This window comes from Hydrogenovibrio thermophilus, assembly GCF_004028275.1.
Taxonomy (GTDB): domain Bacteria; phylum Pseudomonadota; class Gammaproteobacteria; order Thiomicrospirales; family Thiomicrospiraceae; genus Hydrogenovibrio; species Hydrogenovibrio thermophilus.
In genome coordinates, this window is record NZ_CP035033.1 from 1669733 (window position 1) to 1785075 (window position 115343).

At 49.4% G+C, this 115343-nt stretch carries 90 protein-coding genes, 2 tRNA genes and 3 rRNA genes (2 of these 95 running past the window's edge); 30 read left to right on the plus strand and 65 right to left on the minus strand.

The features are described 5' to 3' along the window. Both flgN and EPV75_RS07940 read left to right on the plus strand, forming a co-directional pair. A protein-coding gene (flgN, locus tag EPV75_RS07935) for a flagellar protein FlgN (protein ID WP_128385027.1) crosses the window boundary here: on the plus strand, positions 1-372 show its 3' portion. The gene continues 117 nt to the left of window position 1, outside the view; the window shows 372 of its 489 coding nt (coding positions 118-489); its start codon lies beyond the left edge, outside the window; it ends in the stop codon at positions 370-372. A gap of 170 nt (positions 373-542) precedes the next feature. Next, positions 543-1082 carry a PilZ domain-containing protein gene (locus EPV75_RS07940; RefSeq protein WP_225972287.1) on the plus strand — a complete coding sequence of 180 codons (540 nt, stop codon included), beginning with the start codon at positions 543-545 and terminating at the stop codon, positions 1080-1082. A 99-nt stretch (positions 1083-1181) separates the two neighbouring features. On the opposite strand, the gene EPV75_RS07945 is transcribed toward EPV75_RS07940, so the two are convergent. From EPV75_RS07945 to EPV75_RS07975, 7 genes are all read right to left on the minus strand, one after another. Next, positions 1182-1484 (minus strand): hypothetical protein, encoded by a 303-nt coding sequence (locus EPV75_RS07945; protein ID WP_127119561.1) that lies wholly within the window; start codon positions 1482-1484, stop codon positions 1182-1184. A gap of 52 nt (positions 1485-1536) precedes the next feature. Continuing rightward, the gene (locus EPV75_RS07950) at positions 1537-2211 is read right to left on the minus strand and encodes an LPP20 family lipoprotein (protein WP_164730744.1); all 675 of its coding nucleotides are present in this window, start codon (positions 2209-2211) and stop codon (positions 1537-1539) included. Positions 2212-2508: 297 nt separating this feature from the next. Beyond that, positions 2509-3780, minus strand: a complete 1272-nt coding sequence (locus tag EPV75_RS07955; RefSeq protein ID WP_128385028.1) for a hypothetical protein — start codon at positions 3778-3780, stop codon at positions 2509-2511. 84 nt (positions 3781-3864) lie between these two features. Next, a complete protein-coding gene (locus tag EPV75_RS07960; protein WP_128385029.1) occupies positions 3865-5262 on the minus strand; it encodes a penicillin-binding protein activator in 1398 nt (465 codons plus the stop codon). Between the two features lie 13 nt (positions 5263-5275). Next, positions 5276-7909 carry an aminopeptidase N gene (pepN, locus tag EPV75_RS07965; protein ID WP_128385030.1) on the minus strand — a complete coding sequence of 878 codons (2634 nt, stop codon included), beginning with the start codon at positions 7907-7909 and terminating at the stop codon, positions 5276-5278. Between the two features lie 141 nt (positions 7910-8050). After that, positions 8051-8590: a peptidoglycan-associated lipoprotein Pal gene (gene pal, locus EPV75_RS07970; RefSeq protein ID WP_029938372.1), complete on the minus strand. Its 540-nt coding sequence runs from the start codon at positions 8588-8590 to the stop codon at positions 8051-8053. Positions 8591-8748: 158 nt separating this feature from the next. Beyond that, positions 8749-9468: a helix-turn-helix domain-containing protein gene (locus EPV75_RS07975; protein ID WP_029938373.1), complete on the minus strand. Its 720-nt coding sequence runs from the start codon at positions 9466-9468 to the stop codon at positions 8749-8751. Between the two features lie 509 nt (positions 9469-9977). Between EPV75_RS07975 and EPV75_RS07980 the strand changes: the two genes are divergently transcribed. Next, positions 9978-11183 (plus strand): PfkB family carbohydrate kinase, encoded by a 1206-nt coding sequence (locus EPV75_RS07980; RefSeq protein ID WP_128385031.1) that lies wholly within the window; start codon positions 9978-9980, stop codon positions 11181-11183. A 109-nt stretch (positions 11184-11292) separates the two neighbouring features. On the opposite strand, the gene rlmB is transcribed toward EPV75_RS07980, so the two are convergent. The 3 genes from rlmB to EPV75_RS07995 form a co-directional block, all read right to left on the minus strand. Continuing rightward, positions 11293-12027, minus strand: coding sequence for a 23S rRNA (guanosine(2251)-2'-O)-methyltransferase RlmB (gene rlmB, locus EPV75_RS07985; protein WP_128385032.1), 735 nt, complete (start codon positions 12025-12027; stop codon positions 11293-11295). 3 nt (positions 12028-12030) lie between these two features. Continuing rightward, positions 12031-14400, minus strand: coding sequence for a ribonuclease R (gene rnr / locus EPV75_RS07990; RefSeq protein WP_128385033.1), 2370 nt, complete (start codon positions 14398-14400; stop codon positions 12031-12033). A gap of 309 nt (positions 14401-14709) precedes the next feature. Continuing rightward, positions 14710-16113 (minus strand): dihydrolipoyl dehydrogenase, encoded by a 1404-nt coding sequence (locus EPV75_RS07995; protein ID WP_128385034.1) that lies wholly within the window; start codon positions 16111-16113, stop codon positions 14710-14712. A gap of 241 nt (positions 16114-16354) precedes the next feature. Here EPV75_RS07995 and EPV75_RS08000 point away from each other — a divergent pair, with 241 nt between their 5' ends. Beyond that, a complete protein-coding gene (locus EPV75_RS08000; protein WP_127119554.1) occupies positions 16355-17878 on the plus strand; it encodes an MltF family protein in 1524 nt (507 codons plus the stop codon). A 17-nt stretch (positions 17879-17895) separates the two neighbouring features. Here the strand turns inward: EPV75_RS08000 and thiI are convergent, their stop codons facing one another. Beyond that, entirely contained in the window at positions 17896-19344 is a 1449-nt protein-coding gene (gene thiI, locus EPV75_RS08005) for a tRNA uracil 4-sulfurtransferase ThiI (protein WP_128385035.1), read from the minus strand. Positions 19345-19395: 51 nt separating this feature from the next. Continuing rightward, positions 19396-20274 (minus strand): HDOD domain-containing protein, encoded by an 879-nt coding sequence (locus tag EPV75_RS08010; protein WP_128385036.1) that lies wholly within the window; start codon positions 20272-20274, stop codon positions 19396-19398. Positions 20275-20497: 223 nt separating this feature from the next. Between EPV75_RS08010 and EPV75_RS08015 the strand changes: the two genes are divergently transcribed. Further along, positions 20498-21472: a class 1 fructose-bisphosphatase gene (locus EPV75_RS08015; RefSeq protein ID WP_128385037.1), complete on the plus strand. Its 975-nt coding sequence runs from the start codon at positions 20498-20500 to the stop codon at positions 21470-21472. A 137-nt stretch (positions 21473-21609) separates the two neighbouring features. After that, a complete protein-coding gene (gene ppa / locus EPV75_RS08020; protein ID WP_029938382.1) occupies positions 21610-22158 on the plus strand; it encodes an inorganic diphosphatase in 549 nt (182 codons plus the stop codon). A 105-nt stretch (positions 22159-22263) separates the two neighbouring features. On the opposite strand, the gene glnE is transcribed toward ppa, so the two are convergent. Beyond that, entirely contained in the window at positions 22264-25005 is a 2742-nt protein-coding gene (glnE, locus tag EPV75_RS08025) for a bifunctional [glutamate--ammonia ligase]-adenylyl-L-tyrosine phosphorylase/[glutamate--ammonia-ligase] adenylyltransferase (protein ID WP_128385038.1), read from the minus strand. Between the two features lie 57 nt (positions 25006-25062). After that, positions 25063-25893, minus strand: coding sequence for a methyltransferase domain-containing protein (locus EPV75_RS08030; protein WP_225972289.1), 831 nt, complete (start codon positions 25891-25893; stop codon positions 25063-25065). A gap of 145 nt (positions 25894-26038) precedes the next feature. Between EPV75_RS08030 and EPV75_RS08035 the strand changes: the two genes are divergently transcribed. Both EPV75_RS08035 and EPV75_RS08040 read left to right on the plus strand, forming a co-directional pair. After that, positions 26039-26377: a P-II family nitrogen regulator gene (locus EPV75_RS08035; RefSeq protein ID WP_011370920.1), complete on the plus strand. Its 339-nt coding sequence runs from the start codon at positions 26039-26041 to the stop codon at positions 26375-26377. Between the two features lie 55 nt (positions 26378-26432). Continuing rightward, entirely contained in the window at positions 26433-27677 is a 1245-nt protein-coding gene (locus tag EPV75_RS08040) for an ammonium transporter (protein ID WP_127119551.1), read from the plus strand. A 67-nt stretch (positions 27678-27744) separates the two neighbouring features. Here the strand turns inward: EPV75_RS08040 and EPV75_RS08045 are convergent, their stop codons facing one another. Next, positions 27745-28173 carry a hypothetical protein gene (locus tag EPV75_RS08045; protein WP_128385039.1) on the minus strand — a complete coding sequence of 143 codons (429 nt, stop codon included), beginning with the start codon at positions 28171-28173 and terminating at the stop codon, positions 27745-27747. Between the two features lie 115 nt (positions 28174-28288). Between EPV75_RS08045 and EPV75_RS08050 the strand changes: the two genes are divergently transcribed. The 3 genes from EPV75_RS08050 (at position 28289) to EPV75_RS08060 (ending at position 32833) form a co-directional block, all read left to right on the plus strand. After that, complete coding sequence (locus EPV75_RS08050) at positions 28289-29083, plus strand: flagellin N-terminal helical domain-containing protein (RefSeq protein ID WP_127119550.1); 795 nt, start codon at positions 28289-28291, stop codon at positions 29081-29083. Positions 29084-29361: 278 nt separating this feature from the next. Next, on the plus strand, positions 29362-32136 hold the full coding sequence (locus tag EPV75_RS08055) for a valine--tRNA ligase (RefSeq protein WP_128385040.1): 2775 nt from the start codon (positions 29362-29364) through the stop codon (positions 32134-32136). Further along, complete coding sequence (locus EPV75_RS08060; RefSeq protein ID WP_029938389.1) at positions 32114-32833, plus strand: TIGR04211 family SH3 domain-containing protein; 720 nt, start codon at positions 32114-32116, stop codon at positions 32831-32833. The genes EPV75_RS08055 and EPV75_RS08060 overlap by 23 nt, the downstream gene beginning before the upstream one ends. Positions 32834-33216: 383 nt before the next feature. Here the strand turns inward: EPV75_RS08060 and rrf are convergent. From rrf to EPV75_RS08100, 8 genes are all read right to left on the minus strand, one after another. Further along, a 5S ribosomal RNA gene (gene rrf / locus EPV75_RS08065) occupies positions 33217-33331 on the minus strand. A gap of 200 nt (positions 33332-33531) precedes the next feature. Next, positions 33532-36390, minus strand: a 23S ribosomal RNA gene (locus EPV75_RS08070). Between the two features lie 441 nt (positions 36391-36831). Further along, positions 36832-36907: transfer RNA gene (locus tag EPV75_RS08075), tRNA-Ala, on the minus strand. Positions 36908-36913: 6 nt separating this feature from the next. Continuing rightward, positions 36914-36990, minus strand: a tRNA-Ile gene (locus tag EPV75_RS08080). 78 nt (positions 36991-37068) lie between these two features. Further along, a 16S ribosomal RNA gene (locus EPV75_RS08085) occupies positions 37069-38624 on the minus strand. Together the 16S, 23S and 5S rRNA genes with 2 tRNA genes alongside form the textbook arrangement of a ribosomal RNA operon. A 420-nt stretch (positions 38625-39044) precedes the next feature. Continuing rightward, positions 39045-42881, minus strand: coding sequence for a YhdP family phospholipid transporter (locus EPV75_RS08090; protein WP_128385041.1), 3837 nt, complete (start codon positions 42879-42881; stop codon positions 39045-39047). Beyond that, positions 42881-44353: a ribonuclease G gene (rng, locus tag EPV75_RS08095; protein ID WP_128385042.1), complete on the minus strand. Its 1473-nt coding sequence runs from the start codon at positions 44351-44353 to the stop codon at positions 42881-42883. The genes EPV75_RS08090 and rng overlap by 1 nt, the downstream gene beginning before the upstream one ends. Positions 44354-44355: 2 nt before the next feature. Next, positions 44356-44934 carry a Maf family protein gene (locus EPV75_RS08100; RefSeq protein ID WP_128385043.1) on the minus strand — a complete coding sequence of 193 codons (579 nt, stop codon included), beginning with the start codon at positions 44932-44934 and terminating at the stop codon, positions 44356-44358. Positions 44935-45048: 114 nt separating this feature from the next. Here EPV75_RS08100 and EPV75_RS08105 point away from each other — a divergent pair, with 114 nt between their 5' ends. After that, positions 45049-45447: a hypothetical protein gene (locus tag EPV75_RS08105; protein ID WP_128385044.1), complete on the plus strand. Its 399-nt coding sequence runs from the start codon at positions 45049-45051 to the stop codon at positions 45445-45447. Between the two features lie 24 nt (positions 45448-45471). On the opposite strand, the gene EPV75_RS08110 is transcribed toward EPV75_RS08105, so the two are convergent. The 11 genes from EPV75_RS08110 to rfaD all read right to left on the minus strand — a co-directional run bounded on the left by EPV75_RS08110 (position 45472) and on the right by rfaD (position 57315). Then, positions 45472-46482: an NAD-dependent epimerase gene (locus EPV75_RS08110; protein ID WP_192893969.1), complete on the minus strand. Its 1011-nt coding sequence runs from the start codon at positions 46480-46482 to the stop codon at positions 45472-45474. Then, positions 46482-47654 (minus strand): nucleotide sugar dehydrogenase, encoded by a 1173-nt coding sequence (locus EPV75_RS08115; protein WP_128385046.1) that lies wholly within the window; start codon positions 47652-47654, stop codon positions 46482-46484. Before EPV75_RS08115 ends, EPV75_RS08110 begins: the two co-directional genes overlap by 1 nt. 8 nt (positions 47655-47662) lie before the next feature. Further along, positions 47663-48724, minus strand: a complete 1062-nt coding sequence (gene waaC / locus EPV75_RS08120; RefSeq protein ID WP_128385047.1) for a lipopolysaccharide heptosyltransferase I — start codon at positions 48722-48724, stop codon at positions 47663-47665. Next, the gene (locus EPV75_RS08125; protein WP_128385048.1) at positions 48702-49994 is read right to left on the minus strand and encodes an O-antigen ligase family protein; all 1293 of its coding nucleotides are present in this window, start codon (positions 49992-49994) and stop codon (positions 48702-48704) included. The genes waaC (EPV75_RS08120) and EPV75_RS08125 overlap by 23 nt, the downstream gene beginning before the upstream one ends. Before the next feature lie 20 nt (positions 49995-50014). Then, positions 50015-51130 carry a glycosyltransferase gene (locus EPV75_RS08130; RefSeq protein WP_192893970.1) on the minus strand — a complete coding sequence of 372 codons (1116 nt, stop codon included), beginning with the start codon at positions 51128-51130 and terminating at the stop codon, positions 50015-50017. Further along, positions 51117-52079: a polysialyltransferase family glycosyltransferase gene (locus EPV75_RS08135; RefSeq protein WP_128385050.1), complete on the minus strand. Its 963-nt coding sequence runs from the start codon at positions 52077-52079 to the stop codon at positions 51117-51119. Before EPV75_RS08135 ends, EPV75_RS08130 begins: the two co-directional genes overlap by 14 nt. 79 nt (positions 52080-52158) lie before the next feature. Next, positions 52159-53226, minus strand: coding sequence for a hypothetical protein (locus tag EPV75_RS08140; RefSeq protein ID WP_128385051.1), 1068 nt, complete (start codon positions 53224-53226; stop codon positions 52159-52161). 24 nt (positions 53227-53250) lie between these two features. Next, the gene (locus tag EPV75_RS08145) at positions 53251-54099 is read right to left on the minus strand and encodes a glycosyltransferase family 2 protein (protein WP_128385052.1); all 849 of its coding nucleotides are present in this window, start codon (positions 54097-54099) and stop codon (positions 53251-53253) included. A 74-nt stretch (positions 54100-54173) separates the two neighbouring features. Further along, entirely contained in the window at positions 54174-55301 is a 1128-nt protein-coding gene (locus EPV75_RS08150) for a polysialyltransferase family glycosyltransferase (protein ID WP_128385053.1), read from the minus strand. Beyond that, the gene (gene waaC / locus EPV75_RS08155) at positions 55298-56332 is read right to left on the minus strand and encodes a lipopolysaccharide heptosyltransferase I (protein ID WP_128385054.1); all 1035 of its coding nucleotides are present in this window, start codon (positions 56330-56332) and stop codon (positions 55298-55300) included. The genes EPV75_RS08150 and waaC (EPV75_RS08155) overlap by 4 nt, the downstream gene beginning before the upstream one ends. Positions 56333-56346: 14 nt before the next feature. Continuing rightward, a complete protein-coding gene (rfaD, locus tag EPV75_RS08160; protein ID WP_128385055.1) occupies positions 56347-57315 on the minus strand; it encodes an ADP-glyceromanno-heptose 6-epimerase in 969 nt (322 codons plus the stop codon). Between the two features lie 101 nt (positions 57316-57416). Here rfaD and EPV75_RS08165 point away from each other — a divergent pair, with 101 nt between their 5' ends. From EPV75_RS08165 to panD, 5 genes are all read left to right on the plus strand, one after another. Next, positions 57417-58079: a fused DSP-PTPase phosphatase/NAD kinase-like protein gene (locus tag EPV75_RS08165; RefSeq protein WP_128385056.1), complete on the plus strand. Its 663-nt coding sequence runs from the start codon at positions 57417-57419 to the stop codon at positions 58077-58079. 1 nt (position 58080) lies between these two features. Next, positions 58081-59820 carry a lipid A export permease/ATP-binding protein MsbA gene (msbA, locus tag EPV75_RS08170; RefSeq protein WP_128385057.1) on the plus strand — a complete coding sequence of 580 codons (1740 nt, stop codon included), beginning with the start codon at positions 58081-58083 and terminating at the stop codon, positions 59818-59820. After that, positions 59813-60748 (plus strand): lysophospholipid acyltransferase family protein, encoded by a 936-nt coding sequence (locus tag EPV75_RS08175; RefSeq protein ID WP_128385058.1) that lies wholly within the window; start codon positions 59813-59815, stop codon positions 60746-60748. The genes msbA and EPV75_RS08175 overlap by 8 nt, the downstream gene beginning before the upstream one ends. 118 nt (positions 60749-60866) lie before the next feature. Beyond that, positions 60867-63656 carry a phosphoenolpyruvate carboxylase gene (gene ppc, locus EPV75_RS08180; protein WP_128385059.1) on the plus strand — a complete coding sequence of 930 codons (2790 nt, stop codon included), beginning with the start codon at positions 60867-60869 and terminating at the stop codon, positions 63654-63656. A gap of 122 nt (positions 63657-63778) precedes the next feature. Beyond that, positions 63779-64168, plus strand: a complete 390-nt coding sequence (gene panD / locus EPV75_RS08185; protein ID WP_128385060.1) for an aspartate 1-decarboxylase — start codon at positions 63779-63781, stop codon at positions 64166-64168. A 53-nt stretch (positions 64169-64221) separates the two neighbouring features. Here the strand turns inward: panD and EPV75_RS08190 are convergent, their stop codons facing one another. From EPV75_RS08190 to pcnB, 6 genes are all read right to left on the minus strand, one after another. Continuing rightward, on the minus strand, positions 64222-65001 hold the full coding sequence (locus tag EPV75_RS08190) for an OmpA/MotB family protein (protein WP_128385061.1): 780 nt from the start codon (positions 64999-65001) through the stop codon (positions 64222-64224). Then, on the minus strand, positions 65001-65762 hold the full coding sequence (locus EPV75_RS08195) for a motility protein A (protein WP_029938411.1): 762 nt from the start codon (positions 65760-65762) through the stop codon (positions 65001-65003). The genes EPV75_RS08190 and EPV75_RS08195 overlap by 1 nt, the downstream gene beginning before the upstream one ends. Positions 65763-65829: 67 nt before the next feature. Continuing rightward, positions 65830-66684, minus strand: coding sequence for a pantoate--beta-alanine ligase (panC, locus tag EPV75_RS08200; protein WP_128385062.1), 855 nt, complete (start codon positions 66682-66684; stop codon positions 65830-65832). Continuing rightward, a complete protein-coding gene (panB, locus tag EPV75_RS08205; protein WP_128385063.1) occupies positions 66685-67476 on the minus strand; it encodes a 3-methyl-2-oxobutanoate hydroxymethyltransferase in 792 nt (263 codons plus the stop codon). Positions 67477-67511: 35 nt separating this feature from the next. Continuing rightward, a complete protein-coding gene (folK, locus tag EPV75_RS08210; protein ID WP_128385064.1) occupies positions 67512-68012 on the minus strand; it encodes a 2-amino-4-hydroxy-6-hydroxymethyldihydropteridine diphosphokinase in 501 nt (166 codons plus the stop codon). Between the two features lie 11 nt (positions 68013-68023). Further along, complete coding sequence (gene pcnB / locus EPV75_RS08215; protein ID WP_128385065.1) at positions 68024-69463, minus strand: polynucleotide adenylyltransferase PcnB; 1440 nt, start codon at positions 69461-69463, stop codon at positions 68024-68026. Positions 69464-69771: 308 nt separating this feature from the next. On the opposite strand from pcnB, the gene trpS reads away from it, so the two are divergent. The 3 genes from trpS (at position 69772) to EPV75_RS08230 (ending at position 75491) form a co-directional block, all read left to right on the plus strand. Then, entirely contained in the window at positions 69772-70776 is a 1005-nt protein-coding gene (gene trpS / locus EPV75_RS08220; protein ID WP_128385066.1) for a tryptophan--tRNA ligase, read from the plus strand. A 336-nt stretch (positions 70777-71112) separates the two neighbouring features. Continuing rightward, on the plus strand, positions 71113-72336 hold the full coding sequence (locus tag EPV75_RS08225; protein WP_128385067.1) for an efflux RND transporter periplasmic adaptor subunit: 1224 nt from the start codon (positions 71113-71115) through the stop codon (positions 72334-72336). 2 nt (positions 72337-72338) lie between these two features. After that, positions 72339-75491, plus strand: a complete 3153-nt coding sequence (locus EPV75_RS08230) for an efflux RND transporter permease subunit (protein WP_128385068.1) — start codon at positions 72339-72341, stop codon at positions 75489-75491. A gap of 389 nt (positions 75492-75880) precedes the next feature. Here EPV75_RS08230 and EPV75_RS08235 read toward each other — a convergent pair whose 3' ends face one another. Then, positions 75881-77461 (minus strand): SulP family inorganic anion transporter, encoded by a 1581-nt coding sequence (locus tag EPV75_RS08235; RefSeq protein WP_128385069.1) that lies wholly within the window; start codon positions 77459-77461, stop codon positions 75881-75883. A gap of 148 nt (positions 77462-77609) precedes the next feature. On the opposite strand from EPV75_RS08235, the gene EPV75_RS12250 reads away from it, so the two are divergent. Further along, on the plus strand, positions 77610-77783 hold the full coding sequence (locus EPV75_RS12250) for a hypothetical protein (RefSeq protein WP_164730740.1): 174 nt from the start codon (positions 77610-77612) through the stop codon (positions 77781-77783). An 87-nt stretch (positions 77784-77870) separates the two neighbouring features. Here the strand turns inward: EPV75_RS12250 and ppnP are convergent, their stop codons facing one another. From ppnP to aroC, 8 genes are all read right to left on the minus strand, one after another. Beyond that, entirely contained in the window at positions 77871-78185 is a 315-nt protein-coding gene (gene ppnP, locus EPV75_RS08240; RefSeq protein WP_128385070.1) for a pyrimidine/purine nucleoside phosphorylase, read from the minus strand. A 65-nt stretch (positions 78186-78250) separates the two neighbouring features. Then, positions 78251-78703 (minus strand): DUF2721 domain-containing protein, encoded by a 453-nt coding sequence (locus EPV75_RS08245; protein ID WP_127119522.1) that lies wholly within the window; start codon positions 78701-78703, stop codon positions 78251-78253. Positions 78704-78751: 48 nt separating this feature from the next. Further along, on the minus strand, positions 78752-79147 hold the full coding sequence (gloA, locus tag EPV75_RS08250) for a lactoylglutathione lyase (protein WP_068649680.1): 396 nt from the start codon (positions 79145-79147) through the stop codon (positions 78752-78754). A gap of 9 nt (positions 79148-79156) precedes the next feature. Then, on the minus strand, positions 79157-79333 hold the full coding sequence (locus EPV75_RS12255) for a hypothetical protein (protein WP_164730739.1): 177 nt from the start codon (positions 79331-79333) through the stop codon (positions 79157-79159). 27 nt (positions 79334-79360) lie between these two features. Continuing rightward, complete coding sequence (locus EPV75_RS08255) at positions 79361-80638, minus strand: O-acetylhomoserine aminocarboxypropyltransferase/cysteine synthase family protein (protein ID WP_128385071.1); 1278 nt, start codon at positions 80636-80638, stop codon at positions 79361-79363. A 295-nt stretch (positions 80639-80933) separates the two neighbouring features. Next, a complete protein-coding gene (locus tag EPV75_RS08260; RefSeq protein WP_128385072.1) occupies positions 80934-81329 on the minus strand; it encodes a hypothetical protein in 396 nt (131 codons plus the stop codon). A gap of 27 nt (positions 81330-81356) precedes the next feature. Next, a complete protein-coding gene (locus EPV75_RS08265; RefSeq protein WP_128385073.1) occupies positions 81357-82508 on the minus strand; it encodes an MFS transporter in 1152 nt (383 codons plus the stop codon). Positions 82509-82651: 143 nt separating this feature from the next. Next, positions 82652-83752, minus strand: coding sequence for a chorismate synthase (gene aroC, locus EPV75_RS08270; RefSeq protein WP_128385074.1), 1101 nt, complete (start codon positions 83750-83752; stop codon positions 82652-82654). Between the two features lie 92 nt (positions 83753-83844). On the opposite strand from aroC, the gene EPV75_RS08275 reads away from it, so the two are divergent. Further along, entirely contained in the window at positions 83845-84282 is a 438-nt protein-coding gene (locus EPV75_RS08275) for an acyl-CoA thioesterase (protein WP_128385075.1), read from the plus strand. 13 nt (positions 84283-84295) lie between these two features. On the opposite strand, the gene EPV75_RS08280 is transcribed toward EPV75_RS08275, so the two are convergent. Beyond that, positions 84296-84682, minus strand: a complete 387-nt coding sequence (locus EPV75_RS08280; RefSeq protein ID WP_128385076.1) for a hypothetical protein — start codon at positions 84680-84682, stop codon at positions 84296-84298. A gap of 337 nt (positions 84683-85019) precedes the next feature. Here EPV75_RS08280 and EPV75_RS08285 point away from each other — a divergent pair, with 337 nt between their 5' ends. Then, the gene (locus tag EPV75_RS08285; RefSeq protein WP_127119515.1) at positions 85020-85556 is read left to right on the plus strand and encodes a hypothetical protein; all 537 of its coding nucleotides are present in this window, start codon (positions 85020-85022) and stop codon (positions 85554-85556) included. A 33-nt stretch (positions 85557-85589) separates the two neighbouring features. On the opposite strand, the gene EPV75_RS08290 is transcribed toward EPV75_RS08285, so the two are convergent. Together EPV75_RS08290 and EPV75_RS08295 are read right to left on the minus strand one after the other, a co-directional pair. After that, positions 85590-86633, minus strand: a complete 1044-nt coding sequence (locus tag EPV75_RS08290; protein WP_127119514.1) for an NADP(H)-dependent aldo-keto reductase — start codon at positions 86631-86633, stop codon at positions 85590-85592. A 135-nt stretch (positions 86634-86768) separates the two neighbouring features. Continuing rightward, complete coding sequence (locus EPV75_RS08295) at positions 86769-87278, minus strand: hypothetical protein (RefSeq protein ID WP_051673384.1); 510 nt, start codon at positions 87276-87278, stop codon at positions 86769-86771. A gap of 270 nt (positions 87279-87548) precedes the next feature. Between EPV75_RS08295 and EPV75_RS08300 the strand changes: the two genes are divergently transcribed. The 4 genes from EPV75_RS08300 (at position 87549) to EPV75_RS08315 (ending at position 90687) form a co-directional block, all read left to right on the plus strand. Continuing rightward, positions 87549-88736 (plus strand): linear amide C-N hydrolase, encoded by a 1188-nt coding sequence (locus tag EPV75_RS08300; protein WP_128385077.1) that lies wholly within the window; start codon positions 87549-87551, stop codon positions 88734-88736. A 95-nt stretch (positions 88737-88831) separates the two neighbouring features. Beyond that, positions 88832-89320 carry a GNAT family N-acetyltransferase gene (locus EPV75_RS08305; protein WP_128385078.1) on the plus strand — a complete coding sequence of 163 codons (489 nt, stop codon included), beginning with the start codon at positions 88832-88834 and terminating at the stop codon, positions 89318-89320. A gap of 41 nt (positions 89321-89361) precedes the next feature. Further along, a complete protein-coding gene (locus tag EPV75_RS08310) occupies positions 89362-90018 on the plus strand; it encodes an HNH endonuclease (protein WP_128385079.1) in 657 nt (218 codons plus the stop codon). Between the two features lie 75 nt (positions 90019-90093). Further along, positions 90094-90687 carry a hypothetical protein gene (locus EPV75_RS08315; protein ID WP_128385080.1) on the plus strand — a complete coding sequence of 198 codons (594 nt, stop codon included), beginning with the start codon at positions 90094-90096 and terminating at the stop codon, positions 90685-90687. Positions 90688-90781: 94 nt separating this feature from the next. On the opposite strand, the gene EPV75_RS08320 is transcribed toward EPV75_RS08315, so the two are convergent. The 8 genes from EPV75_RS08320 to mog all read right to left on the minus strand — a co-directional run bounded on the left by EPV75_RS08320 (position 90782) and on the right by mog (position 101757). Continuing rightward, the gene (locus tag EPV75_RS08320; protein WP_128385081.1) at positions 90782-91975 is read right to left on the minus strand and encodes a PatB family C-S lyase; all 1194 of its coding nucleotides are present in this window, start codon (positions 91973-91975) and stop codon (positions 90782-90784) included. Between the two features lie 20 nt (positions 91976-91995). Further along, positions 91996-92118 (minus strand): hypothetical protein, encoded by a 123-nt coding sequence (locus EPV75_RS12395; protein ID WP_264080562.1) that lies wholly within the window; start codon positions 92116-92118, stop codon positions 91996-91998. Between the two features lie 63 nt (positions 92119-92181). Then, a complete protein-coding gene (gene ovoA, locus EPV75_RS08325) occupies positions 92182-94125 on the minus strand; it encodes a 5-histidylcysteine sulfoxide synthase (protein ID WP_225972292.1) in 1944 nt (647 codons plus the stop codon). Positions 94126-94182: 57 nt separating this feature from the next. Next, positions 94183-97632 (minus strand): DUF748 domain-containing protein, encoded by a 3450-nt coding sequence (locus EPV75_RS08330; protein ID WP_192893971.1) that lies wholly within the window; start codon positions 97630-97632, stop codon positions 94183-94185. 153 nt (positions 97633-97785) lie between these two features. After that, positions 97786-98883 (minus strand): linear amide C-N hydrolase, encoded by a 1098-nt coding sequence (locus tag EPV75_RS08335; RefSeq protein WP_225972293.1) that lies wholly within the window; start codon positions 98881-98883, stop codon positions 97786-97788. 236 nt (positions 98884-99119) lie between these two features. Further along, the gene (locus tag EPV75_RS08340) at positions 99120-100109 is read right to left on the minus strand and encodes a carbonic anhydrase (protein WP_128385083.1); all 990 of its coding nucleotides are present in this window, start codon (positions 100107-100109) and stop codon (positions 99120-99122) included. 124 nt (positions 100110-100233) lie between these two features. Continuing rightward, on the minus strand, positions 100234-101166 hold the full coding sequence (gene prmB, locus EPV75_RS08345; protein ID WP_029938438.1) for a 50S ribosomal protein L3 N(5)-glutamine methyltransferase: 933 nt from the start codon (positions 101164-101166) through the stop codon (positions 100234-100236). A 42-nt stretch (positions 101167-101208) separates the two neighbouring features. Next, a complete protein-coding gene (mog, locus tag EPV75_RS08350) occupies positions 101209-101757 on the minus strand; it encodes a molybdopterin adenylyltransferase (protein WP_127120388.1) in 549 nt (182 codons plus the stop codon). A gap of 232 nt (positions 101758-101989) precedes the next feature. Between mog and lon the strand changes: the two genes are divergently transcribed. Further along, the gene (gene lon, locus EPV75_RS08355; protein ID WP_225972294.1) at positions 101990-104632 is read left to right on the plus strand and encodes an endopeptidase La; all 2643 of its coding nucleotides are present in this window, start codon (positions 101990-101992) and stop codon (positions 104630-104632) included. Positions 104633-104782: 150 nt separating this feature from the next. Here the strand turns inward: lon and EPV75_RS08360 are convergent, their stop codons facing one another. The 4 genes from EPV75_RS08360 to dapA all read right to left on the minus strand — a co-directional run bounded on the left by EPV75_RS08360 (position 104783) and on the right by dapA (position 112928). Next, positions 104783-106690: a 5'-nucleotidase C-terminal domain-containing protein gene (locus EPV75_RS08360; protein WP_029938441.1), complete on the minus strand. Its 1908-nt coding sequence runs from the start codon at positions 106688-106690 to the stop codon at positions 104783-104785. Positions 106691-106919: 229 nt separating this feature from the next. Next, on the minus strand, positions 106920-110795 hold the full coding sequence (gene purL, locus EPV75_RS08365; RefSeq protein ID WP_128385084.1) for a phosphoribosylformylglycinamidine synthase: 3876 nt from the start codon (positions 110793-110795) through the stop codon (positions 106920-106922). 77 nt (positions 110796-110872) lie between these two features. Then, complete coding sequence (locus tag EPV75_RS08370; protein ID WP_128385085.1) at positions 110873-112063, minus strand: hypothetical protein; 1191 nt, start codon at positions 112061-112063, stop codon at positions 110873-110875. Positions 112064-112067: 4 nt separating this feature from the next. Then, positions 112068-112928: a 4-hydroxy-tetrahydrodipicolinate synthase gene (dapA, locus tag EPV75_RS08375; protein WP_192893972.1), complete on the minus strand. Its 861-nt coding sequence runs from the start codon at positions 112926-112928 to the stop codon at positions 112068-112070. A 194-nt stretch (positions 112929-113122) separates the two neighbouring features. On the opposite strand from dapA, the gene EPV75_RS08380 reads away from it, so the two are divergent. Continuing rightward, positions 113123-113599, plus strand: coding sequence for a peroxiredoxin (locus EPV75_RS08380; protein ID WP_029938445.1), 477 nt, complete (start codon positions 113123-113125; stop codon positions 113597-113599). A 40-nt stretch (positions 113600-113639) separates the two neighbouring features. Next, positions 113640-115052, plus strand: coding sequence for a PhoH family protein (locus EPV75_RS08385; protein WP_029938446.1), 1413 nt, complete (start codon positions 113640-113642; stop codon positions 115050-115052). 130 nt (positions 115053-115182) lie between these two features. Here EPV75_RS08385 and EPV75_RS08390 read toward each other — a convergent pair whose 3' ends face one another. Further along, positions 115183-115343, minus strand: partial view of a LysR family transcriptional regulator gene (locus EPV75_RS08390; RefSeq protein ID WP_127119503.1) — the 3' portion only. 805 nt of this gene lie beyond the right edge of the window; the window shows 161 of its 966 coding nt (coding positions 806-966); its start codon lies beyond the right edge, outside the window — the gene reads right to left on this strand; its stop codon occupies positions 115183-115185.

Below are 115343 nucleotides of genomic sequence, written 5' to 3' on the forward strand. Positions count from 1 at the left end.
ATTTCCTCTCTTTCCGAGACCCTCCAACAAAAAGAAACCTTATCGGAAGCGGTCACCGAAAAGTTCGACCAACTGACCCAGACTCTTTTGACACATAAGCAGGACGCTCGTATTTCTCTGGATAACTTGTCACTTCTGGAAATACCAGGGTTAACGGATAGCAACAAACAATCTTTGAAAAAAATTTCCGAAAAAGCCAAACAATGCCACAAACTCAATGCCATCAACGGCATGACGGTACAGGCACTCCGCAACCTCAACCAAACCACCATCAATTTATTAACCGGTCGAGATGAAAACGGAAAAACATATAGCGCTTCCGGCAAAACACTTCCCAGCGATCAAAAATCCAACCCACTTGGAAAAGCCTGAAACCTTCCTTCAGCAGTGCCATCACCGTTTGGCGTAAATTCTGCTTGACGATTCTTTGGAATTTAATACACTCGTTTTATGCATATCGATTAAGATATTCAGCAAACGCAACTTAGAAGAGAAACCCTATGTCTTCGAAAAACAGTCGATCTTTTTTTAGAATAGATGTCATGCTGCCATGCAGTTACCGAATCGTACCGGAAGAAGAGGCCATTAACCAACCACTTCCCACCTCACCTGATGCCAGCTATATCGAAAAATACTTTATGGAAAATTTGACCCAGCTGGATGAGCAATTGAGCACGGTCATCTCGCAAATCGGTCAAAAAAGTGCCTTATTGGCAACTGCACTGACCGCGATGAACAGCAAAATCAACTTTCTGCTTCAGACAGTGGACAGAAAACAATTGGTTCACGCTATTCCACAGCGCATGGTGAACATCAGCGCTGGAGGCCTTGCCATCAAAGTAACGGAAAACGTCAACGCCAATGATAAAGTGGATCTGCTGATCCAACCACTGGAAGATGAATCGCCTGTATTGGTCCGTTGCAATATCGTTAAGGTTATTCCGGAAGCCGACGGCTCAGCCACAACCGTGGCATTGGAATATCAAAACATGTCGGAAGACGATCGCCGTAAATTGGTGTACTTCATTCAAAGCAAGGAAATCGAGTTGGCCAACCAGATGAAAAAACAACAGACCGACTGAACATCTTTGAATACCGGTTTCAAACCGTGTAACAAAATTCAGACATAAAAAAACCGGCTTTCGCCGGTTTTATTTTTTTGAGTCGTCGAAAACACATCTTTAAGGAAAGGAATAGGTTCGATCCAAATCTCCGTCATAAGACGACGGCTTTTTCTCCATCGCTTCTTTTTGACGCATAAACTTCTGGAGTTCGATTCTCAGCAATTCAATCTCTTTCAGCCCCTGCTTCAAATCACTGGTGTAAGCCCGGTCTTTTTTGGCTTGCTCCTTAATCAGCTTGCCTTGCTTATAGACCTTGCTTTCCAGAATCCGCACACGGGTACTGATGCTTGCCGCCTCCGCAATCGATTGAAAGGTCAACAGCATGATCACGGCCGAAGCCAAAATGGCTGTTCGATTCATTATCGTTTCTCCTTATACGCCACACTATGGCGACCCATTCCATTCAAATCTCTTACTCTCCAATCGTATGGCAAGTCAGAGTACGGCACAAATCTTCCGCCGAAATGGTGGTTTCTTCTTCTTTCTTGGAATAAACGAAGGCATTATGGAAGAAACTTTTATCGATATAGACTTCCAGAATGGTTTCATAGTTGTGGTCGGCCATTGGTGTGATACTGACGACGCGCGCACCTCGCACAATCGCATTCACTCTTGCGCGGAAACTATCGTTTTGAGCCGTCAAAGTCGCAACCGACGTATTACTGTCGATTTTGATACCATACAGCTGCTCGGCCAATGAACGGTAAGCATCCAGTTTCGCGGCCCGAATCGCCATCAAACGACGTTGTCCAGGCGTATAGCCTTCATAAGTGCTTTCGGCCCCATAACCGATACCGGAAATTTTAATCAGCTGAGGCTGTAAAGCACTTTTAGGAACTTTATAAACCACTGGCTGTTTCGCCACCATTTCTTCCACTGTTGGCGCTTCTTTTTCAGAAGCGGCCTGATCCGACATACTGGCAGAGCCTGCTGGCGCTACAGGCGCCGGTGCAGGCTGCGGCTGAACCGTTTGCACAGGGGCAGGTGTTGATGTTGAAGTGGATTCCACTTTGGGTTGGGTACTGCAACCCGCCAAGACCATAGCACTGGCCAAAGCGGTTGTGAAAAGTAAGCTCTGTTTATTCATAACAGTGTCTCCGTTTTACTCAAAAAAATAAGGTTTGGGGTAAGCGCGATGCGTAATCCAACGGTTGGATCGCTCAGACTCACACCGGTTAATCTGTTCACTGCATCTCAGACCATTGACGGAATATTCCGGCCCAGGTTGATAATGCTTCGGTATTAATTCAGTCGTGTAATAATCCGGCACACGATATTTCGCATCCATGCCAGTACAGGCGGTCATGAGACTGCTGGCTATCAACAGCCAAACCATCTTATACAAACCGTTTCCTGTCATTTTTTTAGCCCTCAAGCATTCCCATTACTGATACGAATCGAAATACGGGTTATTCGGTGCGCTGTATTCATAAGCTCTCGCCTTTTCCATCGCACGCTGTTTTTGTTTGGCCAGCTGGGATTTTTCAAGTTCCTCGGCTTTCTTTTGCTCTTCCGCAACCTTCACTTGTTCTTCCAGCATGCTCTGTTCAACTTTCTTGACCGTTCTCAAAATCGATTTGTACTGAGACTGCAGTGACTTGATACGGTTGTTAATTTCATTCACTCGTCTTTGTGTAACGACCATTCGAGAGCTGACTTTATCCATTTTCTTCGCCAACTCCGGATCCATCGTCGATACTTGGATATCCTGTGGCACCGGAACCGGCTGGCTAGGTTGAGGAATCACCGCAACCGCTGAATCTTTTTTATCAGTCTTCTGACTATCTTTATTACCATCAATTGATACATCGGCCACGGTGTCCGCGCCTTGAGACGGTGTCATTTGTATTAAGTCCCGGTTCAATTGCTCAATTTGAAAGCTCAAGGCATCCAATTTTTTCTCCAGTTCCTTGACGGTTTTCTCCGAACTGGAACTTTTAATCATGCTTTGCGTCGAACCGGCCTGAATATCCTCCAGAAGCGACTTGGCTTCCTCATCCAAGCCAGGATTGGATGCCAAAGCGGCCCAAATCCCGGTACCAATCGCCACCAAGACCAATGTGATTGTGATTGAGCTGAAAATAATGATCAGTTTTTTAATTGAGTCCATTTCGGCCACCGTTAACGTATTTTGATTTTGGTTTTGACTTTGATTCTGTTGCTGCAATGCCGCCCGCTTTTGCAAAAAGTTTTCCGCACCGTCCTCAACAATCGATGCCGGAGCAGGCGGTTCGTCATTTATATTAGCTCCACTGGCTTCGGCCACCGGTTCATCTTTAAACATCGGTTCCAGAGCCGGTTCGGGTTCAGGCTGTGCAGCAGGTTGCGGCTCTAGCTCCGCTTCATCATCCGGTGACGGAAAATTATCCATAATCCCGCCACCGACATCGGGCATTTCTTCGACGACTGGTTCGGGTTCGGGCTCTGATTCCGGTTCTGGTTCAGGCACCTGCTCCGGTTCTGGTTCAGGCTCTTCCTCTTTCGGAAAATCATCCAGACTACCTTCTTCCAGAGGAGTGTCGGCCTCGGGTTGATCCGCTTCCGTTTCACCACCTTGGTCATCATCATTCGAAATCGCTTCCAGCTCCGCCTCGTCTAACAAGGCATCGATGCTGTCTAGATCATTCGGATCAATGGTATCATTGGATTCAGCCACCGCTTATTCCCCAAACTTGCCAATTATCGGTTTCTTAATATCACCAGGCCTGGCCATTTCCGCGACCTGCAAGAACGCTTAAAATTACGGTGTCAATCGCTCGAATACGCCAGTGTCCAACCAGTAGACATCAGGATAGAAATGGAAGTGCTGTTCACTGTCCATACTTAAATCCCCCAGTTCGGAGCGCATGACATGTACATTCTCTTGCGTCAAATTTACAACGGCTTTTGCCGCCAACTGACCTAAAGCATAAAAAATGCCAACTCCTGAATCCGCAGCCGTCGAAGACTGTTTTTTCTGAACCTGAGCAGCGTAGTAGCTTGGAAGAATGGCAGAAGTAGACTGCCAGTAAGGAAGGCTGGTCATCAGCTGATCGGCCGGCGGCAAATCAGAAGGCAACCAGTAATGTGCCAAAGCATTCAAGTGATAATACTCCAGCAACGGGGAAACTTGCATGGCCAGCCGGTAAGGCAAAAAACTGACCACAACATCCACATCTTGTCTCGGACGCTCTTCAAACACCAGTGAGTGAGCAATCGTATGCTGTAACCACCCTTTACGCCCTTGAGACTGCTGAGCGTGTAAGGCACGCTCCAAAGCCTCATCAACATGGGATTCGATTTTCGTGACCTCGACAATCTTAACCGGAAAGACCGAGTCATCTTCGGGGGCCAACGTCTCTTTGAAGCGTTTGACAAGTGCTTCAGACTTATCATCGCCATCGGTCAACACCACGATTCGACGCGCATGGCTATTCTGTAAATACCGTACCAGAGAGGTAACCGAGTCGGCCATCGAAGACGGTGCCAGAGCACGCAGCGCGTCACGAGCTTCCGTTTCCTGAAGCTCATTGAAAGCCAGCACCGGCGTATGCAAATCGAGGGTTTTCAATTCCGCTACATGCGCCTTCTGCAAGGGGCCAAAAATAAAACTGGGCTGATACAGACGTACCCACTCCCATGCCTCGAACATGGAATCATAAATATTGGTGTCCAGAACGTCTAAATCGTACGGCATGGGCATGTCGTGAAAAGCATCTTGCAATCCCTGATAAACCGCTTGCCCCGCTTGAGAATAAGGCCCGGTCATCGGCAAGAGCGCTAACATTTTCCGGGCATTGAAGCGAAAGCCCGTTGTTGAAGGTAAGGTCGTTAACTGCGCCGAGTCATAATAGGCTTGCAGTCGCGCCACCCGGTCTTGCATTTGCGAACTTAAACTTTCAATGGGCAACAGTGCTTTCAGTTCGGACAAATATACGCCGACTTGCGAAACCTGCTGGTTTTTCTGTGCCAATTCCGCCTTCAGCAGCAGAATTTCGACATCAATCATTTGAATCTGCTGATCCAAGGTTAAATTCGCGCTCGGAGCCGGGTTGTCCGACAATGGCGTGATGACTTCACCTTCTTCAGCGACAGCGCCCCACGGAGAGGCAAATATTGCCACCATACTCCAAGCCAACAGATTTCGATGCCGTTTCATGATGCCTTTTGATCTACTCTAACGATTTGGAAACGATTTCATAAACATCTTTCGACAGCGCTTTATCCGCCGCAATATGCTGCAAAGCCGATTGCATTTTATCCTGACGATGACCTTTGAAACGCTTCCAGGAAGTGAAAGCCGTTACCAAACGGGCCGCCACTTGCGGGTTGATTTTATCCATTTTAAGCACTTCTTCGGCCAACAGGGCATACCCCTCGCCAGACGCGTCATGAAACGCCTTCATATTCAAACGCCCGAACACACCCAACACACTGCGAACCCGGTTGGGATTGCGGTAATTGAAATCCGGATGTTCCAGTAAACCGCGCACGTCTTGCAAAGCCTGCTCCGATTCCGATCGTGCTTGCAACGAGAACCACTTATCCATCACTAACGTATCTTGCTGCCAGCGCTCGTAAAAATCGGATAAACACGCTTCTCTTTCCGATACGGCCAAGTGATTCAATGCATTCAAGGCCGCCAAGACATCGGTCATGTTTTGTTGCTGTTCATATTGCGCCACTGCCCGAACCACCGGTTCCGCCCCATAAGCTAAATAGGCCAGACACTGATTTTTCAACATCCGCGCCGCCATATCGTGTTTGTCATAGCAATAGGCCTTTTTTGAACAGTGAGCCAAATACGCTTTGTCCAAAGCGCCACTAAACGTTTGGGCAATCTGGGCTTTCTGATATTCCACCGCTTGCAGGACAGCATCGACATCAATCGTCTCGAACTGTTCAAACACATACGGCAAGTCCGGCAAACCAATTGCTAACGCTTTGAGTGCAGGATCCAGTCCCTTAGCTTCCAACACCGCCTGAAAAGCCTGCTGATAATGCTCGGAAAACACCATCCCATTCCCCGCTTGAAAACGAGCGACATTGTCTTCGATGTTTTTCAACGCCAGGGTCTGAATCGATTCCCAACGCACAAAACTGTCGGCATCGTGCGAGGCCAACATCATCAATTCCTCGTCGCTGGCCGCATATTCCAGATTCACCGGCGCGGAGAAATGCCGCAACAACGATAGATGCGGTTCCTGAGAAAGTCCGGTGAATTCAAACGTCTCTGAAAGAGTCGTGAGCTTAAGCAAATGGCCTTTTTCGGTTTCAAAGACTTTATTTCGACTATTTTCACCAGGCCTGACCGGCAACGCCCGACCATCATCATTCAGAAACCCGAACAGCACCGGAATCAATAACGGTGCGTGGGCTGATTGGCCCTTTAAGGATTGTTCACAATGAAGTGTTAAAGTACCGGTCGCCGCATCGAAGTGTTTTTCTACCTTCAAGGTTGGGGTACCCGCTTGTGTGTACCAGTTGTGCATTTGAGCCAAATCGATTTCATTGGCATCGGCCATGGCGTTTCGAAAGTCTTCCACCGTAACCGCTTGACCGTCAAACCGATCAAAATACAACTGCATGCCTTTCTGGAAACCGGCTTCACCCAACAACGTATGGTAAAGACGCACCACTTCCGCGCCTTTCTCATACACCGTCATAGTATAGAAGTTATTCATTTCAATATACGACTGCGGCTGAATCGGGTGCGACATGGGCCCGGCATCCTCCGGAAACTGATTGTTACGCAACCGTTTGACGTCTTCAATGCGTTTCACTGCCGGAGACAACATGTCCGAAGTAAACTCCTGATCACGAAAAACTGTCAACCCTTCTTTCAACGTCAGTTGGAACCAATCACGGCAGGTGACACGGTTGCCGGTCCAGTTATGGAAATATTCATGCCCGATAACCGATTCAATGCCTTCGTAATCCGCATCCGTGGCGGTTTCAGGCTTGGCCAAAACATACTTGGAGTTGAAGACATTCAGGCCTTTGTTTTCCATGGCCCCCATATTAAAGTCGTCTACAGCCACAATCATATAGATGTCCAGGTCATACACCAGACCGAAACGTTCTTCATCCCACTTCATGGAACGTTTCAACGATTCCATTGCATGTTCACATTTATCCAGGTTTTTCGGCTCTACGTAAATACGCAAATCAATCTGACGCTGATCCCGGGTAATAAACGTGTCTTCCACTTCTTCCAGATTGCCGGCCACCAACGCAAAAAGATAACAAGGCTTTTTATAAGGATCTTTCCAAATCGCATAATGACGATCATTCGGCAAATCCCCGACTTCCACCAGATTGCCGTTGGAAAGCAATACTTTATTGTCTTGCTTGTCGGCAATGATTTTGGTCGTGAAATAGGTTAAAACATCCGGACGGTCGAAATAATAGGTAATGCGACGGAAACCTTCCGCTTCACACTGGGTACAGTAATTACCGCTGGTCCGATACAACCCTTCCAGACGCGTGTTGTTTTCCGGGTCGATTTCGGTAACGATTTCCAACTCAAAACGTTCCGGAACATCCGGCAAGATCAACTGTGTATCAGTGACGTCATACTGCGTCGGCATCAGGGCCACACCATCCAAGTCGACTTGAATTAATTCAAGCCCTTCGCCATCCAACACGAGCGGCGCGGACAAATCCTTTACCCGGTGAACCTGCATGCGATTAGTCACCCGTGTACCGTTCGGTAATAATTCGAATGTCAGAAAAAGAGATTCAACCTCAAAGGCCGGTGGTTGATAGTCGGTCAAATAATGCGTTTTAGGTAAATTTTGTGTCATAGGTGTTATCAGGAACTCGCTTGAATCGTACTATTGAATGGTTAGACGTTTGATTGTAAAAGACTGGGACAAAAAAATCTGAAAAAAAAAGCCTTTCTGCCAAAGGCAGAAAGAGCTTTTAGGGAAAGTTACAGAAATGTCTTAGTAAGAGAACTCAGCGCGACGATTTTTCGCCCATGCCGCTTCAGTATGCGCTGGATCAACTGGATCCTCTTCACCGTAACTGATGACATTGATTCGGCTTGGGCTTACACCTTCAGCAACCAATGCATTTTTCACGGCATTTGCACGGCGCTCACCCAACGCCAAGTTGTACTCACGCGTACCTCTTTCGTCACAGTAACCTTTGATGGTGACGTTTGCCGTGCTATCCAATGCCATGTAATCGGCATTCAATTTAATGATTTCATAAAACTCAGCTTTCACTTCGGAACGATCGAAGTCAAAGTTAACGACTTTTCCTTGCAAAGTGGCTTTCAACTCAGCGGCCGTTTGACCAGCATCGTTGGTTGCTTCGACAACTTCAACCACCTCTGTTTGTTCAACAACAACTGGTTCTGCCGTTTCCGCTTGCGCATCTGCTGAACCGGATTCTTCTGTTGTTGGCGTTGAGCTACAACCGACTAAAGCGAACCCCAAAAAGCCAACTAAAAATAGTTGTTTAAGACCGGATAAAGACATCGTAAATCTCCCTAAAATGTTAAAAAAACGTATTTAAAATATAACCGAAATTCAAATATACCTGAATTCTAAGAAAAATTGAACTCTATTTCAGAATTTATGTAAAAAACCTTATTTTTTTAGACTTTATTTACTCCAAAACCGCTATTTAAAACGGTTTAACCCGCCGATGAGGCCATTGCCTGCAAGGCCTCCATATCCTGAATAACCACTTCCTTGCGCTTCCAGCTCATCCAACCTTGTTTTTGGAATTTTCCGAGAATGCGAGAAACGGTTTCCGGCGTCAGGTTAAGGTAGCTGGCCACATCGCGATGCAACACATTCAACCGGAACTGAGTATGCTCATACCCGCGTGCCCGAAGGCGTTCGGACATCATCAAAATAAAATCGGCCAACCGCTGCTCGGCGGTTTTTTGGGTCAAAATCGTGGAATGCAGGCGCCCGGTGACAATTTCATGGCTCATCAAGCTGAAAATTTGCGCATTCAGGTTCGGGACTTCCGTTCCCAGCTTGGTGAGTTGCTCGTAAGGCAACGCACAGACTGTCGTTGTATCCATCGCCACGGCGTAGAATTCATGGCGACAACACGCCAAGGCCTCCATCCCGACAATATCCCCCGGCAAATAGAAGCCATGGATCACTTCCTGCTCATGCTCGTTAACGGAGTAGACTTTCACAATACCGGCTCGAATCGCATAAAGCGACGTAAAATTCTCGCCCGCTTGATAAAGATATTCCCCCTTCACCAAGGACGGCTTGCGGTCGACCAGTTGGTCCAAACGCTCAATATCGGTATCGTACAGACCGTTGGCAAAGCAAATCCCTTGCATTGCACATTTGGAGCAACTTGCATTAAACCCGGAATGCTTTTCTGTCATAGCGCCACTTTCTTTTAAAATCCCTTTTCCGCGATTCTACCAAAATATTTTTTTCGGGGGCACCAAATATCCCAAAAATGCGTCGCACTTTCCGGCTCGTCAAAAAACATAAAAATTCAGCGAAAAATAATTTTATTTTTTACTTAAAAGTTCTTATCAATCCCGACTGCCTATTTTTTAATCAATTTATAAAAACAGTAACATTTTTAAAGCATTTAGCCACCTCGAAAAGAAGTCTTCACAAAGTTATCCACAGCTTCTGTGGATTATAATCAGGCCAATTAAAAACCATGCCAACAAATATAAAAATAGTTTTTATATTTTAAAAACAATACCTTAATAACCATTACTAGAATGCAAATTAAATACAAAAACTAATATCGGCTATTCGCTTGTCAAGTTTTTTTTGAAATTATTCACTTTTATCGACAAACTGCTCGCACCCCTTTTAAACATTGGATTTATGGTAAAATTCGCGTCATAAAACGGTCATCATTAAGGAACACGTCATGGCAAAAATTTTAGGCATCGGCAATGCGGTTTTGGACATTATTTTGAAAACCGACCACTACCCCCACGAAGACGAAGAGCTGCGCGCGCTATCTCGTCATCACCAAGTCGGCGGCAATGTGTGCAACAGCCTTTATGTCCTGAATCAACTGGGGCATGAATCCAGCCTGATGACCACTCTCGGTGGCGACCAAAGTTCCAAACAATTATTGAACGGTTTGCAAGAACGCCGAATCCAAACAGAACACATCCAACGCTTTATCCAAGGCCAGACGCCGACCTCTTATGTGTTACTGAATGAAGCGTCCGGCAGCCGAACCATCACCCACTATCGTGATTTGCCGGAGCTTAGCTTCGATTTTTTTGCCAAAGTCGAAATCGAACAATATGATTGGCTGCACTTTGAAGGTCGAAACATCGACAACCTGAGTGGCATGCTTAACATTGCCAAAACCTTCCTAAGTCATCAGCCGATTTCGTTGGAAGTGGAAAAACCCCGCGACGGCATCGAAGCTTTATTGCCACAGGCCAACGTCATTTTCTTCTCGCATCATTATGCCAAAGCCAAAGGGTATGCCAATGGCCGAACCTTACTGGAAGCCATGCGAGAAAAGGCGCCTCAAGCGCACTTGATTTGCACCTGGGGAACCGAAGGCGCCTGGTATGCGTCCCCCGACAAGCCGGTTCAACACCAACCCATTGAAACCATCCCTCAGGCTATCGACACCCTAGGCGCCGGCGACACCTTCAATGCAGGCGTAATTGATAGCCTGTTAAACGGAAAGACATTGTCCGAAGCGGTACATGCCGGCAGCCGACTGGCCGCACGAAAATGCCGCCAAACCGGTTTGGATAACCTGATGACGGAAATCAAAGATAAACGGCCGCTGGCCAACATCAAACAAGTGACAAATGCCAAAACACTGGTCGTGCCTTGTGACGAATTACCGCATTCCGTGGTGCTCATCAAATACGAAGACAGCATCAAGGCTTACGAAAACAACTGTCCGCATCAGGACGTGCCGCTGAATGAAGCCTATAAGATTGACGTCAATCCTTTCGATAAAACCATGAAATGTTCCGTGCACGATGCCTTTTTCAATATCGAAGACGGACTCTGCGTGGAAGGTCCTTGCATCAATGACGAGCTCACCGCTGTGGCGATTGAAATTGACGAGCAAGGGGATATTTACCTGGCACAATAAAAAAACGACCAGGCCTGGTCGTTCTTGACTTAAGTTATTAGAAGTAAGAAGGCTTGGCAGAAAAGCCTCATTCTAATGAATAAACACCGCTCAAAAGCACGTGACGGCCTTATTTACGCTGCCGCTGACGAAACACCTCATACAAGGTCACGCCGGTGGCCACGGAAACGTTTAAACTCTCAACCGCCCCCACCATCGGAATCGCGGCCAAGTGATCGCAAATCTCACGCGTCAGTTTCCGCAATCCGGAGCCTTCCGCACCCATCACCAAACCGACCGACCCGGTAAAGTCCATATCATAAATGGTCGAATCGGTCTCACCGGCCAAGCCGGTGACCCAAAGTCCGGATTGCTGCATCGTTTTCAAAGTACGCGCCAAATTCGCGACCACAACCACTTTAACGGTTTCAGCCGCGCCACAAGCCACCTTTCGAACCGTGGCATTCACCCCCACCGAATTATGCTTAGGAAGCACCACCGCAGTCACGCCGACCGCATCGGCCGTTCGCAGAATTGCGCCCAGATTATGCGGGTCCTGCACCTCGTCCAAAAACAGAAAAACCGGCTGGCTTTCGGTTTCCATCATCGACAACAAGTCCGATTCCTGTAACTCCGCCTGTTTGGCGATTGTCGCCACCACACCTTGATGTACGGCATCGAAACGATTGAAATAAGACTTGGGTTCGAATTGATATTGAATGCCAAGGGACTTGGCTTGCGCCATGAGCCCTTGGATGCGTTTATTCTCAACGCCTTTTTGGAAGACAAGTGAATAAACGAGATGTGGAGATTGCTTCAGGAATTTTTCAATTGCGTGAATGCCGTAAAGGGTATCTTGCTTCACGGCTTAACTTCCCGTTTTTTTCTTACCGCCGCGCCCGCGGCCACCACGTTTTTTACGATAGGAACGCTTGCGTTTCTTCGGTTTGGATTCTCCCGATTCGTCTGCCGAAGTTTCCGCACCTTCTGGCTTGGTTTCAGCCGTGGTCTCTGAGTCACCGTCCTCTTCCGAAGACAGGAAACGCAAGTCAATCTTACGATCATCCAGATTGACCTGTGCCACCTGCACTCTCAAGCGGTCACCCAATCGATAGACTTTACCGGTGCGCTCACCTTTCAAGCAATGACGAGACGCATCGTAATGGAAGTAATCTTCACCGAGCTCGGTAATGTGCACCAGTCCTTCGACATAAAGCGGATCCAGTTCGACAAACAACCCAAAGTTGGTCGCGGCAGTCACCACGGCGTCGTACTCTTCTCCCAACCGGTGCGACAAGAACTCGCACTTCAGGAAAGTAACGGCATCACGTGTCGCTTCATCGGCACGTCTTTCGGTCGAAGAACAGTGTTCACCGAAAGACTTCATATCCTGTTCCGAATAATTGAACTCCGTAACTGCTTGCTTGGTCCAGGCAAAGCGAATCGCACGGTGAATCAACAAATCCGGATAACGGCGAATCGGCGAGGTGAAATGGGTGTAATACTCGTAATTCAAACCGAAATGCCCCTGGTTCTCAGGCTGATAGACGGCTTGGTTCATACTTCTCAGCAACACGGTTTCCACAAGATGTTCATGTGGCGTTCCTTTGACCGCTTCGGAAACGGCCGCATAGTCCTGTGCACCCGGCTCATCGCCACCTTCCAGTGTCAGGCCGAAATCGCCCAGGAAGGTACGCAAATTGGTCAAGCGCTCTTCCGACGGCTTTTCATGCACACGGTACAACATCGGAATTTTATGCCATTTCAGGTAACGAGCGGTTGCCACGTTGGCCATCAACATGCATTCTTCAATCAATTTATGTGCGTCGTTACGGGTTACCGGAACGATTTTCTCAATCTTACGATTCTCATCAAAGACGATACGCGTTTCCGTAGTGTCGAAATCCAAAGCGCCGCGTTCTTCACGGGCTTTCTTCAACACTTGATATAAGTCATTCAAATCCTCGATGTTCGGTACGAATTCAGCGAAGGTTTGACGGTGTTCGGACTGTTCGTCCGTCAACATTTCATGCACTTGGTTGTAGGTCAGACGGGCTTTGGAGTTCATCACCGCATCGTAGAACTGGGTTCTCTCCAACTTACCGTCATCGTCGATATACATATCGCACACCATGCACAAACGGTCGACTTTCGGGTTCAAGGAACACAAGCCGTTGGAAAGTTTTTCCGGTAGCATCGGAATGACTTGTTGTGGGAAATACACCGAGTTGCCACGTTCGTAAGCTTCCTTGTCCAACGGTGTGCCCGGCTTCACGTAATGCGATACGTCGGCAATCGCCACCACCAGTCGCCACCCTTTCTTACGGCGTTTAGCAAACACCGCGTCATCGAAGTCTTTTGAATCTTCGCCATCGATGGTCACCAACGGCAAGCTTCGCAAATCCTTGCGACCTTCCTTATCCGCTTCCGTTACTTCATCGGGAATCGCATCCAACTGTTTGGTTGTATCTTCTGACCATTCGTTCGGGATATCATAGGCATGAATCGCGGAATCGATTTCCATCCCTGGTGCCAGATAATCCCCGATCACTTCAATGACTTTACCGATGGCACTGGAACGCTTGGTTGGCTGGTGAATCACCTCAACCAGAACAATTTGCCCTTCTTCGGCATTCAACAGACCGTCTTGCGGAATGAAAACGTCCTGCGCAATTTTATTGTTGGTCGGTTGCACCCAGGCCAGACCGTCTTCAAAATGCAGTCGACCAAGCAACTGTTCATTAGCGTGCTCGATGATCTCAACAATCATGCCTTCACGACGACCTTTACGATCCACGCCGATGACGGAAGCGATTACCAAATCGCCGTGGAAAACCTTATGCATCTCCCGGTCACCCAGGAACAAATCGGAACCACCGTCTTCCGGTTGAACAAAACCAAAACCGCCCGGGTGGCCAATGACTTTCCCTTTAATCAAATCCATTTTCTGGATCAAACCAAAGGCCCCGCGACGGTTTCGCAACAACTGCCCGTCCCGTACCATGGCTTTCAAACGGCGCGATAAGGCTTCGAAACGCTCATCATCGTCAATATCTAAGCTATCGGCGATTTGTTTGATACGCATCGGCTTCTGTTCTTTCTCTAACAAATCGATAATGAACTCTCGGCTCGGAATCGGATTGTCGTATTTATCGGCCTCGCGATCGGCATGCGGATCCGCAGGAGGCGTATCGGTGCGATTATCAGATGGGATTTGTGGGTGGGATTCTTCTGTCATCGTCTCTGGCGACGACTCGATGTTTTCATTTTTACTTTTTTCAGTCACTCGAAATTCAACTATTTTTGTGTCTATTTTTGAAAAATCTAAAGTTATTTATTCCACACTTTAAAGGATTTTTCACTCGATTTAAACCGTCCGAACGGCCCCTTACAAGGCGGCCTTCTTTCCATACATTCGGTCGAATTCAAATTTTCTATTTAAAAAGCCCGAACGCATCGGGCGCGCCTATTATATACCAATTATAACAATATGTAAGTATTAAGATTTTCGCCTCGTCCATGCCCGGCATTTTGTCAGCGGAAGTCTTTAACAAGTTTCCAAGGCATTCAGCGTTTCCGGCGAATACAATTCTTTCGCCAATAACTGAATGGCCGATTCGACCGCCTCCTCCAACACTGGATGATAGTAAGGCATTCTCACCAACTGCAACACGTCCATTTCCTGTTCAACCGCCCAAGCCAGTAAGTGCGCAAGGTGTTCAGCTTCCGGCATCATCAGCTCTCCGCCGACCAAGCGTTTCAAAGCTTTATCGGCATATAAGGAAATCATTCCCCGATCTTCGCCCATCACAATGGCTCGGCCATTGTTGCGCTCCAGGTTGAACTCAACCACCACCGATTCCGCTAGGTCCAGGTCGTCATAACCGCAACCAAACGACGCAATTTGAGGGTCTGTAAACGCCACCCCTAAAGCGGTTTTACGCTTATAGGACTGAATAGACGGATACTGCATGGCGTTCAATACCGCAATTTTACCTTCGTGTCCGGCTTCATGCAGAATCGGACGGAAGCCATTGACGTCTCCGGCGATAAACACCGGCAAGTCGGCCACTTGCATGGTTTGCAGATTAAACGGCGGCATCCCCCGCTCATCCAGTTCGACGCCTAAATGCTCAATACCGATTTGGTCGATATTCGGACGGCGTCCAAGCGAGGCCAGTACAGCGTCCACTTCAAAGGTGCCGGAGGAAACCGTGATTTTCGCACCCGATGCCGTCGCTTCGATTTCCGCCGCTTCTCCCAGATAAATCGGAAATTCTTTGGAAATCAATTTAACGGCTTCTTTCGAAACACTCGGCGAGCGAAGTCCGGCAATGGTGCTGGTCATTTCAAACCCAATCACGTCCACTCCAATGCGCGACAGCGCCTGGCCCAATTCCAGGCCAATCACGCCCAAACCGATGACGGCAATGCGCTTCGGCAAAGTCTCAAGTTCAAAAATTTCATCGCTGGTCAGCAAACGATCACCCAACGCCGTCTTCCAAGGAGTCGGCACCACCGGCCGAGAACCGGTCGCGATGATAATACGTTCGCCTTGAATGCGTTCGCCATTAACTTCCACAACATTCGGCGCCACAAACTTGGCGTAGCCTTTAATCAGCTGTTCTTCGGTCAAAGTATCCGTCGATCCGGACTGTACACCTTTGGTGAAACGGTCCCGAAACGCCCGAACCCGTTTCATCACCGCCGGCTGATCAATGGTCAACCCATCGGCCCCATCGATACCGAAATCGTAGAAATGCTTGCGGGCATGAAAGTGCTCCGCGCAATGAATCAGAGCCTTCGAAGGCATACAGCCCACCCGCGCGCAGGTAGTTCCGAAATGCCCGCCGTTAATCATGACAAAATCGTCCGTTTCACGACGAATCTGACCTAACGCCGTCAAACCGGACGAGCCGGCACCCAAAATAATGTACTTAACCTGTCTCATTCTTTTTCCATCTCTCAACGTATTTTCAGTTGCATTTAATCGTGCCACAGACGACGAAGTACCATCATTGGGTGCCGCTTCTGCTGCTCGTAATTTAACGCACAGTTTGGGTTCATTCTACCGCTAGATTATGACAACTTAAAGAAATGAAGCCGAAAACCGTGTTTTTTCTTAATTATGACTTGATTAATACGCCCGCCAAAATACAATCAAACCTTCTGATCCATTTGAGATAACGAGTTTGCTACAGAAATCGAAACGCGCGTTACTGTTTTCCGCCCTAGGAGTGACATTCGGCTTGGCACCGATTTCATCACTCGGGGATCAAAATGTACCCTTACCCAAAATATCGATTTCGGAACGCATCCTCAAGCCGTTTCACGGGGATTTGCCCGAATTGCGAGAACGGCGACTGATTCGAGTCCTCGTCAGCTACACCCGCACCAACTTTTTCCTCACTCCACGCGGTTTTCGAGGTGTGGAATACGACCTGCTCATGGCTTATGAAGCTTATTTGAACCGGGGCCCCAGGCGTCAGCGCTATCAAACCCACTTGACCTTTATTCCGACCACTTTCAACAAGATACTGCCCAGTTTGCAGGCCGGGTATGGCGACATTGCGGCTTCCGGCCTCACGATTACCCCCGAGCGAAAGGCCTTGGTTGATTTCACCTTACCGTATATCGAAGACGTCAAAGAAATTCTGGTCTCCAATAAGATGGCGCCTCCCATCAACAGCTTGCTGGATTTCTCAGGTAAACGCGTCATCGTAGTCCGCAACAGCAGTTACATCATTCACCTCGAGCGCATTAATCAGACCCTCGGCTTTTTAGGCTTACCGACCATGGAAATCATCAAGGCTGATCCGCTGGTCGAAGCCGAAGACATACTGGAAATGCTCAATGAAGACATTTACCAATACACTGTGGTCGACAGTCATATCGCGGACATCTGGCAAAAGATTCTCGACAACATCGAATTGCATCCGAACATCGTCATCCACCACAACAGCGATATCGCCTGGGCGGTTCAAAAAAACCATCCGAAATTATTGGCCTCACTCAATGCCTTCATTCAAGCCTACGCCAAGCCTGGGCGTTTTTTAGGCAACGCCGTTTACCGCAAATATTTCGAAGACACCTATTGGATTGAACGGCCATTGACTCATGATCTGCTGAAACGAGTGGATTGCTTGAAGTATTACTTTCAACTCTATGCCGAATTTTACGGCTTCGATTGGAAGTTAATCGCCGCCCTGGCATACCAAGAATCACGCTTCCAGCCGAAGAAGAAAAGCCATGCCGGCGCCATCGGCATTATGCAAATCAAGCCATCCACAGCACGGGACCGCAACGTTAACCTGCCAAACATTTCCGACCTGGAAACCAACATCCACGCCGGTGTGAAGTATCTGGCATTTTTACGAGACCGCTATTTTTCAAGCAATGACTATACACCGGAAGAAAAGGAAAACTTTGCCCTGGCCGCTTATAACGCGGGGCCGCGCAAGGTCTTACAGTTACAGCAGAAAACCCGCGAACTTGGGCTCAACCCTTATAAATGGTTTTACAATGTGGAAACCACTGCCCGGCAAGTCATCGGCCACGAGACCGTTAACTACGTCACCAGCATTCAAAAAATGCGTATATTCCTCGACGCATCGAAACGGCTGGATCAAAACAAACGCTTACTGCTGGATAATGATGATGAAGGCATTCAAGACGCCAGCCAAGTCGAACTTTTCAGGCCCTCGGATAACGACTGATTTGAATGCCGGCTCGACTAGCCGGTGGACTTCGGGCGATAGACCTTCACATTCTGAAAGCCCGCATCGCGTAAATACTGGGCATGCAACTGACTCATCACCCCTTTCTGACAATACAGCAGGTAGCGCTTGGAAGCATCCAGTTTTTTAAAGGCTCGGTTGAGTTCATGGAAAGGGATTGTCAACACGCCCTCCATCGACAACGGATGCGCCTTAGCCATTTCCGATTTGCGAATATCAATGACGACATCGTCCGGCCCAACGTCATCGATGATTTCCACCGCTTGAGCCTGGTTGACATTTTCAATAATCGAATCCACCGGAATCGCTTCCGCCGAAGCCACCGCTTGATCCAACACTCTGTAATCGAATTTTTTCGCTTCCACCGCCATACGTTTGAAAGACCCGTGCGTAATCGGGTTTTGCGAAATCACACCGCAATATTCCGGCATATTTTCGGCAAATTCACGTGTACCGATTTGGTCGGCAATTGCCATAATATCCGGCTTACTCATCACTGCCAAAGGGCGCAGCACCAACTTTTCAGACACCTGGTCAATCAAGGCCAGGTTCCGTAAGGTTTGGCTCGACACCTGCGCGACCGATTCCCCAGTCACCAGCGCATCAATGCCCATATCATCCGCCACCTTTTCCGCGGCCATAATCATCAAACGCTTCAGTGTCACGCCCATATACGGCTCCGGTGTACTGCGGAAAATTTCCGCCACCACATTTTCAAACGGAATGGTGACGAACATCACCCGATGCGAAGCACTGAATTTTTCCCACAGATACAAGGCCACTTGCTTGACGCCGATTTCATGCGCCGCGCCGCCCAGATTGAAAAAGATGAAATGGGTTTTCAAGCCACGACGGATGGTCAAATAGCTCGCCACAGTGGAGTCGAACCCTCCGGACATCAGGGACAAAACGTCCCCTTGGGAACCAAGTGGAAATCCACCCAGGCCTGGCCGACGGTGTTTCACAATATTCAATTGATCCTGGTGATACTCCAGTTCGATTTTCACATCCGGATGATGCAGATCCACTTTGGCCGGGTTACCGTGGCGACACAAGCAGGCACCGATGGTTCGTTCCATATCAAATGAGGAAAAAGAATGGTTTCCGGTACGTTTTACTCGCACCACAAACGATTTACCGTCGATTTTCGGCAAGGCAAAATCCGCCACCAACTGCGCCACCTCATCTAGGCTGGTGGTGTAAAACTGCTCAACTTCCAGAAACTGCTCAATACCCGGCGTGTTCAATAACACCTGGCGCACAAAATCCGCTTCATCCGGTTGACAGAAAACTTCAATTTTATCCCAGTAACGCTTGGTCTCGACTTCGGCAATGCCTCGGCCCAGCAAATTCCGGAGGTTGAAATGCAGCTGATTGACCATTTTTTTCTTAACCGCATGGCCTTTGACCATGATCTCCGGAAACAGCTTAATAATAAATTTCATAAACGACGTTCAAAATCCTTAACCTAAAACCGGGGGCACCCCCCTTTTACATCACACCAAACTGTTACTCATCAGCGCCATGCGAATTTCATCGATGACTTCATCTTTAATCAGCAATTCTTCCTGGGCGTTATGCAGCATGTCCTTCACTTCCGTCCCCAAAAAACTCCCGAAGCTGACCTCGCTGACAATCGCATTCGCCACTTGAATCAGGGCTACCAGGGTTCGAACATAGTCGTCTTTAATCACACTCAAGTCGCGCTGGTGGTGTAATAACATCACCTGCGCAAACACCGAATCCAGGTGCCACTTTTTCGCCACCAGCAAACCGTAAACCCCATGATGGGCCTGGTAAATCTTGCGCTCTCGAACCAAGCCGGTGTAACAATTGGTGAGCGTATTGTAAAAAGTAGACTGGTAGTTGCCAAATTTCATTTCCATGATAATCGCGCCGGCATTGTGGAACACACCGGCCAGATAGATTTCATCCGGTGAAATATCACTGACCCATCGCCCCAGCTCGGTGGCCACATTGGCCACATCAATGCTGTGATCCATCAAATCATCGAAAATAATATCCGAAACCTGCGTTTTGAAGCCCAGACTGAATACCAGATTTTTGAGTCGATACAAGCCCAAGGAGTCAATCGCACCGCGAATGGTGCTGACCGGATCGGAATCTTTGGGAAGAAATTGCGCCTGATTGGCGACTTTGATCAATTCGCCGGACAAAACGGTATTGCGCCCGATGATTTCCGCCACGTCACCGAAATCCGGAAAATCGGTTTTTTGCAGTAAGGACTGCAACTCCAGCAGTTCGGCCGGAATGGTGGGAATTTCAAACCCTTCAAGTTGCCGGTGCGCTTCCAGCATTTGTTGCTTTAAATCCATTTGATACCGTCTGTTTTGAATGTCATTGAGCGAATCCATCCGAACGAATCCTCAACCACACATCACTCTGTGCAAATAACCGGATGGACTGTGCGATATTATAAAACACCCAGGCCTGGTCGTGTCAGCTTTATCACCCTGGCTTTATCAGCAAATCCATCACCTTAAGCGCGGCGGGCTTTGCGTTTCCCAGCTTGATATTTACTCCCTTGCCTGTTATGCTTACGCCAGTTTTTTTATCGACTATAAAGAGAGAATCTCAATGAAAAGATTGGATCAAGTATTAGCACGTGACGGTGTTCCAGCGGAATTGGAATTGGTCATCGATCACATCATGATCGCTTGTAAGGACATCGCATACAAACTGGCGCAAGGTGAATTAGCCGGTATTCTGGGCGCCACCGAAGACGAAAACGTTCAAGGTGAAACCCAAAAGAAACTGGACGTCATCTCCAACGACCTGTTGAAAGACATTCTGATCGACAACCCATATGTAAAAGCCATCGGTTCCGAAGAAGAAGACTACACGGTTGCCAGCACCACGCCAGGCAAATACTTGGTCACATTCGATCCATTAGACGGGTCTTCAAACATCGACGTCAACCTGTCTGTCGGTACCATCTTCTCCGTGCTTGAAGCGCCGGAAGACGACCGCGCTGCGGACGACCAGTCCATCTTCTTGCAGAATGGACGCAAGCAAGTCGCGGCCGGTTACGTTCTTTACGGACCATCCGCCATTTTGGTACTGACCACTGGTAAAGGCGTCAACTTCTTCACGCTAGACCAAACGGTCGGTGAATTCGTTCTGACCAAAGAAGGTATTCAAATTCCAGCCGACACGTCTGAATTCGCCATCAACATGTCGAACCAACGTTTCTGGGAACCGGAAATGAAGCAATACATCGACGACTGCTTGCTGGGCGAAGAAGGTCCTCTGGCGAAACGTTACAACATGCGTTGGGTTGCGTCCATGGTAGCGGAAGTTCACCGTATCTTGGTTCGTGGCGGTATCTTCATGTACCCTTACGACAACCGCGATCCATCCAAAGCCGGTAAACTGCGTTTGATGTACGAAGGCAACCCTATGTCGATGATCGTCGAGCAAGCCGGTGGCGCTTCCTCAACGGGCCGCATGGACATCATGGACGTTCAGCCGGAAGGCATCCACGACCGTGTTCCAGTGGTCTTGGGCTCCAAGAACGAAGTGGCCAAAGTGGTTGCATACCACACTAAATAAGCTTACAGTTTCTGTAATGTTTGATGAACACCCGCTTCCGGCGGGTGTTTTAGTCTCTAACCACTATTTTTACCAGAGAGTTTTGAGCAAAATGGCTACACAGACAAAACTCTCACCGCATTAAGAAGGGAAATATCATGGGTTATTCAGCTGTTCCAGCCGGAAAAGACGCTCCTAACGACATTAACGTTATCATCGAGATTCCGGCGTTTGCGCCACCAATCAAATACGAAGTCGATAAAGAAACCGATTTGGTTTGGGTGGACCGTTTGCAAGGTGCCACCATGCAATATCCAGCCAACTACGGCTATATCAACGACACCTTGTCGAATGATGGCGATCCGGTTGATGTTTTGGTGGTAACGCCACATCCATTGATGATCGGTTCCGTTATTCGCTGTCGTCCGATCGGCATCTTCCACATGACCGACGATGGCGGTGAAGATGCAAAAGTCATCGCCGTACCGGTCGATAAACTGACGCCAATCTACAAGGACGTGGAAAAAGTCGAAGACATTCCTCTTTTGAAAGAGCAAGTCGAACTGTTCTTCAGCCACTATAAAGACATCGAACCAGGTAAATGGGTCAAAGTCGACGGCTGGGGCGACGTTGAAGCGGCGCGCAAAGAGATTTTAGACGGCATCGAACAGTACGAAGCCACCAAAATGGGCTCTCAACCAGCCTAAGCTTCAAGCGAAAAATGACCAGGCCTGGTCATTTCAATCATAAAAAAGCCCCGTCTTTTTAAGCGGGGCTTTTTTGTATCCAAACAAAATGAATGTAACCGTGAACTACTTCGGCTCCATCAATGCTTGCCAGGCCGCACTGACCACCTCTCTCTCCTCGATAAACTCCTCTGTCGACACCAGCGCCTTTTCATTCTGTAATGCCAAACGATGATAACGGTTGCGATAAACCCGATAAGCATCAATAAGCTGATCGGCACGTTCGGCATCCAGCAACCCAACCGATTTAATCGTTTCCAACAAACGAATGTTATCCGACCAATCGGTTAAAGATTCATATTGATGCGCAAATCCGAGCACCAAGTATTGCACCATGAATTCAATATCGACAATCCCGCCGGCACCCTGCTTCAAATCAAAACGTTCCGCCGACGTTTTATCCAAAGAGGCGCGCATCTTGTGACGCATCGACACCACTTCTCCCTTCAAATCATCCACCGACCGAGGTTGCGTAATAAACGCTTTTTTGAAGTCATAGAAATGGGTCTGCGCTTGTTCGGAACCGACGATGGCACGGGTACGCACCAAGGCTTGGTGCTCCCAAATCCAGGCTTTGTTCTTTTCATAGGCTTCGAATGCGGCCAAATCGGTCACAATCATCCCACTGGCACCGTTCGGTCTCAAACGGGTATCCACTTCATACAACACTCCGGTCGGCATAAAAGTCGTCAGCAGCGAAATCACTTTCTGCGTTAACCGCATGAAATAAAGGTTGTTTTCCAGTGCTTTAGGCCCATCACTCATTGCCGAGGGATTCAGTTCGTCGTACAGGAAAACGATATCCAAGTCGGAACCGTAACCCAGCTCGATCCCGCCCAATTTACCGTAACCGATAATCAGAAATGGCATACCGGCTTGCGGATCGTAACCGCCGGGCAAGCCACTACGTTTTTGCATAAACTGCCAGGCATATTCCGTGGTCGCCTCCAGTACCGCCTCGGCAATCCACGTCAGGTAATCACTTACCTTCATGATAGGCAAATGCCCGGTGATATCGGCAGCGGCCACCCGGAACACCTGAGCGTGCTTCCACTGCCGAATCTGGTTCATAAAGGCTTCATCGTCGTCGAAAGTTTCCGCCAGAATCGCCGACGCTTCCTGCTTCAACCCAATCAAATCAAGCGGCTCATACAGGATGCTTTCATCCAGCAACTGGTCCAACAAGGCTGGATATTTGACCAGCACTTCGGCCATCCAAGCACTCAAAGCGCACAGTTGCAGTAAATGTTTAATCGCTTGCAGGTTTTCTTTCAGCAGCACCAGATACACACTGCGATTCATGACACTGGCCAAAACACTCAAGGAGCGCTCCAGTGCCAGCGTCTGGTTATCGACCTGACTCAACTCCGTCAACACCAGCGGTAACACTGCCTTGAAACGCTCGACGGCCTCGGCACTGGCATGGGTATAGGCCCGCGAAGCCATGAATTTATTGATTTTATCCGCCACTTCGTCCGGCTGTTCCAACGCCAGAGACTGCAACCCGGCCGAAACAATCTCATCGGACAGGCAGACTTCTTTCAGCGTTTTATCGGTTACCGCATCCTGTGCCTCATCCGCAAACACCTGGTCAAATTCAGACTGCACAAACGCCAAATGCACATCCAAGGCGGCTTTGAAAGCCGTGTAGTCGTCAAAGCCCATCGATTCGGCCAACGCTTGTTGTTGACGTGCTTCCGTCGGCAAGTCATGGGTCTGCTGATCGCTCCACTCCTGCAAGCGATTTTCCGCCCGACGCAAAAAGATATAGGCCTCCAGCAACCGCTGTTGCGTCGTTTCGTCGATATAATGCCGCTCCATCAGCACACTGAGCATCGGCATCAACCGACGGCCTTGCAAGGGTTTTTCCCGCCCGCCATGCACCAGCTGAAAAGCCTGGACAATAAACTCGATTTCCCGAATGCCGCCCGGCCCCAATTTGATGTTACGGTGCATGTCCTTTTTCTGAACCTCGACGTTAATCATGGTTTTCAAGTCACGCAAGGCCTCAATCGCCGAAAAATCGACGTATTTGCGGTACACGAATGGCCTCAAAATCTCGAACAGTTCCTGCCCCTTCTCATGATCTCCGGCGATGATGCGCGCTTTGACCAGTGCGTAACGTTCCCAGGCACGACCATGCACTTGGTAATAGGTTTCCATTTCCGCGAAACTGACCGCCAAAGGCCCGCTCTGCCCGAATGGGCGCAAGCGCATATCGACACGGTACACAGTGCCGTCAGGGCTGAATTCCGTTAAGGATTTATTGAGCGCCTGCCCCAAACGAATAAAAAATTGGTCGTTGGGAATGCCGCGGTCGGCGCCTTCGGTCTGGCCTTTCTCCGGATACACGAAAATCAAGTCGATGTCCGACGAGAAGTTCAATTCCTGACCGCCGAGTTTTCCCATTCCCAGCACAATCAGTTTTTGCGGCTCGCCGCTTTCCTGGCCTATAGGTGTGCCGTAACGCTGAGTTAAAACGTGATAGTGCCAATCCAACGCGCCTGAAACCAATGCGTCCGCCAAATCGGACAAATCCTGCAGGGTTTCTTCCACCTCGGCCAGGCCTTTCAAATCACGAATGGCGATGCGCACCATTTCCGCCCGACGGTGGTATCTGAGACGCTGATTCAGCTTCGCCAAACTGTCGGACGCCACCAGGTCTGCACGAATGCGCTGAATCAATTCACCTGGCGCATAAGCCGTTTGCCAATGAGTTTCCGCCAATAACTCGGGAAAGCGACTGGTTTCCCGCTCCACAAACAAACTCCAGGATTGCACTTGTTCCAGACTGATTTCGTGACTCATGTTTTTCTCTTTTTCTTCCTTAATACCACATTCCATTCCGACCAGGCCTGGCCGAAATCACGATTCGGCCTCATCTGCGAAGCCTTGTGGACGTGTTTTAAAATCGCTCAAATAATAGACATATAGCTGGGTTTCACGCCGGTCCGACAACGACCAAACCTCACTGGGTTCGACATCCGGCACGGCAAAACTGTTGGATACGAATACGGCATCCTCGCGCATTTCCTCACGGATCTTTTCCCACAGCTTCGGCATCGGCTCCGGGGATAAAAACGCATAGACCACATCGTAATAATCCAGCTGGGTCTTCCAAAGATCCATGGCAAAAACATCTCCGCCTCGCAGCAACGAATAGAGCTTGGCGATCAGGTACGGAATCGGCGCAGTTTCCACGCCATCGGAACGTTCGACATTGACTTGCTGCGCCATAAACACCACATTTCCGCCAAGGCCACAACCCAAATCCAAAAAGCGCACCGATTTGCGACGTTTGATTAACCGTTTCAGTGCATTCCGCGTGGTGGCATTGGTCAAATACAGTGGCACCCGTTCTTTGATGGCATTAAAAAACACCAACCACAACACCAGGAATATCCCCAGTGCCCAGACGGGATTAATCGCGTAATGCACGCCGAGATACAAGCCGACGGGTAAGCTGAATTGAATGATGCGCCACCAGCAAGGCAAGCCCATCCGGCAGCTTAAAAAGGCGGCCAGCACGCCTTGCGCAATCACTAAAGCCCATAAAGGGTAAGGCGGCGAAACCACCCAGGGCAACCACCAGACAATCCCGGCTAACACGGCCAACGCCACCATTTGTGCCAATAAGGCCACGATAATCTTCGGAAATCTTGCCAGTGTTTTTCCGATTGCACCAACTTGTTTCAACAGAGCACCACAAAAAAATTTTTATTTTTCAAAAAAAACGCAAAAAATGACGTAACTTCATGTTTTAAAAAAATAATTCAAAAGTGGCATAACCGAAGCTATAGACCGTTTGAACATTTTTTAATAACAAAATACAGAGGTTAGTATGAAACTTGTAGTCGCAATTATCAAACCTTTTAAGCTTGATGATGTTCGTGAATCCTTGCACGAAATCGATGTGCATGGCATGACCGTCACGGAAGCGAAAGGTTTCGGCCGTCAAAAAGGCCACACAGAGATTTATCGTGGCGCTGAATACGCGATCGAATTCCTACCAAAAGTGCGCATTGAAATTGCGGTACCGGAGGAGAAAGTGGAGAGCGTAATCGAAGCCATCGGAAATGCTGCGAGAACAGGCAAAATCGGTGACGGCAAGATTTTTGTCAGCCCGATTGAACAAGCTGTCCGTATCAGAACCGAAGAAAAAGGTGAAGTGGCCCTTTAAGCAACAACGGCCACCCTTTACAAGTCTTGATATTTAACGGTAAGGAACTCATGTTATGGAACAAGTATTAGAACTCGGCTATGCATTGGATACGTTTTATTTTCTAATGTCTGGCGCTTTGGTCATGTGGATGGCCGCTGGTTTTGCCATGCTGGAGGCAGGCCTGGTCAGAACCAAAAACACAACGGAAATCTTAGCTAAGAACGTCGGGCTATTTGCCATCGCCTGTATTATGTATATGTTTGTTGGTTACAACATCATGTACGGCGATGCCATCAGCTCGATCGTTCCTGGTCTAAGCTTCTTCATCGGTGGTGATAACGCAACTGCAGCGGTTGTTGCAGGTGGCGATGATGCACCTTATTACTCAAACATGTCTGACTTCTTCTTCCAAGTCGTATTCGTTGCAACGGCCATGTCGGTTGTCTCCGGTGCGGTGGCGGAACGTATGAAGCTGATGTCTTTCTTCGTTTTCGCCATCATCTTCACAGGCGTGATCTATCCGGTTGAAGGTTACTGGAAATGGGGCGGCGGTTTCCTAGACGGTCTTGGTTTCCTAGACTTCGCTGGTTCCGGTATCGTTCACATGGCGGGTGCCGCTGCGGCGCTTGCAGGTGTTCTTCTACTGGGTGCCCGTAAAGGTAAATACGGACCAAACGGCGAATCCCGTGCGATTCCAGGTGCGAACTTACCGCTAGCAACCTTGGGTACCTTCATCCTATGGTTGGGTTGGTTCGGATTTAACGGTGGTTCAGAGCTTAAAATCTCGAACGTTGAAGAAGCCAACGCCGTTGCGATGATTTTTGTGAACACGCTATTGGCGGCCGCTGGTGGTGTTGTAGGTGCCCTATTGATGTCTAAGATCAAGTTCGGTAAAGCGGATTTGACCATGATGTTGAACGGCGCTTTGGCTGGCTTGGTCGCAATTACCGCTGAACCTCTAACGCCAACCGCTTTGTCCGCAACGCTGATTGGTGTCGTAGCCGGCATCATCGTGGTCTTCTCCATCATCATCCTGGACACGAAGTTCAAGATCGACGATCCAGTCGGGGCTATCTCTGTGCACGGCGTGGTGGGTATCTTTGGTTTGATTGCGGTTACTTTCACCAACCCGGATGCAAGCTTGGTCGCTCAGTTGATCGGTATTGCGGCCATCTTCGCTTGGGTCTTCATCGCGAGCTTGATCGTGTGGGGTATCATCAAAGCGGTTATGGGCATTCGAATCTCTGAAGAAGATGAATTCGAAGGTGCAGACCAATCTGAATGTGGAATGGAAGCTTACCCAGAGTTTACAAAGTAAGCCTCACACCCTCGAAAACAAAAAACCGCCGAAAGGCGGTTTTTTTATGTCTAAAATAACTCTAAAATTAAAGGGTCCGCAGCTTATATAGCCATTGCATCAAGCGCATTTTCAACGTCGGCTTCGTGTTGAGCGGATGCTTGAACTTCAACACCACTGCCTGGGTTTCCGGATTATGGAGCGGATGAAAATACCATTTCCGAATGTCTTCCTCTTCCATCCCCGAGTCCAAAGCAATCAACTGCCAAGGCAAAAACACACCGTGTTCCTGGCCCGTTACACCCGACGGTTTAATCGCGAGCGGCACTTTGGCTTCCAGCAACACGGTTTGCGTTTGCCCCGACTCCATCCAAATTCGAACCACCTCTCCTTCCTGCAACAGGGTGCCATACGGCAAAAACAGATAACGGGCATTTAAATTGGTCACCGGATTATCGGTTAACGGCGGACCATCCGGAAATTGAAACTGGCAAAAATTAGCAGGGCAACATGACATGACGTAAGCATCACTTTCAAACAATATAAAAAAGCGTATAATAAAGAATAGATTAAGCGAATAGCAAGCCTTAAAACCGGAAACCTTACTCATCCGTTATCGTAAGGAGCATATCATGGCCATCGATTCATTAAATTCCACCGATTATTATTCCCAATATTTGGATAACCGCATGACGTCGGTTGACCAAAGCGCTGCGTCCGGTTCTCGAATCAACAACAGTGGCGATGATGCCGCGGGCCAGGCGATTGTGTCGGCTTTTACGTCGCAAATTCAAGGTCAGGACATGGCGATTAAAAATGCCAACACCGGCATCAACCTCATTCAAACCGCCGATGCCGCCAGCCAAACGATGACCCAACAACTGCAATATTTAAACGACTTGAGTGTACAGGCCCAAAACGGCACCTACTCGGCCAGCCAACGCGACATGCTGAATCAAGCCTACCAACAAGGATTGGAAGGACTGAACCAAATCGCAGAGTCCACCACCTTTAACGGCATCAACCTGCTCAACGCCGACACATCAACCGTGGACATCGCTCTGGACACCAGCAGCTCAACCATTAATTTACCCAACCTGACTATTGATGCGCTTGGCTTAACCGGTTCCAACCTGACCTCGCCGGATCAAGCGGCCGCCACCCAAGCACTGCTGGATGAAGCCCTAGGATTGACCTCTCAGAGTCAGGCCCAATTCGGCGCGCAACAAAACGGTTTGACGGCCGCCGCCGATACCATGGCTAACCAAAACCTCAATGCGATGGCGTCACGTAGCCAAATCAGCGATGCGGACATGGCGCGCGTTTACACAGAGCAGAACCGGCAACAGGTACTGACCGATGCCGGTGTAGCCATGCAGGCGCAAAGCAATCAAAATTACAGCAACGTCCTCACCTTGCTGGGCTAATCCTCAAAATCACCAGGCCTGGTCATTTTAACGGATTCCATGCATTAAATGACCAAGCCTTCACGACAAAACCGGTTCGACCCATTGGGCCGCCCCACCAAACGCCACATCTCCATTCAAATCGCTTTTTCTCTCATAAAAGCCCCTTTTGATTTGCTATAATCCCAAGAATTTCATAATTTAAATCGCGAGGCGATTCCCCCAACATTCCGTCCCGGAATTGGATGGACCGACCTCTTCGTAAACCCGATTAAAGACCGAGAAGACACAAACCAAACATGGAAAAGCATTTCGACCCTAAATCAATTGAAACAAAGTGGTATCAAACGTGGGAAAAGAGTGGCTACTTCAAACCACAAACCAGTACATCCGGCGACAACTACAGCATTATGATTCCACCGCCGAATGTCACCGGCAGCCTGCACATGGGACATGCTTTTCAAGACACCATCATGGACACCTTGATTCGTTACCACCGCATGAAAGGTGACGAAACGCTTTGGCAACCCGGCACAGACCACGCCGGTATCGCCACGCAAATGGTGGTCGAGCGCCAACTGGCCGCACAAGGTTTGAGCCGACACGATTTGGGACGTGATGCCTTCACCCAAAAAATCTGGGAATGGAAAGCGGAATCCGGCGGCACCATCACTCAACAATTGCGTCGTCTCGGCGCCTCGCCCGATTGGAGCCGTGAGCGCTTTACCATGGACGACGGGCTATCCGGCGCCGTCAAGGAAGTCTTTGTTCAGTTATACAATGAAGGATTGATTTACCGCGGCAAACGCCTGGTCAACTGGGACCCGGTTCTGCACACCGCCGTCTCCGATTTGGAAGTGCTTTCCGAAGAAGAAATGGGCAGCCTGTGGCACATGCGTTACCCATTGACTGACGGCTCCGGACATTTGGTTGTTGCCACCACACGCCCGGAAACCATGTTCGGTGACCAAGCCGTCGCGGTGCACCCGGACGACGAACGCTATCAGGCTCTCATCGGTAAAACCATTACCCTTCCGTTGGTCGGCCGCGAAATTCCGATTATCGCTGACGATTACGTCGAGATGGAATTCGGAACCGGTTGTGTCAAAATCACCCCGGCCCATGATTTCAATGACTACGAAATGGGTAAACGTCATAACCTGCCGATGCTGAATGTCATGACGGTCGATGCCGCCATGAATGACGAAGTCCCGGAGAAATACCAAGGCCTGGACCGCTATGATGCCCGTAAACAGGTCGTCGCCGACCTGGAAGCGGCGGGACTAATGGAAAAAATCGAGCCGCATAAATTGATGGTGCCGCGTGGTGACCGCTCCCACGCTGTCATCGAGCCATTCCTGACCGACCAATGGTATGTGGCGGTGCAGGAACTGGCCAAACCCGCTATTGATGCCGTGAAAAACGGCGATATCGAATTCGTTCCAAAGAACTGGGAAAACACCTATTTCGAGTGGATGAACAACTTACAGGATTGGTGTATTTCACGCCAAATCTGGTGGGGCCACCGTATCCCAGCCTGGTATGACGACAACGGTCAAGTGTATGTGGCACGCAGCGAACAAGAAGCCCGCGAAAAATACCAAATCGCGGACGACACAACATTGCACCAGGATGATGACGTACTGGACACTTGGTTCAGCTCGGCCCTGTGGACTTTCTCCACGCTGGGATGGCCGGCCAAAACACCGGAACTGGAAAAGTTCCACCCGACATCGGTTCTGGTCACCGGATTCGACATCATTTTCTTCTGGGTCGCTCGGATGATTATGATGACATTGAAATTCACCGGTCAGGTACCGTTCAAACAGGTTTACGTGCACGGCTTGGTTCGCGACGGCGAAGGCCAAAAAATGTCGAAATCCAAAGGCAATGTTCTGGATCCAATCGACCTCATTGATGGCATCGACCTGGAAAGTTTGGTCGCCAAACGCACTACCGGCATGATGCAGCCGGAAAAAGCCGCTAAAATCGAAAAAGCCACACGAAAACAATTTGCCGACGGCATCGAATCTTACGGGACCGATGCATTGCGCTTTACGTTTGCATCGCTCGCCTCCACCGGCCGCGACATCCGTTTCGATTTGAATCGCTGCGAGGGCTATCGCAATTTCTGCAATAAGCTTTGGAATGCAACCCGTTACGTTCTGATGAACACCGAAGGACAAGATACCGGCTTGGACGACACTCAGGAAATCGAACTGTCGTTGGCCGATAAATGGATCGTGTCCAAGCTGCAAAAAGTGGAAGCCGACGTGGCGAAAAACTTCACGCAATATCGTTTCGACTTAGCGGCCAGCACCCTCTATGAATTCACCTGGAATGAATATTGTGACTGGTACCTGGAACTTTCAAAGCCAATCATCAATTCCGACTCCGCAACCGACGCTCAAAAACGCGGTACACGCCGGACGCTGGTGCGTGTTCTGGAAACCATTCTAAGATTACTGCACCCGATCACGCCTTACATTACCGAGGAAGCTTGGCAGACGGTCGCGCCTTTAGCAGGTAAAGAAGGCGACACCATCATGTTGCAGCCCTACCCGACCAGCAATGAAGCTTTGGAAGACGAACTGTCCGAAAAAGAATTGGAGTGGGTCAAGCACGTCATCATGGGCGTTCGAAAAATCCGTTCTGAAATGGACATCGCACCGGGCAAAAAATTATCCATTCTACTCAGCAACCTATCCGACCAGGATAAGAATTGGCTGAACCGGAACAAGGTTTTCCTACAAACCCTAGCCAAACTGGAAGACATTACCCTACTGGATAACGAAGACGAAGCACCCGAATCCGCGGTTGCACTGGTCGGCGAAATGAAAATCCTAATTCCGATGGCCGGGTTAATCGATAAAGACGCTGAAATGGCCCGTCTCGATAAAGAAATTTCTCGTCTGGAAGGTGAAGTCAAACGCTTCAACGGCAAACTGTCCAACGAAAGTTTCGTTTCCAAGGCACCGGCCGCCGTAGTTGAAAAAGAGAAACAAAAACTGCAAGATACTGAAATAGCATTGAAAAACTTAAAGGATCAATATGCAAAAATCAGCCAAATCTAATTCCAAAATGCGCCCTCTTCTCATTGCAGCCGGCCTGTCCGCTGCATTGCTTTATACAGGCGGTGCGCAAGCAGAATTACAAACCGGCTATACCCACTATGTCACGGATTCCGTTGAAATTCCGCTTCGCAGTCAGCCGGGCTACAAGTACAAAATTCTGAGAATGGTACGCTCCGGCGCTGCTGTGACAATTTTGGAAGTCAACGAAGACGGCTGGGCCAAACTGCTGTACAAGCATAACGGTAAAGAAACCGAAGGCTGGATGCCGTCAATCGTACTGCAAAGCCAACCGATCGCCAAAATGCAGCTTCAAGAGAAAGAGAAAAAAATTGCTCGCATTGAAAAGCAATTGAATCAATTGAACTTGGAAAAAGAAACCCTTCAAAACCGTTTCAGTGATACCGATAACGAGCTAAAAGAAGTCAAGCAGCAAAACTTCGAGCTCAATAAGCAACTGGAAGAGATTGAAGCGATTTCGGGGCAATCCATTAAGCTCAATGAAGAAAATCAACGGATGGTGCAAGAAATCGAACGCCTGAACAATGAAAACGCCATTATGAAAGAGCAAATCGATCAGGCGGAAGACGTGGTTCAACGTCAATGGTTCCTGACCGGTGGCGGGGTATTGTTACTCGGCTTACTGTTAGGCCGCTTCTTCCGCATGCCAAATCGCAAAAACAAATGGAATACGCTATAAGCGCGTTTCAAAAGAACGCTTAATTGTGATCAAAACCGCCAGGCCTGGCGGTTTTTTTATATCTTCTTAACGTGCATTTCCCCTTATATAGTCCTACCAGACATCGTTTTTTACCTCAATATGTCCTAAACTCCCGCCAGGCCAGATTAGAAGCCCTCCATCAGCCTTCATCAGTAGGCAAACAAGTATCGTAAAGAACGACCTCACCACAGAAGAGCTTAAAAAAAAGCGAATGGACACGTGGGATCTAAAAAGCGGAAGGAAGAACCAAGAACCCAAAACACGAGCGGAAGAAGAAGGCGAAGAAGACAATATAAGCCGTTAAGATATAAATCCCAGGCAAAAAAAAAACCCATCATAAAGACGGGTTTTTAGGAATATAAGCTTGGGGATGACCTACTCTCACATGGGACCTCCCACACTACCATCGGCGCTAAGACGTTTCACTACTGAGTTCGGAATGGAATCAGGTGGTTCCATCTCGCTATGGTCCCCAAGCAATTTGGTTATGTAAGCTGTCTGTTAAACAGACAACCCACTGAATTCGGAAAAATCTCTTAAGCTTTTCTAGTCAGCTTATCTCATGCTATCTCACATGATGTCACAATGCGCTTAAAGCGTTCTTAATACTAAATCAAGCTCGAACACGTCTTCACGTCATACTTCGAGTCATTGCTCAAAAGTTACTTTTGAGTTGTATAGTTAAGCCTCACGGGTAATTAGTACTGGTTAGCTTCATCCATTACTGAACTTCCACACCCAGCCTATCAACGTCATAGTCTTTAACGGCCCTTAAGAAGACTTAAAGTCTAGGGAGAACTTATCTCGAGGCAGGTTTCCCACTTAGATGCTTTCAGCGGTTATCCTTTCCGAACATAGCTACCCGGCAGTGCCACTGGCGTGACAACCGGAACACCAGAGGTTCGTCCACTCCGGTCCTCTCGTACTAGGAGCAGCCCCTCTCAATTCTCCAACGCCCACGGCAGATAGGGACCGAACTGTCTCACGACGTTCTAAACCCAGCTCGCGTACCACTTTAAATGGCGAACAGCCATACCCTTGGGACCGACTTCAGCCCCAGGATGTGATGAGCCGACATCGAGGTGCCAAACACCGCCGTCGATATGAACTCTTGGGCGGTATCAGCCTGTTATCCCCGGAGTACCTTTTATCCGTTGAGCGATGGCCCTTCCACACAGAACCACCGGATCACTAGAACCTGCTTTCGCACCTGCTCGACGTGTCTGTCTCGCAGTCAAGCACCCTTTTACTCTTGCGCTCATTGCACGATGTCCGACCGTGCTGAGGGTACCTTCGCGCTCCTCCGTTACACTTTGGGAGGAGACCGCCCCAGTCAAACTACCCACCATACACTGTCCCTGAGCAGGATTCACTGCCCTAGGTTAGAACCTCAATAATATCAGGGTGGTATTTCAAGGATGGCTCCACAATGACTGGCGTCACTGCTTCAAAGCCTCCCACCTATCCTACACAGATAGTATCAAAGTCCAGTGCAAAGCTGTAGTAAAGGTTCACGGGGTCTTTCCGTCTAGCCGCGGGTACGCAGCATCTTAACTGCGAGTTCAATTTCGCTGAGTCTCGGGTGGAGACAGTGTGGCCATCATTACGCCATTCGTGCAGGTCGGAACTTACCCGACAAGGAATTTCGCTACCTTAGGACCGTTATAGTTACGGCCGCCGTTTACCGGGGCTTCGATCAAGAGCTTCGCCTAAGCTAACCCCATCAATTAACCTTCCGGCACCGGGCAGGCGTCACACCGTATACGTCATCTTTCGATTTTGCACAGTGCTATGTTTTTAGTAAACAGTTGCAGCCACCTGGTCTCTGCAACCCCCACTAGCTTAGAGAGCAAGTCTCATCACCGGCAGGGGCACACCTTCTCCCGAAGTTACGGTGTTATTTTGCCTAGTTCCTTCACCCGAGTTCTCTCAAGCGCCTTGGAATTCTCATCCTGACCACCTGTGTTGGTTTGGGGTACGATTCTTTATAACCTGAAGCTTAGAAGCTTTTCTTGGAAGCATGGCATCAACTACTTCGTCCAAAAGAGGACTCGTCATCAGTTCTCAGCATTAAGATCCCGGATTTGCCTAAGATCTCTGCCTACTACCTTAAACTTGCAACCATCAGCAAGCTAGTTTAGCCTTCTCCGTCCCTCCATCGCAGTTATAAAAAGTGCAGGAATATTAACCTGCTTCCCATCGACTACGCCTCTCGGCCTCGTCTTAGGGGTCGACTAACCCTACGTCGATTAACGTTGCGTAGGAAACCTTGGTCTTTCGGCGAGGGAGCTTTTCACTCCCTTTATCGCTACTCATGTCAGCATTCGCACTCGTGATACCTCCAGGATGCTTTACAACATCCCTTCGCAGGCTTACACGACGCTCCTCTACCATGCCATAAATGGCATCCACAGCTTCGGTACACTACTTAGCCCCGTTAAATCTTCGGCGCAGGCCGACTCGATCAGTGAGCTATTACGCTTTCTTTAAAGGGTGGCTGCTTCTAAGCCAACCTCCTGACTGTCTAAGCCTTCCCACATCCTTTCCCACTGAGTAGTGTTTAGGGACCTTAGCTGGTGGTCTGGGTTGTTTCCCTCTTGACTACGGACGTTAGCACCCGCAGTCTGTCTCCCATGATTGCACTTGCTGGTATTCGGAGTTTGCAATGGGCTGCTAAGCCTTGACGGCCCGCTAGACCATAACAGTGCTCTACCCCCAGCAGTGAGACATGAGGCTCTACCTAAATAGATTTCGAGGAGAACCAGCTATCTCCGGGCTTGATTAGCCTTTCACTCCGATCCACAGCTCATCCCCGCATTTTTCAACATACGTGGGTTCGGTCCTCCAGTACCTGTTACGGCACCTTCAACCTGGCCATGGATAGATCGCCCGGTTTCGGGTCTACGCCATGCTACTAGTCGCCCATTTAAGACTCGGTTTCCCTTCGGCTCCCTTATTCAGTTAACCTCGCAACATAACGTAAGTCGCTGACCCATTATACAAAAGGTACGCAGTCACCCCGAAGGGCTCCTACTGCTTGTACGTACACGGTTTCAGGTTCTATTTCACTCCCCTCCAGGGGTTCTTTTCGCCTTTCCCTCACGGTACTGGTTCACTATCGGTCGGTAGAGAGTATTTAGCCTTGGAGGGTGGTCCCCCCATGTTCAGACAGAATTTCACGTGTTCCGTCCTACTCGAATAACACTTAATAAGATTTCGCATACAGGACTATCACCTTGTATCGTCAGACTTTCCAGACTGTTCTGCTATCTTAATAAATGCTTTAGGGCTGGTCCCCGTTCGCTCGCCGCTACTTGGGGAATCTCGGTTGATTTCTTTTCCTCCGGGTACTTAGATGTTTCAGTTCTCCGGGTTAGCCTCCCACAAGGGGATATCCATAAAGGATGGGTTTTCCCATTCGGAAATCCACGGATCAAAGCTTGTTTACTAACTCCCCGTGGCTTATCGCAAGTTACTACGTCCTTCGTCGCCTTCTACCGCCTAGGCATCCACCGTGTACGCTTAGTCACTTAACTATACAACTCAAAAATAACCTTGACCTTTTGTGTTGATCCATCATCTTTTAAATACATAAAAAACCATGTCTCAATCAAAGCCTATTTCGCTGCAATGACTAAAGTTTTACGCTGACATGTTCTCGCTTGAGTTTGTATCATCACACTTGCGTGTGTTTGAACTCTTTAAGATACATTGTTACCTTGGCATTCAAGCTGTTGGAGTTGCTTGAATGCCGGTCATACAGAATATGTCGGTATTCTGTATGTTTCTAACTACACTGTCGTGCGTCCTTTCAATTTAACTTTTCAATATTGTTAAACCAAACATGACGCTCGACAGTCACTTAGAGATTTTTCCTAATTGTTAAAGGTCTACTTTTCAGTCTATTGTCACCAATACGACTGTGAATAACCTCTGCTTTGTCTTTTAGTTAAAGCAGAACCTATTCACAGGTGTAGTGGTGGAGCTATGCGGGATCGAACCGCAGACCTCCTGCGTGCAAGGCAGGCGCTCTCCCAGCTGAGCTATAGCCCCATTCATTGGTGGGTCTGGGTGGATTTGAACCACCGACCTCACCCTTATCAGGGGTGCGCTCTAACCAACTGAGCTACAGACCCAGGTCGTTCTCGTTTTTCTCAGTAATTCAGAGACAATTTATGTGAAAGCTAACTTAGGCTCGCGGCCGTCTTTGTCTTAAAGGAGGTGATCCAGCCCCAGCTTCCGCTAGGGCTACCTTGTTACGACTTCACCCCAGTCATGAATCACAAAGTGGTGAGCGCCCTCCCGAAGGTTAGACTACCCACTTCTTTTGCAACCCACTCCCATGGTGTGACGGGCGGTGTGTACAAGGCCCGGGAACGTATTCACCGTGACATTCTGATTCACGATTACTAGCGATTCCGACTTCACGGAGTCGAGTTGCAGACTCCGATCCGGACTACGAGAGGTTTTATGAGATTCGCGCACTGTCGCCAGCTAGCTGCTCTTTGTACCCCCCATTGTAGCACGTGTGTAGCCCATCCCATAAGGGCCATGATGACTTGACGTCGTCCCCGCCTTCCTCCGGTTTATCACCGGCAGTCTCTTTAGAGTTCTCAACTAAATGGTAGCAACTAAAGATAAGGGTTGCGCTCGTTGCGGGACTTAACCCAACATCTCACGACACGAGCTGACGACAGCCATGCAGCACCTGTCACTGCGTTCCCGAAGGCACCAATCTATCTCTAGAAAGTTCGCAGGATGTCAAGGGATGGTAAGGTTCTTCGCGTTGCATCGAATTAAACCACATGCTCCACCGCTTGTGCGGGCCCCCGTCAATTCCTTTGAGTTTTAATCTTGCGACCGTACTCCCCAGGCGGTCAACTTAGCGCGTTAGCTACGCTACTAACCTTTTTAATAAGGCCAACAGCTAGTTGACATCGTTTACGGCGTGGACTACCGGGGTATCTAATCCCGTTCGCTACCCACGCTTTCGCACCTCAGCGTCAGTTTTAGGCCAGGAAGTCGCCTTCGCCACTGATGTTCCTCCTGATATCTACGCATTTCACTGCTACACCAGGAATTCCACTTCCCTCTCCTAAACTCTAGATTGCCAGTATCGGATGCAATTCCTAGGTTGAGCCCAGGGCTTTCACAACCGACTTAACAGTCCGCCTACGCGCGCTTTACGCCCAGTAATTCCGAATAACGCTTGCACCCTCTGTATTACCGCGGCTGCTGGCACAGAGTTAGCCGGTGCTTCTTCTAAAGTTAACGTCACAGCTAGCCGATATTAGCGACTAACCTTTCCTCACAATTGAAAGTGCTTTACAACCCTCGGGCCTTCTTCACACACGCGGCATGGCTGCATCAAGGTTTCCCTCATTGTGCAATATTCCCCACTGCTGCCTCCCGTAGGAGTCTGGGCCGTGTCTCAGTCCCAGTGTGGCTGATCATCCTCTCAAACCAGCTATAGATCGTCGCCTTGGTAGGCCTTTACCCCACCAACTAGCTAATCTAACGCGGGCTCATCCTTTAGCGATAGCTTACAAGTAGAGGCCACCTTTACTCCGTAGAGCATATTCGGTATTAGCATACGTTTCCATATGTTGTCCCCAACTAAAGGGTAGATTCCCACGCGTTACTCACCCGTCCGCCACTCGACGCCCAAGATCGCCCTCCGAAGAGTTTGTTCTTGTCGTTTCCGTTCGACTTGCATGTGTTAGGCCTGCCGCCAGCGTTCATTCTGAGCCAGGATCAAACTCTTCAGTTTAATCTTTTTACTCGATTTTTTTGTGTGCTTGTCTGCACGAATTAAACACTCGAAATTAACAGGTACATGTTTCACATAAATGTGATTAACCATATACATAGTTGTCGAGATATTTATTTTTGGACAGCCACTTACCTAAGCAACTTCCACATAAATTATCTCTGAATTACCTGATTTTTAAAGAACTCTTGGTCTTGCTTTTCCTCAACTCAGTGCGCCGCACCCTGTCTCGGTAAGCCGCGTATTATAGGCGCTTGATTTTATTTCCGTCAAGCTTTTTTTACGCTTTTTTTTCTTCCCCGTTTCCGCTCAATTCAACTCCCTTTACAGTGTTGTTTTGGCGTCTCCGTGAAAGAGATGCGTATTCTATAGCCTCTCCAGTTTTTTGCAATAGCTTTTTGCATCTTTTTTGAAAAAAATTTATTCCATGTCCAAAATCGAGTTGGTTTTCCCTTTGGACGGTTGCTCTAAATTAAGCGGTTCCAGGTTAAGCCCTTTGTCTTTGATCTTTGGATCCTGGAAGGTACCGGTCACTTCATAGCGATAAGTCACCAAGTCTTCATTCACAATTGGCACAATTTTCATTAAGGCATAAGCCGCGAGACCCGCTAAAGGCGTCGCCACTCCACTGATAGCAGCAATCGCGGGTAAGGTGCTGCCGACCGCAGGCGTGATTCGAGCCGACAAATCCAATTCGTTTTTAACCAAATCGATTTCACCGGTGACTTGTGCCTTGGCCGCGGGCGCTTTCAGATTCAACTCACGCAACGCAAACGTACCCTGATTAAAAGTGCCCTTGCCTTTAATGTCATCGTAAGCCAATCCGGCATCGGTCACATCTTGGATATTCAGCTTTAAACGCCGCGCCAACGACTCAAAACTGAGTAACCCCAAAATTCTCGCCAGGCCTGGTTCGGCATCTTTGATCACACCGTCTTTAAACTCAAACGCCAGATCGCCCGTTAAGCGTGCTCTTGAAAAACACGGATAATTACCCGGCCATTGCAAATTGGCTTCAATCCAGGCTTTATCCCCTTTGAAACCTTTTCGCACCCCGATAAATTCTACCAATGCTTCCGCATTACGACTGTCAATCGACGCCTTGAGAAAACTTTTGTTTTCGGCTTTGTCATAACGGAAAGTTCCTTTAAAGGGTTCTTTCAATTGCGTCGGTTGCACCACGATGTCATTGACCAACATTTCCGAGGCATTATCCAGCAGTACAAAATCGGCTCGGGCCAAATAACGATCATTAATTTGAATGTTTTTACCTTGGAACGTAATCTTGGTATTTTCTTGCGACTTGATCTCCGATTTCGGGCACGGTGCTTCCACACGTGTTTCTTCGGGTGCCTTGGCATCGACCTTCAGCTTCAATTTATCCAGTGCCACGCTGTAATCGTTCGGAGCCGTTTGATTAATCACCATATCCATATTCTGATTATGAATTTGTGATCGAACGTAAGGCGAACCGGCCACCGACTCCCAACTAACGGTGACGTCTTTCAAATGATAATCTGAGACATCAACGGTTTTAAACCGTATCGCCGACGGCAACCAATGCGTCGTTTCATTTTTCACTTCGCCTGAAACCTTCTCCCCACCACCGTCCTCCGGGAACCAAGCTTGTTTTATTTTTGGCCAGGCCTGCTGCCAGCCGGCCACATCCAGTCGATTAAAGTGCCCGTTCACACGCCATCCATCTTTCTTTAAAGCCAATGGCGATTCATTAAAGGCAATGGCTAAACGTTGCAACACCGAATCCTGCGTCGAATACAGGCCTTTCAGTGTCAGAAAAGAATCCACCGAAGCGGAAATCGCCAGTTGTTTTTTATCCTGCAAGGTCAACTGCGCTTCCAAAGTTTTAGGTCGCTGACCTCCATCAGCCAGCGCCACTTCACTGAACGGCGCCGGCAAAGCACTTTTCATCGTACTCAAGTCCAAACGCGCATTAACGTTCGGAAATTTGCCATCCTCAAATGGAATCGCAATCTCCACTTGCCAAGGTAAGTCGCCCGAATACAACGCTTCCTGATAATGCGCCTCACCGGAGGCCTTGATGCGAGCCACTTTTTGCTGCGTATTGACTTGAAGGTTCGCCGGGCCGTTTCCGAATTCGGCCGTCATGCCTTTTGAGTCGACACTTTTTTCCGTAAACGCCAAAGGCCCTGTCAACTTTTTAAAGGTGAAACGGTCAAACAAAGTTGCTTCCACGCCATGAAATTGAATGGTGCCATCAACGGTCTCTTCTTGCTTGGCATAACCGTGTACCGGAATCCAAATTTTCGGCAAGGATACGGAAACGCGCCCCGCCATCTTGACATCCTCTTTCAAAAAATCGTCAATACCGACCATTTTCGCCAACGGCGAACTCAGCACGAAACGCTTGGCGTCAGTCGCCGACGCTTCGGCCTGCCCGGCAATTTGCACGGCAATGTTTTTCGTATCCAGGTGATTGATATCCACCACCACATTCCGGGCTTCAGCATTTTGAAGCATCGCCTTGTCGGCGGAAATTCGTAAATCATAAGGCGTAAACATCAAGTGCGCGGTGAACTTTTCCACCGCCGGCCAATCCGGTTGAAACTTCAATACGGTGTTGTGCACCACGCCCGTTGCTTTAAAGATGCCTTGCCCGTCTTTGAACGGAAAATCGTTTAAATCACCTTTCACCACCAGGTTCGCCGAGACTTGATCACCGGAAACCAGTGCCGTTTTCAACCATTTTTCCAAATCCGGCGTCATTAACTTATAAGGCAGATACTGCTTCACAAAACTCAACTGTTTTGGCTCGATGTCGACACGGCCGTCCACTTGGCCTTCAAAGTCCCCCTTGGCGGTTACCCGGACCGGCATACCGTCCAAAGTAAAATCGGCTTTCGGCACGGACCAACCTTTTAAGCCGTCCAGAAACTGGAAGTGGAACCCTTTAGGTAACTGCATTTGAATCGGTTTATCGTGCACCATAGAGATGGTCCACTCGATGGGGAAATCGGTTTTCAACCAGACATCTTCGCCACGCTTTTCGACAAAAAGATTTTTCAGTGCCAGGCCTGGGAGGTTTTCATTTTCCGGTAAATCCAAACTCGGAACCTGTAACGTCAACGACGACAAGGCGAGTTTATTCAAATCCACGGAACCGTTCACGTTTTGCAGTTCGAGCGCTTCCAGGTTATCGCCAAACCCTTCGTAATTCAGGTTCGCCATCAGCACGTTGAACAAGGGTTTGACGACTTGGAAATTCAACTTTTGGGCTTCAAACGTCAGCGTTCTATTGTCGGACAAACTCACAAAAATCGGTGAAACACTCTGCACATAACGGCGTCCCAAACGAATGCGTTCCACCTCAAAGCGCCAATTTTCCAAGGCATCGCCTTTAAACTGATTCTCCGCCGTCCAGTTCAACGCCAAGCCAATGCTTTTCGGCAAAAGCTCATCATTTTGTGGCCACACCAAATCTTGCGCACTGGTTGTCACGTTCAACTTCGATAATTGCCCACGACGCATCTGAAGTTTCAAATCACCAAGCAATTCGCCGGTCGGTAACTTTTTCGACCAGGCCTGGGGCATCATTTGATATAGGCTTTCCAGAATCAAAGGGGTAAGCAGGTTGGTGTTCATTTCCCCTTCAGCCAAACGCCCCCAACTGTCGGTGGCGAAATCCCCTTTCATTTGCATGCGCGACACATCACCTTGCGGGCTGACCAAACTGGCCACGCCGCCAAACGACCATTTCAACCCTCGATAAGTTTGAAAATTTTCAATCGCGACCTGGCCACTGGTATCATTTTCCACTGGAACGTCAAAGACGATGTCTTTTAACGTCATTGCCCGCCATAACTTTGAAAATGGAATATTCAAGGAATCCAATTGAAAGGAACGGGGTTGAGCCCCCGGTTGATTCAAAGCCGTATCGGAAAAGGCAAGTTTCAGGCCGGTCACTTGGAGCTTCTGACCATAACTGACATCGTAAATAAAAGGCGAAAAAATATTGAAATCGCCTTTAGCTTCCTGCAAAGCAGCGGTGACGTCCGCATCACGATAACGAAGTTGCCGGATATCAAACTTGAGCCCCAGCCAATTTTGTTCGACGTCAATGCGCTCGACTTGAATTTGCGCGTCATTGAGCTTTTCGATGTAAGAGAAGAACTGGTTGGGCGCGTATTGCACCCACGTAATCAACAGCCTGACCACCAGCAAATAAACGACAAACAGGGCCAGTAAAAAAAACAATAGCTGTTGAAGACGTCTCAACATCAGGAAATCACCACATCAAACTGCTCGATAAAGTAACCACTCTCGGCCTGGAACCGAATATTTTTATTTAAGAACGTTTCCAGCTCCGCGACATTACTGGACGCTTCGTCCAGAATATAGGAAACCACAGGTTCGGATGCAATGACACGATAAAAATCGGCATCAAACGATTTCGCCATGCGCGTGATTTCTCGAAACACTTCAAAGGCAATGGTTTCAGGTGTTTTCACGGTACCGCGGCCATTACACATCGGACACGGTTCACACAACACCCTTTCCAGGCTTTCGCGCGTTCGCTTACGGGTCATCTCGACCAAGCCGAGATTGGAAATTTCGGTAATTGAGGTTTTGACCCGGTCACGCGCTAACTCGCGCTGCAAAGCCGAATACACCACCGATTTATGTTCGGCATCATCCATATCAATCAAGTCCAGAATGATGATTCCGCCCAGGTTACGCAACCGCAACTGACGTGCAATGGCTTGCGTCGCCTCCAGATTGGTGCGATAAATGGTTTCTTCCAGATTCTTATGGCCGACAAACCCGCCGGTATTGACGTCAATGGTGGTCATGGCTTCGGTTTGATCGATAATGAGGTAACCACCGGACTTCAACTCGACGCGCTTTTCCAAAGCCTGCTGAATTTCGTTTTCAATATTGTACAAATCGAAGATGGGTCGCTCGCCGGAGTAGAGTCCAAGCTTATCAGACAAATCCATCACATAGCTTTCCGAAAACTCGACCATTTTCTTGTAGGTTTCCGACGAATCCACTCGAATTTTTTCAATTCGATCAATCGGCACATCACGCAAGATATGCAGATACAGCGGCAAATCCTCATAAATCAATGCCGATTTTCTGGCTTTTTTGGCTTTGTCCTGTATCGACTTCCACAGACGTTGCAGATACACCAGGTCTGCTCGCATCTCATGAAAATCCGCGCCTTCGGCGACGGTTCGAACGATGTAACCACCCTCTGAGTCCTGCACTTCGGGAATCGAGCCAATGACTTCCCGCAACCGATCCCGCTCTTCCGGGTCTTCAATTTTCTGCGATACGCCAATCATCTTTTCGTCCGGCATATACACCAACATACGAGAAGGTATTGTGACCTGCATCGTCAAACGTGCACCTTTCGAACTGATGGGGTCTTTGACGACCTGAACCATCACCTGCTGCCCGGCATGCAGGAATTTTGCAATGTCTTCACAATCTTCATCGGCCTGCTTGCCGATGGAACGTTTGCAAATATCCGACACATGCAAAAAGGCCGTCCGCTCCAGTCCGATATCAACAAAAGCGGCTTGCATGCCCGGCAACACCCGATCGACTTTGCCAATGTAGATATTACCGACCAACCCCCGTTTGTTGGCCCGTTCAATCCACACTTCTTGCAAAGCACCGTTCTCGACCCAAGCGACCCGGGTCTCGGATGGCGTCACATTCACCAATATTTTTTCTTCGTTATACATGTTTATTCCACATAAAATCCTGATTCGATCAGCAATTGATCCAATTCGTATAAGGGTAACCCCATTACGCCGGAGTAACTGCCGTGCAACTGCGAGATAAATTTAGCGCCAAGCCCTTGAATAGCGTAACCACCCGCTTTCCCTTCCGGTTCCCCGGTTTGCCAATAGGCCTCGAACTCCGCGTCGGAAATGGGTCGAAACGTTACCTCACTTCGCGATAATTTCGACAAAATACGGCCATCGTACACCACCGACACAGCGCTTAACACATCATACGGAGCATCGGATAACGTCCTCATCATTCGTTGAGCATCCATTTTATGGCGGGGTTTTCCAAAAAGCTTGCCGTCTTTGAGCACCACCGTATCGCTACCAATCACCCAAGCCTTCTTTTCCGGCACTTTATTAAAACCGGAGAAAGCTTTCTCAACCGCCATCCGAATCACAAACGACTCGGGGCTTTCATTGGGCAAAAAGGTTTCCTCAACCGGCGCGTCAACCAGTTCGAAGTCCACCCCGATTTGTTCCAATAGTTCTCGCCGTCTCGGTGAAGACGACGCCAAATACACTTTCTTACTCATAAATCTCTCAAAGCACTCAATTCTCGGCGCAACCGCGACGAAATATCGGATATGATTAGCCATTAAATTACACTTATTCTAACGCTTTCGTAAGATTACTGAGGGAGTTTATCCATGGATATTATCATTACAGACCATTCGCCGGAAAACCTTGAAGATAAATTTGAAAACCACTTCCTCTATCAGAACAGCGATTATGCAATCATGTGTGAAAGTACGGAAATTCCCTGGTTGCAATTCATTCCAAACCGACCGGTTACCCCAGACTATGCCGGGCAGCTTTATGCCAAAATGGTTGCGCTGGCGGAATATTTGAGATCGGAAGGGTTTGGCGAACACTACAACATCGCCAAAATCGGCAATAAACTCCCCTATTACCACATTCACCTGGTCATGAGAAATCAAAACGACCAGGCCTGGCCGGAAACGATCTGGGGGTTGGATTTAAAAGAAGACGTGTCGGTGATTGAGCGGTTTAAAACGTGCTTGGAACCCTATTTTGCCCAAGCTTAAGAGTTGCAACAGAAACCCGGACCGTCAGGCCTGGTAAAAATCACGATACCAGCGTACAAAATGCTCAATGCCCGCTTCAATTTCCGTCGCCGGTTTAAAACCGACATCGGCCATCAAATCCGACACATCTGCATAGGTTCTCGGCACATCACCTGCTTGCATCGGCAACTGATTTTGAATGGATTTTTTCCCCGTCGCCGCTTCAATCGCTTGGATAAAGCGCTGTAAGGTAATCGGTTGATTATTACCGATATTGTAGATTTTATAAGGCGCTTGCGCCGTGGTGATGTCCGATTGATGCATCACCGGAATATGATCCATCACCCGCACAACGCCTTCAACGATGTCATCGATATAGGTAAAATCCCGCTCCATTTGGCCATGGTTAAACACATCAATGGTCTCCCCCGCTAATATCTTGCGGGTAAACGAAAAATACGCCATATCCGGGCGCCCCCAAGGGCCATAGACGGTGAAGAACCGCAACCCGGTCGTTGGAATACCATACAAATGGCTATACGTATGCGCCATCAACTCGTTGGATTTTTTTGTCGCGGCATAAAGGGAAATGGGGAAGTCCACCCGGTCGTCGGTTGAAAATGGGATTTTGGTATTCATGCCGTACACCGAACTTGAAGACGCATAAACCAAGTGCGCCGTTTTCTGGTGGCGACAACCTTCCAGAATGTTCACAAAACCGACCAGATTGGAATCCACATAAGCATGCGGATTTTCAATTGAATAACGCACCCCAGCCTGAGCGGCCAGGTGAATCACTCGATCGAAAGCTTGGGCGTCAAATAGTGCTTGAGTCTCCGCTCGGTCGGCAATATCGATTTCCACAAATTCAAATGCCTCCAAAACCGACTGTTCGGCACAGAAGCGCTCGATTTCAGCCAAGCGCGCACGCTTCAACGCTGGATCATAATAATCATTCAGGTTATCCAGTCCGACGACCTCATGGCCTTTCTTCAATAAATCCAGCGTCACATAGAAACCAATAAACCCGGCTGCACCGGTCACCAATACTTTCATCAATCCTGTCCAAATAAATCGCGTGTGTAAACTTTATCACACACATCTTTAATCTCATCGGTAATACGATTGGCCAGCACGATGTCCGACATGGCTTTAAACTCCTCCAAGGATGACACCACTTGCGAGTTAAAAAAGCTGTCTTCCGTCAGCACCGGCTCATAGACGACCACCTCAATCCCTTTGGCTTTAATCCGTTTCATCACGCCCTGGATGGCGGACGCGCGGAAATTATCCGAGCCGGCTTTCATCACCAAGCGGTAAATTCCGACGACTTTAGGCTGCTTACGAATAATCGAGTCTGCAATAAAATCCTTTCGGGTCGTATTGGAATCGACAATCGCCTTAATCAAATTATTGGGAACCTGGTCGTAATTGGCCAATAGTTGCTTGGTATCCTTCGGCAAACAATAGCCGCCATAACCGAACGAAGGATTGTTGTAATGACTGCCAATGCGCGGGTCTAACCCCACCCCTTCAATCACCTGGCGCGTACTGAGACCATGCGTTTCACAATAGGTGTCCAACTCATTAAAGTAAGCGACCCGCATCGCCAGATACGTATTTGAAAACAGTTTCACCGCTTCCGCTTCCGTGGAATGGGTAAATAAAACCGGAATCTCTTCGGCAGGCTTAGCCGCGCCCTCGACAAGCAATTGCGCAAAGCGTTCCGCGCGCTCGGATTCTTCACCCACAATAATGCGCGATGGATATAAGTTATCGTAAAGCGCTTTGCCCTCACGCAAGAACTCCGGCGAAAACACAATCTTATCGGTATTGAATTTTTCTTTGACCGATTGCGTATAACCGACCGGAATCGTCGATTTGATGATCATCACCGCTTTAGGGTTGATTCGAACCACATCCGCAATTACGGCTTCAACCGAACGCGTATTGAACGTATTGGTTTCCGTATCATAGTCGGTCGGCGTTGCGATAATGACAAACTCCGCGCCCCGGTAAGCCTTTTCCGCATCCAGGGTCGCAGAAAAGTTCAACTCTTTGTTCAGCAAAAACTCTTCGATCTCAGCATCGACAATAGGTGATTTTTTGTGGTTGAGTAAATCGACTTTTTCTTTAACAATGTCCAACGCCACCACTTCATGATTCTGCGACAATAACACGGCTAAGGACAACCCAACATAGCCAGTACCGGCCACGGCAATTTTCATACTTTTTCTCACCTCAATGCCGCAACACTCAACTGTTGCGCTTGTTTAAACGATAAAAACACCTTCTCGGGCGCAATGCTCTCATAGCACGGAGGATACACGCTAAACGTTTCAATATCATTACGTTCACAAGAGTTGCGATTCATACATGGAGAACAGCCTAACGAGGAACACAAATCAATCGCCTCGTTTGAAGGTACTGCAGCATTTGAGCTGGTTGCTCCAAAGATTCTCACGGTCGGCACGGCCAGAATCGAAGCGATATGCGTCAACCCCGTATCACCACCAATAACGCCTACTGACTCCGTGATTAAAACAGCCAACGCTTTCAAAGTCATTCCAGGAAGCAATACAATCTCCGGCCGTCCATTCACAATTTTTTGCGCTCGAACTTTTTCCTCTTCTGAGCCCCAGGGTAACACCACGGTAACTCCGTCGGCGATAAAGAACTCTGCCAAGCGTTCCCAATACTCTAACGGCCAATTTTTAGCCGCTCCACTTGTCGAGTGCACAAACACTACATATGGTCCCTGAAAACTAACACCAGAATTACTATGGGATAAATCCACGTCATACTTGAGACGAAGAGTGTCCAGTTCATAGCCTACAGCTTTTGCCATGAGAGTTCTGTAAAATAAAACAGACGGTAGTGTCGGGTCAAAATCAACCGTCCTAGCATACAGCCCAGCAATACGCGGGTCATCTTTCATGACCTCCAACATGGAACGAGTAGGCCCAACAAACGGCGCGCCGATTTTTTGAACGAGCTTAGCATCCTGCCAGCCAAAATAAAAATCCAAAATTAAATCGTAGTTTTCCCGTTTCAGTTTTTGTATAACAAATCTTGAAAACATTCCAAACGTAAAAGAGTCAAACCTTCTCAAACGCTTGCGATTGATTGCGAAGACCCTATCGACATGACGACTCCACTTTGGAATATCATGATATTGATCGTCGACTAACCAATGGACTTCCACATCCTGCCGTTTTCTTATGACATCCGCAACAGCGGCAAACACATGAACGATATCTCCAAACGAAGAGGGTTTAAGAATGAGAATTTTCTTCATAGGAACGCAACGAAATCAATACCAGCAAAGTCAGCCAGAATGTAAAAAAGACAATACCATGTGAATATGTCAGCACAGCGCCAAACAAAAAGAAAACAATAGAAGAAACTAAAAAGGCAATACTCCCCAAGTTAAACATAAATGACTCTGGAATTGAATAAACCACACCCCTCCTAAAAATCCAAAAAGAACTCAAAAGGATTCCCAGTAATGCCAACAATCCCAAAATGCCTTTCATCCAGTAATCCATCAAAAATTGATTATGGATATGCTGATAACTTATGATTTGCTGATATAAAAAAGCATTTGAATCTGACTGATGTTCTTGAAAAAGACGCTCTTTATAAGCCAAGAAATTTTGTTCCCCCAATCCCTGCCATGGCATTTGTTTAATACCGTCTACGGCAACTTGGGCCATAAAGATTCTCTGCCCAACAGATCCAGATAAATCTCCATCAACAATTTTATTAAAATCTACCGTCGCCTGTTGGAAACGGGATTTTATCGGGTTATCAATGACAAAAGTAGACACGCCTAGCAGCAGAATCACAACACCTGACGACACCAGCATTTTTTGGGTCATGGTTTGCTTAAAAAGTAACAATAAAAATGGCAAGGACACAATTCCGGCAATGGAGAGAGATAACCAATAACTTCTTGTCGCCGTCAATAGGATCAAGATTGCCAAAACAGCCGCCAATAAAAGATAGTGCTTAGCGGGACGACCATAAAACTGTTCTGTGAGTCCTGCCCCCACAAGCCCGATCAAAACCGAACCAATAAACCAAGCCACCTCGCCACGTTCGGAATATAACTCACCCAAACGATTAGATGCCGATCCGAAATCACTATCGAAGCGCACATAAATCTCATAGCAAGAAATCAAAATAATCAAATATGCCAGCACCATGGCAAATCGATTAAAGTCTTTAATGGACATTCTCAAATAAGCCACCATGAAAAAAAACGGCAATAAATATAGGACCTTGCTGTATTTGCTGACAAAAGCCAACGTTTCCTGTGAATTTTCAGCGGTTGCATGAAGGCCTAGAGGCAAAAAAACCATTAACACATAAAAAAGTAATACGATACGCCATCCTGCATAGGCCCGTCCCATCAAACCAGCATTCATACGAAATACGAATTTTGCCAACAAAACCCACAACGTTATCAAAACCAAGAAAGGTTCATAACTAACAAGCCCATTGTAAAAAAGAGCAAAAAAGAACATGATCAAAAGTCCATGCCCTAACACTTCAAATGGTTTCACCCAATCATTTCGTATTATGTCTAACACAGCTGTCGCAATCCTTTATAAAAACTTTCAAATGAAAACGGCTCCTTGTCAAATACGGGTAGCGTTGCTTGCTGTAACCGAAGCTCTTCCTCAATTCTTTTAGCCAGCGCCAACTCATCCCCTACTGGTACTAAATAATTTTTTAGCTCGCCCGTTAAAATTTCATTAGGCCCGGAAGGACAATCGGTTGAAACCACAGGGGTTCCTAAAGACAGCGCCTCAACAATCACATTTCCAAACCCTTCGTAATCTGACGATAAAATAAGTAACCTTGCCGCTTTCAACCATACAAAAGGATTTGCCTGAAAGCCGGCAATCACAACTCTATGAGACAAGCCTAAACTGTCAATTAAAGCTTTTAGCTTCGGAGTTGACTTTGTCAATAATACCAAAGGCAGTTCGGTATTTACCTTTCGGTAAGCCTTTAACAAAAGATCATGCCTTTTTTGGGACGAAAAACGGCCGATATGCAATAAAAAACCTTGCGACTCCAAATTTTTAAGCGCTTCTATATCTCTGACGTCGAAAGCTTGCTTTTGAATGTCTTCATAGTCAAAAAAATTATGCAGTACTTTAACGTTCTCTGGAGATGCGTCGAAATTTTCAATCAAGTCCTGCCTAACACCTTGTGAAACAGCGATAATCTTTTTGTTCTTATAAACTTTTCTATGGGTACGAAAATAACGTCTGGTTTTCTTTTTTGAAGTCTGGTCATAAGCTTCACAAGATAAATTGCAGTGTACCCAATACCAAACATTAGACATGGTTAAACGGGCAAACAAACGATGTGTTCCATAAAGCGAAGCAATGACGCAATCAAATGGCTTTCCAGACTCAACAGCCAACCGATCAATTAATTTTTCAAGCGCTTTTGCCTTTAACGGATAATCCAAAAACCCCAAAAAAGGTTTCTGAAAGACATGATCTAAAAAATAAATATTTTGATGGTGGTGATAGTCGTAGTCAGCGCCCTTTGACTCAAGCACAATCAAAACGGCGTAATGCCCCATTTCTTGCAATCGACGAAGTAAATCCAAATTTAATTTCTCCGCACCGCCGCCAGTTAATGAGCTAATAACAAGACAATATGTTTTTTCAGTTAACTGCATCACTTCTGTATCCGACTGGAATATTGGAAAATCGCTGATAAGCTTTAATATTCGCATTTTGCAAAATTGGTAACGGCGTCCGATCATGGCTTCCAATCAATGCAACGGAAACATTCGCATTGGGCAAAAACGACTTGGCTTCCAGCAAGGTCGTGGAAATGTCGCCGGTAAACATTACATCCTCATTTAAGCTCGGCAGCAACAGTTCAAACGGGATTTCACCCGGTAAAACCGTTTGTTTCGGAAAACGTTTTTGAATCTCCAATGGGTCGTTCGCTTTATCTCGAGGATGATATTTCAACAAAAACCGTTTTCCGCTCTGATCCAATTCCCTCAAAAAATGCACCACGTCCTCTGGATAGTCTTCTGATGTTTCAATCGCTTTTCGATAAACATCCAAAATCACCACCACATCAATATCGGCTCTCTGAGGTGCCAAACCATAAATTTCATTTAATTTTTTTAAAACCTCCGCGCTATCCAACACAGACAACCAGTTTGAATCAATGCCATGCACATTCTTTTCCGGCAACGCACCTTGTAATTTCTCCGGAAAAAACAAAAATGCACCGTCTATCCACGGCGCATTAATTTTAAGAGGATTCGGCTCTTGATACCACCAACCATATTTCAGTTTTCGGCTGAATAGGCGTAACACGGACATCGGTTTTCGACTCGTCGCCTGGTAACTGAACAAGCCATCATCCAATAAATAGGATGTCAGGTTCGGGTTTTGAAGTTTAGCCGAATGAATCCCAAACTGCACGAAAGGTTCGTTAACGGATCCCGTTAAAATGTGACTAAAACGCCGTCTCCCCAGAATGTTTGCCATCGTACGAATTTGGGTATTTTCGGAGCCAGCGGACAATATTTCCACATCCGAAAAAAAGTCTAAATTAATCGCGTCTTCAGCCAGTTTTCGTGGAAAACCGGATTCAAATACAATCATTGCCGGTTCGTCTTGAAAACGGGTCAATCGTAAAAACACACTGATCAGCCAATGCCTTGGCGTACTGACAATAAACAAATTAGACAAAACCATCTCCCGGTGCTTTAACAGCCAGCCCAGCCTGCTGAAACAGCGTCAAAAAACGACGCTGGAAGGCGTTGTTTTCATCCAAAATAGCCGTTCCATCCAAATCCGGTCTCAGCCACTTTGCCATCAGCAACGAACTGCCGACATCGCCAAACAACTTGGCATTCGGCTTAAACAGCGGCAATAAAAACTCAAATGCAATACTGGACGGAATCACCTTCTCCACCCCGAGCGCTTTGAGTTCAAAGGCATCTTCGCCTGGCATTCTAGGGTGATACTTGACCGCAATTCGCTGTTTATCCCCGACAAAATGCTCGATCATCCCTTTCAAATTGGTTTCATAACCCGGCATTTTTTGAATATTGTTCGGGTGCGACAGCAATATCACCACATCAAGCGTTCGATAATCTTCTGATGACTCGCCAAAATGCGCCAACAACGCCTCACTCAAAGTGGCGAGCTCCGGCGCGGTAAAAAGCGTCGGCGGCAATCGGTGACAATTTTTAGCCTTAAGCGGGTCACACACCAAATCAGGCGCCATCACCCAAACATCATCGATCCATTTCGATGAACCAATGGTATAGGGTTCTTGCCACCAGGCACCGTAAAACAGTTTTTTCAACCCCGCATTAATACGATCTTTCACCGGATGATACGGCCGGCCGGCGTAAGAGTACAATCCATCATCCAGATAATGGCCTTTGGGAGGCTGCCCTGTTTGGCTCAGAAGGTGCATAATGTATTGGAACTCCACGCGACGGTCACTGCCCACCAAGACATCCGAAAAATGACGACTTTCCAACAACTGTTGCATTCGTTGGAAATTTTCTCGACGTTCTGCCAGCTTCCGCCAGCCAACTGCGGTGCCACGGAAGAGGTTAATCTCCTCGAATGGCGAATCCGGCCAGGCCTGGAGCACCTCATAATAAGGGTTATCATCTACCCGCTTTTGGTCAATCAACCAAAGCACCGCCGACTGCTCATGTCGCTGTTCAACCGCATGTGCGGCTGACAGTAATACATTCAACGGTGTTGAAGGCAAATACAATGCGTGTTTCAAAACATCCCCATTTGAATCCATCGGTTATTCACTGGATAAAACCGCTTTAATCGCGTCACGTGCTCGGTCGTCTTTCACCACCACCCCGTATTTCGTCAGCACACGGATGGCCTCATCATCCAGAACCAGGCGATTCCACTCTTCATCCAAGCGGTTTTCTTCCGACATTTTCACCCAACGACGGTAATGGTTCCCCATTCGAGCACCGATTTTCAACAACGGCTTACGGTTTTCCACATGCGTTTCAAAATGATGACGGTTACCAATGGCATAATGAAACACCTCCACCACATCGCTTTCGGCATAGTTCAATTTACTCCACAAATGCCAGGCTCGATGATTTCCACCCTTGGCACGTAAAAAGCCTTGCAGGTTGACCATCACCTTGCCGTGAATCTTACTCAGTTGAACCGACATATTGTCCTGTTTCAACTCAGTGCCCTTTCCATAGTCGATTGGAAACAAAGTGCGGTAAACTCGCTCATAAAACGGCTTGTCTTCCGAATGGCAATCAAGCTGCATGTCATAGCGTGGACAATGCACGATGGACTTGGTGCGCGTCAACCCGGTTTTCAAATCCTGCCCTTCTTTCGGCAACCAGAATTCATCAGCATCATTGGAAATTACCCAATCCGCCTGCATGTCTTCACGTGCAATCAAGGCCATTTCCGTGCGCCAATCACTTTGGCGATAATCGGTAATCGGGCGTGAAATCACATGCAAATCAAATTCCGATGCCAGTGCTTGCAATTTTTCCAACGTACCGTCTGTTGATCCGTTATCAATCGCCACGAAACAATCTACGCCCTTGGCGGCATGAAAACGAATATTGCTTTCAATGATATCGATTTCGTTTTTGACCATGTACGTCATGGCCAATCGAATCGGCTTCCCAGAAAACTGACGCCAGGTAAACAACTTTAAATTTCTAAGTAACACTCGCTCTCCTAAGTACGCTTTGTTACGCCAAGGCTCTCAACTAATTCCGGCAATTTTTTGGGCGTTAATCCCAGCTTTTCATAAAAGCCCAAGAACTGATCGAAGTGGCCGGACGATTCCCCCAACTGCATCACCATCACCTGTAAATTCGGGCGAAACAACCGCGTCGTCAAAACCGTTGTGCTCATATCGCCCAGCACAAAACAGTTTTCCGGCAGCGACGGCAGGATCACCTCAAACGGCACATTGGCCGGAATTTCAAAAACGCCGGGCAACGACAGCACGGATAATACGTCATTTTCCAGATCTTTTGGATGGTATTTTACGGCAATTTGCCAGCCCTTATCAGAAAGTCTGGTCAGTAAATCCCGTGCTTCCGACTCATAACCGAGTACCTGACGCATGTCATTGGTTTCCGGCAGAGTCAGCATCAACTGACAGGTTTCAAGGCGCTCTTGGTCAATGGAAAAGGATTTCAACCAGGCCTGGGTAATTTCCTGCAATTGTCCGTTTTCAAACCAAACGGACCGCAAGGGCTCGGCCGCTTTTTCTTTCAGCAAAGGTGTGACCCAATCCGGATAAGCCACAATCATCTCATCAATCCATTTGCTGCCACCAATGGTCGGCGGTGTTTGCCACCAAAAACCGTAAAACAACTTCTTCAACCAATCGTCGACGACCCTGTCTGAAAAGCGTTTTGACGCCTTACGGCCGACATAAGTATATAAACCTTCATCGAGATAAATGCCTTGTGCGTTAACACCCAGTTCTCGACATTGATGCATGACCCATTGAAACTCCAGATGCCGGTCATTACCGACATACACCCGTTCCGGCCGGAAAGCATCCACTTCGGATTTCAAATCCGCAAACAAACGTTTTCGACTGGCAACTTTGTCCCAGCCCTTTCCGCTCGGCCGGAAAAAGATTTTGGTCTCGACAAAAGGCGATTCTTGCCAGGCCTGCATGGATTTTCGAAAGAAGTCCATTCGGCGATTATCCGATTCTTGTGCCACAAAAAAGAGTTTGGCCTCTTCTTCATCACGACGGGATAGCGCCACGGCAAGTGAAACCAATAAATGCAGCGGCGTGGAGACCAAATAGTAAGCCGTTTTTTTTGTGATGCCCTTTGTCACACTACACTCTCCAACGCATTTAACACGTCGTCTGGCCGGAGGTGTTCAAGTGATTGTTCGGCTTGTTCGTCGGATTGAAACCGCTTCAGGTACTGGCGCGCGCACGGAGAGGCCAAACGGTGAACATTCGCCCCCAATGCTCCGACCAACTCGGGATCGGTAACCCGGTACAGCACCACCATCGGAGTCTCCAAAGCCGCCGCCACATGCGACAAACCAGTGTCCACCGACACGATACCGTCCGCAAACTTCAACAGCCGAGCCATGGCATTCAACCCCAGAGGCGAATCCGGCACCCAGGCCTGGTCGTTTTTAAGGGATTTCGCCAATCGCAAAGCCCGTTCGCGCTCCTCTTCAGTTCCCCATGGCAAAACCACTTTTTGCCCGGAGGCCGTGAGCTTTGCAAGCAAGTCTCGCCAATAATCCTCTGGCCAAAGCTTGGTTTTCCAAGTGGTACCATGCAGACACACATAATAAGGGCTGTTTTGAAAATCGGTCGGCAAGCTGTCCGGTCGTTGCCAATTCGAGGTATCCAATCGATACTGAACCGGTGACGCAGAAACATCTTCATACCCCAAGGCCGCAGAAAACAGTTGCCGCAACCGCATGATCGCGTGCTGTGCCTTCGGAACCGATACTGTTCGTTGATACCCCAAACTGGCCAGCGGCTCACGCACACTTTGCCAATCCATCCCAACACGCTCACCGCTGCCAATTTTGCGCATGACCCAGAGGCTTTTCAATAAGCCTTGCGCATCCAACACCAGGTCATAATGGGTTTGATTAATCGTTTGAAAAAACGTTCGAATTTCGTGGCGGGTAGCCCCCTGCCAGAAGGTTTTACGCCAGCGTCGCAGCGCGATGGGAAAGACTTGATCGACGGCCGTGTGCCATTGCGGAATTTCGGCAAACCCTTCCTCCACCACCCAGTCGACTTGCAAATCCGGCCAGGCCTGAAGCGCATCACTCAAGGCCGGAAAGGTATGAAAGACATCCCCCATTGAGGACATTTTGATTAACAGTATCCGCATTGACTTCGACGAGTTTACCGAACGAAATCCAACACACGTGGATTTTCCGACAGCCAGGTCAGATATTTCTCCACACCCTCAGCCACCGAATGGAAAGGCTGATCGTAACCGGCCTTTCTCAAACGGGTATTATCCGCTTGGGTAAAACTCTGGTAAGCCCCTTTCAAGTGCTCGGGAAATGGAATGTATTGGATTTCACCCTGACCGTGAAATTTAATCACCGCTTCGGCGATGTTCTGAAACGGCTCCGCCGCGGCCGGCCCCAAATTGAAAATGCCCGACTGCTCCGGGTTTTCCATAAACCACAGATTCACGTTCACGACATCGTCGATATACACGAAATCACGCGTTTGCATACCCGCTTCATAACCATCGTATGCACCGAACAATTTCAACGGCTCTCCGGCCAGCAACTGGTTATGCAACTTGAACGCCACACTGGCCATATCACCTTTATGTTGCTCGCGCGGCCCGTACACATTGAAATAACGGAACCCGGCGACCTGACTTTCCGCATGCGGCAGCACGCGGCGAACATACTGATCGAACTGAAACTTGGAATAGCCGTAAACATTCAGCGGCTTTTCATATTCACGTTCTTCGACAAACGTCGGTCCGTCACCGTAAACGGCGGCCGAAGACGCATATAAGAATGGAATCTTGCGATTCAGGCAGTAATTCAGCAGGTCTTTGGAGTACTCATAATTGTTGTCCATGACATATTTGCCATCCCACTCGGTGGTTGCCGAGCAGGCCCCTTCATGAAACACACATTCAATGTCCGGCAACCCTTCTTCGGCGAAAATACGCGACTGAAAGTCTTCTTTATCCAAGTAGTCGGCGATGTCACAATCCGCGATATTGATGAACTTCTTACCGTTCTTCAGGTTGTCCACCACCAAAATGTCGCTACGCCCCTGAGCATTTAAGGCTTTGACAATATTCGAGCCGATAAACCCGGCGCCGCCCGTGACCACAATCATGAATCTTTCCTTCTCAATTCAAATCATGAGAATTCTATCATTAACCCCACGCCAGTTGCGAAAAAAGGTAGAATAGGCGCCAAAAAACACAGACGCGACACATGGAAAAACTGCAAACAAAATGGGGGCGCTTCAAGGCGCACATCGAAGCCTGGTTGGTCGACCACGAAATTCTGCGATTCTTTTACCGCAATTTTCATCGGTTGTCTGAAAATGCCTTCCGCAGTAACCATCCGTCACCGGCTTTCATTAAAAAATTGAAGCAAAAATATGGCATCAGCACCATTATCAGTTTGCGCCGTGCCGACAACACCGGCCAATACCAACTGGAAAAAGAAGCTTGCGACCGACACGGCATTACACTGATCAATCACCCGATGTCATCTCGAAGCTTTCCGGATGTGGATCGAATCCTGCAAGCCAAAAAGATACTGGAAACCGCAGAATACCCTATTTTGATTCACTGCAAATCCGGCGCCGACCGGGCCGGCATGATGAGCGTTTTCTACAAACATTTCATCCTTGAACAGCCGATCTCGGAAGCCCTGTCCGAACTGAGCATGAAATACGGCCACTTTCGCTGGGCCGACACCGGCAAGCTCGACGTATTTTTCGACACCTTTCTGGCCTTTGAAAAAGAAAATCCCGACACCACCTTTATCGAATGGGTCGAAAACCATTATGATAAACCCAAACTGAATCAAGAATTCCACGCCGCCGGTTGGGCCAACATCGTCGTCAATCGCATCCTAAAAAGAGAGTAATATGTTCGACCGACAAACGCTGTCACTCTACGGAAGACTGCTGCGATACATTCGTGACTACAAAGCGGCCATATTCATCACCCTGATCACCATTGCCGTGATTGCCGCCATGGAACCGCTGAGCGCCATTATCCTCGGTAACCTGGTCGATGAAAGCCTGATTGAAAAAGATCCTAATTCTTTCATACTCCTGCCACTGCAATTGGCCGGCGTCTTCATATTAAAAGGCATCGCCGAATACTTCAGTAAAGTGATGAGCACCTGGATTGCGCAAAAAGCGATTTTAAACATTCGTTCCGAGCTCTATAGCAAGATGCTCTTCCTACCGAGATCGCACTACAATGAAACCTCCACCGGTAGCATGATGTCGAAAATCACCTACGACGTCACACAAACCGGTAACGCCTTGTCCGAAGCCTGGATTGTCATCACGCGCGACAGCTTGACCATTCTCGCCTTACTGGCCACCTTAATCTATTACTCTTGGCAGCTGACTTTAGTGATGCTGGTCATCGGACCGATTGTGGCGTTTTTCATCGATCGTGCCGGCAAACTGATGCGAACATCGAGTACCGACATGCAGGACGACATGGGACAGCTCACCCATCGCCTGGAAGAAGGCCTCAAAGGCTACCAAGACGTCAAGATATACGGTTCGGAAACCTATGAGCTCGACCGATTTAAAACGTCGGCTGAATCCCTTCGCCGAAACACCATGAAAGTCACCAAGGTTTCCGCCTTGAACGTACCGTTGGTGCAAGTCATCGCCGCGATTGCCTTATCCATTGTGGTTTACATCGCCGTTCAAATGGTCAATGCCGGCACCATGACCGCCGGGGACTTGATCACCTATGTCACTGCCATGGGCCTGATTTTCGAACCGATCCGCCGCATCACCAACATCAACGCCACTGTCCAAAAAGGGATGGCCGCCGCCAAAAGTATCTTTGCCATTCTCGACGCGCCCAGTGAAGACAACAACGGCACCCAAACACTGGAGCAGATTGACGGCCGTATTCGCTTTGAAAAAGTGTCCTTCACCTACCCAAGCGCCGACAAACCCACTCTCACCGAATTAGACTTAACCATCCCGGCTCGAAAAACCACTGCACTGGTCGGCCAGTCCGGTAGCGGGAAATCAACACTGGCGAATTTAATTGCCCGTTTCTACACCGTCACGGACGGCCAAATCACCCTGGACGATACGCCGCTCAACGACATCGAACTCAACAACCTACGACAACATATCGCCTTCGTTAGCCAAAACGTCATTCTGTTTAATGATACAATAGCAGCCAACATCGCCTACGGTCACGATGAATTCGATGAAGCCGCCATTATCGCCGCCGCCAAAGCCGCCCATGCCTGGGAATTCATTCAAACCCTTCCTGAAGGGCTTGATACGACCATCGGCGACAACGGCGCCTTACTGTCAGGCGGACAACGTCAACGCATTGCCATCGCCAGGGCCTTTCTGAAAAACGCCCCGATCCTGATCATGGACGAAGCCACGTCGGCACTGGACAATCAAAGTGAAAAACTGATTCAAGACGCGATGGAAACATTGCGTGAAAACCGTACGGTCATTATCATCGCTCACCGGCTCAGCACCATTGAAAATGCCGACAATATCGTTGTTCTGCAGGATGGCGTCCTGCAGGAACAAGGCAGCCACGATGAACTGATGGCCTTGAACGCCATCTACTATCAACTGTACACCCAAGGAAATTTAAGTGAGTAACCCCCATCCAGACACCTTTCGGCTAAGCTTTTTATGCCCAAGGTATTGGGGCATCTGGATAGGCTATGGCTTACTTCGCTTGATCGGATGGCTCCCCTATCAAACCAAATTCCGTGTTGGGAAAACCATTGGCCGCCTGCTTTATCGCGTCGCGCCGAGCCGAAGACGCCTGGTGCGCAAAAACCTGACCATTGCCTTTCCAGAAAAAACCGACAATGACCTCGCATCACTGGTCAAAGAGCATTTCGAGTCGCTTGGCATCAGTTTGATTGAAACCAGCATCAACCTGTGGGGCGACCACCGCAAAGGCCCAAACAACAATCAAACGGGCACTCACCAGCATTACAAAGGGCTGGAAAATCTGGAAAAGGTGGCCGGGCAAGGCGTACTATTACTGGTACCGCATTTCACCACCCTCGAGACCACCGGGTTGATGCTGTCGAAAATCACCCAATTTCGACCGATTTACCGGAAACACGACAACGCACTGATGGAATACCTGATTACCAAAAGCCGGACGCTCACCTCGGGCGAAGGAGATACCGTCAAACCGCTCATGAATACCGACACGCGAGCCATGATCAAAGCCTTAAAAGCGGGTGAAGCCATGATGATTCTTCCCGATCAGCGTTATCGCGCCAAGGGCAAAGTCGACGTACCGTTTTTTGGCCGACCGGCACCCAGCAACCCGGGAATCTGCAAACTGGCCAAACTTGGAAACGCCAAAGTGTTACCGGTTTTCACCCGACGCATCGGCACCGATTACGAGCTGAACATTCTGCCAGGCCTGGAGAATTTTCCGACCGGCGACGACTACCAGGACGTCCTACGGTTACACGCACTTTATGAGGCCGAAATTCGGGAGAATCCCGCTCAATATCTATGGAGCCACAACCGGTGGAGCCTGAAAAAGGGAAAAGATTTTTAGACCTACCGAAAAACACGTAAGCCGACGGGAATACATCAGACGCACTGATATTTAACCATTCAAAAATGCTATAATATCATCAATTTTTTTAGAATTTTAAATCAGAAACGGAAAGAATATGGCAAAGGAACTTCGCGATAAGCAACTTCGATCTCGAGTCAAACTACTGGGTTCCCTCCTTGGGGAAGTCATTGAAACCCAAGTCGGAAAGTCCACACTCGACGCCGTGGAAAAACTCCGAAAAGGTTACATCAAACTCCACAAAGAAGACGACCCGAAACTCCGCCAAGAACTCAAACAATTCATCGAAGAACAATCGCCTGAAAGCCTCATTCTCATCATCCGAGCGTTTAACCTTTATTTCAGCCTGGTTAACCTGGCCGAAGAAGAACATCAATATCATGAACGTCAAAGCCAACTGAAATCCGACGGGCCGCTTTGGATGGGATCGGTTTTGAACACCATCAGCGAATTCAAGCAAGAAGGCCTTTCCGCGCAGGAAGTGGAAACACTGATCAATAAGCTGTGCTACATTCCGGTGTTCACGGCTCACCCGACCGAATCGAAACGCCGCGCGGTCATGGAAAACCTGCGCCGTATCTTCATTACCCTGGGCGAACTGAACGAAGCGGAAGCTTACAACAATCCTTACGCTCAAGAAGAGGTCATTAAACGCCTTCAATACCAAATCCAGGTTCTGTGGAAAACCGACGAAGTCCGTCGCATGAAACCGACGGTTGAAGATGAAATCCGTAACGGCATCTACTATTTCCGCCAATCCTTGTTCAAAGCCGTGCCTCGCGTTTACCGTTACATGGAGCGCGCTTTGGCCCGCCACTATCCGGACGACAACATCGAAACCCCGAACTTCCTAACCTTCGGTTCCTGGATTGGCGGAGACCGAGACGGCAACCCGTTCGTCACCCATGAAACCACCGTGAACGCTCTGTTAATGCAAAGCCGCGCCGCTATCTACGAATATCAGCGCCGCGTGTTTGAGTTAAGCACACATTTGACGCAATCGCGCTATATTTCCGACATCAAACAAGAAGTCATCAACCGCGCGACCATTATCGACGCCGACCTACAGGAGCGCGTCTTCCATAAGCGCGCCGACCGTTTCCGCGACGAACCTTATCGCCGCTTCTTATATTTGATGCACGGCCGTTTGCAAGACAACCTCGCGTACATTGAAGCGCAATTGAATGATGAGCCGACCGAAAAACCGAAATTCGGCTACAAAAACGAACAAGAATTCCTGGACGACCTGCGATTGATTTACGATTCACTGTGCAGCCACGGTGACCAGGAAGTCGCGGACGCCAACTTGAAAGACCTGATTCGTCTGGTACAGACTTTCGGTTTCTACCTGATGCGTCTCGACATCCGTCAGGAATCCACCGTGCACACCGAAGCGGTTGCCGACCTGCTGTCGCACCTTGGTATCGACTACATGAGCCTTTCAGAAGCCGAACGTCTGGACCTACTGTCGCAACAAGTGTCTTCTCCGACCATTATCGACACCCAGCATCTGGACTTGAAAGACATGACACTGGAAGTATTGGAAGTCTTCCACGTCATGCGCCGCATGCGCGAAGAAATCAGTGAAAAGGCCTTCAACAACTACGTCATCTCCATGACACACGAAGCCAGCCACGTAATGGAAGTGTTGTTCCTGGCCCACCAAGCAGGCTTGGCAGGCTACAATGCGGGCGAACCTTACTGTAAAATCCGCGTTTCGCCATTGTTCGAAACCATTCAGGATTTGGAACACATCGTACCGGTCACCTCGGCGCTGTTCGAAAACCCGACTTACCATGCCCTGCTGAAAGCGTCCGGTAACCAACAGGAAATCATGCTGGGTTATTCGGATTCCGCAAAAGACGGCGGTAACCTCTCCTCGGCCTGGACGCTTTACCAGGCCCAGCAGCAAATCATGAAGCTGGCCGACGAATACAGCATCGACTGCCGCTTGTTTCACGGACGTGGCGGAACGGTCGGTCGCGGCGGCGGTCCGACTCACAGCTCCATTCTTTCGCAGCCGACCGGTACGGTTCGCGGCGAAATCAAGTTCACCGAACAGGGTGAAGTGCTGTCCTACAAATACAGCAACGCCGAAACCGCCATGTACGAATTGTCGATGGGGATTACCGGCTTGATGAAAGCCAGTAAGTGCCTGGTACGCAAACCGCAGGAAGACAACCCGGCTCACTTGGAAGCCATGCAAAAGCTGGCAAAAGAAGGCGAACACGCATTCCGCGATTTGACCGACCATACCGAAGGTTTCTTCAAATTCTTCTACGAAGCCACACCGGTCAACGAAATCGGCCTGCTGAACATCGGTTCTCGTCCGTCTCACCGTAAGAAAGGCAATTTGTCCAAATCTTCGATTCGCGCCATTCCATGGATTTTCGGTTGGGCACAAGCGCGCTTGACCTTCCCGGCCTGGTACGGCACTGGTTTCGCTTTGGACAACTGGGTCAACGAGCAAGGCGATGCTCAGCTGAAAGACATGTATGAAAACTGGCCGTTCTTCCGCGCCCTGCTGAGCAATATCCAGATGTCCCTGTTCAAAACCGACCTGGTGATCGGTAAAGACTATAGCGAACTGGGGCAAGACAAAGCTCAGTCCGACAAAATCTACAATATGATCGCGTCGGAACATGTCCGCTCGGTGGACACCTGCCTGGAAATCAGCGGTAACAACTATCTGATGGCCGACACACCGCAACTGGCGTTGTCGCTTTCCAGACGGACGCCTTATTTAGAGCCGTTAAATCACATCCAGGTTGCGGTTCTGAAACGTTACAAAGACGAACAGACCTCGGAAGAGGAAAGAGAAGTCTGGTTGACACCATTATTGAACAGCATCAACGCCATTGCAGCCGGGATGCGCAACACCGGTTAAAACCAGGCTTCAGTGCACTACAAGCGTTTCAACCGATTGAAGCGCTTGTTTGGTCTGAACAACATTTACCAAAATCGGTTATAATACAAAGCTAACTGATTTATTTAACAGGAAGGTTAAGCATGCAAATTACCTTGCTAAAATCGAAACTCCATCGGGTTACCACCACGCATTCGGAACTGGACTACGAAGGTTCCTGCGCGATTGACGGCCACCTCTTGGAAGTGGCAGGGATTCGAGAATACGAGCAAATCCAGATTTACAACGTCAATAACGGTAACCGCTTCACCACTTACGCCATTCGCGCGGAAGACAATAGCGGCATCATTTCCGTGAACGGCGCGGCCGCGCATAAAGCGGCGCCTGGAGATTTGCTCATCATTGCGACTTACGCCACCATGGACGCAGAAGAAGCCGATGAGCATAAACCGATTATGGTGTATTTCGACGAAAACAACCAAATCACTCATACCCGGAATACCATTCCGGTGCAAATGCAGCAGATGGCTTAAACTCAGACTCATTAGACCATTTAACCGCATTATCGATAGCCCGCCTTGTCGGGCTATTTTTTTATCTGCATTTCCTCTACCGAAATCGACTGAGTTCGAACATTCTCGCTCTGGCCTTCGTCTTCAAAATAGTTTGGTTCAATGATAATCTCCACTCGACGGTTCATCGCGTAACCAGCCTCGGTTTCCGCCAAGGACAAGGGCGACGTATCCGCCACGCCGACTACTTCGGCCTGACGGGACTGAATAATACCGTTCTCAATCAGCTTTTGAACAACCGCCGCGGCGCGGGCACTGGACAGTTCCCAATTAGATTTAAAGCGCCCGCCCACAACCGGGCGTTTATCGGTATGCCCAACCGCCTGAACTCTGGAAAACTCAGTGACATAAGGCTGTAATTTGCTTAAATAAACCGCAAACCCAGGTTTCAATTCTGCACTGCCGGTGGGGAAGGAAATGTTTTCGGGAAAGGAAATGTGCACCCGTTTTTTCTCCGGGTCCAAGGAGACTTGTACATCGCTTTGGCGGCTCGCCATGGCAAAGGTTTCCACCAAGCTCTCATACAAGGGTTTCAGGTTTTCAATCGTCGTTTCACCGTCTTGGTCTTGCTCAACCTTTCGCTGTTCGTCCGCCTGCTTGAAATACTGTACTTGAGTTTGGGTCAAATCCGACCCGTGTCCCAAGGTATGCGTCAGAGATTTAACAATCGCTTCGTATTTATGGGCGTCCAAGGTCGACATCGCAAACAACAACACAAAAATCGCCATCAACAGTGACATCAAATCCGCGAACGTCGCCAACCAAGGCGCATCATTACACTTTTTCTTCGCCATCAGGCCTCGTCCACCAAAGGTTTGGTTTCCAAATAAGGGGAAAGCATGTCCCGCATGATATTTGGATTTTGTCCCTGACTGATGGCCTCCAAAGCATCGACAATCATCAACTGACGCAAGGATTCTTCCTGCCCCCAGGTCGTGATTTTATCGGCCATCGGCAAGGCAAACAGGTTGGCGATCATCGCCCCATATAAGGTCGTCAGCATGGCAACGGCCATCGCCGGACCAATCGACGCCGGATCCGACAGGTTCGATAACATTTGAATCAAGCCTACTAGCGTCCCGATCATGCCAAAAGCCGGTGCCGCACCGCCAATGGAAGCAAACACCCCGGCACTGGTTTCCGCTCGCTCCACCAGCAGTTTGTTCTCTTCCAACAAGGTCTGACGAATCAAATCCTTGGAATAACCGTCCACCATCATGCGAATGCCGCGGCGGTAAAATTCATGATTGATTTCCATGTTCTCCAGTGCCAAAAACCCTTTCGAACGCGACGTTCTCAGTAAATCTTCCGTCAAATCAATCAATTCATTTTTGTCTTTAATATCGTTAGACGGCATCAAAATGCGAAACGACATCGCCACGGCATGCATGGCTTCATGATAGGAATACCGAATCATGGTCGCGGCGATGGTACCGCCGATGACAATCATCAAACCGGGAATATTAATAAAGATCAGAATGGAAGATCCCATCGACATGGCGACGAGAACGATGGCCACCCCGAGAAAGAGGCCGATAAAGGTAGAAAAACTCATGGTTAATATCTTATTGTTAGAGTGTCACGAAAGACCTGTTCTGACCAGGCCTGGTTATTTTTGTTTTTTAATGCGGCGCCACCAGTACATTATCCAACAGGCGCGTTTTCCCTAAACGGGCGGCGGCCACAATCACACAGTTCTCGCCCGCGGAATCAACCGGTTCCAGCGAGTCGGTTTGACGGATATTCACATAATCCACAGCGTCAAACCCTTCTGCCAGCAACTGTTGCGTGGCTGTTGCTTCCAATGCCCTGAAATCATCGTTTTCGGACTCAATCGCCATCCGAACCGATTGCAACACCACAAACAGTTTGGGCGCGATCCGACGTTGAGCTTCATCCAGATACTGATTTCGGGAGCTCAATGCGAGACCGTCGGCATCCCGCATAATCTCGGCCCGAATCAACTCGACGGGCATGGACAAATCTTCGACCATACGTTTTAACACCGCCACCTGCTGAAAATCTTTCTGGCCAAACACCGCCACATCCGGTTGAACCATATTGAACAACTTATTCACCACCGTGGTGACGCCGTCAAAGTGCCCTGGCCGGGTAGCGCCTTCCAAAATCGTGGTCAAATGCGACGGCGCCACCACCAATGTCTGTTCTTGTCCATTTGGATACATTTCCTCGACGGAGGGCGCAAATACGGCATCCACGCGTTTTTCCCGCAAATAAGCACAATCCTGCTCATAGGTGCGGGGGTAACGGTCAAAATCTTCATTCGGTCCAAACTGCAAAGGATTCACAAAAACGCTGACCACCACCCGGTCGGCCTTTTGCCGAGCCTTGTCCACCAAACTGAGATGACCCGCATGCAAATTGCCCATCGTCGGCACCAGTGCCACCCGTTGTCCGGCACGCTTCCATTCCATCACCGTCTCTCTCAGAGACGACACTTTATCCAGCTGCAGCATTTATTCGCCCATCCAGTGTTCCGGCCCCGGAAAACGCTGGTGCTTCACATCGGCCACGTATTGCGCCAAGGCCGTTTGTACGGAATCGGCTTCCTGCAAAAAGTTTTTGGCGAATTTCGGCGCTTTTCCCAGCGTCAAGCCCAGCACATCATGCCAAACCAGTACCTGTCCATCCGTATCCACACCGGCACCAATACCAATCACCGGAATCGACAAACGGTCGGTAACGGTTTTTGCCAAGCTGGCCGGCACACATTCCAAGACCAGCATTTCCGCCCCGGATTCCTGCAAAGCGATTGCATCGTCCAACAACTTTTGCGCGGCCTGTTTTTCACGTCCGGCGACTTGATACCCTTTCAGCTGCACCGATTGCGGCAATAGCCCCAAGTGCCCACAAACCGGCACACCCAAATCGGTCAAGGCACGCACCAGAGACAAAACCCGCTTGCCGCCTTCGACCTTGACCATATTGGCCAAACCTTCCTTCATCAAACGGCTCGCCGCGGCCAAACCTTGCGACACGTCGGCATCCGCCATAAACGGCAAATCGGCGACACACCAGACCTGGTGGTTTTTACGTTGTACCATTTGGGTGTGATAAACCATGTCATCCAGCGAAACCGGCAAGGTATTCTCATGCCCTTGCACCACCATACCGAGCGAATCGCCGACCAGCAGAACATCAACCCCCGCTTCCACGCCCCAATAGGCTTGGCTGGCTTCATAAGCCGTCAAACAGGCGATTTTTTCGCCTTCGACTTTCATCTTTCTGAGCTTCGATAAGGTTTTCATAATAATTTCCAGTGTGAGTGAAACCGATTTTGGAATCAAATCGGTTTAACGAAAACGTCCGACACCCGGTCGGCCAATTCTTGAAACGACCGACCGTCCGGCATGCAACCGTCCGGTTTTAAATCCAGTAGCGGCAACAATACAAAGTCCCGTTCCGTCATAAACGGGTGCGGCACCTGCAAACGCGGTCCGTCAATAACCGTTTCGCCATACAGCAGCACATCCAAATCAATCAAGCGCTCGCCCCAATGGCGTTTTTTGACTTTGCCCTGCGTACGCTCGATGTCCTGTAATGCATCCAACAATGCCAAAGGCGACAGTCGGGTTCTGACCCAAGCGACGGCATTGACAAAATCCGGTTGATCCTGAGGTCCCTGCGGGCGAGAGCCATACAATTGAGACACACCTTGCCAATGAGTTTCCGGTAACTTTTTCAAACGCTCAATCGCAGTCAAAACCTGCTGTTTGGGGTTTTCCAGGTTACTGCCAATGCCGATAAAGACATCGGTTTCCCTCGCCGTTATGGTCGTTGTCATCGCTGTAGGCTTCAGGCGTCGTCCGACGACACCGTTTCCGCCTGGTCGCCACGACCGTGGCTGCGTTTACGGTAAGGATTTCGATTGCGTCGAGGACGACGACTCCGACCTTTCGGCTTTTCCACATCATTGGCAAACGCCACCTGATCGACCGCATCCAAATTTTGATATTCCGTCCACCAGTCGAACACTTCTTTCAGACTGTCGTCACCCGCTGCAACGCGAATGCCCATAAAATCATAAGCCGCTCGGAAGCGTGGATGCCCCGACAATTTCTGCGGTCGATTACCGTGCCGGTTCAGCAGCCGGAATTGCAGGCTCCAGATTTCCTTGATTTGGGAAATGAAACGCTTCGGAATCGATGTGGAATAAATTTGTTGTTCAATCACATCGTTGGCCGCAGCAAACATCGCATCCTGACGGGAAAAGCCTTCCGCCAAATGCTGCTCCATACGCTGCAACATCGGCTCCCACAGCATGGCTGCGAACAAGAACGACGGATTAACCCCTTTTTCGGCCTGAATACGGGCATCGGTACTCTTCAGGGCTTCGATGACCAGCATGCGCGGAAAGCCTTCCGACTCTTGCGACAATAGGTGATGCGTCTGCGGGAACAAAAAGGTGAAAAGCCCAAAGTGACGCAGTTTTTCAAAGACTTCAATCGCCACCCCGCTGTGAAACAGCTTCAGAACCTCTTCGAACATACGGGCGTGCGACACGTCTTTCAACAAATGTCCCAACTCGTAAATCGGCGCCTTGGTGCGTGGCTCGATTTCGAAGCCCAGTTTGGCGGCAAAACGCACCGCACGAATCATGCGGACCGGGTCTTCCCGGTAACGGGTTTCCGGATCGCCGATCAAACGCAGTTGTCCATTGCGCAAGTCGGTCATGCCGTCAGCGTAATCCACTACTGAAAAATCGCGAATATTGTAATAGAGACTGTTGATGGTAAAGTCACGGCGCCAAACGTCTTCGTCGATGGAACCATACACATTATCACGCACCAAACGCCCGGAATCGTCCACCGCGCGGGTATTGTTGACTTGCTTACGATTGCCCGACTGACGCCCTTCGCCATCGCCACGGAAGGTCGCCACCTCAATGGCGTTTCGCCCGAAATACACATGGGCCAAACGGAAACGGCGCCCAATCAAGCGACAACGGCTCTTAAACACCGCTTTGACCTGCTCCGGCTCGGCATTGGTCACCACATCGAAATCCTTCGGTTCCAAACCTAACAAAATGTCACGTACCCCGCCACCGACCAGATAAGCCTCATAACCGGCACGCTTCAAACCGTAAAGTACATCCAACGCTTCCTTATCGATTTGCTTACGGGAAATCCCATGCTGTTTACGATCAATAATCTTGAGTTTGGAAGGCGATTGAAAAGAAAGGTCTGAATCAGAGGCAGAGAAAAAGGATTTTATTTTATGAATCAATCGTTGCATATTTATAAGGATAGGATTTTCGAGTGGTTAAAGAAAACATTTTAACGACTTTTCCACAGACTGCAATCCACTTGCGCACGATTCACACTTTTACAAGTCCACTAAACTCGAAATGCTTTCTCTCCGTTTCCAAACCAACAGACGCCTTGACCGCTCGCTTTTTCATTTTAAAAGTGCGAAAATAATCGGCTAAGTCCTTGCACGACAAGGCCGATTTCACCGCCATTCGGCGAAAAACAATTGTGACCTTTAAAAATTATTAATAGGCTCTTTTTAAACAAACGTTAACGGAACCAACGGAAAATACCATGAACAAACCGACATTATTCAGCGGCATCCAGCCTTCAGGCGACCTTATGATTGGCAACTACATCGGGTCCATCAAAAACTGGGTGCAGATGCAGGATGATTACAACTGTCTTTTTTCGTTGGTCAATATGCACGCCATCACCGTCGAACAAAGTCCGCAAGAGCTGGCAAAGCGCAGTCTGGATTTTGTCGCCTTGTATCTGGCCAGCGGCATCGACCCGGAAAAAAGCACCGTCTTCATTCAGTCCCATGTACCGGAACACGCCGAACTGGCCTGGTTGCTGAACTGCTCGACTTACATGGGCGAGCTTAACCGCATGACGCAATTCAAGGACAAATCGCAGAAACACGCCCAGAACATCAATGTCGGGCTGTTCGACTACCCGGTTCTGATGGCGGCGGACATCCTGCTGTACCAAACCGAAATGGTACCGGTCGGCGCGGACCAAAAACAACATTTGGAACTGACTCGTGACTTGGCGGTACGTTACAACAACCGTTTCGACCGGGAAATTTTCAAGGTACCGGAACCGTTCATTCCACCGGCGACGTCCGGCGGACGCATTATGAGTTTGCAGGACCCGACCTCGAAAATGTCCAAGTCCGACGAAAACAAAAACAACTTCATCGCTTTGCTCGATGACCCGAAAACCATCATCAAAAAATTCAAAAAAGCGCAAACCGATTCCGGCACGGAAATCACCTACGACGTGGAAAACAAACCGGGCGTGTCCAACCTCTTGACCATCTACTCGGTCATCAGCGGGCAACCCATCGACGAGGTGGTCAAACACTTCGAAGGCAAAATGTATGGCCACTTGAAAGTCGAACTGGGAGAATTGGTCGCCGACTACCTGCAGCCAATCCAGGAGCGTTACCATACGATTCGTAACGATGAAGCCGAACTGAAAGCGATTTTGAAAAAAGGCGCCGACACGGCACGCGAAAACGCTCAAAAAACGTTGCGTGACGTTCAGGAAGCGATTGGTTTCGTTTTACCATAAACGCTAAGATTTTTATCTTACCGCCCATAAAAACGACCAGGCCTGGTCGTTTTTATGTTTTATGCGGAAAGCCGTTTTTCGTTCCTCGTATTTTTATGCTTAAATACCCTTCTCAAGCGCTCAAGAATTTTTTCGATTCAACCGCACTTTTTTCAGGCTTGATTCTTTTCCCCTTTTTCACCTAAAATGTTACACAAAAGTAACGCATTTAATTTATAATCCCATAACAGTATATTTTCTGGCTTCCTCTGCCCGGCTCAAAGCGCCGCTCAACACAGTCGATGCCGTAATGCTCTGACCCTCATTCAAAGAACATAACAAATGGTAGGTAAAATAATGAAAAATTTTACATCTCGTTCAGCACTCAAATTCAGCGCCCTGGTTTTATCGGCCGGGCTTGCGGTCACGCTCAACGGCTGTGACAGCCTAACGGGTGGCGGCGATGCAAAACAAAACGCCGGTGCCGGTATGCACCGTATGCCGCAAGTCGGTATCCAAAAAGCCGAACCTACCCAAGTTCCCAATACGCTTTCCTTTACCGGGCGCGCGGTGCCGTTCACCATCGCCGAAGTCCGTCCACAGGTCGACGGCATCATCACCGAGCGTTTGTTTGAAGAAGGTCAGCATGTATCAAAAGGTGACATCCTGTACAAAATCGACGATGAAACCTACCAAGCACTTTACGACAATGCCCAAGCCGAGATTAAAAAATCCCAGGCCTTGTTGACCAACGCCGAATTGAAAGTGAAGCGAAACCAGCGTTTGGTGAAAATCAACGCCGTCAGTGAGCAGGTGCTGGACGATGCCTTGGCGACTTTGAGAGAAGCCAAAGCCAACCTGGAAGCCAACAAGGCCGCCTTGAAAACCGCTTCCATCAACTTGGAAAGAACCAAAATCAAAGCACCGGTATCCGGCATGATCGGTCGATCCAGCTTCACCAAAGGCGCTTTGGTCATGAATAACCAAGCGGAAGTCATGGCCACCATCCAACAACTAGACCCGATTTACGTGGATTTCTCCGTGCCGTCTTATTACGCGGCGATTCTGAAGCGTGCCATGAAAAAGAACCCGGAAATGAACATCGAAAAATTCCCGGTCACGATCACATTCGATAACGGCGAGAAATACGAGCACACCGGCCACATCAAACTGTCTGAATTCAGTGTCGACGAATCGACCGATACCATCATTCTCAGAACCGAGTTCGACAACCCGGACACACAACTGTTACCCGGCATGTTCATCCGTGGTTCCGTCATGACCGGCTACCATAAAGACGTTTACTTAGTGCCTTCCCTATCGCTCAGTCGCGATACGCTTGGCCATGCCTTTGTGATGGTCTTGGCCCAAGACGGCACCGTCACGGTACGTCCGGTCAAAGAAAAAGGATTGTACAAAGAAAGCTGGGTGATTACCGATGGCTTACAGCCAGGCGACCAAATCATCGTCAAAGGCTTGCAATTTATCCGTCCCGGCATAAAAGCCGCCGTTATGGGCGCTAAACCCGATGCCGCACCAAGCGCCACAAAAGCACCCGAGAATGCTAAGGAAGGAAAATAAACATGGCCGCAGAAAAGCTCAATAAAGCCCGTCGCAGCTTTGCGACCCATTTCATCGACCGGCCGGTCACCGCTTGGGTTATCGCGCTGTTAGTGATGATTGCCGGCGTCATTTCCATCAAAAGCTTACCGGTTTCCCAGTTCCCGTCCATCGCGCCGCCGATGATCAGTGTGACGGCCACCTATCCGGGGGCATCCGCTCAAGTCATTGAGGACACGGTCACCCAGGTCATCGAGAACAAGATGAAAGGCCTGGACGGCTTGTTGTACATGTCGTCCACCAGTGAGTCGACCGGACAAGCTGAAATCCAACTGTATTTCAGAAACGGTACCGATGCCGACATTGCCCAGATGCAGATTCAAAACAAGCTGCAAACGGCCATGTCGTCAATCCCCGATGCTGTACAGAAACAAGGGATTCAAGTCGCCAAAAAGGCGCGGAACTTCTTGATGGTGGTCACGCTCGTTTCGCCGGACAAAAGCTTGAACGCCTTTGACCTGGGAGACTATGCCGCCACCCATATTATTGATCAAATTAGTCGCGTCGAAGGCGTAGGCGAAACCTTGCAGTTCAGTGCCGAATACGCCATGCGTATCTGGTTGAACCCGCATCAATTGGCGAAATACGAATTGACGTCCACCGACGTCGTCAGCGCAATTCAAGCCAATAACGCCGTAGTCACCGCCGGTCAACTGGGCGCATCTCCGGCTGTTGAAGACCAACCGATTAACGTGACGGTGAACCTGCAAAGTCGCTTGAAGACGGTGGACGATTTCCGCAACGTCATCGTCAAAACCGATGAAAGTGGTGCCACCATCACGGTCGGCGATGTCTCCCGCGTTGAAATCGGGGCCGATACGTACAGCAAAATGGCTCGTTACGAAGGCACCCCGGCGGCCGGTTTTGCGGTCAAAATCACACCATCGGCCAACGCACTGGACACGGCGGAACGTGTGAAAAAACGCATGGCTGAATTGTCGGAGCTGTTCCCGGACGGCATGGAATACCTCTTCCCATACGACACCACCCCGTTCATTCAAATTTCCATCGAATCGGTCATTCAAACCCTGATTGAAGCCGTCATCCTGGTGGTTTTGATTATGTACCTGTTCCTCGGGAACCTGCGCGCGACCTTTATCCCGACAATTACGGTGCCGGTGGTGTTGCTCGGTACTTTCGGGGTACTGGCCTATTTCGGTTATTCCATCAACACCTTGACCATGTTCGCGATGGTACTCGCCATCGGGTTACTGGTGGATGACGCCATTGTCGTGGTGGAAAACGTCGAACGGGTGATGCACGAAGAAGGCCTGCCGGCCAAGGAAGCGACACGTCGTTCCATGAATCAGATTTCCGGCGCCCTGATCGGCATCGGCCTGGTTTTGAGTGCCGTCTTCCTGCCGATGGCTTTCTTCCCGGGGTCGGCCGGGGTCATTTATAAACAGTTCGCCGTCACCATCGTATCGGCCATGGTGCTGTCGGTGATGGCCGCGTTCATTTTAACACCGGCGTTGTGTGCCACCATTTTGAAACCGGTGGATAAAGAAAAAGAATCCCGCGGCTTTTTCGGTTGGTTTAATCGCAACTTCACCCGCGCGACCAACGGCTATGGTCGAGGCGTTAAGGGCGTTATCAAACACCGTTATTCGTTCTTGCTGATTTATGCCCTGATCGTCGCGGCTACCGGTTATCTGTATACCAAAACGCCATCCGGCTTCCTGCCGGAAGAAGATCAAGGCTTCATGTTCACTCAGGTCATGATGCCGCCAGGCGCGACACGCGAGCAAACCCTTGCAGTGGTCAAACAGGTCGAAGACCATTATTTGAGCACCGAGCGCGAAAACATCGCCAGCTTGTTCACGGTGTTGGGCTTTAACTTCTCAGGAACCGGGCAAAACACCGCCATCGCCTTCATCAACCTGAAACCATGGTCGGAACGTTCCAGCCCGGCACAAAGTGTCAACGCCATTGCCGGACGCGCCATGGCCAAGTTCAGCCAGATCAAGGAAGGCATGGTGTTCGCCTTCGGCCCGCCACCGGTCATCGAACTGGGGAACGCCACCGGCTTCAACCTTTACGTGAAGGATAATGCCGGACTCGGACGCGACAAACTGTACGACGCCCGTAACCAGGTATTGGGCATGGCGAGCCAAAATCCAAACTTGGTTGGCGTTCGTCCGAACGGCCAGGAACCGGCGCCAGTGTTGGAAATGAAAGTCGACAAACAGAAAGCCGAAGCATTAGGCTTGAAAGTTTCAGACATCAACACCGCCTTGTCTGTGGCCTGGGGGAGTGCTTACGTCGATGACTTCATCAAACAAAGTAAAGTGAAGAAAATCTACGTGCAGGCCGATGCCCCTTACCGGATGCGTCCGGAAGACATGCAGGACTGGTATGTTCGCAACAACCAAGGCGAAATGATTCCGGCGACGGCCTTCCTGACCACTCAGTGGACCAAGGAATCACCGAAGTTAGAACGTTATAACGGCGTTCCGGCCTTGCAAGTGCTCGGGGCGTCTCCGCCGAACGTCAGTTCCGGACAAGCCATGCAAGCGATTGAACAGATTGCCCAAACCCTGCCGAAAGGCATCGGCATCGAATGGACCGGCTTGTCTTATGAAGAAAAAGCGGCGGGATCGAAAGCTACCTTGCTTTACGCCCTGTCGATTCTGGTCGTCTTCCTGTGTTTGGCCGCGCTCTATGAGAGCTGGAGTTTACCGGTCTCGGTTATGTTGATCGTGCCATTGGGGGCCTTAGGGACTTTGATTGCCGCGAACTTCTTCCAGATGCCGAGCGACATTTATTTCCAAGTGGGCTTATTGACAATCGTCGGCCTGGCGACCAAAAACGCCATCCTGATTGTCGAGTTCTCTAAAGAATTGGTGGAAGAAGGTGTCGAAGCCGTCGAAGCCAGTATCCGTGCCGCAAAAATGCGTTTGAGACCGATTTTGATGACCTCTTTGGCCTTCGGTTTCGGGGTTCTGCCATTGGCGTTGAGCGCGGGCGCCGGTTCCGGTGCGCACCATGCGATCGGGATCGGGGTATTGGGCGGTATGGTCAGTGCCACGGCACTGGGCATCTTCCTGGTACCAATGTTCTTCGTTGTGATGCAGCAATGGTTTGCCAAGAAATTGACCAAACCCGCTGCAGAGTAACCTAGAAAGACAGTTTTAAGTTTTCTTTCGATTGCCCGTCCCAAAACCGCCAGGTCTGGTGGTTTTCGACGGGCTTTTTTATGCCCGCCTGATTCCCCCCAATCCCCCTTCTAACTATTCATACATTCCTGACGCCTTTTCCTCAAAGCCAATCAGAACCCAACCAATGTGTGGCCCCAAACTCACACATTCTCACAAACGCTATTCAGCACTATCTACTACAAGCACCCTCTTCCCCCCTTATTTCAAACGATGTCATACCGATACCGCATAGAATGGATGACTCCAGAGACACCCAGTAGGCATAAAAAAACCCCGTATGAATTAACTCATACGGGGTTTGTTCGCCCTCATCACTGACGCCTATCGCGTCAGCCTATGGGTCTGGTTTATTTGCCCAGCGACACATGATAGTGCGGGTCTTCCGACACATTCACTTCCACCAAGTCTCTGGCTTCGTCCAACAGATTCTGGCACTCAGGGCTCAAATGCTTCAATACGATTTTCTTGCCTTCGGCTTTGTATTTTTTCGTCAGGCTATCAATCGCTTCCACCCCGGTGTGATCGTACACACGGGAATGCTGAAAATCGATGTGTACGCATTCCGGATCGCTTTTCGGATTAAACATATCAATAAAGTTCTGCGACGACGCAAAGAACAAAGGGCCGTACACTTTATAAATTTTACCTTTTCGGCCGTCATCCGACGTCATTTCCGAGGTTTCCACCATGACTCTTTGAGCATGTTGCCATGCAAAGACCAATGCCGACACAACCACACCGGCAATCACCGCCACCGCCAAATCGAAAATCACCGTCAACGCCGTCACCAGCACCATGACAAACGCATCCATCTTGGTCATGCCGCGCATGATATTCCAGCTCGACCAGTTAAAGGTGGCGATGACCACAAAGAACATCAAGCCAACCAACGCACCAATCGGCACCATCTCAATCCAGGGCGCCGCAATTAACACGATCACCAACAAGCCCAACGCGGCGGTAATGCCGGACAAGCGCCCAGTGCCGCCGGAACTGACGTTAATCATCGACTGACCGATCAAAGCACAGCCGCCCATGGTGCCGAAGGTACCGGCCGTACAGTTGGCCGCGCCCAACGCGATACATTCACGGTTCCCTTTACCGCGAGTTTCAGTGATGTCATCAATCAACGTCATCGTCAACAAGGATTCCACCGAACCGATAATCGTCAAAATAATCGCATAGGGCAAAATAATCCAAAGCGTTTCCAGGCTGAAGAAGTTATCCGGCAACGCCGTCATCCAGGTCATGCCTTGGAAACCGTTTTCCGTTCCGTCACCGAACACCAACGATTCCAAAGTACCGGACACCGCCGCTTTATCGCCGACCGTAACGGTATTCATATCAAAGAAAATCACCGCCAAAGTCACCAGTACAATCGCCGCCAACGCGGATGGCACCGCCTTGGTCAAGCGCGGCAACAAATAAATAATCGCCATGGTGACGGCAATGATGCCCATCATGATGTACAGACTGTCGCCGGACAACCAATTGCCGTCCGTATCTTTAAACTGAGTAAACTGGGCAATCAAGATGACCAATGCCAAACCGTTCACGAAGCCGAGCATGACCGGACTCGGCACCATGCGGATAAACCGCCCCCACTTCATCCAACCGATGAATATCTGGAAACCCCCCATCATAATGACCGCCGCGAACAGGTAAGTGGCGCCGTGCTCCATCACCAAATGCATCATCACCACCGCCAAGGAACCGGCCGCCGCGGAGATCATACCCGGGCGCCCGCCGAACATGGAGGTGATGAAACCGACGATAATCGCGGCATACAACCCGACCAACGGATGCACCCCGGCCACGAAGGCAAAGGCGACCGCTTCCGGCACCAACGCCAGCGAAACGGTAATGCCCGACAAGGTGTCGGCTTTGTATTTACGCCAATCAAAGGCGTTAGAGGGGGACTGAGTCATCTTGAATCCTTTCTTTTGAAAACCGCGCAAATTCTAACAGAAAAAGCGTAAAATGAGGCGTTTTATCCAGGCCTCGGCACAAGCCGGGCCCGAGCAACCCCTTAAAAACAAACGGGAAAATCAAAGGCTATAAATCAAAGGCTATCTTATGTGGATCAACCATATCGGCGAAATCATGATGGGCGTTTTCATCCTGCTGATTGCCGTTCATTTCGGACTGCACTTCTATTTCAAATCCGTCAAACGTAAAAAAGCGAAACAACGCAAAGCATCATCGGAAGCGGCTGCCAACCCAACGTCGGACCCAAAACCGAAAGAATAAATATCGATTGAATAAATCAAAAACGCCCAGGCCTGGGCGTTTTAAAGCAACGAATATCGACCTCGCCGCCTACCGACGGCTTAGTCATCACTCGATATAAGAACAGCAATAATCGGCCACGGTTTTGACCTTGATGCCGAATTTTGAATTGGCCGGTACATTGAAGGTTTCACCCCCAACCACGGTTTGCCATTCGGTTTCACCCGGCAACAACACCTCGACTTCTCCGGCCAACATTTCCATGATTTCCGCCGCTTCGGTACCGAATTCATAATCGCCCGGCAACAAAATGCCTAACGTCTTCTTGCTGCCATCCGAAAACAACAACGTACGGCTGGTGACTTTTCCATCGTAATAAATATTCGCCGCTTTTACGGCGGTGACGTTCTCAAACTGTGACATCGGCCATCCTTATCAGACACAAAAAAGAAACGTATTATAGCCGAAGCCCCGCTGAATGAAAGCGCTTAACGCGGGTGCGAGGCGTAATAAATCTCACGCAGGAAAATCAGCAACCCCACAATCAAGGAGGCCATGGCCAGAATAAACAGTACCGCGATGAGTACCGACCCGTTAAATGCGAAAAACGCACTCAAGAACATGATCATAATCACCAGCGCCACCAGCAAACCGGTCATGGTACAGGCCAGAATCGCGTGATTGAGATAACGGCGGCGGCGCTCCAGAAAATCCAAACGTTGGCGGATTTCGCTGGAACGACGGTCCACCGGGCTTTGCGATTTCTCCATGAGCAGGATGTTGCTCAACTCCTCCGACTTGGAAACAATCCGAGACAGACGACTGACCAACACCCCGAGCAAGCTCCCGATACCGGCCAGCAAAAACACCGGCGCCACAGACAGCTGAATCAAGTGGGACACCGTATTTACCGGCACGGCATCGGAAAACAACTCGGTCATGAAGTTACCTTTTTAAAGTGTTAGAAAATACTAAGAAATAAAACGACGTTACGAACGTTCGTGGTCCGCACCGATGAATTCGATCTGATAACCGTCCGGATCTTCGGCAAACGCAATAATGGTGGTACCGGCATTCATCGGCCCCGCCTCGCGAATGATTTTACCACCGGCCGCTTTCACCGCGTCCGCCGCCTGATAGACATCGTCCACTTCAATGGCGATATGTCCATAGCCTTCGCCCAAGTCGTACGAGGAAACACCCCAATTGTAGGTCAATTCCAAAACCGTGTTGTTCTCTTCATCGCCGTACCCCAAAAAGGCCAGGGTGAATTCGCCTTTCGGATAATCTTTGCGGCGCAACAATTTCATACCCAACACATCGGTGTAGAACTGAATCGATTTTTCCAAATCGCCCACTCGTAACATGGTGTGCAATAAACGCATGTTGACTCCTTATTCTAATTCGTTTCCATTAATCGGTTTCAAGAACAGCAACACGATCAACGCCAGCGGGCCGAACAAAATGCCCAGAACCGCCCACGCGTACGGAGAACGCCCTTTCATTTCCGCCAGCTTCATGCAAATAATGCCGATGACCAGCAGCAACAGCAACCATAAAAAGTGCATCATCACGCCCTCCTGTCAGGAATCGTCGGCTTAGTCCTTGACGTTTTCCAGTGCTTGTTCGATATCCGCAATAATATCATCTATGTGCTCAATGCCAATGGACAAACGCACCAAATCTTCCGAAACGCCGGCTTTTTCCAACTCTTCCGGGCTCAATTGGCGGTGCGTCGTGGTCGCCGGGTGACACGCCAACGACTTGGCATCACCGATATTCACCAAACGCAGAATCATCTGCAACGCATCAATGAACTGACCACCCGCTTCACGTCCGCCTTTAATGCCAAAGCTCAAAATACCGGAACCGGAACCTTTCGTGGTCTTCACGCAAACGTCATGATACTTGTCATCCGGCAAAGACGCATAATTCACCCAAGACACTTTCGGATGTTGTTTCAAGTATTCGGCCACCTTCAGGGTGTTCTCGCAATGGCGCTCCATGCGCAGCCCCAAAGTCTCCAACCCTTGCAACAACAAGAAAGCGCTGTGTGCCGACAAGGCCGCGCCGGTATTACGCAACGGCACCACACGACAACGGGCGATAAAGGCCGCCGCCCCAATATCACGCGTATAACTCACGCCGTGATAAGACGGATCCGGCTCGTTCAACATCGGGAAACGTTCCTTGTTCGCCACCCAGTCGAATTTACCGGAATCAATGACAATCCCGCCCAAGGTAGTGCCGTGACCACCCACGAATTTGGTCAAAGCGTGAATGACAATGTCCGCGCCCAAATCAATCGGGCGACACAAATACGGCGTCGCGACGGTGTTATCCACCATCAACGGCAAACCGTGCTTATGCGCGATTTCCGCCAGGCGTGCCACGTCCACCACATTCCCGGCCGGATTTCCGATGGACTCACAGAAAATGGCGCGTGTTTTGTCGTCAATCGCCGCTTCAAACGCGTCGTAATCATCCGCCTTCACCATTCGCACTTCAATCCCCTGACGCGGGAACGTATGCGCGAATAGGTTATAGGTGCCGCCATACAACTGGCTGGTACTGACAATATTGTCCCCGGCCTGCGCGATGGTCTGAATCGCATAGGTAATCGCCGCCATACCGGTGGCCAACGCCAAACCCGCCACACCGCCTTCCATTTCCGCCATGCGTTTTTCCAATACATCGCACGTCGGGTTCATGATTCGGCTGTAAATGTTCCCCGGAACTTTCAGGTCAAACAAATCCGCCCCGTGTTGGGTGTCGTCGAAGGTATAAGACGTGGTTTGATAAATGGGAACAGCGGCCGATTTGGTGGTACTTTCCGATTCATAGCCGTGGTGAAGCGCGATGGATTCCAGTTTCATATTGATCCTTTATGAGTTAGCGAAGCAATGCCACGTCTCAAATAGCAAGCCGTGCTTGTTAAGACATTGTTATTGCAGTTATTTTATTATTTTCAGCACGCCAGCATCGAACATCATTAATAATTTCCATCTCAACAGGACAAAAATTAATACTTTATTTTCAACAACATAGCGTTTGTTATCTAGCATTAATACTAGTGATATTTCCGTAATCTGTCAAATAGAGACGACCTGAATTCACATACTTGAAATCTGCCAGGCCTGGTCAAATTCTGCACAAAAACCGATGGGCGTCTCACGTCGATTTCAATGACAACCATTTCGGCAAAAAAGCAAACACCAACAGCGACACAACATAAGCGCTGCCGGACACCCAATCCCGCGTGGCCAAATACTCCGATACCGTCAAACCACGCAAACCCAAAACCAATGTCAACTCCAACGTCAAGAGCATCCCCAACGCCACCCAGCCCATGCCGAAAAAACTCACCGGTTTCGGTTGGGCTTGCGCGCGTTTTACCCAGTAACGGGCTGAAAAATACACCACCGCCAGCATGATCGGCATTTCCAGTAACTCCGCATAGCGTACGCCCAGCCAAGGTTCCAAACTCAGCACTCGAATCGTCCCCAGTATAAAACCGGCGGCAAACACCGTTGCAAAGTACAGCAAGCCATAGCGCCACGTCATCATCTTGTAACCCCGTTGGTTGTGGCCCCTTTAGTCATAACGAACCCATTTTTGCGCAACCCCAATCGCCAACAATACCGCCAAGGCACACATACCAAACGCCCAATCTGCACCGCCGGCATACCAGGCATAACCGGCCGCCAACATCCCCAAGGCACCGCCCAACCCATGACTGGCCGAGGCATAAATCGCCTGCCCTTTACTTTGGTTGTCGCCATAAAAATGATGGTCGATCAGATAAATCGCCGCGGCATGGAACAGGCCATAACTGGCGGCGTGTAGCAGTTGCGCGAACGCCAACCACACCCAATCGTCAATCACCAATGGAATGATCACCCAGCGCAATAACGTCAACACCAAGCTCGCCATCAACAAGGTTTTGACCCGGAAGCGCCGGAAGAGTGGCACCATCCAGAAGAACACCGCAATTTCCGCCAACACGCCCAGCGCCCACAACCAGGCAATGACGTTTTTGCTGTAACCGTGTTCGTCCAGAAAAATGCTGTAAAAGCTGTAATAGGTGCCGTGCGAGAATTGAATCAGAATGCTGGCGGCCAATAAACTCGCCACCCACGGCTGTTTGATAATGGTCCAAAACGAACTGGCGTGGTCTTCATGCTGCGCCACCGGGTGTTCTTGCACCGCAAACGTTGCCAGCCAAATCACCACGGCCAAGCCCACCAAGGTCCACGGCAAGGTCGCGATCGACCAGGCCTCTATTTGCCACCCCAACCACAACACGGCGGCAATAAACCCGACCGAGCCCCACAGCCGCACCAAGCCATAGCGTTCCTTCACCCCTTTCAAGGTGGTGAACGTATAGGATTCAAATAATGGCAAAGCGGAATGAAAAAAGAAGCCGAAGCCGAACACCGTCAACAGCAAGCCCAGAAACGAATCGGTGGTCACAAAGCCAACTGAGAACACCACGGTTAAAAACGCCGTCCAGCGTAACCAGAAAATCGGTCGGCCGGTTTTATCCGCCAACCAGCCTAAGACATTCGGCGCCACGATTTTGGTGGCGATGAACATCGCCATCAATTGGCCGATTTGAATGGCGTTGAAAGACAGCGACTGATAATACAAGCCGATATACGGAATCAGCCCGCCGAACAACATGAAATAGAAAAAGTAAAAACTGGAAAGCTTTGGATAGGCTTGTCGATAAAGCTGTTCCGGCATGCAAGCTCCTCAGAGACTCGAAAACATCACACCCGTTTGAAACGGGCGCTTCTCGAACCATGATCGGGATTTATCAAACGCCATTGGCTCGAGCCGAATTTGAAATAGAAAAATGTAGCTTAATCAGCTTAGGTTAGGTGAAATTAAGCTTCCGGGTGCGCCAAATCCATAATCGGCGGCACCACATCGCCGTTTTGGGCACGGTTTCGCATAAAATGATCCATCAGCACCAACGCCACTTTCGCCTCGGCAATCGGCGTGGCGCGAATACCCACGCAAGGGTCGTGACGGCCTTTGGTCACCATTTCGACCGCTTCGCCGTCGCGGTTAATGCTGCGCCCCGGCGTCATAATGCTGGAGGTCGGTTTCAAAGCGATGTGCGCAATGATGTCCTGCCCAGTGGAAATACCGCCCAGAATGCCACCGGCATGATTGGAATCAAAGCCTTCCGGCGTCATCTCATCGCGGTGTTCGGTGCCGCGTTGCGCAGCGACGGCAAACCCATCGCCGATTTCCACGCCCTTCACCGCATTGATGCTCATCAACGCATGGGCCAAATCGGCATCCAAACGGTCAAACACCGGCTCGCCCAACCCAACCGGCACATTCTTCGCCACGATGGAAATTTTCGCGCCGACGGAATCCTTCTGCTTCAGCAGATTATCCATGTATTCACGAATTTCTTCTTTTTTGACCGGGTCCGGGCAAAAATATTGGTTATCGTTATCGAACGGCCAAGTCACGTTTTCCACCGTAATCGGCCCCAACTGTGACAGATAGCCTTTGATTTCAATGCCCAAACGCTCTTTTAAATATTTCTTGGCAATCGCCCCCGCTGCCACGCGCATAGCGGTTTCACGCGCGGAAGAACGCCCGCCGCCGCGATAATCGCGCACGCCGTATTTTTGGGTGTAAGTGTAATCGGCATGCGCCGGGCGAAAGGTTTCCGCCACTTTGGAATAATCCTTGGAACGCTGGTCGGTGTTGTGAATAATCAGACCAATTGGCGTGCCGGTGGTTTTGCCTTCAAACACGCCGGAGAGAATCTGCACCTTGTCGTCTTCGCGGCGCGCCGTGGCGTGTTTTGACGTGCCCGGTTTGCGACGATCCAATTCAACCTGAATGTCCTCTTCCGTCAATTCCAGTCCCGGAGGGCAACCATCGATAATCGCACCCAACGCGATTCCATGGCTTTCACCGAAGGTGGTCACACAAAAATTTTTCCCTAACGTATTGCCCGACATAATTTACTTTCTCGAATTTCTTTCATGTAATCGGTGCATTATACTAGGAGTCACGCCAAATTACCTCAATGAACCGCAATCCGGCAAACCGAATGAACGCATCACTTAAATGGCGGCATCCCAAGCCCTTTATCGAAAACCACACCGTCACCGAAGACGAAATCGACTTTCTCGATCACGTCAACAACAAGGTGTATTTGAATTGGATGGAACACATCTCCTGGCAACACAGTCTGGCGGTAGGCATCGACGAATCGGTGCAACGCCAAGTCGGTAAAATCATGGTGGTGCGGCAGCATGAGTTGAATTATCGTTCCGCCTGTCATCTGGGCGACGAATTGCTGATTGGCACTTGGGTGGGCGAACAAATCGGCTGCTGCCAACGCCGCCGCTATTATCAGGTATTCCGGCTAGCCGACGGCAAAGAGGTGTTTTTCGGCCATACGCAATGGGCCTGCATGAATCTGAAAACCCACCAGGCCTGCAAGATTCCACCGGAATTCATTACACCGTACGAAACGACGCAATGACCCATAACACAGCTTATTGCTCGGATAAGGTGACGATCAAGCCTTTATTGGAAAACCAATAACCACGCCCCATACCGCTGTTGGCCATGGTGCCCGGAATATTGTGCTGACCGCGCACCAACGTGCCCACCGCCACTTTCTGCCCCTGATGCACGCATTGCGGTGCCTGTAAGGTGTATTCGTAACGGCGATGACGCTTGTTCAGCACCGCCTCACCTTCGATAATGCACCCTTTCGCCTTACCGTTGATGACCTCCAGTTTCACCGGCAACGGATTTTGCGGTGTGGCATCTCCATAGAGACCGTTCAAGAAAATGGCTTTGGTTTCATCCGCCTGAGCCAGGCCTGGCATGCCCAGCACTCCAAAAACCAAACCATACCCGAGTTGCTTGATATTCATGACCACTCTCCTCAGCTTCATGGATAAGCTGCTCTGCATTCTGACCTCTCGAAATGGCCGGATACGGCAGCCTTGAAACTATCCTACCGCCGTCCACCATCAAAAAGATAATAGAATATAATGAGATGTTAATAAGTATTCGTAATAAGCCGTAAAACGGTTTGAGTAGAAATGAGCGTTTTCCACTCAAACCGTCACCCGGAATTTGTCTCAAAATATTCACTTGGCAAGCGGCAAGCGATTGCTTACACTTTAACCGAAAGCCTCACGACAGCGGCAACGGCGCCCGGTTCGAGCATCCCGCGGTTTTCATTATCGAATCACAAAGAGACTGAGCATGTTAAGCATTGAACCCGGCGCCCGCCAAACCTATATCGAACACCTGTGTTTTATCATTCCCCTGAAACCGTTACGCAACACCCCAAACGTCCAGTTTTTCAGCGTTGAAGGCGTCACCGACGGCCTGGCGGGCGTGGATTTGGTAATTCACGAACCGGGCGGCAAAAGCCCATTGATTGCCGGTGACGACACCTGGTATTGGTACATGCACACCGACCAGGAAGACAAACTGGTGGTGCATCAAGGGAAGCGTTTAGTGGAGTTGTATTCGGAAAAGCACGGCCAGGTGGAACGCTTTGAAGTCACCGCCGATGCGGTCTATCACAACGGCGAAAAAATTCACGACGGCGCCGCCATTCTCGGCTGGGAGCCTTATGTTTTCCACCGCGTGCATTCACCGGAAGGCAGTCTGTCCACCAACTACGCCAAGCGTTTACAAGGCTTCGACATCGACACCAATTTCAATATCTATCAACTCGATACTGAATCCGGTGCCTATGACGTGGCGCGTCTGGGTGCGTTGGACCAACCTTAAAACCGATTCATCCCAACGCCAACGATTAGACCATCAAGGCGATGGAATGGTGTATTGGGCGTGAATACGCTCGATTTGATGCAAGACTTCATCGCTTAATTCAACATGGATACTGTCGATGTTCTCTTTGAGCTGTTCCATGGTGGTCGCGCCGATGATGTTCGCCGTCAAGAACGGGCGACTGTTGATAAACGCCAGCGCCAATTGCGTCGGCGTCAAACCGTTGCCACGCGCCAGGGCCGCATACAGTTCCGTCGCTTTCACCGCATTGTCGTTGGAATAACGGTCATAATGCGGGAACAGCTTCAAACGCGCATTCGCCGCCGCCGAATCATTCAGATACTTGCCACTCAGTACCCCGAAACCCAGCGGTGAATACGCCAACAAACCGACGTTTTCACGGTGCGACACTTCCGCCAGCCCCACTTCATAACTGCGGTTCAACAAACTGTACGGATTCTGCACCGTCACAATCTTGCTCAAATCATGCTGCTCGGCCAACTGCAAAAACTTCATCGTGCCCCACGGCGTTTCATTCGACAAACCGATGTGGCGGATTTTGCCCTGGTTGACGAACTGCGTCAGCACTTCCAGAGTTTCTTCCATCGGCGTCAGGTCGCTCGGGTCTTCCCCCGCTTCATAGCCCAACTGTCCGAAAAAGTTGGTGTTGCGCTCCGGCCAATGCAGTTGGTATAAATCCAAATAATCGGTTTGCAACCGTTTCAAAGACGCATCCAATGCCTGCGTAATCTGCTCACGGTTAAAACGGCTTTTGCCGCCGCGAATGTGTTGCGAAATCTCCGACGGCCCCGCCATTTTCGAGGCCAATACGATCTCATCCCGCTTGCCGGTCTTCGCCAACCAATGACCGATGATTTCTTCGGTTCGGCCATAGGTTTCGGCACGCGGCGGCACCGCATACAGCTCCGCCGTATCCCAGAAATTCACGCCCTGATCCAAGGCGTAATCCATCTGTTCAAACGCCTCTTCTTGCGTATTTTGTTCGCCCCAAGTCATGGTGCCCAAACAAATGCGGCTGACTTGAATATCGGAATGTCCTAACGCGTTGTAAAGCATGACGCCTCCTAATCAGTTGAATCTTGAGTTTGAATTTCGGATTAAAGCTTTATCCGGTTTGACTAAATGCTGTTTGATTGATAACGACTTTTTACCCTGCCATTCCATCTATGAAACGGCCAGGCCTGGTCAAAATCAAGGCATTTTAATGCCGGTCGGTTCCTCTTCCTGACCGGGGCGGTCACGGTCTTCCAGCCGCCAGCGGCGAATCAGGTTATGAATATAAATCAGCAACACAAAAAACGCCGTGGACACCACGCCCAGAATCAGCAAGGTCCAATTCTCCTCCGGCACCGTTTCCAGCAGAATCAGTTTTCGGATAATCACCACGAATGCGATTTCCAAGAACGTCAATGCATACACGAAACTGTCCTTGATAAACAGCGCTTTCACAATCGCCAGAACGATCAGCGTGAACAACGCATCCGTCAGCAGAATCTTCATCGACGGAAAATTCAATGCACCTTGATGCGATAAAAACTCGAACAACTTGCTCGAAATACTGAACAGGCACGCGGCCAGATACACAATCATAAAAATCGTCAAAATGATTCGCAACACATTGACGGATTTTTTGAGTTGCTCCTCAAAATCTTCTTGAAAAAAGTGATTGGCTTTTTTCAAAAACGCATACAGTGATGACATCTTTTAAAACACCTTAACACCCGAGAACCGAGCCATAAAACATAGGAAGGAAGAAATTTATTGTAGCAGATTCACTTCCGTACAAATAACGAAAATCACCAGGCCTGGTGAAATTAAGCATTTAAATTTGCACCTTGAACCATCTCAAATAAAAAACGGATTAAACAAGAGAAACGCCCGTAATCGGCCGCTATCCAGCCAGCTTTTGCTTGCATGCATTTTTGAGAACGTTTAGGCTAATCATTAGTACTTATCAGACTAGGACATATAATGAAAAAAACGAGTGTTACGTTGATACCTCTTTTAACCATCAGCTTGGCGGCCACGACGTTTGCATTAACCAATACAGCCCAGGCCTGCACCTCATTACTCTACAAAGATGCCAATGGCGCGCCCTATGCCGGTCGAACCATGGAACTGCCGATGGAACTGGCGTATCAAGTGAGTTACTTTCCGAAAGGCTCCGGTTTCACTTCAAAAATCAAAGACCACCCGGATTTGTCCTACCAATCAAAATACCCGTTTATCGCCATCACCGTACCCGATCCGCTGGACAAAACCTTAAAAGTATCGGAAGGGATGAATGACCAAGGATTGACGTTCAGCCTGCTCGCCTTTGCCAGCACCAAAGGTCCTGCAGATACCATTAAAAAAACCAAAAGCATTCTCGCCGCCATTGACCTCGGCGCCTGGACCTTATCGCAATTCAAGAATGTCTCAGAAGTCAAAGCGGCCCTTAAAAAACAACCGGTATTGGTCTCCGCTCTCTTACCGCTGGGCCTCATGAAAACACCCTTTCATTACACTTTGCACGATGCCCAGGGCCAATCCGTAGTCATTGAATTTGCCAACGGCAAACAAACCATTATCGATAACCCTATCGGCGTCATGACCAATGGCCCAAAATTCGATTGGCACATGACCAACTTAAACAACTACACCTTTTTAAACAATATCGACCAATCCAAAACCACCTTTCACGGCGTGGAGTTCAACCAACCTGATTCCGGTATCGCTACCGCGGGCTTGCCCGCCTCCAACACCTCCGTTGGACGCTTTGTTCGCGCGGTTTATTACTCGCAGTTTGCCGAAAAGGTCGACAAACCCGACGCCGCCATGACCACCCTCGCCCACATCATGAACAACTTTGATCGTCCTCGCGGCGTTACCATGGACGAACGTTTCAAAGAAGAAATCGCCAATATCACCGCCCCGGAAGTGGCCGGTCATCCGCTCTACACCTCGGAATACACTTCCTGGACCGCACTGGGTGATTTGCGTAACCTGCAATTTAAAATCAAACCCTATAGCCAGCTCAACTACATCAGTTTCGACTTGGCCAAACTCGCTAAAGAGAAACAACCCAAGTCCATTCCGCTCAGCCAAATGCCATTTAATGTGAATGACGTCACCGACTGGTTCCGCAAAGCCAGCGCCAAAAATCACCAGGCCTGGTGATTTTTAAGTATGATTTTATAGGTGGTCATGATGACTAATATGGCAATAAGCAGCCCAAAATGCTTATCTAATGATTAGACCGCTAGGGGAGCGATGTGTTTGAAGTCGTAAGAGCCGTTTTTCCGGATGATTTAAAGGATGTGCTCGATCTGTATGTTGAATATGTGAATAGCGCTTCTGTCGATCTTTCATTTCAAGACAACGAACGTGAGTTCAGTCAATTGCCCGAAAAATACAGTTCTAAAGAATCAAAGATTTTTTTGCTGAAAAAAGATGGAAAACCTGTTGGCTGTGCTGCATTTCGTAAGTTGGATGACACTGTTTGCGAAATGAAACGAGTTTATATTCGACCGAGTGCCCGTGGCAGTAATCAGGGAGCGAAGCTGATTGATAGAGTGTTGCAAGAGGCGGTTAGCAGCGGATATCAAAAAATCTGTTTAGACGTGCTGCCTGAATTCAAAACCGCCTTGAGATTATACAAATCATATGGATTTGTTGACCATCCTCCTGTCACGAACAACCCTGTACCAGGAACCTATTTTTTGGGGTTAAATTTAGAGAAATACGACTCAAAATTACAATAAACGAGCTCTTAGAATTCAGCATTTAGGACAATACACACCTCATGAAAGGATACACTCAAAAAAATTGGAAGACATTTAGAGAAGAAGTCATCGAACTAGATGGCAAGGTTTGCAGTATCTGCGGGCGCGGCGAACCAGACGTTTACTTGCAAGTTCACCACAAACGCTATGTTCAAAATAAACTTCCATGGGAATATCCATACAAGGATTGCATTACACTCTGCAAAGGCTGTCATGCTGCAGAACATGGAAAAGTACCTCCTAAATTTGGCTGGGAATACGTTGGCTATGACGACCTAGGTGATCTTATTGGCATCTGTGAATTATGTGGCAGCAGCTTACGTCATCAATTCTTTGTTTTTCATGAAAACTGGGGGACTATGGAAGTCGGAACATACTGTTGTGACTCCCTATTAGATACAGAAATCGCTTCAAACCAAGTCGATTCTAAAAAACGCTATGAAAATAGAAAAAAACGCTTCATCCAATCAAGTAGATGGAAATCAAGCTGTAATACACATAAAATCAAACAAAACAAAATTTCCGTAGTCATATCGTTGAATGAAAACAAATATTACATTGCAATGGATGATTTCAAGGGAAAGCGTCTTTTCCATACTATTGATGAAGCGAAAGAACACGTATTTAAAGTAATTGAAAATGGAGAAGCCAGCAAATATCTTGAACAACATAAATAATCAAAAATGGCATTTCTAATAACCGCACTGCAGCGTTCTATAGTAACTACCTCATGGATTGAAACTTAAACTTTTATGAATCTATCTGCACCAAAAAAAGATCTCGATATCGCAAGAAAAGCAATTGACAACATGAAGTCCACTCAGGACTTTTCTGAGTTTCAGGAAAGTTGGGAAAACTTTCTATTTAGGATAGAAAGAGCCTGGGAATTTACAGAGAGAACATTAAAAAGCAGGAAAGGCTTCCAACAATGGCACAAGCCCTATACTGATTTAAGAAAAAAAGATTCCCTATTGGTTTTCTTAAAACAAGCTAGAAACGCAGAAATGCACAGTGTTTCGCCTACAGTTACAAATCCTCTTAAAATGACTATAGTCGAAAGTAATGGACGAAAATTTCAAATAAACTCCATATCGTCAAAGCTAGAAGATGGGACTTTGACAATAGACTTAGATTCTCCCGATATCTTACTCGACCTAGATACTCGAATAATACCTACTGCCCCTGAAGTCATGCGTTTCAAAAATAGAGGTAAATGGTTTAATCCTCCATGGCAGCACCTCAAGAAGAGAATCCGGGACCTACATCCAGTTGCTTTGGCAGAGCTTGGCCTTACCTTCTACAATACATATGTCCATGAAGCTGAGCTGTGGTGTCAAAAAACTTAAGAGAGCACTAACGGAGAAACGTTATTCAACCTCCTCCACTATACAACTAGCATTGTGTAATGAAATCACACACCAAGGGCTGGAAAAAACAGGGTTAGTGGTTTAGAACTCCAGCGGCATCTTTAAAGCGCTTAAGCGCCTCATCCATGGTTTCCGTCGGCACAGCAATATTGATTCGCATAAAGCCTTTTCCAACTTCCCCAAAACTTTCGCCGTCATTCAAGCCCAGTTGAGCGGTTTCAGTGAGCCAGCGTTTTAAGTCTTCTTGGCTTTGAAACTTTGTGCCAAAGAGTTCAGAAAAATCCAACCATACCAGAAAGGATGCTTCCGGGCGCATGACGCGCACGGCGGGCAAGCAGTCGGCCAGAGTTTGTTCCAGCCGGTCAATATTATGTTGCAAATGCGCCAGCAAAGTGTCGCGATAGGCTTTACCCGCTTCCGAATAAGCGGCTTGCATGGCTTCTTTGCCGAACAGGTTTAAGTCGTGAATGGAATTGGCGCGACACACTTTCAGATAAGCCGCTTTCAAGACACGATTGGCGATAATCGCATAACCGCTTTGCAGGCCGCCGAGATTAAAGGTTTTGCCCGGTGAACTGAGTGTCACGGTGTTGTGCGCCACTTCTTCCGACAAGGAAGCCATGGGCGTGTGTTGCAATGGCGGAAAGGTCATGTCGGCATGGATTTCATCGGACACTACCGTCACGCCGTGTTTCAGGCAAATGTCTGCCAGGCGTTGCAGTTCTTCCCGCCGCCAAACGCGGCCGGACGGGTTTTGTGGATTGCAGAACAAAAACAGCTTCACATCGTTTTCGGTAATGGCGGTTTCAAACGCTTCAAAATCGATTTGATAACGGTTGTCCTGTAAGACCAGCGGCGCTTCCACCAGACGGCGACCGTTATTTTCCGGTGCGTGCAAAAACGGCGGATAAATCGGCGGTTGCACCAGCACAGCATCGCCCGGTTCCGAAAAGGCGGACACCGCCATAAAAAAACCGTTGGCAACATTGTGCGTGAACAGAATTTCCGAAGCCTTCACGTCGTAACCGTATTGCGCCTGCCAATCCATAATCGACTGATACAAACTGTCCGGCATGACGTTATACCCCAGAATCGGGTGTTCCAAACGGCGTTTCAAAGCGTCCAGAATAAAATCCGGCGTAGGCAGATCTTGGTCCGCCACCCACATCGGCAACACCGATTCCGAACCGAACAAGCGTTGCCGCAGTTCGTACTTTTCGGCGTCAGTGCCTAAGCGGGAAATGGCGTGTTCAAAATCTGGAAACATGACGGCTACTCAGCGACTTCTCAGGATTTCTTTTTCCAAAGCGTAACTTCGGACAAGGAATGCTGGAACTTGCGTTGGGTTTCACGAATCACAAACGGCAACTCGAACGGTTCTTGAACCCGCTCAAATTCAGCATCCAACACGGCGTGCAACCCTTCTAAGGTAGTGACGTTTTCACCGCTTTGCGCATCCTTATAACCGCCCAGCTAATGTTCTTTGGCCGTGAATTCTTCCAACCAAGTGTAAGGTGACGCCAACAATAGCAAACCGCCGTCGTTCATGCGTTCGTGAATCATGCTCAAGAAGCGCTTCGGTTCGTACAAACGGTCAATCAGATTGACGGCCACCACCATGTCGTACCCGGTGAAATGCGGTTTCAGGTTGGCGGCATCCTGTTGCATAAATTCACAGCGTTGCGCCACATCGGACAAGCCTAAATCGGCCAACGTCTGCTCTTTGAAATCCATGATTTCACCTTCCGTCGGAATGGTGTAGAGCACATTGCCGGATTCTTTCAATTGGTTGGCGACCTGAATAAAACGCGCCGAAAAATCCAAGCCGGTGACCTGCGCGAAATGATGCGCCAGTTCGAAACTGGCACGCCCGACTGAACAGCCCACTTCCAGTACGCTCAAATCATCACGACCGGCCAAGTCGTTATCGTCACGCGCCGCTTTAATCGCCAATTCGGCATAAGCCTGCGCAAAATTCGCCACACCGAAATATTCATCGCCGTAATGGAATTCACAGTATTGCGACACCAGATCATCGGTTTCATAAGTGGAGAAATGGGTTTGAACGCTTTCATCCGACTCGATGTAACGGAAACCGGCGTGCTGGAAAAAGTGACGGCGGAAAGCGTAACGTGAATGGCCGTTGGCTTCGTTACCGGTGGAAATCCAGCTCCCGCCTTTGAACAGGTTGTGCTGGTTATCGAACGTCGGCGTGGTGAAGTCATCGTATAACGGATGCACTTTGAAGCCGTCGTATGGGTAAATCGGCGTTTGCGTCCATTGCCAGACGTTACCGACCACGTCGAAAAAATCGCCGGTTTCAAAACGGTTCACCGGCACCGACGAGGCGTATTGCTGCAAATTGATATTGGCCTTGTCCTGCTTTTCCAACGCGCGGGTATGGTCGCGCAGCCTTAAATATTCATCTTCACTCGGCAGGCGAATCGGACGGCCGGTCTGATGCCCTTTCCAGTTACAGAAGGCATTCGCTTCCAGATAGTTCACTTCCACCGGCCAATCCCATGGCATGGGGATTTCATCGGTCATACAGCGTAAATACCAGGCCTGGTCTTTTTTCACCCAAAAGGTCGGATGTTTGTCCGGCGTGAACTGACGCCAGCGATTGCCCTCATCGGTCCAATATTCCGGGTTGTCGTAACCGCCGGCTTCGACAAACTCCAGATATTCATGATTGGACACTAAAAAAGCGGCGGCTTTAAAGCCGCTGACATCGGCTTGATGCTGGCCGTATTCATTGTCCCAGCCGTAAGTTTCCGCCGGGTCTTGGTGGTCGATGGTGACGCGTCCGCCGGGGACGTCGAACAAAATGTTTTCCGGCGCCTGACCGCTGTCCGGGCACACCGGAAACAACGGATGCGGCTTGACCGATTCAATCGGCAATTGGCGAATCAGCACTGACGAGGTTTCCAGATGAATGCGTTCGTGTTCAATACCCATCATCACCGGCCACATCGGGCTTTCCCAATCAATCGGCAGGTGGAAATCCACGGAGTCAATCAACTGATTGACCGCATCGCGCACTTGCTGACGATATTCACGGACCGCATCGACACTCGGCCAGTCGTAATGAGATTCGTCCAAATCGTCCCAAGACATTTCATCCACGCCGATGGCACACATGGATTCGATTTTCGGGTTGATGCGTTCCGGTAGCAACTTGGCGAGCACCAGCTTATTGGTGAAAAAGGTGGCGGTGTGGCCGAAATAAAAAATCAGCGGATGGCGCAGTTCACAGGGGCGTTCATAGTAAGCCTCGTCCGACACCAGGGTTTCGAATAAGGTTTCGTAGGCATCGTAGGTGGCGTTGAAATAGGCCTTGATTTCGGCGCGTTTGGCTTCAATTTCACCTTGATTTAAAAACACCGGTTTTGAAATCAAATCGTCTCGGTTTAACATGAATACTCCGTGAACAACTGCTTTTATGGTTTCTGACTTAAAATAATACGGTTTGGCCTACATCGATAACATGACGCCACTATCCGGCAAATCCTCAAAGCTCGGATAACAGGTGGTCAAGCGGCTGGACTCGATGCCACCTTCTTCGACCAACCAGGTTTTGACCTGAATCTGACGCTGACGCGCCAGTTGATAGAGCTTGTCTTCCAGCTCCGTCCCTTTCAAGCCTTTCTTGACCCAATAATCGCGGTCGGACTGGTTGTAAAAACCACACACTTTCAAGGTGACGGATTTTTTATCTTTCAACAGCTTGGTGATTTTCTTCAGATACTCCGGCATATCCGCCCGCCATTCATCCAGGCCTGGCTGATATTGCACCGGCTGCAGGGTCATTTCCCCGGCCTTCTTATAAGCGTATTCCGCCGCCAGGTAAATCGCGCCGTAAGGTTGAAGCGTCATCGCCAGCATGGCTTTTGAACCGCCTTTCATCGCATTAAAGAAGGCCACCGAAATCACTTGTGCAATGTTGAAACCGGGGTCGGACAAGTCACCGTTGACCGGCACACTCAAATCGATGTTGTTGTCACCGTCGCGCAACAGGTTCAGCGCCAGACTCATGGAGCCGGCACTGGCGGCTTTTCCGAGATCGCTTGCGGCTTTGTCGACATCGGAAGCCGCTTTGTCGAGACCATCCCCTTTGGTTTTCGACGGGACCGGAACCGAATCGGCTTCCATCTCAAAACCGGTCAATTTCAAACGATTGTCGGCATCCAGAATATCTTGTTTGATTTGAATATCCGACTTCATATTCAAGGAACCGCTTTGAATGCGATAGCCAAGCGAACGACGAATCAACGGTGAGAAGGCGTACAAGTCCATATCCTGGATGTTCACTTTGATGTCGGCGTTCACTTTCGGTGAAAACGGCTGGAAGTCCCCTTTTGCGGTGACTTTGGTGAACCGGTCGATGGCCGCTTGGATATCCAACGGCGTTTTTTCATGCGCCTGGGCCGAATCGAGTGTGCCGATATGCCAGGTTTGAATGGTCATATTCTGGTTCAGCGGTGGCGTAATGCCGGTGGACGTCAAATGCACATGGCTGTCACCGGTGATGTCGAATTGCTGCAGTCTGAATGGCGGCGCTTTCTCTTGAGAGGCTTTGGCCGTGTCGTTTGGTTCGGCCTTTTGTTCGGCTTTTTGCTCCGCCTCGGTTTTTTCGGACTTAGTTTTCGGCTGCGGCTGTAATGCGGCTTTCAAAGCCTCGATTTGTCCCAGTTTCGTTTCTTCGTTGAATGCCAAGGTCAAGTAAAAATCCTGCAAGGTCACCGTTCCAACATCCACCGCTTGATTGTTTTTCACATTGGCGTGGTCAATCGTCACGTCACCGGTGGATAACAAAGGCTGAGGGTATTCAGGGCTGGCGGCCACTTTAAGACCTTTCACATTCAAGCCTTTCAAAGACACCGCTTGCGGAGCGGTAAACGCCAAACCGGTTTTCAGGTTCGCGACATCGGCTACCGTCATCTTCGTGCGGGTATTGTCCAGTTTGACCGACTGCACAGCCAGTTGCCCCGCCGTCTTCACTTGAGGCGTTTCAGATACGGTCAATTGTGTTTTGCCTTTCCAATCCAGCGCTTTCAGCCCCGCGGATAAATCCTGATACGCCGCCGCCAGTTGTTTTACATCCAGGTGACCATCGGTCTGAACGGCTGGATGCGGCGAGGTGCCCACTTGAATGCCGCCTTGCCAATTCAAGCGACTGACATCGGCTTTGGAGCCATCTGCGTTGACGCCCACTGACGTCAACGCAATGCGGTTGTCGGTTAAGACGATATCGACCGGCGTTTGGGCCTTTTTCGATTCGGCGTTTTTTTCGTCTGATTTGACCGTGACGTTGACCGGCCCTTTCCAATCCAAATGTTGCAACTTGGCTTCGGTTTTCGGTTGCGAAAACTCGACGTGTTCCATCACTAAAGCGCTGCTCGGCAGAGAAACCAACAACCCGTTCTGGCTTGACTGAGTGATGTTCAAACCGCCCTGCCAGTCCAATTGGTTGACATCGACTTTCGCGTCATTCGCTTTCACGGCCACGTCCGTGACGGCGATGTGGGTGTCAGATAACGCGACCTTCATCGGCGTATCCGCTTTGGCCACGTCCACATTTTTTGCATCGGCTTGACGATCGGTTTGAGTGTCAGCTTTTTTCGAGGGCTTAAGCGTGACTTTCATCGGGCCGTTCCAATCCAACTTTTGCAACTTGGCCTCGGTCCCCGACTGTTTGAATAGAAATTCTTCCGCCGTCAAAGCATTGCTCGGCAACACAATTTCCAGTCCGGACTTGTCAGACTGAGTGACATTGATTTCGCCCTGCCAGTTCAAGTGACGGTTATCCAGCGCGATGGCTTTATCCGCCATCGCCAGGTGGCTGACTTTCAGTTCACCGTCCGTCTTCACTTTCGGCACGCCGTCGGTCACGTCAACCTGGCTGTGGTTTTTCCAATGCACTTCGCCCAATTTGATGTCGGCGTCTTGCGCACGGACGCCGATGTCTTTCAAGTGCCATTCACCCTGGGTTTTAACCGCGGCATGCCCTTTACGGACCAAGGCTTGAATGTCTCCGTCCCAGTTAACAAGGTCGCCGGCCACGCGTAAGTCTTGTTGTTCAAACGCCAGTTTCTGAAAGGAAAAACGGCCTTTTTGGGTGATTTTGAGTTCACCGCCTTCGTTGACAACGTCCAATTTCAAATCACCGAAAACCAGGCCGGACAACTCTAAAATCTCCGGCGGCAGATATTTTCGGTAGGTCGACAAATCAAGATTTTTAACAACAATGTCACCGCTTAGACGCTGTTTTTCAGCAAACGGCCACATTTGAAAATTTCCGACCAGATGATTTTTATCTTCTTGAATTTCAAATACCAGTTTGGCCGCATCGTCCGGTTGCCAGTTAATGGCTTTTTCGAGCAGCACCTTGTCGAATTCGATGTGTTTATCCAGTTCCGGTGTTTTCAGTTCCAATACGGCTTTGTTCAATTCCAACGACTGAATGCCCAGCCCCCATGAAAACGGGTCTTTTTTTTCTTCCGGTATCGCTGCTTTGTCGGATTTTTTATCGAGCGAATAAGACAAACCCGCCACCCGAATGCGCTCGCCGGGACGGTAATCGATTTCAATCCGGGTATCGAAAATCGCCAGTTCTTGAATTTTGATTTTTTTGTGGAAAAGCGCGGTCCAGGAGAGATTGACTTTCAGATGCCCCAGATGCAGGTATTGATGCTTTTCAACTTCAACTTCCAGATTGAAAATCTCCAAGCGACCGGTAAACAGATTGACCGACACCCTTTCGATGTGAACCGACTCCGCGCCTTGTTTCAACAACGCTTGTTCAAATCCCTTTTGCAACATCCAAGGCAATGCCAATAAAAACACACCAAACAAAACCAGTGTGTACGCCAACACCTTGTAACGGGTTTTAAGGGACTTCCAACGAGAATATAAAGCAGTCATACCGGCCTCTGAACGGGATTTCATTCATTGTAGCAGAAAGATTCTAAACCCAGTAGATGACAATGGCATTTCAATCCACCGGGTGCGTGATATGAAAAAACCGCCAGGCCTGGCGGTTTTGGGTGTTGTATTTTCAGATGTCGCACCCGGTCATCAATAACTGAGTTCCTCGGCCGAGAGGCCTTCAAACTTAAAGGGTTTGGATGTGACATAGTGCCCGGATACCTCACCGTGCAACACTCTCGCCTGATCCGGGCCGAGTTCCAGCTTTTTGACCTGACCGGTTTCTTTGGAAAAATCCAATTTATTCAAATCGGTCCAAAACCCGCTCGCAGCCAAAGCGGATTCAAAAAAATAAAGTTTGCGTTTATGGTCGATGGCGGTTCGCCAGCGTGTGGAGGATATTTCCGGTGCGTCCGCGGTATGAAGCCCGTAAGGAACCGACACATTCCGCATCACACTCAATACACTGGCCAATGCCTTATTGAGCGTTGTTTTTTGCGGAATGGCATTGATATAAAACTGCGCTCTGGCAAACCGGTCGGGCGAACGATTCGACCCGGGCAACATGGTTGTGCCGCCGATGTCCTTCCAATACTCTTCCATTGCGAGCTGTTTATCGTAAGTCGGCGAATTGGTCATCACCTGATACTGACGACCATGATGGATGACTTGTTTGCCATCAATGTATTCGATAATGGCGCTATCGCCGGTGGCATCGGAAATGGCCAGATGCAAGCTGGCCTGACGGTTCTGACCGGGCACCTTGTCGGTAACGACCACCAGCGGTTTGTTCCGTAAGGCTTCGACCGCTTCCGACACCGTTGCGAAATTATCCAGCAGATACTGCGCCCAGACAGACACGCTGATGGGGTGTTGCCCTTTTTGAACCGTCGGATAATTGCTCTCCGCCAACCATAATAAATTGGCCGCCAAACCTTTTTCATTGAGGCCGTCGGTTGTCGAAACATCATACCCCGTTGCAATCACACTGCCGTATTTGGACACCCATTGCAAAGAGTTCGGGCCACCCACACCGTTACGCGTCATGCCTCTCGGGAAAACCCATAAATTGGTACCGATATCGTATTTCCAGTCCATGGAACGACCCGTCATGATTTGATCGTTTTCGCCCAAATACACCACACGCGTACACGCCCAGACCTGGTTAATTGTCATGAATCCGGTGATAACAACCAACGCAAAGGTTGCAAATCGGTGCGGGGAGATTTGTCTCAAGAGAATGTCCATACAAGTTTCCTGTGCCTCTGTAAAAAGCGTAATTGCGTTCTATAAGATAAATTAGCGAATACGACAAGGGTTTCGGAAAGGGGCTTAACGGATCGGCGGCCATTTCCAACTAAGGGTTATAACCTGCCGAAGTCAGAAGTTCAAATGAAAACTTAAATGAAATTTAGCGATTTGGGTTGGGAGCGCCGGGAGCAGCGAACGCCTCCCGGTTTGAACGGTTTTAGGGTTTTAAAGTTTTAATAAAGGTAGAAACTTTCCTGCGCCTGACGATCCGGCCAGGACTTGAGCGGTGTACGCGCATTCAAAGGCTGCACCGGGCGCGCATTGGTACCCAGGTATTCCTTCATTTGTTGCAATTGCGCGGCGGACGCTTCCACCGGCTGTTTGAACACCATCCAGTAAACGCCTTCATCGCAAGGCGGCTGTGTCATGGAACCGCTGTACTTGTAAAAACGCTTGTCCACCGGGAAAAAGGCTTTCGCCGGATGCACCAAGACTTTGTCATGGACATCCAACTTGTTCAGCTGTTTCGGCAAACGGTCTAAAAACGCCGCCAGGGCTTCGTTTTCCGCGCCTTCCTGAAACAAGATGCTCACCACCGCATAGTCTCCGTTGCCGTCTTTATGCACCAGTTGCATTTCCATTGGATAACTGAAGCCGTCGATTTGGTGTTCGGACGGTGTATGGAACTCATATTCCATCAACTCATAACGCTGGCCGTTCAACATAATGTAACTGCCGAGCGGCACTTCCACTTTCAGGACGTGGCCATCGTTGATCATCTTCAGAATGCTTTTACGGTAATAGACATCAAAGCCGTTCAAGGACGTGGTGCCGACCGCATCGTCCCGTTTGAAATTTATTGGCGATTGGTTTTTCCCGGCTTTACAGGTGGCGTAAGCGGTCGACAGTTGCCCCCAATTTTGCGGACCGTCGTCACCAAAATAACTCCAAGCCACCGGTTTGGTTTCAGCCGGTTCAGGTGCTGGCTTGGCCGCTTCGGGTTTGGCGGCAACTTTCGCCTTGTCGGCATCATCGGCTTGTGCTTTCGGCTGAGAGGTCTCCGCCGACTTCGGTTGGCTCACCGCAATTTTTTTCTGCTTTTCCGCTTGTTTTTTCGCTTCCGCGCCCAAGTCAATCAACGGCGGGACATTACTGTCCGCCGCATACAACGGCAAACAGACGAGGCAACCGAGCAGCATCAAAAAGCTGGACCTTGTGTTCATTCGTTTTCCTTCTTTATCGCTTTACCGGATAAATCATCTAACATCGGAAATGACTAAGCAAATACCTCACCAAATCCGAGTTTTCAAACACAAAAATCGTTTTTAAGCGTGTGAAAAGCGTCTATCAGCCGTTTTTCCGTTGGTCGAAAATATCCTGAAAAGTGTCCAGCTCCGACTTTTGAAGCGCGAACACGCCTTCACCGCCCTGCTCGAATTCGAACCAGTAAAACGGCACTTCCGGATAGGCTTGTTCCAGATAATATTGCGACACCCCCACTTCGACAATCAAAGTACCGTCGTCTTTCAAGTGTGCGGCGGCTTCCGCCAAAATATGGCGTACCAGGTCCAAGCCATCTTCACCGGCTTCCAACCCCAAACGCGGTTCCTGATGGAATTCTTCCGGCAATGCGGACATTTCAATCGCATCGACATACGGCGGATTGGACACAATCAAATCGTATTGTTTGCCTTCCAAGGCACTGAACAAATCGGATTCGACGGCGCGGGCAATGCCTTTCAAATCGTAACGGTCGATGTTGCGCTGCGCCACGGCCAAGGCGTCTGGCGAAATATCCGCCAAATCCACTTGAGCATTCGGACAGGCTTGCAAGCTGGCAATGCCGATACAGCCGCTGCCGGTACACAAATCGAGAATATCGGTCACCGCTTCCGGTTCGACCCAAGGGCGATATTGCTCGGCAATCAATTCGGCAATCGGCGAGCGCGGCACTAGGGTCGCTTCGGAAACGTAGAACTTCAACCCCGCAAACCAGGCTTCACCAGTCAGATACGGCGTCGGTTTCCGGCTTTCGATGCGTTGACGGAATAACTCGGTCACTTCCCGCTTCTCGGTAATGCTTAAACGCGCCGACCAATAATTGTCGGGAATCTCCCAAGGCAATCGCAACACATGAAACACCAGCACGCGCGCATCATCGAAGGCGTTGTCGGTTCCATGACCAAAAGCGAGTCCCGCTTTCTGAAACAAGGTCCCGCCCCACCGGACAAAATCGGTCACGGTCTCCAAGTGTTCGTACTGGTAATTGAAATTTGTCATATCTTGGTCTCTTGGTAATGGAAGCCTAGTGTGGTGCTGAATTCAGGCACCCGGTTTTTTAGCGTGCTTCGGGCGGAAAGCTTTAACGAAGGCTTCGTCGGTTTCCATATAAGCGCCTTCAATCAAATCGATGCAATAAGGCACCGCTGGAAAAACCGCCTCCAAACACTCGCCGATGGCGGACGGTTTGCCCGGTAGATTAATGATCAGACAAGCGCCGCGTGTGCCGGCGATTTGGCGCGATAAAATTGCTGTGGGCACATACTGCAAGGACACCGCGCGCATCTGTTCGGCAAACCCGTCGAGAATCTTGTCGCACACCGCCTCGGTCGCTTCCGGCGTCACATCACGTTTGGCCGGGCCGGTGCCACCGGTGGTCAAAATCAAATCGCACTGTTCGCTATCGGCCAGCTCAATCAGGTTGGATTCGATTAACGATTGTTCATCCTCGATGATTCGCGACACCCCGTCCCATTCCGACACCAAAGCGTTGCCAATCCATTCACGCATCGCCGGGCCACCCAAATCTTCATACTCACCGCGGCTGGCACGATCCGATACCGTTACAAATCCGACTTTGACTTTTTTCATGCTGCTCATACTGTGTTCCGTTGATTTCATTGAATATTCGCCAGGCCTGGTGAATATTCGTCCGTATTCAAATTCAATTGTGCATATGATACTGCATCTCACCAAATCAGAGAACCGAAAGTCCACGACAAAATCCACCGCAATGAAATGCAAAATTTCTATTGAAAGGCCTTGAATTTCAGTCCTTGCCCCCTATTAACACAACATCGAATTTCAAAAAGATACGAGTGATATGACAAAACACGATGATGCAAATGCCCTGAAAGACTTGCTCGCTCAAGCACTTGAGGACGACAACCCGGAAATGAACGACGAGGAAATTACCTTCAGCGAATTCGTCGACCATACCGACGAGTACGCCCAATCGGAAGCGGTCGACGGCGGCGATGCCCTGGACGGCGAGCACATCGCGCATGACGGCGACAAGCCGAACGACTCGGCACACATGCTGGTGAAAGCGAATATGTCACGCCCGGAAGCCTTGTTCTTGCTGCCGGTCAAAGAGCGCCCATTTTTCCCAGGCCAGACACTGCCGATCATTCTGGACAAGGACATTTGGCACGATACCATCCAAAGCGTTATCGACAACAAGATCCAATACATCGGCATCATTTATGTCGATACCGACGATCACTTCAAAGCGGTGCCGGACGACTTCGCCCAAACCGGAACGTTGGTGCGCATCCACGATCCGAAAATCAAACCCGATTACATTCAATTGATTGCCGAGGGCATTTGCCGTTTCCAAATCAGCGAATGGATTCATGAAGCGCCGCCTTACCGTGCACGCGTGACCTATCCGTCCGACATCCGCAACGCCAACCCGAGCGAATACAAAGCCTACGGCCTGGCGATTATGAATGCCTTCAAGGAACTGTTGCCGCTGAACCCGCTGTACAGCGAAGAACTGAAGTATTTCCTGAACCGTTACAGCGCATCCGACTCACATCACCTGGCGGACTTTGCCGCCAGCTTGACAGCCGCCAGCAACGAGAAACTGCAAGACTTGCTCGACACCTTGGATTTGAGCGAGCGCCTGGAGAAGGTACTGAACCTGTTCAAGCACGAAATCGAAGTGACCAAGTTGCAGTTCAATATTCGCGAACGCGTGGAAGAAAACCTGACGCAACAACAGCGTGAGTTTTTCCTGCATCAGCAGCTTAAGGAAATTCAAAAAGAACTGGGCATGGTCAAAGACGACCGTACCGCCGATGCCGACCTCTTCCAGGAACGCATCGAAAAGCTGGCCCTGTCGGACGAAGCCCAACAAAAGTCCGAAGAGGAATTGAACAAAATCAATATGCTGGACCCGCAATCACCGGAATACGGCGTGGCGCGCAACTGGCTGGATTGGTTGACGCAATTGCCGTGGGGACAGTACAGCAAAGACAAGCTCGACCTGAAACGTGCCAAGAAAATTCTCGACAAAGGCCACGACGGCCTGAGCGACGTCAAAGACCGTATTCTGGAGTTTTTGGCGGTGGGCGCGTTGAAAGGCGAAATTTCCGGTTCCATCATCTGCCTGGTCGGGCCGCCGGGCGTGGGGAAAACCTCCATCGGCCGCTCGATTGCCGATACGCTGGGGCGTAAATTCTATCGCTTTTCGGTCGGGGGGATGCGCGACGAGGCCGAAATCAAGGGCCACCGCCGCACGTACATCGGCGCCATGCCGGGAAAATTCGTACAGGCCTTGAAAGATTGCGGCACCGCCAACCCGGTCATCATGCTGGATGAGGTCGATAAAATCGGTTCTTCGTATCAAGGTGACCCGGCCTCGGCGCTCTTGGAAGTGCTGGACCCGGAACAGAACACCGAGTTTATGGACCATTATATGGACGTACGCTTCGATTTATCGAAAGCCTTGTTCATCTGTACCGCCAACACGCTGGATACAATTCCCGGCCCGTTGTTGGACCGTATGGAAGTGATTCGCCTGTCGGGTTACATCACCGAAGAGAAAGTACAAATTGCCAAACACCATCTGTGGCCAACCTTACTGGACGAAGCCGGTTTGGATAAAAAACAGGTGCAGATCACCCCGGCCACCATCCGTCATGTCATTGAGGGCTATGCGCGGGAAGCCGGTGTGCGGAACCTGAAAAAGCAGTTGGCGAAGCTGATTCGTAAACTGGCGATTCGTTTCGTCAAAGGCGAACTGGAACAGACCACCATTCATGTGAACGATTTGGAATCCATGCTGGGTCAACCGCGTTTCTCACCGGAAAAAACCAATCTGCAAATCGGCACCGTCACCGGCCTGGCCTGGACCTCCATGGGCGGCGCCACCCTGACCATCGAAGCCAGTCGTGTTCATACCTTGAACCGAGGCTTCAAATTGTCCGGTCAACTCGGTGAGGTGATGCAGGAATCCGCCAGCATCGCTTACAGCTACATCGCGTCTAACCTGGATAAGTACAAGGCCGATCCGGAATTCTTCGATAAGGCATTCGTCCACTTGCACGTGCCGGATGGCGCCACGCCGAAAGACGGGCCAAGTGCCGGTATCACCATGGCGACGGCATTGCTGTCATTGGCGCGCGACGAAGCGATCAAAAAGCCGCTGGCCATGACCGGGGAACTGAGTTTGACCGGACAGGTGTTGCCAGTGGGCGGGATTCGTGAGAAGGTGATTGCGGCGCGCCGTATCGGCATTCGTGAAATTATCCTGCCGGAAGAAAACCGCAAGGATTACGATGAGTTGCCGGATTACCTGAAAGAAGGTGTGACCATTCACTTTGCCAAACATTTTGACGACGTGGCGAAACTGACGTTCCAGATTCGCAGCAAGTCCAAAGCCCTGAAGGCTTATTTGACTAAAGCGCCGTCCGCAACTGCGGAAACCGAAACCGACAAACGCGGCGATTCGGTCTCTTAATTAACCGTCGGCTTCGAAAACGCAAAAACCACCAGGCCTGGTGGTTTTTTTATATGCTGAATTTAGGCTAGACAAACTGTTGTGCCATCTGAAACGCCCATAAAAAAAGCCCGCTTATGCGGGCTTTTTGATTTGACTCAAATCATTCGATTAAGCCATTTCACCTGGGTATGCTTCGATACCTGGGTTGCCTTTCACGCCAACCAACTTAGGATGGTTCACTTTCTTCAGCTTCATGTCGTTTTTGTGGTTACGTAGGTAATCCGCAGCAACGTCCCACATCAAGCGGCCGTCTCCCACGGAATCCACTTGCGCCCAACCGGAAACCGTGTAGGTTTTGCTGGCTTCAAGCGGTGTACCGTCGTCCAAACGCATGTCAGAGATACGGTTACCCAAAGTCGCGTTTGGTTCACAAGTATAGTCCATACCACCCAGACGAACCATGTCCCCACCAGATTGCAGGTATGGGTCTTTTTGGAATAGGTTTTCACAGATACCTTCCAGGATATCTTTCATTTGTGCACCCGTCACTTCAGACTTATAGGTTTCACCGTAAGTCATAGACGTTTCATCCATAACACGCGCCATCGTGATGGTTTCACCCGCCAGTACGGAGGTACCCCAACGTACACCCGCTGACATAGCGATTTGCGTGTCATGCTCTTCACGTAGAGAGTTTACGATGATTTGGTCCCACGTCCCCATGAAGTTACCACGACGGTATAGAGTATCTTCCGCCACAGCCAATTCTTCATTTAGGATTTCGTCGTAAGTCTTACCTAGACGCTCTTTGTTGTAAGCACGCGCTGGGTCACGAGACTCAACGATGTCTTTGTTGTACACTTTGGTACCTAGGTGTTCGATGAAGGTTTTAACACTTTCGTCGGCCGCCAATACGTTAGAGAAAACCGGCAACAATTTGTAGTCGACGCCTTTCAATTTACCGTTTTGGATATCCAAATCCATACAACCAACGAACTTACCGTTAGAACCGGCGTTGGTGACGTAGCACACACCACCGTCAGGTGTTTTGACGTTGATGGTCTTAGGAATACCGTCATGAGTGTGACCACCGAAGACCGCATCGATACCGCTGACGCGAGATGCCATTTTGATGTCCACGTCCATACCGTTATGGGAAATCATCACGACCGCCGCGACTTTCTCGTTTTCACGGATGTGGTTAACGGTTTCTTGCAACGCATCTTCACGCAGACCAAAAGACCAATCCGGGAAGTTGGATTGTGGGTTGGCGTTCGCAGTACGTGGGAAAGCTTGACCCACAACCGCGATGCGCTCACCGTTAACGATTTTAATCGTGTAAGGCTTGAACGGACGCGCATCGTCTTCGTCATACATACCCAAACCGTTATGACGTTCCGTCATTTCACGGTAAGCGTCACCGAACAAAGAATCTTCTTTGATACGGATGTTTTGCGCCAAGAACTCACCCTTGAACTTGCCAAGGTTGGTTAGGACTTCGTCTTCTTTATAAGTGAATTCCCAGTGACCGGTCATAATGTCAACACCGATCAGGTTAGAGGCTTCCACCATGTCCTGACCGCGTGTCCACAAAGCCGTACCGGAACCGTGCCACAAGTCACCACCGTCCATTGTCAAAGTGTTTTCACGACCACCGGCCGCTTCACGCAACTTGTCCAACAAAGTCTTAACGTGCGCGAAACCACCGACTTTACCGTATTGCTCGGAAGCGTCCTGGAAGTTCAGGTAAGTGAAGGCATTCGCCAAAGGCGTGTTTTCTGGGATGTTCAATTCTTTCAACAAGTGGTGACCGACAACATGCGGCAATTTACCGTAAGCAGGACCGGTCCCCAGGTTCACGTTTGGTTCACGGAAGTAGATCGGCTTTAACTGCGCGTGTGTATCCGTAAGGTGCAACAAACGTACTTTCCCTTTCATCGGAACGTTGTACATATCGGAAGAGACAGCGGATCCCTTGCTTGGGCTTGAAGACATCGCTTTCGCTGTACCAGGAAGCATCCCGGCGGCGGCAGCCATAGACATTACATGAAGAAATTCACGACGATTTAAAGACATATTGTCCTACTCCGTTTGAAATTTAAAAAACGATTTCGGGCGGATATCCTGCCCGAAACAAAAGCAAAAAATAAAGTTGTGTAACATTAATGGAAAGCGCCCTGAAAAGTCAAATAAACTAAAATGATGATTGATAAAATTTTATTTATCAATAATAGGTTTATTTTATATTAGCACTTCCTGATTTACTGGTTGGCTGGGCATTTTTACCCAGCTTTTCATCGGGTTCTTAACCGACCCATTTCCGCGCATTTCGGAACAGACGCATCCAAGGTGCGTCTTCCTGCCAATCGTCCGGGTGCCAAGAGTTTTGTACCGTACGGAACACGCGCTCCGGATGCGGCATCATAATGGTGACTCGGCCATCCTGCGTGGTCAAGCCGGTCATACCACCTTCAGAACCGTTCGGATTGAAAGGATAGGCTTCGGTTGGATTACCGGCCGAATCCACATAACGCAAACCGACCAGGCCTGATACATCCGCCGCGGAACCGTCGCCGAAGTCCATACGCCCTTCACCGTGCGCCACCGCAACCGGAATACGCGTACCGGCCATGCCTTGCAACAGAATCGATGGCGACTCTTGAATCTCCACCAACGAGAAGCGCGCCTCGAACTGCTCGGAACGGTTACGAACGAACGCCGGCCAGTGCTCGGCGCCCGGAATGATTTCTTTCAGGTTCGACAACATCTGACAGCCGTTACAGACCCCCAAGGTAAAGGTGTCTTCACGCTGGAAGAATTGTTCAAAGGTCTGACGCGCCGTGTCGTTGAACAGGATGGAATTGGCCCAGCCGCGGCCGGCCCCCAAAACGTCTCCATAAGAGAAGCCGCCACACGCCACCAAACCGCGGAAATCGTCAAACGCCACTTCGCCGGACAAGACATCCGACATGTGCACGTCAATCGCATCAAAACCGGCACGGTCGAATGCCGCAGCCATTTCCTGCTGGCCGTTCACCCCTTGTTCGCGCAAAATCGCCACCTTCGGACGCTGAGCAGGATTGAACCCTGCGGTGATGTCTTCACTCGGATCAAACGTCACGACCGGGCGGATCTCGGTGTTGGCGTCTTGCTGAATCGCATCGAATTCTTGCTGTGCGCAGGCTTCGTTATCACGCAATGCTTGCATGCGATAACTGGTTTCCGACCACCAGGCCTGGTAAGTTTTGCGGTTTCCACTCAACAGCGTTTGACCGTGCGCGGAAATTTGAATGGCATCGTCGTTATTGGTCGTACCAATCCAATGCGCCATCTCGGCCAAGCCGTGCGCTTCCAACAGTCCGGCAATTACCGCTTCGTCATCCGCAGACACCTGAACGACCGCCCCCACTTCTTCGGCACACAAAGCGGACACCGGTTCATCGCCCAAAGCGGTGGTATCCAACGTCAAACCACAATGTCCGGCAAACGCCATTTCCAATAAGGTAATCAAGAAACCGCCGTCGGAACGGTCATGGTACGCCAGCATCAAATCATCGGCCATCAACGCTTGAACGAAATCGAACAACTTCAACAGATCGTCAGCGGAATCCAAATCCGCCGCCACATCACCGACTTGGTTATAAACCTGCGCCAAACAACTGCCACCCAAACGGTTCTGGCCACGGCTCAAATCAATCGCCAACAACTTGGTGTCACCCAAACCGGTACGCAATTGCGGCGTGACCGTCTTGCGGACATCCTGCACCGGTGCAAAGGTGGTGATGTTCAACGACACCGGCGACGTCACCGACTTGGATTCGTCGCCGTCCTGCCAGACGGTTTTCATCGACATGGAATCTTTTCCGACCGGCACGGCGATGCCCAAGGCCGGACACAATTCCAGCCCGACCGCTTCCACGGCATCATACAAGGCGGAATCTTCGCCCGGGTGACCCGCCGCCGCCATCCAGTTGGCGGAAATCTTAATATCGCTCATTTTCTCGATTTTGGCACAGGCGATATTGGTAATCGCTTCGGCAATCGACAAACGCGCCGAGGCTTTCGGATTAATCAACGCCACAGGCGGACGTTCGCCGGATGCCATCGCTTCACCGGTATAGCCTTGATAATCGGAGCAGGTAATACCCGCATCCGCTACCGGAACCTGCCAAGGTCCGACCATTTGGTCGCGCGTCACCATCCCGGTGATGGTACGGTCACCGATGGTGATCAGGAAACTTTTACTGGCAATGGTCGGCAGTTTCAACAAACGTTCGGTCACATCGTTGAAGTCCAATACCGCCGGCTCAAAGCCGGGTTGCGGCAATCGACGGGATTCCACCTGACGGTGCATTTTCGGCGGCTTGCCCAGCAATACATTCAATGGCATATCAACCGGGTTATTATCGAACTCGGTATCGTTGACCACCAGCTTCTGCTCCGCCGTGGCTTCACCGACAATCGCATACAAACACCGTTCACGGCGGCAAATCGCTTCAAACTGTTCGATTTGGTCCGGATAGATGGCGATGACATAACGTTCCTGGGATTCGTTACACCAGATTTCCATCGGCGACATACCCGGTTCGTCGTTTGGCACATCACGCAATTGGAAACGACCGCCTTTGCCAGCATCGTTCACCAGTTCCGGGAAAGCGTTCGACAAACCACCGGCCCCAACATCGTGAATGGACGCAATCGGAGATTTCTCTCCTAAATAGGTACAACGGTCGATGACTTCTTGGGCACGTCTTTCCATTTCCGGGTTTTCACGCTGAACGGAAGCAAAATCCAGATTCTCGGAACCGGCACCACTGTCCACCGAAGACGCGGCACCGCCGCCCAAACCGATCAACATCGCCGGACCACCCAGCACCACCAGTTTGGCGCCCACCGGAATATCGTTCTTTTCGATGTGCATTTCACGGATGTTCCCAAGACCACCGGCCAACATAATCGGCTTGTGATAACCGCGAATTTCTTCACCCTCGTGCGTAATCAATGCATTTTCATAGGTACGAAAATAGCCGTTGATGGCCGGACGACCGAATTCGTTGTTGAATCCGGCCGCGCCCAATGGGCCTTCAATCATAATATCAAACGCGGAGACAATACGGTTCGGTTTGCCGTAAGCGCGCTCCCAAGGCTGTTCAAAGCCCGGAATATTCAAATTGGAGACGGTAAAACCGGTCAAACCGGCTTTTGGCTTGGAACCGCGACCGGTTGCACCTTCATCCCGAATCTCGCCACCGGAACCGGTTGCCGCACCCGGCCAGGGTGAAATGGCGGTTGGGTGGTTATGGGTTTCCACCTTGATTTGAAAGTGGACATTTTCGTCGCAGTACTGATAACGGCGATTTTCGGCATCCGGAAAGAAACGCGTCGCTTGATAACCTTCAACCACAGCCGCGTTATCACTGTAAGCGGACAAGACCCCTTGTGGATTTTTCTGATAGGTATTACGGATCATCCCGAACAAGGAGTTCGGTTTATCCTGACCGTCAATGGTCCAATCCGCATTAAAAATTTTATGTCGACAGTGCTCTGAGTTCGCTTGCGCGAACATCATCAATTCGGCATCGGACGGATTACGTTGCAACCCGTTAAAGGCTTCAACCAGATAATCGATTTCATCTTCCGACAACGCCAAGCCCATGGCGCCATTCGCCTCAGCCAAGGCATCCCGTCCGCCACCCAGCACATCAACCGTGCTCAACGGCTTCGGCGTTTGATGCGAGAACAGACCTTCCAGCGTCGTCACGTCGTAACTGACCTGTTCCATCATGCGGTCGTATAATTCGGTCACCATCATTTGACGCGCCGATTCGTCGACACCTTTCAGATAATAGACAATACCGCGTTCGATACGGTGAACACCATCCAAGCCACACGTATGGGTAATATCGGTCGCCTTGGAAGCCCAGGGCGAAATCGTACCCAGGCGCGGCGTGATGATGCAGCCGTTTTCACCCTGCTCGTCCAAAACCGCGTCGGAGCCGTTCAGCAACACACGCAACTTGGCCCAATCACCGGCGCTCAAGTCCGCAACACCGTCGTTCAAATCGACGAAATAAACATACTGTGAAGCCAATCCCGCAATCGCGTCTTTGTCAGACAGCTGATTGAGCAATTGATTCAAACGGTAATCGGAATGAGCGGATTTTCCCCAGATAACGTGCATACTTTTTTCCTATACAAAAAGCCCTCGGAAACACCAAGGGCAATCTTAAAACAATTTTGAATGAATTCGAATCGGTCCTATTCGGCCAACAGGCCCAGCGATTGGAAGATGTAATGGCGCTTCTCAGCCGTCAAAGGTTCCATGCCTTCCGGGGCCTCGACTTTCAACAAGCTGCCATTGGTGACACCGTCTTCTTGCAAGGATGTCACTGAGAATTTCACAATTTCCGGCAGGTATTTCCCGGCCTCTTTATCATCACGCCAGAAAGCCAGCTTGGACATCAAGGTGTTCTCTTTTCGAGCTTCTTCCGGAACCTTGACCCATACCTCGCGGGTGTCCGCCTTGATACGGTCATAATGCCAGTCGGCACGGTACAACATCGCTTTCAAATAACTCCAGGTTTCGGAAGCGTCGGCTTTCACACGCAATCCTTCATATTCGTCTTCGCCTTCAACGGAAACCAACCCTTCGGTCGACTCAACCGCTTTCAACGATTCTTCTTGCGAGGCGCCGAAGAAAATCATCGACTGATAAATCGCTTCCGCTTCAACCATCGGGTTGTACGGGCGAATGCGCCAGCCCGAAGACACCACCATGGAACCGTTGGCCGATTCCGCTGCGTCCGGATCGGCAACCATATAATGGTGGAAATAGATTTTCGTGACTTGACGTTCTTTATCGAACTCAACCTGCGCAATCAAACGATCATACAAGCCTTCAGCCTGTTCAGGACGCCAGCTGTTCAGCAGTTTGGTCAAAGGCCCTTGGTCATCGAGCGGCACCAGCTCTTTACGCGGTACAAATTCGGTACGAATGAACCCGGTATCTTTTCGCGCTTCCGCAATCGGCATGCCCAACGATTCCAAGAAGGCTTTGGTGCCATCCCAGACTTTCTCGCTTCTCATGCCTTTGATTTCCAACCAACGGTCGGACAAATTGGATTTCACGCTCAGGTTATCGGCGCGATAAGTCGGCACATAGCGATACTCTTCTTGAGCGGTTTGATTGGCGGTGTTTTGCAAGGTGACATCAAATCGGTCTTGGCGTTTGGCCGGCGCGAACAAATTCGGCGGCACCTCCAAATCTTGGGAGAGGGATTTTTCGGTTTTCCGATAGTCGGTATCGGCATCATAGTCGAGCACTTCTTTGGCATTTTGACCACTGGATGGGGTGGAAGAACACCCTGCCATCAGGGTCGGCAAGCCGACGATCAGCACGCCATAACCGGCGGCATTCAACAGTTTTTGCGAAAAGGTCTTCAATTTCATTCGTTTACAGGGCTCCTGCCGTTCGCAATGCTTGACGCACCACTTCATGATACTTTTCAGACAGCGGTGTCAACGGCAAGCGAATGGCGCCACCCATCAGCCCCATTTCCATCATCGCCCACTTCACCGGAATCGGGTTGGCTTCAACAAACAAGGCTTTGTGCAACTCCGTTAAAGGCGCATCCAATTCACGCGCTTTCTCAGCGTCGCCGGCAACGGCGGCATCATACACTTCGGAAACGCGTTGCGGCGCGACATTCGCCGTTACCGAAATCCCGCCATGCCCACCGGCCAACAGAAAATCGACCGCAGTCCCGTCATCACCGGTATAAAGGTCGAAATCATCGCCAACCAACGCTTTGATTTGCGCCACACGACCAACATCGCCGGTGGCTTCTTTCACGCCGACAATGTTTTGAATGCTCGCCAAGCGCCCGATGGTTTCCGGCAACAGGTCGCAAGCCGTTCGCCCCGGCACATTGTAGAGAATTTGTGGAATATCGACGGTTTCGGCGATTTTTTTGTAATGCAGATACAAACCTTCCTGTGTCGGCTTGTTGTAATAAGGCGTGACCAAAAGACACGCATCTGCCCCCACATCTTTGGCATACTCGGTGAGTTCGATGGCTTCGGTGGTGGAGTTGGCGCCGGTACCGGCAATCACCGGAATGCGCCCCGCGGTTTTATCGACCACAAAACGCACCACTTCACGGTGCTCTTCAAAGTCCAAGGTGGCCGATTCCCCGGTCGTGCCCATGGCGACGATGGCCTTGGTCTTGGATTTGATGTGAAACTCGATTAATTTTTCAAGCGCATCAAAATCCACTGATTCGTCCGCCTTCATCGGCGTGACCAAGGCAACCATACTCCCTCTAAACACGATGATTTTCTCCAAAAAATGAATGTAAAAACAAAAGAGTAATATTACCTTCTAACCCCCTTTTCTTCAAGCGATTATTTTGCCTCTCATGCCCTTTTAAAGGTGTCGTCATCTTTTCATAATTTTTTCATTGAACAATTTTTTCAAACCCTGCATACTGGTTACAAAAAGGAGAAAAAATGACTGACAAAGCACGACTGGGTGAAAGCATCCCCGCTTTCTCTTTACCCGCCACCAACGACCGCACCATCACCGATTCCGACTTTTCCGGCCATTACACCATTCTCTACTTCTACCCCAAAGACAATACGCCAGGCTGCACCACGGAAGGCCAGGATTTCAGCGCCGCTTATGCAGAACTGAAACAGCTCAACGCACAGGTTTTCGGCGTGTCCAAAGACTCGATTCGCAAGCATGAAAATTTCAAAGCGAAATTCGACTTTCCTTTCGATTTGATTTCCGACCCGGACGAAACCTTATGTAACATCTTCGACGTCATCAAATTGAAAAAAAATTACGGCCGCGAATACATGGGCATTGAACGCAGCACCTTTCTCATTAGCCCGGAAGGCAAGCTGATTCACGAATGGCGCAAAGTGAAAGTCAAAGAACACGTCAAGGAGGTCATGGACACACTCAAAACCCTTTCAGAATAACGAACCGGCGACTTGCCACGTATACCATAGGATTCCATCGATGACCAACAGTCCAAACAGATTATTCATTCTCGACACCAATGTTTTAATGCATGACCCGATGGCGCTGTTCAATTTTGAAGAACACGACATTTTCATTTCCATGACCGTACTGGAAGAACTGGACGCCGGCAAAAAAGGGATGTCGGAAGTCTCCCGAAACGTCCGTGAAACCAACCGACTCATCGACCAGATCATCAGCAACGCCAGCTTTGACGACATCAAGGCCGGGCTTGATCTGGAACGCATTCACCCCAATAAAGAATCGGAAACATTACATCTAGGCAAACTGTTCTTCGAAACCGAACCGCTCATCGCTAGCCTACCGGAATCCTTACCCAGCCACAAAGCCGACAACCATATCCTGCAAACAGGTCTGGCTCTGAAAGAACATTACCCGAACCGCAACGTCACCCTGGTCACCAAAGACATCAACATGCGCATCAAGTCGTCGGCGGTCGGGTTGCACTCCGAAGATTATTACAACGACCGGGTTTTGGAAGACGCCGACTTACTGTTCACCGGCTGGGAAGTTCTGCCGGAGCACTTTTTCGAAGAAAATTTCAGCAAAATGAAGTCCTGGCAGGAAGACAACAAAACCTTCTACGAACTGGAAATCAACGACGACAACCTGCACTGGTTTCCCAACCAATGCCTGATCAGCGAAAACGAATCCGGTTTCAGCGCGATCGTGCGCAAGGTGGATCACCAATCGGCGGTTTTGGAATATATGCACAACTTCGAGCAATCCAAAAACAGCGTTTGGGGCATCACCGCCCGCAATCAGGAACAAAACATGGCCATGAACTTCCTGATGGATCCGGAAATCGACTTTGTTTCGCTACTCGGCACCGCCGGGACGGGGAAAACCCTGCTGGCCTTGGCCGCGGCGCTCGAGCAGACGCTGGATGAAGGCATCTATAATGAAATCATCATGACGCGTGCCACTATTCCAATCGGTGACGATATCGGCTTCCTACCGGGCACGGAAGAAGAGAAAATGACGCCTTGGATGGGTGCATTGATGGATAACCTCGAAGTCCTGACCAAATCCGATGGCCATGCCACCGATTGGGAAAAGGAATCGACTCAGGAATTGCTGAACAAACGCATTAAAATCAAGTCCCTGAATTTCATGCGCGGACGCACCTTCCAGAATAAATTCATCATCCTCGACGAGGCCCAGAACTTGACTCCCAAACAGATGAAAACCCTCATCACCCGCTCCGGCGAAGGCACCAAAATCGTTTGTCTGGGGAACATCGGACAGATTGACTCTCCCTACCTGACCGAAACCACCACCGGCTTGACCTACATTGTCGACCGCTTTAAATACTGGCCGCACAGCGCCCACATCACTTTGAGACAGGGTGAACGTTCTCGCTTGGCGGAATACGCTTCCGACAACCTGTAAAGCCTTTCGGGCGGGTTATTCCACCCGCCTTTTTATCATTACAAACCCCGAAAACAAAAAAGCCGATAATGACCAGGCCTGGTCATTATCGGCTTTTTATCAAGCGTTCCGACTTAACGGAACGAAGCAATCAACTCTGTCCGCGAGAAGTGTACTTTTTCATGTCCTCTTCCGTCGGCAACTGGAAACCTTGTTCAACGGCTTTCTCTTTACAGTAATCCACGGCAAAATCCAGCAACTCGCCCACGGCACGATGACGGAACTTGTGCTTCTGACGCACGTGAGAGAAAG

What these genes read in the sequence shown, in the direction of transcription:
- EPV75_RS07940 (WP_225972287.1), top strand. Translation starts at nt 543, where the DNA reads ATGCTGCCATGCAGTTACCGAATCGTACCGGAAGAAGAGGCCATTAAC.
- EPV75_RS07945 (WP_127119561.1), bottom strand. Translation starts at nt 1,484, where the DNA reads ATGAATCGAACAGCCATTTTGGCTTCGGCCGTGATCATGCTGTTGACC.
- EPV75_RS07950 (WP_164730744.1), bottom strand. Translation starts at nt 2,211, where the DNA reads ATGAATAAACAGAGCTTACTTTTCACAACCGCTTTGGCCAGTGCTATG.
- EPV75_RS07960 (WP_128385029.1), bottom strand. Translation starts at nt 5,262, where the DNA reads ATGAAACGGCATCGAAATCTGTTGGCTTGGAGTATGGTGGCAATATTT.
- pepN (WP_128385030.1), bottom strand. Translation starts at nt 7,909, where the DNA reads ATGACACAAAATTTACCTAAAACGCATTATTTGACCGACTATCAACCA.
- pal (WP_029938372.1), bottom strand. Translation starts at nt 8,590, where the DNA reads ATGTCTTTATCCGGTCTTAAACAACTATTTTTAGTTGGCTTTTTGGGG.
- EPV75_RS07975 (WP_029938373.1), bottom strand. Translation starts at nt 9,468, where the DNA reads ATGACAGAAAAGCATTCCGGGTTTAATGCAAGTTGCTCCAAATGTGCA.
- EPV75_RS07980 (WP_128385031.1), top strand. Translation starts at nt 9,978, where the DNA reads ATGGCAAAAATTTTAGGCATCGGCAATGCGGTTTTGGACATTATTTTG.
- rnr (WP_128385033.1), bottom strand. Translation starts at nt 14,400, where the DNA reads ATGACAGAAGAATCCCACCCACAAATCCCATCTGATAATCGCACCGAT.
- EPV75_RS07995 (WP_128385034.1), bottom strand. Translation starts at nt 16,113, where the DNA reads ATGAGACAGGTTAAGTACATTATTTTGGGTGCCGGCTCGTCCGGTTTG.
- thiI (WP_128385035.1), bottom strand. Translation starts at nt 19,344, where the DNA reads ATGAAATTTATTATTAAGCTGTTTCCGGAGATCATGGTCAAAGGCCAT.
- EPV75_RS08010 (WP_128385036.1), bottom strand. Translation starts at nt 20,274, where the DNA reads ATGGATTCGCTCAATGACATTCAAAACAGACGGTATCAAATGGATTTA.
- EPV75_RS08015 (WP_128385037.1), top strand. Translation starts at nt 20,498, where the DNA reads ATGAAAAGATTGGATCAAGTATTAGCACGTGACGGTGTTCCAGCGGAA.
- ppa (WP_029938382.1), top strand. Translation starts at nt 21,610, where the DNA reads ATGGGTTATTCAGCTGTTCCAGCCGGAAAAGACGCTCCTAACGACATT.
- glnE (WP_128385038.1), bottom strand. Translation starts at nt 25,005, where the DNA reads ATGAGTCACGAAATCAGTCTGGAACAAGTGCAATCCTGGAGTTTGTTT.
- EPV75_RS08035 (WP_011370920.1), top strand. Translation starts at nt 26,039, where the DNA reads ATGAAACTTGTAGTCGCAATTATCAAACCTTTTAAGCTTGATGATGTT.
- EPV75_RS08040 (WP_127119551.1), top strand. Translation starts at nt 26,433, where the DNA reads ATGGAACAAGTATTAGAACTCGGCTATGCATTGGATACGTTTTATTTT.
- EPV75_RS08045 (WP_128385039.1), bottom strand. Translation starts at nt 28,173, where the DNA reads ATGTCATGTTGCCCTGCTAATTTTTGCCAGTTTCAATTTCCGGATGGT.
- EPV75_RS08050 (WP_127119550.1), top strand. Translation starts at nt 28,289, where the DNA reads ATGGCCATCGATTCATTAAATTCCACCGATTATTATTCCCAATATTTG.
- EPV75_RS08055 (WP_128385040.1), top strand. Translation starts at nt 29,362, where the DNA reads ATGGAAAAGCATTTCGACCCTAAATCAATTGAAACAAAGTGGTATCAA.
- EPV75_RS08060 (WP_029938389.1), top strand. Translation starts at nt 32,114, where the DNA reads ATGCAAAAATCAGCCAAATCTAATTCCAAAATGCGCCCTCTTCTCATT.
- EPV75_RS08090 (WP_128385041.1), bottom strand. Translation starts at nt 42,881, where the DNA reads ATGTTGAGACGTCTTCAACAGCTATTGTTTTTTTTACTGGCCCTGTTT.
- rng (WP_128385042.1), bottom strand. Translation starts at nt 44,353, where the DNA reads ATGTATAACGAAGAAAAAATATTGGTGAATGTGACGCCATCCGAGACC.
- EPV75_RS08100 (WP_128385043.1), bottom strand. Translation starts at nt 44,934, where the DNA reads ATGAGTAAGAAAGTGTATTTGGCGTCGTCTTCACCGAGACGGCGAGAA.
- EPV75_RS08105 (WP_128385044.1), top strand. Translation starts at nt 45,049, where the DNA reads ATGGATATTATCATTACAGACCATTCGCCGGAAAACCTTGAAGATAAA.
- EPV75_RS08110 (WP_192893969.1), bottom strand. Translation starts at nt 46,482, where the DNA reads ATGAAAGTATTGGTGACCGGTGCAGCCGGGTTTATTGGTTTCTATGTG.
- EPV75_RS08115 (WP_128385046.1), bottom strand. Translation starts at nt 47,654, where the DNA reads ATGAAAATTGCCGTGGCCGGTACTGGCTATGTTGGGTTGTCCTTAGCC.
- waaC (WP_128385047.1), bottom strand. Translation starts at nt 48,724, where the DNA reads ATGAAGAAAATTCTCATTCTTAAACCCTCTTCGTTTGGAGATATCGTT.
- EPV75_RS08130 (WP_192893970.1), bottom strand. Translation starts at nt 51,130, where the DNA reads ATGCAGTTAACTGAAAAAACATATTGTCTTGTTATTAGCTCATTAACT.
- EPV75_RS08135 (WP_128385050.1), bottom strand. Translation starts at nt 52,079, where the DNA reads ATGATTGTATTTGAATCCGGTTTTCCACGAAAACTGGCTGAAGACGCG.
- EPV75_RS08145 (WP_128385052.1), bottom strand. Translation starts at nt 54,099, where the DNA reads ATGACGTACATGGTCAAAAACGAAATCGATATCATTGAAAGCAATATT.
- waaC (WP_128385054.1), bottom strand. Translation starts at nt 56,332, where the DNA reads ATGCGGATACTGTTAATCAAAATGTCCTCAATGGGGGATGTCTTTCAT.
- rfaD (WP_128385055.1), bottom strand. Translation starts at nt 57,315, where the DNA reads ATGATTGTGGTCACGGGCGGCGCCGGGTTTATCGGCTCGAATATTGTC.
- EPV75_RS08165 (WP_128385056.1), top strand. Translation starts at nt 57,417, where the DNA reads ATGGAAAAACTGCAAACAAAATGGGGGCGCTTCAAGGCGCACATCGAA.
- msbA (WP_128385057.1), top strand. Translation starts at nt 58,081, where the DNA reads ATGTTCGACCGACAAACGCTGTCACTCTACGGAAGACTGCTGCGATAC.
- ppc (WP_128385059.1), top strand. Translation starts at nt 60,867, where the DNA reads ATGGCAAAGGAACTTCGCGATAAGCAACTTCGATCTCGAGTCAAACTA.
- panD (WP_128385060.1), top strand. Translation starts at nt 63,779, where the DNA reads ATGCAAATTACCTTGCTAAAATCGAAACTCCATCGGGTTACCACCACG.
- EPV75_RS08190 (WP_128385061.1), bottom strand. Translation starts at nt 65,001, where the DNA reads ATGGCGAAGAAAAAGTGTAATGATGCGCCTTGGTTGGCGACGTTCGCG.
- EPV75_RS08195 (WP_029938411.1), bottom strand. Translation starts at nt 65,762, where the DNA reads ATGAGTTTTTCTACCTTTATCGGCCTCTTTCTCGGGGTGGCCATCGTT.
- panC (WP_128385062.1), bottom strand. Translation starts at nt 66,684, where the DNA reads ATGCTGCAGCTGGATAAAGTGTCGTCTCTGAGAGAGACGGTGATGGAA.
- panB (WP_128385063.1), bottom strand. Translation starts at nt 67,476, where the DNA reads ATGAAAACCTTATCGAAGCTCAGAAAGATGAAAGTCGAAGGCGAAAAA.
- folK (WP_128385064.1), bottom strand. Translation starts at nt 68,012, where the DNA reads ATGACAACGACCATAACGGCGAGGGAAACCGATGTCTTTATCGGCATT.
- pcnB (WP_128385065.1), bottom strand. Translation starts at nt 69,463, where the DNA reads ATGCAACGATTGATTCATAAAATAAAATCCTTTTTCTCTGCCTCTGAT.
- trpS (WP_128385066.1), top strand. Translation starts at nt 69,772, where the DNA reads ATGAACAAACCGACATTATTCAGCGGCATCCAGCCTTCAGGCGACCTT.
- EPV75_RS08225 (WP_128385067.1), top strand. Translation starts at nt 71,113, where the DNA reads ATGAAAAATTTTACATCTCGTTCAGCACTCAAATTCAGCGCCCTGGTT.
- EPV75_RS08230 (WP_128385068.1), top strand. Translation starts at nt 72,339, where the DNA reads ATGGCCGCAGAAAAGCTCAATAAAGCCCGTCGCAGCTTTGCGACCCAT.
- EPV75_RS08235 (WP_128385069.1), bottom strand. Translation starts at nt 77,461, where the DNA reads ATGACTCAGTCCCCCTCTAACGCCTTTGATTGGCGTAAATACAAAGCC.
- EPV75_RS12250 (WP_164730740.1), top strand. Translation starts at nt 77,610, where the DNA reads ATGTGGATCAACCATATCGGCGAAATCATGATGGGCGTTTTCATCCTG.
- ppnP (WP_128385070.1), bottom strand. Translation starts at nt 78,185, where the DNA reads ATGTCACAGTTTGAGAACGTCACCGCCGTAAAAGCGGCGAATATTTAT.
- EPV75_RS08245 (WP_127119522.1), bottom strand. Translation starts at nt 78,703, where the DNA reads ATGACCGAGTTGTTTTCCGATGCCGTGCCGGTAAATACGGTGTCCCAC.
- gloA (WP_068649680.1), bottom strand. Translation starts at nt 79,147, where the DNA reads ATGCGTTTATTGCACACCATGTTACGAGTGGGCGATTTGGAAAAATCG.
- EPV75_RS12255 (WP_164730739.1), bottom strand. Translation starts at nt 79,333, where the DNA reads ATGATGCACTTTTTATGGTTGCTGTTGCTGCTGGTCATCGGCATTATT.
- EPV75_RS08255 (WP_128385071.1), bottom strand. Translation starts at nt 80,638, where the DNA reads ATGAAACTGGAATCCATCGCGCTTCACCACGGCTATGAATCGGAAAGT.
- EPV75_RS08260 (WP_128385072.1), bottom strand. Translation starts at nt 81,329, where the DNA reads ATGATGACGTGGCGCTATGGCTTGCTGTACTTTGCAACGGTGTTTGCC.
- EPV75_RS08265 (WP_128385073.1), bottom strand. Translation starts at nt 82,508, where the DNA reads ATGCCGGAACAGCTTTATCGACAAGCCTATCCAAAGCTTTCCAGTTTT.
- aroC (WP_128385074.1), bottom strand. Translation starts at nt 83,752, where the DNA reads ATGTCGGGCAATACGTTAGGGAAAAATTTTTGTGTGACCACCTTCGGT.
- EPV75_RS08275 (WP_128385075.1), top strand. Translation starts at nt 83,845, where the DNA reads ATGAACGCATCACTTAAATGGCGGCATCCCAAGCCCTTTATCGAAAAC.
- EPV75_RS08280 (WP_128385076.1), bottom strand. Translation starts at nt 84,682, where the DNA reads ATGAATATCAAGCAACTCGGGTATGGTTTGGTTTTTGGAGTGCTGGGC.
- EPV75_RS08285 (WP_127119515.1), top strand. Translation starts at nt 85,020, where the DNA reads ATGTTAAGCATTGAACCCGGCGCCCGCCAAACCTATATCGAACACCTG.
- EPV75_RS08290 (WP_127119514.1), bottom strand. Translation starts at nt 86,633, where the DNA reads ATGCTTTACAACGCGTTAGGACATTCCGATATTCAAGTCAGCCGCATT.
- EPV75_RS08295 (WP_051673384.1), bottom strand. Translation starts at nt 87,278, where the DNA reads ATGTCATCACTGTATGCGTTTTTGAAAAAAGCCAATCACTTTTTTCAA.
- EPV75_RS08300 (WP_128385077.1), top strand. Translation starts at nt 87,549, where the DNA reads ATGAAAAAAACGAGTGTTACGTTGATACCTCTTTTAACCATCAGCTTG.
- EPV75_RS08310 (WP_128385079.1), top strand. Translation starts at nt 89,362, where the DNA reads ATGAAAGGATACACTCAAAAAAATTGGAAGACATTTAGAGAAGAAGTC.
- EPV75_RS08315 (WP_128385080.1), top strand. Translation starts at nt 90,094, where the DNA reads ATGAATCTATCTGCACCAAAAAAAGATCTCGATATCGCAAGAAAAGCA.
- EPV75_RS08320 (WP_128385081.1), bottom strand. Translation starts at nt 91,975, where the DNA reads ATGTTTCCAGATTTTGAACACGCCATTTCCCGCTTAGGCACTGACGCC.
- ovoA (WP_225972292.1), bottom strand. Translation starts at nt 94,125, where the DNA reads ATGTTAAACCGAGACGATTTGATTTCAAAACCGGTGTTTTTAAATCAA.
- EPV75_RS08330 (WP_192893971.1), bottom strand. Translation starts at nt 97,632, where the DNA reads ATGACTGCTTTATATTCTCGTTGGAAGTCCCTTAAAACCCGTTACAAG.
- EPV75_RS08335 (WP_225972293.1), bottom strand. Translation starts at nt 98,883, where the DNA reads ATGGACATTCTCTTGAGACAAATCTCCCCGCACCGATTTGCAACCTTT.
- EPV75_RS08340 (WP_128385083.1), bottom strand. Translation starts at nt 100,109, where the DNA reads ATGAACACAAGGTCCAGCTTTTTGATGCTGCTCGGTTGCCTCGTCTGT.
- prmB (WP_029938438.1), bottom strand. Translation starts at nt 101,166, where the DNA reads ATGACAAATTTCAATTACCAGTACGAACACTTGGAGACCGTGACCGAT.
- mog (WP_127120388.1), bottom strand. Translation starts at nt 101,757, where the DNA reads ATGAAAAAAGTCAAAGTCGGATTTGTAACGGTATCGGATCGTGCCAGC.
- lon (WP_225972294.1), top strand. Translation starts at nt 101,990, where the DNA reads ATGACAAAACACGATGATGCAAATGCCCTGAAAGACTTGCTCGCTCAA.
- EPV75_RS08360 (WP_029938441.1), bottom strand. Translation starts at nt 106,690, where the DNA reads ATGTCTTTAAATCGTCGTGAATTTCTTCATGTAATGTCTATGGCTGCC.
- purL (WP_128385084.1), bottom strand. Translation starts at nt 110,795, where the DNA reads ATGCACGTTATCTGGGGAAAATCCGCTCATTCCGATTACCGTTTGAAT.
- EPV75_RS08370 (WP_128385085.1), bottom strand. Translation starts at nt 112,063, where the DNA reads ATGAAATTGAAGACCTTTTCGCAAAAACTGTTGAATGCCGCCGGTTAT.
- dapA (WP_192893972.1), bottom strand. Translation starts at nt 112,928, where the DNA reads ATGGTTGCCTTGGTCACGCCGATGAAGGCGGACGAATCAGTGGATTTT.
- EPV75_RS08380 (WP_029938445.1), top strand. Translation starts at nt 113,123, where the DNA reads ATGACTGACAAAGCACGACTGGGTGAAAGCATCCCCGCTTTCTCTTTA.
- EPV75_RS08385 (WP_029938446.1), top strand. Translation starts at nt 113,640, where the DNA reads ATGACCAACAGTCCAAACAGATTATTCATTCTCGACACCAATGTTTTA.